Origin of the sequence: Sphingobacterium micropteri (genome assembly GCF_014692515.1) — a bacterium.
GTDB classification, from domain to species: Bacteria; Bacteroidota; Bacteroidia; order Sphingobacteriales; family Sphingobacteriaceae; genus Sphingobacterium; species Sphingobacterium micropteri.
In genome coordinates this window covers 1-115343 of the sequence record NZ_JACOIK010000005.1, presented here as the reverse complement: position 1 = coordinate 115343, position 115343 = coordinate 1, and the positions used below count along the sequence as shown (strand labels likewise).

Annotated in this window: 99 protein-coding genes and 1 tRNA gene; 43 read left to right on the top strand and 57 right to left on the bottom strand. The window is 40.3% G+C overall.

The features are described from left to right. Positions 1-270: 270 nt before the first annotated feature. Positions 271-2025 carry an aspartate--tRNA ligase gene (gene aspS, locus H8B06_RS08200; RefSeq protein ID WP_190993801.1) on the top strand — a complete coding sequence of 585 codons (1755 nt, stop codon included), beginning with the start codon at positions 271-273 and terminating at the stop codon, positions 2023-2025. Positions 2026-2084: 59 nt separating this feature from the next. Further along, complete coding sequence (locus H8B06_RS08195) at positions 2085-3359, top strand: LUD domain-containing protein (RefSeq protein ID WP_190993800.1); 1275 nt, start codon at positions 2085-2087, stop codon at positions 3357-3359. Here H8B06_RS08195 and priA read toward each other — a convergent pair. Together priA and H8B06_RS08185 are read right to left on the bottom strand one after the other, a co-directional pair. Next, positions 3356-5836, bottom strand: a complete 2481-nt coding sequence (gene priA / locus H8B06_RS08190) for a replication restart helicase PriA (protein ID WP_190993799.1) — start codon at positions 5834-5836, stop codon at positions 3356-3358. The two genes, H8B06_RS08195 and priA, sit on opposite strands and share 4 nt — an antisense overlap. A gap of 1 nt (position 5837) precedes the next feature. Further along, positions 5838-6227: a DUF423 domain-containing protein gene (locus tag H8B06_RS08185; RefSeq protein ID WP_190993798.1), complete on the bottom strand. Its 390-nt coding sequence runs from the start codon at positions 6225-6227 to the stop codon at positions 5838-5840. Between the two features lie 131 nt (positions 6228-6358). Here H8B06_RS08185 and H8B06_RS08180 point away from each other — a divergent pair, with 131 nt between their 5' ends. The 3 genes from H8B06_RS08180 to H8B06_RS08170 all read left to right on the top strand — a co-directional run bounded on the left by H8B06_RS08180 (position 6359) and on the right by H8B06_RS08170 (position 11078). Next, a complete protein-coding gene (locus H8B06_RS08180) occupies positions 6359-8980 on the top strand; it encodes a PQQ-like beta-propeller repeat protein (protein WP_190993797.1) in 2622 nt (873 codons plus the stop codon). Between the two features lie 105 nt (positions 8981-9085). Next, a complete protein-coding gene (locus tag H8B06_RS08175) occupies positions 9086-10096 on the top strand; it encodes a DHH family phosphoesterase (RefSeq protein ID WP_190993796.1) in 1011 nt (336 codons plus the stop codon). Between the two features lie 19 nt (positions 10097-10115). Next, positions 10116-11078, top strand: a complete 963-nt coding sequence (locus H8B06_RS08170) for an FKBP-type peptidyl-prolyl cis-trans isomerase (RefSeq protein WP_190993795.1) — start codon at positions 10116-10118, stop codon at positions 11076-11078. A 101-nt stretch (positions 11079-11179) separates the two neighbouring features. Here H8B06_RS08170 and H8B06_RS08165 read toward each other — a convergent pair whose 3' ends face one another. After that, the gene (locus H8B06_RS08165; RefSeq protein ID WP_190993794.1) at positions 11180-11620 is read right to left on the bottom strand and encodes a septal ring lytic transglycosylase RlpA family protein; all 441 of its coding nucleotides are present in this window, start codon (positions 11618-11620) and stop codon (positions 11180-11182) included. Between the two features lie 155 nt (positions 11621-11775). Here H8B06_RS08165 and H8B06_RS08160 point away from each other — a divergent pair, with 155 nt between their 5' ends. The 15 genes from H8B06_RS08160 (at position 11776) to H8B06_RS08090 (ending at position 29117) form a co-directional block, all read left to right on the top strand. Then, entirely contained in the window at positions 11776-12588 is an 813-nt protein-coding gene (locus H8B06_RS08160) for a TatD family hydrolase (RefSeq protein ID WP_223857544.1), read from the top strand. A gap of 9 nt (positions 12589-12597) precedes the next feature. Further along, positions 12598-13620 (top strand): asparaginase, encoded by a 1023-nt coding sequence (locus tag H8B06_RS08155; protein ID WP_190993793.1) that lies wholly within the window; start codon positions 12598-12600, stop codon positions 13618-13620. 129 nt (positions 13621-13749) lie between these two features. Then, positions 13750-14571 (top strand): helix-turn-helix domain-containing protein, encoded by an 822-nt coding sequence (locus tag H8B06_RS08150; protein ID WP_190993792.1) that lies wholly within the window; start codon positions 13750-13752, stop codon positions 14569-14571. Positions 14572-14745: 174 nt separating this feature from the next. Then, a complete protein-coding gene (locus H8B06_RS08145) occupies positions 14746-16911 on the top strand; it encodes an LruC domain-containing protein (protein WP_190993791.1) in 2166 nt (721 codons plus the stop codon). A 102-nt stretch (positions 16912-17013) separates the two neighbouring features. After that, the gene (locus H8B06_RS08140; RefSeq protein WP_190993790.1) at positions 17014-17382 is read left to right on the top strand and encodes a response regulator; all 369 of its coding nucleotides are present in this window, start codon (positions 17014-17016) and stop codon (positions 17380-17382) included. Continuing rightward, positions 17382-18596, top strand: coding sequence for a sugar transferase (locus H8B06_RS08135; protein WP_190993789.1), 1215 nt, complete (start codon positions 17382-17384; stop codon positions 18594-18596). The genes H8B06_RS08140 and H8B06_RS08135 overlap by 1 nt, the downstream gene beginning before the upstream one ends. Positions 18597-18610: 14 nt before the next feature. Further along, complete coding sequence (locus H8B06_RS08130) at positions 18611-19342, top strand: TolC family protein (protein WP_190993788.1); 732 nt, start codon at positions 18611-18613, stop codon at positions 19340-19342. Positions 19343-19345: 3 nt separating this feature from the next. Then, positions 19346-21499 carry a GumC family protein gene (locus tag H8B06_RS08125; protein WP_190993787.1) on the top strand — a complete coding sequence of 718 codons (2154 nt, stop codon included), beginning with the start codon at positions 19346-19348 and terminating at the stop codon, positions 21497-21499. 11 nt (positions 21500-21510) lie between these two features. Beyond that, positions 21511-22956, top strand: coding sequence for an O-antigen ligase family protein (locus H8B06_RS08120; protein ID WP_190993786.1), 1446 nt, complete (start codon positions 21511-21513; stop codon positions 22954-22956). Then, on the top strand, positions 22937-23842 hold the full coding sequence (locus H8B06_RS08115; protein WP_190993785.1) for a glycosyltransferase family 2 protein: 906 nt from the start codon (positions 22937-22939) through the stop codon (positions 23840-23842). The genes H8B06_RS08120 and H8B06_RS08115 overlap by 20 nt, the downstream gene beginning before the upstream one ends. An 8-nt stretch (positions 23843-23850) precedes the next feature. Further along, positions 23851-25029, top strand: a complete 1179-nt coding sequence (locus H8B06_RS08110; RefSeq protein ID WP_190993784.1) for a glycosyltransferase family 2 protein — start codon at positions 23851-23853, stop codon at positions 25027-25029. Then, positions 24998-26146: a glycosyltransferase family 4 protein gene (locus H8B06_RS08105; protein ID WP_190993783.1), complete on the top strand. Its 1149-nt coding sequence runs from the start codon at positions 24998-25000 to the stop codon at positions 26144-26146. The genes H8B06_RS08110 and H8B06_RS08105 overlap by 32 nt, the downstream gene beginning before the upstream one ends. Continuing rightward, positions 26136-26762: an acyltransferase gene (locus tag H8B06_RS08100; RefSeq protein ID WP_190993782.1), complete on the top strand. Its 627-nt coding sequence runs from the start codon at positions 26136-26138 to the stop codon at positions 26760-26762. The genes H8B06_RS08105 and H8B06_RS08100 overlap by 11 nt, the downstream gene beginning before the upstream one ends. Then, the gene (locus H8B06_RS08095) at positions 26743-27684 is read left to right on the top strand and encodes a glycosyltransferase (RefSeq protein WP_190993781.1); all 942 of its coding nucleotides are present in this window, start codon (positions 26743-26745) and stop codon (positions 27682-27684) included. The genes H8B06_RS08100 and H8B06_RS08095 overlap by 20 nt, the downstream gene beginning before the upstream one ends. Beyond that, positions 27681-29117, top strand: coding sequence for a lipopolysaccharide biosynthesis protein (locus tag H8B06_RS08090; RefSeq protein ID WP_190993780.1), 1437 nt, complete (start codon positions 27681-27683; stop codon positions 29115-29117). The genes H8B06_RS08095 and H8B06_RS08090 overlap by 4 nt, the downstream gene beginning before the upstream one ends. Before the next feature lie 53 nt (positions 29118-29170). Here the strand turns inward: H8B06_RS08090 and H8B06_RS08085 are convergent, their stop codons facing one another. Beyond that, the gene (locus H8B06_RS08085; RefSeq protein ID WP_190993779.1) at positions 29171-30133 is read right to left on the bottom strand and encodes a hypothetical protein; all 963 of its coding nucleotides are present in this window, start codon (positions 30131-30133) and stop codon (positions 29171-29173) included. Between the two features lie 4 nt (positions 30134-30137). Further along, complete coding sequence (locus H8B06_RS08080; RefSeq protein ID WP_190993778.1) at positions 30138-31574, bottom strand: MBOAT family O-acyltransferase; 1437 nt, start codon at positions 31572-31574, stop codon at positions 30138-30140. Positions 31575-32040: 466 nt separating this feature from the next. Here H8B06_RS08080 and H8B06_RS08075 point away from each other — a divergent pair, with 466 nt between their 5' ends. From H8B06_RS08075 to H8B06_RS08030, 10 genes are all read left to right on the top strand, one after another. After that, complete coding sequence (locus tag H8B06_RS08075) at positions 32041-33165, top strand: glycosyltransferase family protein (RefSeq protein ID WP_223857543.1); 1125 nt, start codon at positions 32041-32043, stop codon at positions 33163-33165. Beyond that, entirely contained in the window at positions 33126-34070 is a 945-nt protein-coding gene (locus H8B06_RS08070) for an SP_1767 family glycosyltransferase (RefSeq protein ID WP_317170874.1), read from the top strand. Before H8B06_RS08075 ends, H8B06_RS08070 begins: the two co-directional genes overlap by 40 nt. 4 nt (positions 34071-34074) lie before the next feature. Further along, complete coding sequence (locus tag H8B06_RS08065) at positions 34075-35208, top strand: glycosyltransferase family 4 protein (RefSeq protein ID WP_190993776.1); 1134 nt, start codon at positions 34075-34077, stop codon at positions 35206-35208. Further along, a complete protein-coding gene (locus H8B06_RS08060; RefSeq protein ID WP_223857542.1) occupies positions 35172-36092 on the top strand; it encodes a glycosyltransferase family 2 protein in 921 nt (306 codons plus the stop codon). The genes H8B06_RS08065 and H8B06_RS08060 overlap by 37 nt, the downstream gene beginning before the upstream one ends. Positions 36093-36101: 9 nt before the next feature. Beyond that, a complete protein-coding gene (locus H8B06_RS08055) occupies positions 36102-37277 on the top strand; it encodes a glycosyltransferase family 2 protein (protein WP_190993774.1) in 1176 nt (391 codons plus the stop codon). A 16-nt stretch (positions 37278-37293) separates the two neighbouring features. Beyond that, the gene (locus H8B06_RS08050; protein WP_190993773.1) at positions 37294-39111 is read left to right on the top strand and encodes a PAS domain-containing sensor histidine kinase; all 1818 of its coding nucleotides are present in this window, start codon (positions 37294-37296) and stop codon (positions 39109-39111) included. Positions 39112-39453: 342 nt separating this feature from the next. Then, positions 39454-40185 (top strand): endonuclease/exonuclease/phosphatase family protein, encoded by a 732-nt coding sequence (locus tag H8B06_RS08045; protein WP_190993772.1) that lies wholly within the window; start codon positions 39454-39456, stop codon positions 40183-40185. Between the two features lie 102 nt (positions 40186-40287). After that, positions 40288-41427, top strand: coding sequence for a hybrid sensor histidine kinase/response regulator (locus H8B06_RS08040; protein ID WP_190993771.1), 1140 nt, complete (start codon positions 40288-40290; stop codon positions 41425-41427). Between the two features lie 5 nt (positions 41428-41432). After that, positions 41433-42374 (top strand): UDP-glucuronic acid decarboxylase family protein, encoded by a 942-nt coding sequence (locus H8B06_RS08035; protein ID WP_190993770.1) that lies wholly within the window; start codon positions 41433-41435, stop codon positions 42372-42374. A gap of 26 nt (positions 42375-42400) precedes the next feature. After that, positions 42401-43855: a polysaccharide deacetylase family protein gene (locus H8B06_RS08030; protein WP_190993769.1), complete on the top strand. Its 1455-nt coding sequence runs from the start codon at positions 42401-42403 to the stop codon at positions 43853-43855. 16 nt (positions 43856-43871) lie between these two features. Here H8B06_RS08030 and H8B06_RS08025 read toward each other — a convergent pair whose 3' ends face one another. The 8 genes from H8B06_RS08025 to H8B06_RS07990 all read right to left on the bottom strand — a co-directional run bounded on the left by H8B06_RS08025 (position 43872) and on the right by H8B06_RS07990 (position 51107). Further along, positions 43872-44621 (bottom strand): YoaK family protein, encoded by a 750-nt coding sequence (locus H8B06_RS08025; protein ID WP_190993768.1) that lies wholly within the window; start codon positions 44619-44621, stop codon positions 43872-43874. Then, positions 44605-45093 carry a hypothetical protein gene (locus H8B06_RS08020; protein WP_190993767.1) on the bottom strand — a complete coding sequence of 163 codons (489 nt, stop codon included), beginning with the start codon at positions 45091-45093 and terminating at the stop codon, positions 44605-44607. The genes H8B06_RS08025 and H8B06_RS08020 overlap by 17 nt, the downstream gene beginning before the upstream one ends. Next, positions 45086-45598, bottom strand: a complete 513-nt coding sequence (locus H8B06_RS08015) for a hypothetical protein (RefSeq protein WP_190993766.1) — start codon at positions 45596-45598, stop codon at positions 45086-45088. Before H8B06_RS08015 ends, H8B06_RS08020 begins: the two co-directional genes overlap by 8 nt. A 134-nt stretch (positions 45599-45732) precedes the next feature. Next, positions 45733-47088, bottom strand: coding sequence for a HAMP domain-containing sensor histidine kinase (locus tag H8B06_RS08010; RefSeq protein ID WP_190993765.1), 1356 nt, complete (start codon positions 47086-47088; stop codon positions 45733-45735). Then, positions 47089-47796: a response regulator transcription factor gene (locus H8B06_RS08005; RefSeq protein WP_190993764.1), complete on the bottom strand. Its 708-nt coding sequence runs from the start codon at positions 47794-47796 to the stop codon at positions 47089-47091. Positions 47797-47899: 103 nt separating this feature from the next. Beyond that, positions 47900-49114 carry a bifunctional 3,4-dihydroxy-2-butanone-4-phosphate synthase/GTP cyclohydrolase II gene (locus H8B06_RS08000; RefSeq protein WP_190993763.1) on the bottom strand — a complete coding sequence of 405 codons (1215 nt, stop codon included), beginning with the start codon at positions 49112-49114 and terminating at the stop codon, positions 47900-47902. 94 nt (positions 49115-49208) lie between these two features. Next, on the bottom strand, positions 49209-50663 hold the full coding sequence (locus H8B06_RS07995) for an LptF/LptG family permease (protein ID WP_190993762.1): 1455 nt from the start codon (positions 50661-50663) through the stop codon (positions 49209-49211). A 66-nt stretch (positions 50664-50729) separates the two neighbouring features. Continuing rightward, on the bottom strand, positions 50730-51107 hold the full coding sequence (locus tag H8B06_RS07990) for an START-like domain-containing protein (RefSeq protein ID WP_190993761.1): 378 nt from the start codon (positions 51105-51107) through the stop codon (positions 50730-50732). A gap of 183 nt (positions 51108-51290) precedes the next feature. Here H8B06_RS07990 and H8B06_RS07985 point away from each other — a divergent pair. From H8B06_RS07985 to H8B06_RS07975, 3 genes are all read left to right on the top strand, one after another. After that, positions 51291-51364, top strand: a tRNA-Met gene (locus tag H8B06_RS07985). A gap of 171 nt (positions 51365-51535) precedes the next feature. Beyond that, positions 51536-52012, top strand: a complete 477-nt coding sequence (locus H8B06_RS07980) for a C40 family peptidase (protein WP_190993760.1) — start codon at positions 51536-51538, stop codon at positions 52010-52012. Between the two features lie 253 nt (positions 52013-52265). Beyond that, complete coding sequence (locus H8B06_RS07975; RefSeq protein ID WP_190993759.1) at positions 52266-53837, top strand: calcineurin-like phosphoesterase C-terminal domain-containing protein; 1572 nt, start codon at positions 52266-52268, stop codon at positions 53835-53837. Positions 53838-53898: 61 nt separating this feature from the next. On the opposite strand, the gene H8B06_RS07970 is transcribed toward H8B06_RS07975, so the two are convergent. From H8B06_RS07970 to H8B06_RS07945, 6 genes are all read right to left on the bottom strand, one after another. After that, the gene (locus H8B06_RS07970; protein ID WP_190993758.1) at positions 53899-54405 is read right to left on the bottom strand and encodes a hypothetical protein; all 507 of its coding nucleotides are present in this window, start codon (positions 54403-54405) and stop codon (positions 53899-53901) included. 38 nt (positions 54406-54443) lie between these two features. Further along, the gene (gene hemJ, locus H8B06_RS07965) at positions 54444-54983 is read right to left on the bottom strand and encodes a protoporphyrinogen oxidase HemJ (protein ID WP_190993757.1); all 540 of its coding nucleotides are present in this window, start codon (positions 54981-54983) and stop codon (positions 54444-54446) included. 98 nt (positions 54984-55081) lie between these two features. After that, entirely contained in the window at positions 55082-56116 is a 1035-nt protein-coding gene (hemE, locus tag H8B06_RS07960) for a uroporphyrinogen decarboxylase (RefSeq protein WP_190993756.1), read from the bottom strand. Next, positions 56116-56631 (bottom strand): hypothetical protein, encoded by a 516-nt coding sequence (locus H8B06_RS07955; RefSeq protein WP_190993755.1) that lies wholly within the window; start codon positions 56629-56631, stop codon positions 56116-56118. The genes hemE and H8B06_RS07955 overlap by 1 nt, the downstream gene beginning before the upstream one ends. A 7-nt stretch (positions 56632-56638) precedes the next feature. Continuing rightward, positions 56639-57346: a response regulator transcription factor gene (locus H8B06_RS07950; RefSeq protein ID WP_190993754.1), complete on the bottom strand. Its 708-nt coding sequence runs from the start codon at positions 57344-57346 to the stop codon at positions 56639-56641. Beyond that, on the bottom strand, positions 57336-58214 hold the full coding sequence (locus H8B06_RS07945; protein WP_190993753.1) for a sensor histidine kinase: 879 nt from the start codon (positions 58212-58214) through the stop codon (positions 57336-57338). The genes H8B06_RS07950 and H8B06_RS07945 overlap by 11 nt, the downstream gene beginning before the upstream one ends. A 101-nt stretch (positions 58215-58315) precedes the next feature. Here H8B06_RS07945 and H8B06_RS07940 point away from each other — a divergent pair, with 101 nt between their 5' ends. Continuing rightward, positions 58316-59017 carry a YjjG family noncanonical pyrimidine nucleotidase gene (locus H8B06_RS07940; protein ID WP_190993752.1) on the top strand — a complete coding sequence of 234 codons (702 nt, stop codon included), beginning with the start codon at positions 58316-58318 and terminating at the stop codon, positions 59015-59017. A 58-nt stretch (positions 59018-59075) separates the two neighbouring features. Here the strand turns inward: H8B06_RS07940 and H8B06_RS07935 are convergent, their stop codons facing one another. The 3 genes from H8B06_RS07935 to H8B06_RS07925 all read right to left on the bottom strand — a co-directional run bounded on the left by H8B06_RS07935 (position 59076) and on the right by H8B06_RS07925 (position 62811). Next, positions 59076-59888: a 3-keto-disaccharide hydrolase gene (locus H8B06_RS07935; RefSeq protein WP_190993751.1), complete on the bottom strand. Its 813-nt coding sequence runs from the start codon at positions 59886-59888 to the stop codon at positions 59076-59078. A 57-nt stretch (positions 59889-59945) separates the two neighbouring features. Then, positions 59946-62447 (bottom strand): outer membrane beta-barrel family protein, encoded by a 2502-nt coding sequence (locus H8B06_RS07930; protein WP_190993750.1) that lies wholly within the window; start codon positions 62445-62447, stop codon positions 59946-59948. A gap of 82 nt (positions 62448-62529) precedes the next feature. Continuing rightward, positions 62530-62811, bottom strand: coding sequence for an ATP-dependent Clp protease adaptor ClpS (locus tag H8B06_RS07925; protein WP_190993749.1), 282 nt, complete (start codon positions 62809-62811; stop codon positions 62530-62532). A 51-nt stretch (positions 62812-62862) separates the two neighbouring features. Between H8B06_RS07925 and H8B06_RS07920 the strand changes: the two genes are divergently transcribed. Next, positions 62863-63927, top strand: a complete 1065-nt coding sequence (locus tag H8B06_RS07920; RefSeq protein WP_223857541.1) for a 3-oxoacyl-ACP synthase III family protein — start codon at positions 62863-62865, stop codon at positions 63925-63927. A 16-nt stretch (positions 63928-63943) separates the two neighbouring features. Here the strand turns inward: H8B06_RS07920 and H8B06_RS07915 are convergent, their stop codons facing one another. The 5 genes from H8B06_RS07915 to thrA form a co-directional block, all read right to left on the bottom strand. After that, positions 63944-64600, bottom strand: a complete 657-nt coding sequence (locus H8B06_RS07915; RefSeq protein ID WP_223857540.1) for a sterol desaturase family protein — start codon at positions 64598-64600, stop codon at positions 63944-63946. Between the two features lie 106 nt (positions 64601-64706). Continuing rightward, positions 64707-65891, bottom strand: coding sequence for a class I SAM-dependent rRNA methyltransferase (locus H8B06_RS07910; protein ID WP_190993748.1), 1185 nt, complete (start codon positions 65889-65891; stop codon positions 64707-64709). 6 nt (positions 65892-65897) lie between these two features. Then, positions 65898-67205 (bottom strand): threonine synthase, encoded by a 1308-nt coding sequence (gene thrC / locus H8B06_RS07905; RefSeq protein ID WP_190993747.1) that lies wholly within the window; start codon positions 67203-67205, stop codon positions 65898-65900. Positions 67206-67231: 26 nt separating this feature from the next. Continuing rightward, on the bottom strand, positions 67232-68209 hold the full coding sequence (locus H8B06_RS07900; RefSeq protein ID WP_190993746.1) for a homoserine kinase: 978 nt from the start codon (positions 68207-68209) through the stop codon (positions 67232-67234). Positions 68210-68224: 15 nt separating this feature from the next. Next, complete coding sequence (gene thrA / locus H8B06_RS07895) at positions 68225-70672, bottom strand: bifunctional aspartate kinase/homoserine dehydrogenase I (RefSeq protein WP_190993745.1); 2448 nt, start codon at positions 70670-70672, stop codon at positions 68225-68227. Between the two features lie 473 nt (positions 70673-71145). Here thrA and H8B06_RS07890 point away from each other — a divergent pair, with 473 nt between their 5' ends. After that, positions 71146-71721, top strand: coding sequence for a C40 family peptidase (locus H8B06_RS07890; protein ID WP_130141393.1), 576 nt, complete (start codon positions 71146-71148; stop codon positions 71719-71721). 90 nt (positions 71722-71811) lie between these two features. Further along, on the top strand, positions 71812-72327 hold the full coding sequence (locus tag H8B06_RS07885) for a phosphoribosyltransferase family protein (protein ID WP_190993744.1): 516 nt from the start codon (positions 71812-71814) through the stop codon (positions 72325-72327). 6 nt (positions 72328-72333) lie between these two features. On the opposite strand, the gene H8B06_RS07880 is transcribed toward H8B06_RS07885, so the two are convergent. The 10 genes from H8B06_RS07880 to rplM form a co-directional block, all read right to left on the bottom strand. Further along, positions 72334-73632 (bottom strand): lytic transglycosylase domain-containing protein, encoded by a 1299-nt coding sequence (locus H8B06_RS07880; protein WP_190993743.1) that lies wholly within the window; start codon positions 73630-73632, stop codon positions 72334-72336. Between the two features lie 127 nt (positions 73633-73759). Further along, positions 73760-73966: a twin-arginine translocase TatA/TatE family subunit gene (locus H8B06_RS07875; RefSeq protein WP_130141396.1), complete on the bottom strand. Its 207-nt coding sequence runs from the start codon at positions 73964-73966 to the stop codon at positions 73760-73762. 76 nt (positions 73967-74042) lie between these two features. Beyond that, complete coding sequence (locus H8B06_RS07870; protein WP_190993742.1) at positions 74043-75314, bottom strand: murein hydrolase activator EnvC family protein; 1272 nt, start codon at positions 75312-75314, stop codon at positions 74043-74045. 78 nt (positions 75315-75392) lie between these two features. After that, entirely contained in the window at positions 75393-76175 is a 783-nt protein-coding gene (locus H8B06_RS07865; protein ID WP_190993741.1) for a DUF4292 domain-containing protein, read from the bottom strand. Continuing rightward, on the bottom strand, positions 76165-77871 hold the full coding sequence (locus tag H8B06_RS07860; RefSeq protein ID WP_190993740.1) for a tetratricopeptide repeat protein: 1707 nt from the start codon (positions 77869-77871) through the stop codon (positions 76165-76167). Before H8B06_RS07860 ends, H8B06_RS07865 begins: the two co-directional genes overlap by 11 nt. Before the next feature lie 300 nt (positions 77872-78171). Continuing rightward, a complete protein-coding gene (locus tag H8B06_RS07855; protein ID WP_190993739.1) occupies positions 78172-80853 on the bottom strand; it encodes a Plug domain-containing protein in 2682 nt (893 codons plus the stop codon). Positions 80854-81000: 147 nt separating this feature from the next. Continuing rightward, entirely contained in the window at positions 81001-81837 is an 837-nt protein-coding gene (gene tsf / locus H8B06_RS07850; protein WP_130141406.1) for a translation elongation factor Ts, read from the bottom strand. A 181-nt stretch (positions 81838-82018) separates the two neighbouring features. Further along, the gene (rpsB, locus tag H8B06_RS07845) at positions 82019-82825 is read right to left on the bottom strand and encodes a 30S ribosomal protein S2 (protein WP_130141407.1); all 807 of its coding nucleotides are present in this window, start codon (positions 82823-82825) and stop codon (positions 82019-82021) included. 18 nt (positions 82826-82843) lie between these two features. After that, entirely contained in the window at positions 82844-83230 is a 387-nt protein-coding gene (gene rpsI, locus H8B06_RS07840; RefSeq protein WP_190993738.1) for a 30S ribosomal protein S9, read from the bottom strand. Between the two features lie 11 nt (positions 83231-83241). After that, positions 83242-83685 (bottom strand): 50S ribosomal protein L13, encoded by a 444-nt coding sequence (rplM, locus tag H8B06_RS07835; RefSeq protein ID WP_130141409.1) that lies wholly within the window; start codon positions 83683-83685, stop codon positions 83242-83244. Positions 83686-83844: 159 nt separating this feature from the next. On the opposite strand from rplM, the gene H8B06_RS07830 reads away from it, so the two are divergent. Together H8B06_RS07830 and H8B06_RS07825 are read left to right on the top strand one after the other, a co-directional pair. Next, positions 83845-84915 carry an SGNH/GDSL hydrolase family protein gene (locus H8B06_RS07830; RefSeq protein WP_190993737.1) on the top strand — a complete coding sequence of 357 codons (1071 nt, stop codon included), beginning with the start codon at positions 83845-83847 and terminating at the stop codon, positions 84913-84915. Positions 84916-84953: 38 nt separating this feature from the next. Then, the gene (locus H8B06_RS07825; RefSeq protein ID WP_190993736.1) at positions 84954-86012 is read left to right on the top strand and encodes an AI-2E family transporter; all 1059 of its coding nucleotides are present in this window, start codon (positions 84954-84956) and stop codon (positions 86010-86012) included. A gap of 33 nt (positions 86013-86045) precedes the next feature. On the opposite strand, the gene H8B06_RS07820 is transcribed toward H8B06_RS07825, so the two are convergent. The 12 genes from H8B06_RS07820 to H8B06_RS07765 all read right to left on the bottom strand — a co-directional run bounded on the left by H8B06_RS07820 (position 86046) and on the right by H8B06_RS07765 (position 103685). Beyond that, on the bottom strand, positions 86046-88670 hold the full coding sequence (locus H8B06_RS07820) for an alpha-L-rhamnosidase (protein WP_190993735.1): 2625 nt from the start codon (positions 88668-88670) through the stop codon (positions 86046-86048). 27 nt (positions 88671-88697) lie between these two features. Beyond that, on the bottom strand, positions 88698-89993 hold the full coding sequence (locus H8B06_RS07815; protein ID WP_223857539.1) for a bifunctional folylpolyglutamate synthase/dihydrofolate synthase: 1296 nt from the start codon (positions 89991-89993) through the stop codon (positions 88698-88700). A gap of 7 nt (positions 89994-90000) precedes the next feature. Beyond that, positions 90001-90822 carry an energy transducer TonB family protein gene (locus tag H8B06_RS07810; protein WP_190993734.1) on the bottom strand — a complete coding sequence of 274 codons (822 nt, stop codon included), beginning with the start codon at positions 90820-90822 and terminating at the stop codon, positions 90001-90003. A 48-nt stretch (positions 90823-90870) separates the two neighbouring features. Next, entirely contained in the window at positions 90871-91278 is a 408-nt protein-coding gene (locus H8B06_RS07805) for an ExbD/TolR family protein (RefSeq protein WP_190993733.1), read from the bottom strand. 11 nt (positions 91279-91289) lie between these two features. Continuing rightward, positions 91290-91964 carry a MotA/TolQ/ExbB proton channel family protein gene (locus H8B06_RS07800; protein ID WP_223857538.1) on the bottom strand — a complete coding sequence of 225 codons (675 nt, stop codon included), beginning with the start codon at positions 91962-91964 and terminating at the stop codon, positions 91290-91292. 55 nt (positions 91965-92019) lie between these two features. Continuing rightward, complete coding sequence (locus H8B06_RS07795; protein WP_190993732.1) at positions 92020-93099, bottom strand: HU domain-containing protein; 1080 nt, start codon at positions 93097-93099, stop codon at positions 92020-92022. A 40-nt stretch (positions 93100-93139) separates the two neighbouring features. Beyond that, on the bottom strand, positions 93140-94882 hold the full coding sequence (locus H8B06_RS07790) for a porin family protein (RefSeq protein WP_190993731.1): 1743 nt from the start codon (positions 94880-94882) through the stop codon (positions 93140-93142). Between the two features lie 15 nt (positions 94883-94897). Then, positions 94898-97927 (bottom strand): tetratricopeptide repeat protein, encoded by a 3030-nt coding sequence (locus H8B06_RS07785; RefSeq protein WP_190993730.1) that lies wholly within the window; start codon positions 97925-97927, stop codon positions 94898-94900. 262 nt (positions 97928-98189) lie between these two features. After that, the gene (locus tag H8B06_RS07780) at positions 98190-99128 is read right to left on the bottom strand and encodes an aspartate carbamoyltransferase catalytic subunit (protein ID WP_190993729.1); all 939 of its coding nucleotides are present in this window, start codon (positions 99126-99128) and stop codon (positions 98190-98192) included. Positions 99129-99150: 22 nt separating this feature from the next. Further along, on the bottom strand, positions 99151-99696 hold the full coding sequence (gene pyrR / locus H8B06_RS07775; RefSeq protein ID WP_190993728.1) for a bifunctional pyr operon transcriptional regulator/uracil phosphoribosyltransferase PyrR: 546 nt from the start codon (positions 99694-99696) through the stop codon (positions 99151-99153). A gap of 50 nt (positions 99697-99746) precedes the next feature. Then, on the bottom strand, positions 99747-102776 hold the full coding sequence (locus H8B06_RS07770; RefSeq protein ID WP_190993727.1) for a glycosyltransferase family 117 protein: 3030 nt from the start codon (positions 102774-102776) through the stop codon (positions 99747-99749). 366 nt (positions 102777-103142) lie between these two features. Next, the gene (locus tag H8B06_RS07765; protein WP_190993726.1) at positions 103143-103685 is read right to left on the bottom strand and encodes a hypothetical protein; all 543 of its coding nucleotides are present in this window, start codon (positions 103683-103685) and stop codon (positions 103143-103145) included. 160 nt (positions 103686-103845) lie between these two features. Here H8B06_RS07765 and H8B06_RS07760 point away from each other — a divergent pair, with 160 nt between their 5' ends. Next, a complete protein-coding gene (locus H8B06_RS07760; protein WP_190993725.1) occupies positions 103846-104841 on the top strand; it encodes a helix-turn-helix domain-containing protein in 996 nt (331 codons plus the stop codon). A 587-nt stretch (positions 104842-105428) separates the two neighbouring features. After that, positions 105429-106046, top strand: coding sequence for a hypothetical protein (locus H8B06_RS07755; RefSeq protein ID WP_190993724.1), 618 nt, complete (start codon positions 105429-105431; stop codon positions 106044-106046). Here the strand turns inward: H8B06_RS07755 and H8B06_RS07750 are convergent. Next, positions 106024-106290, bottom strand: a complete 267-nt coding sequence (locus H8B06_RS07750; RefSeq protein WP_190993723.1) for a hypothetical protein — start codon at positions 106288-106290, stop codon at positions 106024-106026. The two genes, H8B06_RS07755 and H8B06_RS07750, sit on opposite strands and share 23 nt — an antisense overlap. 34 nt (positions 106291-106324) lie before the next feature. Here H8B06_RS07750 and H8B06_RS07745 point away from each other — a divergent pair, with 34 nt between their 5' ends. Continuing rightward, complete coding sequence (locus tag H8B06_RS07745) at positions 106325-107023, top strand: hypothetical protein (RefSeq protein ID WP_190993722.1); 699 nt, start codon at positions 106325-106327, stop codon at positions 107021-107023. A gap of 28 nt (positions 107024-107051) precedes the next feature. Here the strand turns inward: H8B06_RS07745 and H8B06_RS07740 are convergent, their stop codons facing one another. From H8B06_RS07740 to H8B06_RS07720, 5 genes are all read right to left on the bottom strand, one after another. Next, positions 107052-107543 carry a YeeE/YedE family protein gene (locus H8B06_RS07740; protein WP_190993721.1) on the bottom strand — a complete coding sequence of 164 codons (492 nt, stop codon included), beginning with the start codon at positions 107541-107543 and terminating at the stop codon, positions 107052-107054. Between the two features lie 17 nt (positions 107544-107560). Then, positions 107561-108124, bottom strand: coding sequence for a YeeE/YedE family protein (locus tag H8B06_RS07735; protein ID WP_190993720.1), 564 nt, complete (start codon positions 108122-108124; stop codon positions 107561-107563). Between the two features lie 164 nt (positions 108125-108288). Then, positions 108289-109854, bottom strand: a complete 1566-nt coding sequence (locus tag H8B06_RS07730; protein WP_190993719.1) for a hypothetical protein — start codon at positions 109852-109854, stop codon at positions 108289-108291. Between the two features lie 178 nt (positions 109855-110032). Beyond that, positions 110033-110962: a FecR family protein gene (locus H8B06_RS07725; RefSeq protein ID WP_190993718.1), complete on the bottom strand. Its 930-nt coding sequence runs from the start codon at positions 110960-110962 to the stop codon at positions 110033-110035. After that, positions 110959-111492, bottom strand: coding sequence for an RNA polymerase sigma-70 factor (locus H8B06_RS07720; RefSeq protein ID WP_190993717.1), 534 nt, complete (start codon positions 111490-111492; stop codon positions 110959-110961). The genes H8B06_RS07725 and H8B06_RS07720 overlap by 4 nt, the downstream gene beginning before the upstream one ends. Positions 111493-111737: 245 nt before the next feature. Between H8B06_RS07720 and H8B06_RS07715 the strand changes: the two genes are divergently transcribed. Continuing rightward, a complete protein-coding gene (locus H8B06_RS07715) occupies positions 111738-112304 on the top strand; it encodes a porin family protein (protein WP_190993716.1) in 567 nt (188 codons plus the stop codon). A gap of 555 nt (positions 112305-112859) precedes the next feature. On the opposite strand, the gene H8B06_RS07710 is transcribed toward H8B06_RS07715, so the two are convergent. Continuing rightward, on the bottom strand, positions 112860-113837 hold the full coding sequence (locus H8B06_RS07710) for a nucleotidyl transferase AbiEii/AbiGii toxin family protein (RefSeq protein WP_190993715.1): 978 nt from the start codon (positions 113835-113837) through the stop codon (positions 112860-112862). Continuing rightward, positions 113834-114595 carry a DUF6088 family protein gene (locus H8B06_RS07705; RefSeq protein WP_223857537.1) on the bottom strand — a complete coding sequence of 254 codons (762 nt, stop codon included), beginning with the start codon at positions 114593-114595 and terminating at the stop codon, positions 113834-113836. Before H8B06_RS07705 ends, H8B06_RS07710 begins: the two co-directional genes overlap by 4 nt. Positions 114596-115343 lie beyond the last annotated feature (748 nt).

The following is a 115343-nucleotide window of genomic DNA, read 5'->3' as shown; positions in this document are numbered from 1 at the left end:
CCGTAATAACGAAAATGATGTAAAGCCCCGGCCCTATTGGGAATATTAATATTTTGACAAAGAAAACCGTCTTACGCTTCTTTTCTTATCTTCCGCAAATAAAAGTGGGATAAAGTGGGAGTATGAAAAAAAGAAGAAACAAATCTTTATTGTCCGTAAAATCCAATATTTTTGCGCACACATCCATTCGCAACTCGTTATACGTTATTCGGGCGTATTTTATAAACACGAATCACACGTGATGAGTTACGGACAAAACAACGAATAGCAATGTATAGAAGTCATAATTGCGGTGAACTGAGATTAACCGATACAAATAAAGAAGTCACACTAGCGGGCTGGGTTCAAAAGTCGCGCGACAAAGGGTTTATGATTTGGGTAGATTTACGTGACCGTTACGGTATTACGCAGTTAATCTTTGATGAGGCGCGTACCCATGAAACCATTATGCAGCAGGCGAAATCATTGGGACGTGAGTTTGTCATACAAATAAAAGGTAGCGTTATCGAGCGGGAATCTAAAAACGCGAATATTCCTACCGGAGAGATTGAAGTACTCGTAAATGAATTGACCATACTGAACGAAGCTCAACTTCCACCTTTTACGATTGAGGATGAAACGGATGGCGGTGAAGACTTGCGTATGAAATATCGCTATTTGGACATCCGCCGTAACCCGGTAAAAAACAGCCTGCTTTTTCGTCATAAGGTGACACAAGAGGTTCGCAACTATCTATCGAATATGGACTTCTGCGAAGTGGAAACACCTTATTTAATTAAATCTACGCCAGAAGGCGCACGTGATTTTGTGGTTCCGTCCCGCATGAATCCCGGACAGTTTTACGCCTTACCGCAATCACCACAAACCTTTAAGCAGTTATTAATGGTAGGCGGTTTAGACAAATATTTCCAAATTGTAAAATGTTTCCGTGATGAAGATTTACGGGCAGACCGTCAGCCTGAGTTCACGCAGATTGACTGTGAAATGTCTTTCATTGAACAAGAAGATATCCTAAACGTTTTTGAGGGATTGACGCGTCATCTATTGAAAAAGATACACGATATCGATATTGCACAATTCCCCCGCATGACATATGACGAAGCCATGCGAAAATATGGAAACGATAAACCTGATATCCGCTTCGGTATGGTGTTCGGCGAGTTAAATGCCGTCACACAGCATAAAGATTTTGCGGTATTCAACAATGCAGAATTAGTAGTCGGTATAGCTGTACCGGACGCCGCATCCTACACAAGAAAGCAAATCGATGCGTTGATTGATTGGGTAAAACGTCCACAGGTAGGCGCTTTGGGCATGGTATACTGTAAGTGTGAGCTCGATGGAACATTCAAATCTTCTGTCGATAAATTTTATGATCAAACCGACCTTGCGCAGTGGGCGGACGCTACGGGTGCAAAAGCGGGAGATCTTATCTTCGTTTTATCCGGACCAGCGTACAAAACCCGCACACAGCTAAGTGCCCTACGTATGGAGTTAGCCAACCGTTTAGGACTACGCAAGCCAGACGAGTTTGCACCACTATGGGTGATGGATTTCCCGTTGTTGGAATGGGATGAAGAAACAGGACGCTACCATGCTATGCATCACCCGTTTACGTCGCCAAAAAAAGAAGACATGCATCTATTGGATACCGATCCTGGAAAAGTTCGCGCCAATGCATACGACTTAGTATTGAATGGTAATGAAATCGGTGGTGGCTCCATCCGTATCCATGATAAAGAAACACAATCCTTGATGTTCAAGCATCTTGGCTTCACACCAGAGCAAGCACAAGAGCAATTCGGTTTTCTCCTGAATGCCTTCCAATACGGTGCGCCTCCACATGGCGGACTTGCCTTCGGTCTCGACCGACTAACAGCTATTCTAGGCGGGCAGGAAACGATCCGAGATTTCATTGCATTCCCCAAAAATAACGCGGGGCGTGATGTCATGATTGATGCGCCGGCGGCTATTGACAACGCACAACTGGACGAGCTGAATCTAGCACTGAATATAAAAGGATAATACAAAATAAAAGCTCCCGCTATCTAAAATAACGGGAGTTTTTTAATTAGTTTTACTTCATGGGAGAGCAGGTTGCAGACAAGTTTTTAAAAGATAGCGCGGTTAAATCCTTTGACCAACGTCATCGTGAGATCATCAATACCAATATAGAGAAGTATCGTCTCGCATTTGAGCAGAGCAAAAGCAAATTTTTCGATTTGGAAAATTCGAAAAAGAAAGCTCACCTCGTCAAATGGAAAACTATCGAAAATCTCGAGCGCTACCTTTTAGATTTTGAAAGCAATTTTACCAAAAGAGGTGGGCAGGTTATCTGGGCGAATGATGCGGAAGAAGCTCGCCACGAGGTTTTCAAAATCATGGAACGCCATCAGGCACAATCGGTTGTAAAATCCAAGTCTATGGCAATGGAGGAAATCGAGCTTGACCATTTTTTAGCGAAGCAAAACGTCGAAATCTTCACGGGTGATTTTGATACACCGTCAGATGCATCAGCAGAACAAATGACGGTCGAAGGGGGTGAATTATTACGGCAAAAGTACACGAGGGCGGATATCGGTATCTCGGGAGCAAATTTTATTATCGCTGATACCGGTAGTATCGCTATTACGGAGAATGATGGGAACGCAAGACTTACCACTTCCTTTCCAAAGGTGCATATCGCATTAGTCGGAATAGAAAAAATCATCCCCAGCATTGTTGATCTGGATCTGTTCTGGCCTTTAGTAGCTTCACATGGAACCGGCCAAAATCTTACGGTATATAATACGATTCTAGGTGGACCCCGACAAGGACAGGACACGGATGGCCCAGAAGAAATGTACGTCATCTTGCTCGACAATGGCCGGACCAATGTATTGGAAAAAAACGACCAGCGCCAAGCGCTCTACTGCATTTGCGGTGAGGCCTGCTTAAATTTATGTCCGACTTACCAAAATATTGCCGGGCAAACGTATGATACAATCTATAAAATTCTTATCGATTCACTTATCCCCCCAAACGTAAACAGCGTATCGGAATTCAAGTATCCCGCCTACGCTTCAGCCCTTTGCGGAAAATGCTTCGATGCCTGCGCAGTTGGCATAGATTACCAACGGTTGGCGTTACTTAATCGTCGGGATTCGGTGCAGCAAGGTTTAATCCCACAAGCAGAAAAACGGGTATGGGAAGTATTTACGTATGCCATACAGCGTCGTGGTTTGATAGATTTCTTTAGCGGCAGAACGAAAAACTTCTTCCTGCGTAGTTTCTTGCGAAAAATCTGGGGCAAACACCTGGAATTACCGAAACTTGCGAAAAAATCATTCGCGAAGCAGTGGAAAGAGCAAAAGGATTAATAGGGATCCACATCAATAGCAATACGCACGCCCCGGTGTTGTTTCTCCATATCAAATTGTGTGATAGCTTGGTGAATGAGTTCTTTCACCCGGGAGATACTAACGTTGTTACGTTCTATTTTCAAGGTAATCGTTTGAATAAAATGGTTTCGAACGCGGGAGATTAACGGTGGTTCGGGCCCTAACACTCTATTGCCCAACTGCTCGCGGAGCAAATTGGCCAAACGAGTAGCCGCATCGCTGGCTTGCTGTCTATCTGTATGGCGAACGTCCAATTTAATAACACGGTAAAAAGGTGGGTACAGATAATTCTTACGCTCTGTTATTTCCGTCATGAACATACCTTCATAATCATGCTGAATAACCTGTTCCAGCACCCGATGTTGGGGCGTATGGGTTTGAATAATCACTTTTCCTTTATTCTCCCGGCGCCCAGCGCGCCCGGCCACCTGTGAAAACAATGAAAAGGCACGTTCATATGCTCGAAAATCGGGAAAATTAATCATCGCATCCGCATTGATAATACCGATGAGACTCACACGCCCAAAATCCAGTCCTTTTGCCACCATCTGCGTGCCTACCAAAATATCGAACTCGTGTTCATCAAAGGCCGTGATAATTTCTTCAAACCCATATTTCCCCTTGGTAGAATCCAAGTCTAGACGTCCTATTCGCGCTTGCGGCAGCAACAACTCCAACTCTTCTTCTACGCGTTCCGTTCCAAACCCTTTACTTTCAATATGCGGCATGCCACAGGCAGGACAAACCTGCACCGGTGGTTCCGTATGCCCACAATAATGACAATGCAGATGATTAGTTGATTTATGATACGTCAGACTGACATCACAGTTCACACATTTGACCACCCAGCCACAGGTATTACATTGCACAAAGGGTGTATGACCTCGTCTATTCTGAAACAGGATAACCTGTTCCTTTCGCTCCAAAGCATCTGTTATCTCCTGTAGTAAAACACCACTGAAGTAAGCGAACATTTGTTCTTTACGCCCTTGCTCCGCTACATTTACAATCTGTATATCAGGTAATTGAGATTCCCCAAAGCGTTCCTTTAATTCTACTAACCCATATTTACCTGCTCTGGCGTTGTAATAACTTTCTATCGATGGAGTAGCCGATCCCAGCAAAACTTTTGCCCCCTGCAGGTGTGCCAAATAGATAGCCGTATCGCGGGCATGGTAACGCGGAGAAGGCTCGTATTGCTTGTAGGAATTTTCATGCTCTTCATCAACTACGACCAATCCTAAATATTGAAAAGGTAAAAATACAGCGGAACGGGCACCAACGACCACCTTATATTCACCTTTCATGACCTTATGCCACACCTCTGCCCGTTCATTGTCATTAAATTTTGAATGATAAACACCCAATTTATCGCCAAAATGCAATTTCAACCGATCGGTAATCTGTGCCGTAAGCGCGATTTCCGGTAAAAGATACAGTGCATTTTTACCCTCCTTGATTGTCTGTTCGATGAGCCGTATATAAAGCTGCGTTTTCCCGGATGCGGTGACACCATGCAGCAGTACCACATCTTTCGTTTCAAAAAAAGCTTTTACCTGATCGAATGCTTGCTGTTGTACCGTATTGAATACAAAATCTGCCCTTATCTCTACTTCTTCTCCTCCTAATCGCGAGACGATCTTCTCTTCCACCACAAACACCCCTTTTTCGATTAAGGATGCAATAATTGCGGAACTCACCCCCGAAACTTCCATAATATCTTGCCGGGCAATATCGGTCATGGTTTTTCGAAGCTGCATAAAACCTAAGACTGCATCCTGTTGCTTCGGTGCACGATTTAAAGAATCGAGCAAGCTACGTATCCCATCCGCATCATCAAACTCCGGCGAAAACCGCAAATATGCCTTACGCTTCGGGACATACTTGTCTTTGATCTCTTCAGATATTAAAATGTACCCTTGATCAAAAAGCTTCTTCAATAGTGGAAAAACAGTGCTCTGTCCTAATAATTTAACAATATCATTTATCGTCAATTCTCCTGCCACATCCAATGCTTCCATGACCATATACCCTTTGTCAGACAAGAGGGAACGATCCAAATCTACCTGTGCTGATGCCGTAATTTTTGTTTCACTCGCCATCTTTAATGCCGCCGGCAAAGCGGCTTGCATAACCTCTCCCAAATAACACATATAGTAGCTGGAAATCCATTCCCAAAGTGCCAACTGATTGGTATCCACCACAGGATCTTCATCGATAACTTGGAGAATATACTTTGCCTCGTAACGTAGCGGTGCTTCGTTAGAAATTTTATGGATAATGGCGGCATAAATCTTATTGCGACCAAACTGTACAATAACACGCTTACCGATGGCTACTGTGGCATTCAGCTCCAGCGGAACACGATAAGTATAGGTTTTGGCGATGTAAAGGGGTAAAATAACATCAACAAACAACGTTTCTCGATCATGATAAAATAGAGAAGTTCCTGACATGTTAGGACCGATTCCGGACAGCGGCTATAAACAACCCTATCCATCCGACCATAAAGCAAAGCCCACCAAGCGGTGTCACCGGACCTAACCACCCAAATCCTTCTAATCCAATTAACGACCGAATACTCAATAGATAGAGTGAGCCCGAAAATAATAGCATACCAACGGTAAAAGCAATAAACGAAACCCGTATAGAGGCATTCTTAGCCCGGGAAAAGGTCGACAAAAACAACAATGCCAAGGTATGATAAAAGTGATACTGGTTTGCGGTTTTCCATGTCCCTAAATGGTATTCGCTGATTTTCCCCTCCAACCCGTGTGCCCCGAATGCCCCTAATATTACAGCGGTCAATCCGAAAAGAGACGCTATCAATATAATTTGTTTGTTCATAAAAGAGATCGTATTCTAGTGATATTTCTTCCGTGGGTATAAATGTAATAAAATATAATAGTTTTACAAGGAGCTGTTCGTGAAATACAGCGCATTTTACGTAAGTTTGAATCTGTTAGAGGCTGTGTTAGATGAGAAATACGATTATCATTACCATTTTACTATTCGTCGCCATTATTGGCGCTTCCCTATATTATTTTGCGGATTTGGAAGGCGACAAAAAAGAAACACTCCGTCCGCTTACTTTCCTTCCCAAAGAAACCTTCTTCGTTACTACATTTCAAAATGATGTAACAACCGACAACATCTTCAAAGATTTTGAAATCTTCGATGCGATGGTCGGCAGACAAGAATTTGAACAATGGCAAACATTAAAGACAAAGCTCCTACGACATTCCGTTATACAGCCTTATGTAAATGATGTCGATCTATATGTTTCTTTTCATCCCGAAAAGGAAACGATAACCAGTTTGTTTACAATTCCCCTATCAACACCTATCGACCGAGCGACAATCAACTCATTCCTGGAGAAGGCCGCATCCACATACACCCTAACACAAAAAGACACCCTTGAAAATCGTATTTACAGCTTGGATAAAGGCGTCAAGGATTCTGTATTCCATATCGTCTATCACGAAGACATTTTCTTTGCATCTTTTTCGGAAACCATACTCTATCAAGTGATGGACAAGCAAGTTCCTAAATTAGGGAAAGACGAAATCGATTACTTTATAGACAATAACAGCCGAAATTCACCGCTCAGCATTTATTTTGTTCATGAGCAGATACCGCGTATCGCCGAACATCTTATGCGCAGAAAAGCAGGCGACATCATCAGGTTGTTCGACCACCTCGGCGGGCAATCTGCGTGGAACTTAAGTTTTAAAAATGATGCCCTCATATTGAGTGGCGAAAGTGAAACGGCACATCGAAAAGAGAATTACATAGAACTGTTCGGAAATCAACACAAAACCTCACAAACGCTCTATAATTATTTTCCCCAGAATACGGCCTCTTATCTTTCTTTTGCGATCAGCAACCCCGATAGCTTCCGAAAAGATTTACTTACCTTATTGGAACAACGTCAAGAACTTCCCGCATTAGCGGCACAGTTTGCAGAAATGAAAAAAAGCAAAGACGTCTCTTTTGAAGAAGACATATCCCCTATCTTCGGAAGGGAATTTGCAGTGGTAGAGCAAACTAATCAAGCGCAGCTAGCCTTTATTTCCATTGCAGATTCTAGCAAATTCGATACTTTTATTTCGTCTATAGCTACACGTGTATCCGATTCTCTTTATCGGTTCGATCATTCAAATATCCCGTTTGCACTTTATGGCGATCCACTTAAACCTTTCCAACGTCCATACTTCCTGCGCGTGGAAAATATTCTTGTGTTAGCCAACTACCAAAGCCTGTTGACGGAGTACCAACGCGACTGGCGACGTGTGAACCTCTTAACCAACACACTGGGCTTCAAAAATTCGGAGCGAATTCAGGGGAACGAAGCGAATATTACCTGCTTCGTTCGGACAAGCACATCATCATCGATGATCAGCAATCTGCTAAAAACAGCTTATCGCGAAAGTTTTCGGGATAAAAACAATTTCGGTTATCAGGATTTTTATTCCTGGTCTATACAGATTGCCGGTAATAACGGTCGTTTCCAATCCAGTATTTATGGTGTATATAAAAGTAAAAATGCACTGGGTGCAGTAGCGGACTGGGTCTATGAGTTTAACAACCGACCGATTACGGCACCGCAAGTTTTCGAACATTCAGATACCAGCCAATTTATCCTGATTCAGGAGCAGGACCATACCGTACATGCGATTAATCCTTCGGGTAACAAAATTTGGTCTACCGTATTCCACGGACGTGTGGTAGGCGAAGCACAACAATTGGATGATCGGTCTATCGTGTTGGTCACAGATCGCAACAGGCTTTATCGATTTGACCCGGATGGTAATTCGTTAACCGGTTTTTCATTGGGAATGGATAGCGAACCAACCTATACACCTACGATCAGTAGCATCGGCGGCCAACAGTTGATTTTCGTTCCTGCAGGCCGTAAGATGCTGGTCTATACTTTAGCGGGTAAAAAGGTGGAAAGCTGGAATGACAAAAATCTCGAAGGAAAAATATTATTTGATATTAAAGTGCTGGGTGATCAGGTCTTTGTAGGCACAGAAAATGGTCATTTTTATCAATTCGACGCACAAGGAAATCTTCTTAAAGAAGAGATTATTGCCGATAGTCAGTTTAAAAATCCGATAGCGATCATCCGGTTAGAACAAAATCGACATGCGGTATACGCCGTTGACACCGCTCAGATCTCGTTCACAATGGATTTTAAAGAAGAACCGCAAACATACAAACTGGAACAGGGAGGAAACCGTTCCTTTATCTCTTATTTCCCGGATGCAACAGGTATCGCTTATCGCATGGCGATCATCGATCAAAAGCATTTATTGACGAAAAATATACAAGACAGCAGTGTTATATTCGACTTTACTTTTACCCAAGACCTCGCCGATCGTCCACAGTATTTTGCAGCGGGTTCGAATAGCTCCCTATTAGGTATTGCATCCCGCAAAAACTACCTTGTTTATCTCTTTGATGAAAAGGGATCGATACAAGATGGTTTTCCCATTGAGGCACTGCCAGACTTTTACTACGGTAAAATTGACTATAATAGTTCCACTTACTTACTCTGTACAAGACGAGATCGAAAATTATATGCATTTAAGCATTAGCTCTTGCTTTCGCCGACGATTTCTTAACATTTTTTAAGAAAGTGATAATCGCAAAAATTTCCACAACCCATAAAATAATAGTAGGTTTGCACACTTATAAGATTTATGCTGACAGGAGAAAATAATTTACACTTACTGGCCCAACCTAAGAATATCGTTATCACAACCCATCACAAACCGGATGGAGACGCACTCGGTTCCTCTTTAGGTTTATACCATTGGCTGAAAATGAAAGGTCATCAAGTAGAGGTCGTTTTGTCGTCTGATTTCCCTGATTTCCTAAACTGGATGCCTGGACGTGAACAGGTCATTATCTTTCCTAATGAGACCACACGAGCAGAACATCTTATCGCGCAAGCCGATATTATTTTTTGCCTGGATTACAGCGCATTGAGCCGCACCAATATTTTAGAGCCTATTCTTCGGACGGCAACCGGTCAAAAATGGATGATAGATCACCACCTCGATCCAGAAGATTTTGCTTCCCTCCGTTATTGGGATGCTACGGCAGCTGCAACCGCACAATTGGTCTATACGTTTATTACCGACATCTGTGAAGACGCAACGGCCATAACACCGGAAATGGCGACTTGTCTATATGCAGGAATCATGACCGATACCGGTTCATTTCGCTTCCGGTCTACTACCGCAGCGGTACACTTAATTATATCTAAACTTATCGAAGCGGGAGCTAGGAACTGGGAGATTCACGAACAGATTTACAATAGTTCTACCGAAAATCGATTAAAATTTTTGGGGTATTGTTTATTAAACTGTTTGGAAGTTATCCCCGAATATAATACCGCGGTATTTTCCGTTACAAAAGAGGATTTAGAGCGGTTCCAAGTGACCACGGGAGATACTGAAGGGCTCGTAAATTACGCCCTGTCTGTCAAAGGCATACGATTAGCCGCGTTATTTATTGACAGAACCGAATTAATTAAATTATCTTTGCGGTCGACTGGAGAAATTCCATGTAATGAAATTTGTAAAAAATACTTTAACGGAGGAGGACATTTAAACGCTTCGGGGGGTAGTTCGACGGAAACACTCAGCCAGACGGTAAACAAGTTCAAATCCATATTACCAGCATATAAAGAAATATTAACAACATAATTTAAGTGACTATATCAGAATGAAGAAATCAATTTTATTCCTTTCGGCTGCGGTGGGCTTACTAGCTACAACGAGTTGCCAAAATTTCAAGAAAGGTGATGGCGGTCTTGAATATAACATTGTAAAAGACGCAGGAGCAGAAAAAGCCCAAGCAGGCGATTTATTATCGGTAGATATGATTGTAACATCAGATCGTAAAGATTCCTTGTTACAAAGCACCTATGACATCGGTTTACCACAAATCGTAAATATCGCACCGGATTCTATCCCCGGCCTGTACGCAGGAGACTATAATTCCATGTTCAAAATGTTGGGAGAAGGCGATAGTGCTGTTTTCCGTTTGAACTTAGATACCATGGCTGCAAAAACAGGACAACCAAAACCGGAATTTGCAGATCACTATGCTACATTTAAAGTGAAAGTGAGAAAGCATTTTAAAAAGGGTGATTTAACAGATTCGGCATTGTATGCGCAGATAGACGAGTATTTCAAAGCAGAAATCGAGACATTGAAACAAGCCGAGGAAGGTAAACTAGCCAGCTACATTTCGAAAAACAAATTGGAACCTAAGAAAACGGATTCTGGCTTACAATATATCGTAAAAGAAGAAGGTTCCGGCAATAAGGCTGTTGTGGGTGACACCGTCGTTGTGAACTACACCGGATCATTAGTGAACGGAAAAATTTTCGATACGAATAACGCTGAAACGGCAAAAAAAGAGAATACGTTCAACCCTATGCGTCAATATGAGCCTATTCGTTTCCGAGTGGGTCATGATCCTGTTATCCAGGGCTGGACAGAAGGTCTACAATTGTTGAACAAAGGTTCAAAAGCAACTTTATTAGTTCCATCTAGCATTGGCTATGGCGAGCGCGGAGGTGGTACTATCCCACCGTATGCACCATTAGTGTTTGATGTGGAATTGGTGGATATCATACCTGGGCCAACAGAAGCTCCAGCGGATTCAGCAGCGGTAAATTAATTTTTGAATTAATTAAAAAAAGCTCCAAGGTTTAAAACCTTGGAGCTTTTTTTAATCCCTAATTTCCGCTATTTTCCTACCCGCTTTTCTATATCAATTTTTTACTTTCGCCGTTTTCTCGTCTTGATTTTTTTACCGGTAGCGGCTCCGTTGTGATAGTGTATTTCCACCGGCACAACGCCTGCTCGGATCATCCCTATCTTGGTGGCCGCTCCCTTGGAGAGGTCGATCATTCTTGACTTGGACGATGGCCCCCGATCGTTGATCCTCACAACTACCTGTTTGCCGTTGTTGAGATTCTTTACCGTCACCTTCGTACCAAAAGGGAGTGTCCTATGCGCTGCCGTCATGGCATTTTGATTGAATCGTTCGCCACTGGCGGTGGTTCTCCCATGAAATTTACCACCATAGTAAGATGCATTGCCTCTCTCCCGTACTTCCCCACCCGTCATCCGCAACTTGGGTGAGCAGCTCATTAAAAGCAAAACAGCCACAAAACCGAGGTAAACAATAGGTGGAATATGTATGTTTTTTTTATTCATTTCAAATTTCGGAACACTGTATTTATCAGGTTCCGGCAACTAATGTAAGCTTTCTAGACAACACAAACAACACCGGGATCTACAACCAAACTATCCCCAAAAGCTGCCTCCCCTTGCAAGCTGCACTTTTTTTGCCTTCATGCGGTATTTTTGATATGAAAACCCTAAATTTAGCCGCTATGACACCGTCTATTCATCCATATATACTCACCGATACGCATACGCACATTTATTACCATGCTGAAGCGCCCCAATTGGACGAACAACTACAACGTTGTTTCGAGAAAAACATTCAACGTTTGTTTTTGCCAAATGTAGATACTGAATCCGTTCCTCTCGTAATGGACACGGTGCGTGCCTATCCAAAAAACTGTTTTCCAATGTTAGGGCTTCATCCCTGTTCCGTAAAGGAGAACTATAAAGAAGAATTGCACCAACTAGAACGTTTACTCTCCGAGCATACCATATACGCCATCGGAGAAATTGGACTAGACCTCTATTGGGATAAGAGTACGTTAGATTTTCAGCGGGAAGCTTTCCGTGTGCAGGTGGGGTGGGCAAAAGCCATGGGTCTGCCTATCGACATCCATTGTCGAGAAGCTTTTGACGAGTTATTTATTTTATTAGAAGAGCTAAAAGACGATAAATTATTCGGTGTTTTTCACTGCTTCACCGGAACACTTGAGCAAGCCAAACATGCTATTGACCTAGGTTTTGCGCTCGGTATCGGTGGTGTCGTTACCTTTAAAAAAGCGGGGCTGGATGCGGTTGTCAAAGAAATAGACTTGCAACATATTGTGTTGGAAACAGATGCCCCTTACTTAGCACCTGTCCCCTATCGTGGAAAGGAAAACGAAAGCAGCTATCTTTATTATGTAGCCGAAAAAGTAGCGGATCTACATGAAATGACCGTTTCAGAAGTCGCCGAAATTACCACTGAAAATTCGAAGAGAATATTCCGAATCTAACAAACCAATATGCAAAATATATTTATTATCTATACAGGAGGAACCATTGGCATGGTAAAAGATGCCGAAACGGGTACATTTGTTCCTTTCGATTTTGACTTAATTGCGCGAAATTTGCCCGATTTGGATAGAGTGGATTATAAATTAACGGTCCATTCATTTACCCCCATCATTGATTCCTCTAATATGAATCCGAGGATTTGGGTAGAAATGGCAGAAATTATCCGAAATAACCACGATCACTATGATGGTTTCGTTATCTTACATGGCTCCGATACGATGTCGTTCTCTGCATCAATTTTGAGTTTTATGTTGGAGGGACTTCAAAAACCCGTGATTCTATCGGGTTCTCAGCTCCCTATTGGAGAAATCAGGACAGATGCACGGGAGAATATGATGACAGCCTTAGAAATTGCATCTGCAAAGGAAAATGGTAAATCCATTGTCCAGGAGGTCTGTATTTTGTTTGATAACAAGTTGTTTCGGGGAAACCGTTCTTTTAAATATAATTCGGCAAAGTTTGAGGCGTTCCGTTCACCCAATTATCCGGTTTTAGCAGAGGCCGGCATACATATCAACTACAATCACGAGGCGTTGCTAGATAATACGGACAAAGCGTTCATTATGCATACCGAGTTGGATAATCGAGTGGGTGTGCTCAAGTTATTTCCGGGCATTAGTCCCGCCTTTGTTCAATCTATTTTAAATGCTGATGTACGGAGTATTGTGATGGAAACCTTTGGTTCAGGGAATACGATGACCGACGAGTGGTTTCTCGATATGCTCGCTAGCACCATACAAAAAGGCAAAAACATTGTCGACATTTCGCAGTGTAAAGTAGGTTCTGTAGAGTTGGGGCGATATGAAACCTCTCAAGGGTTGAAAGCACTCGGAGTTCTCAATGGGTACGATATGACTTTCGAAGCTGCTGTGACGAAATTAATGTATCTGCAAGGGCAATTGACCGACCAAGAAGCGGTTGCTTACTGGGTGGAAAAGAATATACGTGGTGAACTAACCGTGAATGACTAATACACCCACAATGGACTACTTGTAGCGTATACGCTACATTTATTTCTTTATCCCGATTGTTACCGACACACTTCCTTGTTGCGTTGTTACATTTGTAGTTGTAAATTATTTTATTTCTGCCTTCATACTATGGGAATGAACACTTGGGAAATATTAAGTGGAGAACAGATTCATACACGCATTCTGAATAAAGAATGGCGTAATTTACCCTATAATATTATATTTGAATTGTATTTAGATCCGATAGGATTGGGCCATGATGATTACATCACCTTATTTCTAAACTGGCCAATAGAGCATATAGCGTACAATAGCCTATCGTATTATCTCGTGTTAGATAAAAACCTACTTCGACCGGAAACCGACATCAATATATTGACCGACAGCGAGCAGCCATCCGCTATCAAAATTCATGACCTAGATCAAAGTTACATCTTCTATTTGATTAAGATGCTATTGAAAAGCAACGAATTATCTGTTTCGAAATTAAGCAGACAATTTGTGCGTAACGTCGCTGAACAGCTACTATTATCGGTAATGATCAATCGGATTACCAAAGAACCGGAAACGAAACTTAATCCCGTTAATCGTTATAGCGTCCTAGCTTTCGACTTTGTAGATCAAGTCAAAGAATGTTTTCAAAAACATAAATCTGTTCATTATTACGCTAAAAAACTAGGTGTTACCGAAAAAACGCTAAGCAAAGCAACACAAGCTACATTGAAGATTACACCTAAAGATTTAATTCAGAAAACACTTACAGAAAAGGCAATGAATCTATTAGAACATACCGATAAATCGGTGAAAGAAATCAGTTATGAACTCGGCATTAAGGAAACAAATAATTTCAGCGCCTTCTTCAAGAAGATGACTAACATAACACCACTGGAATACAGAAATTTAAAGCGACAAGCTCCTCACACACAACAAGAGCGGCAAGATCTACAATAAAGTAATTGATGAAGATGTATCCGATATACGATATCAGTTGTAGCATAAATACTACAAAAAAAATACTTTGAGGCGTACAGAGCCTGTATTACCGAAAAATATAGGAAATAGGCACAAATTCATATCCACACAAGTTAAAGTCCTGTTTATATTTGCGTTATATTAATTAAAATTATGAATAACTTTTTCAGATTTGTGATGTTTCCACTTGCAGGACTAATCTTTTTGGTTAGTAGTTGTGCAAAAATGGATGATTTGTATAAAGGAACAGAAAACCAAGAGTCAACCTTGTTTGAGGAAGATGTTGTCCTTCCCGAAGCCTTTAACTGGGAATCGTCTAAAGCCGTAGATGTACGCATAGCTGTAGATGATAACTATGACGGCAGGTATTTTTACCGCGTGGAGTTATACGACGGAGACCCTAAGTCGGCGAGCAGTAACCTTTTGGGAGCAGGAGTGGCAAAGTCAGGACAAGATTATGTAGACAAGATTATGGTGCCTACTGCGCTGACCTATGTGTATGTTAAGCAGACATCTCCGGTGGGGATCGCGGCTATTTCCATGATCGATGTAACTAATACAAAAGCAGTGGTTGTGAATAAAGCAACTTCTGCAGGTAGAGCAAACAAAATGTTTGCGACAACATTGGCTAGCAGCACGGCAAGTGGATCTGGCAGTACGATGATGTTGGCTGCTACGAGTACACCGTCGGTGACGGTTCCTGCTGATGCTATCGAGTTGCATGACAATTCTCTTTATGTGACAAATTTCTGGAATCAACCGGAGGTAAAAACTTTCGTCATAAAGGCGGGAACAACGCTAACCCATCCTTTTTATCTTAACTCGGGGCGTTCGGGAATAAAGGTATATGTAGAGGGAACTTGGGAAAGTGACGCTATAGTAATTGGTTCAGGCAATGGAATTTATGTAATGTCTGAAGGTTCCCTTAAAGCTAATCAGATAGATATCCCTTCCGGAGGGCATCTTTCCAATTATGGCACAGCAATTATCGAAGAGTTAACTACCCAATCTCCGGGAACAATTGTCCGTAACGAAGGCTCTATGACCGTTCAAGTGGGTAAAATTACCAATGCGTCTGCTGTTGAAGCGTTATGTCATACCAGGTTTGAGAAGCTAATGGCTAACGGTGCGAATTTCCGTGTATTTGATGGCGCACTATTGAGCTTAGGAAATGTGGGGTACGAGTCTCCATATATTGAGAATACTACATTTAACTTGGAATCCTCTGCCATCTTAGATATCACCGAAAAAGGAATTTTTGGTTATGGGAATAAAATTATTGGCGCTGGTACTGCTAAATCCTTAGCTCGCTTGAAGAAAGTGGACCTGCGTACCGCACAGGGGGGGATCCAATGGCATGCCATTACGTATTCCGGTAATCTAGAAGTAGCCTGCTCCGATCATATATCAAATGGTCAATCGGGTGAGTATTACATCCTTGCTTCCCCAGCCGCTATGGTAGCCTACGACCAATCCACTGTTGAAATCGCAGCTACTGAATGTAATGCCGGCGGAAACAACGATGCTGGTGCAGGCACCGATCCTGATGATCAAACTACGCCGGAAGTTTCTTTGGGAACCTATTCCTATGCTTTCGAAGATAACTGGCCTTCCTTTGGCGATTACGACATGAATGACTTTGTGGTCGATATGGATATTACCAAATTTCAAAACACGGAAAATAAAGTAACAAAGGTACAACTGAAGTCTAAGCTTCGCTCCGTAGGTGCAGCGAAGCGCTTGGCTGCTGCTATTCAATTGGATGGCGTAGCTTCTAATAACGTGAAGGGGGTTACCTATTCGAATAGCAGTATCGTTGGCACTAATTTCAACCTGAGCTCCAATGGAACTGAATCTGGCCAGACTTATGCCGTGGTTCCGATTACGAGTGACGCCCATCAGGCATTTGGTCAATCCGATGTTAAATTTATTTCAACGAAAAATGGTGAAGTTTCACCAGTTGAACTTACCATCACCGTAGAATTTAATACGCCATTAGCGAATTTCACCTATGAAAACCTAAACGTATTTATCATTAACTTTATGCAAAATAAGGGTGGAAGAAACGAAGTACACTTGGCTGGATATAAAGCAACGGATAAAATAAACAGTAGTCTTGTACAAGCTGAAGTTAATTCTGGACTGCTGTTCTCCACCACCCAGCCATTTAAATCCAAAAAAGGATATCCTTGGGCAATAGCCGTTCCTGTTTCTTTTGACTATCCCCTGGAGGCAAAAAATATAAAAGACGTTTTTCCTAACTTTAAAAACTGGGCAATCAGTGGGGGTGAAGAACATCAAGATTGGTATATTAAATAATGTCTAATACCCGTTAACGATATTTTTGAACACGTCATTGTCCATTTTAGAGATGACGTGTTTTTTCATAAATGTAAATAAGTGTTGGAGGTTTATATATAGATGGGAAAAAAGAAAATTCTGGTTATAGATGATAAGGAAGCCATCGGTAAACTTATCGCATTGTGTTTAGGATCAGATTATGAATTTAAGTATTTCAGTAATGCGTTGGCAGGAATAAATTGGCTCCAGTCCGGAAATACGGTTGATTTGATTTTGTCAGATTACACGATGCCGGAACTTAATGGTTACGAATTTTTAGTGATGTTGAAGCAAAACGAATTCTTAAAAGATATTCCTGTTGTATTTCTATCCGGCGAAGAACATAGTACCACCCGTATTAAATTGCTGGAAAGTGGTGCAGAGGATTTTATCCTTAAACCATTCAATCCTTTAGAACTGAAAATAAGAATCAAAAAAGTATTAAAATAATGCTTGCTCCCGATATTTTCCTCTATTTTGGCGAAGACCTAACGACATTTGATCATTTTCGAAAACATGTTGAATTGGTTTCTGGTCAGCCATTAAAGAGATTTGATTCTTTTGACGAGCTTGATGCTTTTCTGGATAGTCGTCGGGGCCATGCTTTTGTGTTATTCTATCAACAACAAAGTTCTTTTTTACTAAATTTAAAACAGCTTAAACTGTTGACAGACCAATGTCCGGACCTTCAAATTTTTGTTATCGGCGAGAATTTACGCCGGACAGAAAAAGACGCCTATTTGGAATCGGGCGTTACCAATACCATTAGCCCCCGGGCCACGTATGATGTATTCCACTCCATCTATAAATACATGCATCTGCTGCTGGAAACCAAAGAAGAAAATGCCGAATCACATAATCTTCAAATAGATGGCCTTACCTTAAAAATTCCGGTTGGAAAGCGTGTATTCGACATTGTATTATCCTCAATTTTATTACTCCTGCTTTTTCCCGTACTTTTGGTAATTTATATCGCTATTAAAATCGAAAGCGGCGGACCGGTGGTCTACAAATCAAAAAGGACGGGGGCTGGCTACCACATCTTTGATTTTTATAAATTTAGGTCAATGTATAAAGATGCGGATAGACGTCTTAAAGAATATATGTCGTTCAATCAATATAATAATATACCCGAGGATACAACCGTAAACAATACAGAGGAGATTGTCTCAACGGACAGCTACGCGGCATGGGGCGACAAAAACCCTCCCCTCACCGATGAGGAACTCGGCGATCTGTTGATCAGTGACGATGTAGTCGTGAAGCAATCTGCTGCTGGCAGCAAAAACACAAAGACGGCATTTTTTAAAATCGAGAATGACCCACGGGTTACGAAAGTAGGAAAGATACTCCGAAAATATAGCTTAGATGAATTGCCCCAACTTTACAATGTCCTCAAAGGCGATATGTCTATTGTAGGCAATAGACCTTTGCCCTTATACGAGGCAGAAGCATTGACCAAAGACGAAAGTGTGGAGCGCTTTATGGGTCCAGCGGGTATCACTGGCTTATGGCAGGTGGAAAAACGAGGGGATAACGGTCGCCTTTCAGACACCGAACGGGTAAACTTAGATATTGATTATGTGCGGAATTATTCCATCTGGATGGATATCAAAATATTGTATAGAACACTATTTGCCTTTATTCAAAAGGCAGATGTTTAAATTTAAGGTAGTAAATGAATAAATTTTTGATTGTCGTATTTCTTCTGTTGTCTACTGTATTTCGTGGATTTGGTCAATTGACGCCAAGTATGTTAGAAGCGATTGATTATACCAAAATAGCCCTACCGCCGTTGGAAGAGCTTTTTGAAAACGCCAAGAAAAGCCCCAGTGTAGAGATGTATGAGGCGAAAATGGAGACACAAGACAATCAGCTGATAACCGAAAAGAGAAGCTGGTTGAAATATTTTCGTGTAGGTGGTTCCTGGCAATATGGAAATATCGCTATCAACTCCGCCTTTACCAATGAGTATACACCACTCTTCTACCAATCATCCGGAGTTACTCAGAGCTCCTGGTATAGCACGGCGGGGATTGCTATACCCTTGGACGATCTCTTTGACAGAGGGAATAGGGTTAAGCGTCAGAAAATGGAACGTCGCTCTACGGAGTTAGAGATGGAGAAATGGTTTGACGAGCAGAAAATCCGTATTATTAATTCATACGTTAAAGTTATTAACGCCGTATCCATTCTTCAAAAGAAAATGGAAAGCTTAACAATGGCAACGACACAATTGAAAATGGTCGAGAATGACTTCACCATTGGCCATGCATTGATTAGCGATCTACATGACGCAAAAAAAATGGAATTGGAGGCGTTTGAAGCGTATAAACTAACGCAAACAACCATCACTAGTGAAATTTTGAACCTAGAAATATTAAGCAAAACAAAAATCATAAGTAAATAAACGATGGGAATTTTTATCTATATCTTTAAAACGTTGTATAGATTCAAATGGTGGTTGCTTATACTACCACTTGCTGTGGTTTCTATCGTGATTTACATGACCAGAGAGATGGAGCGTCGATATGAAGTCGATATGACGATCTATACGGGTATTATTTCGACCAACGGCAATGATATTTCACAGACCACACAGCAAGACTGGAATATCTTAAAAAATTCGCTGCTCAATGTCATTAATACTATCACCTCCAAAGAAACCCTTCATGCCGTATCTTTGCGTCTCTTCGCACGAACGATGATCAACGGAAACTTGGATGAAGATAATATTTATATCTCCAGTAAACATTTCAAGGAACTGACCCGTATTGTTCCCAAATCGGTGCTTGCCCTGATTGATAAAACCTCCGAAGAGCGTACGATAGAGAACCTAAAGAATTATACGAAAATGGACCCTAGCAATTTCGTTTACGGTCTGTTTTACTGGAACCATCCTTATTTTAGTTATGGCGCTTTAGAAAAGATCACGATTGCACCCGTCGATAACAGCGACATTCTTTATTTGACATACGAGAATAATGACGCGGGCATTACCTATCAAACATTGGAAATACTGAGCCAGGTTTTCGCCGATGAGTATAGAACCTTACAATATGGAAATACCAATAACGTTATTAAATACTTTGAAGAAGAATTGGCCAGAATCGGACGTGATTTATACATGAAGGAGGATTCCCTTACCCAATTCAATGTACAAAACCGCGTTATCCACTACGATAAGCAGACGGAAGCCATCACCATCATGGATAAAGATTATGAGATACGAAAGCAAGATGCCCTTTCTGCACGTGATCGGGCACAGGCAGCTATCTCCCATTTAGAACTCGGTATAGATGAGAATTTAAAAAGCATCAGGAACAATGCTGAGTTTTTGAATAAGATGCGGCAGATTGGCGACCTTAACTATTCCATTTCGCAAATCGAATCGTACCGATTGGATTCTATCAGCCGGACAGAAGATAACCCAACCCTTAATCATCTTAAATCTAACTTACAAGATCAAGAAAAGGATTTTCGTGATTTTATTCAACAATATTCCAGTCAGAAATATACCCGAAATGGGTATCCGAATGCGAATTATGTGATACAATGGGTAGATGAACTCTTAAGGTTAGAACAGGCAAAGGCTGAGATTGAGGTCATCAACGCTTTTAAAGACGAGTTGGATGACATGTATTCCCACTACTCCCCTATTGGCTCCTTATTAAAACGGCAGGAACGAAGCATCAACTTTACTGAACAAAATTATCTCTCCGTTCTTGGGAGTCTGAATGCCGCGCGGCTCCGGTTAAAAAGTATCGAAATGAATTCCGCTACCTTAAAAGTGATCAATCCGCCCACCTATCCACTCAATTCGAAGCCGACTAAACGTCGCGTACTGGTTGCAGGTTCTTTCTTTGGTACAATTGCATTTTTATTAGGTATTTTACTCGTACTCGAGCTTCTGGATCGTACATTACGTGACAAATTCCGCACCGAACGTATTACAAACGGCTCGGTTGTCGGTGCATTTCCGGGAAAGGGAAAGGGGCGGTATCAGCACGTGATTGAACAGGCGGCGGCACAGGCATTGGCAAACCAAATTTTCGGATATATAGACACGGGAAATCGTTATAGTTTTATTAACATGCTGGCGCTCGATCCCGAAATCGATATAGCCCCATTAATGTATGGCGTACGGGAATACTGGCAATCGATGGGCTTAAAAGTTGACATATTGGAGGAGGGAATCGATTTTAATGCCCGGTCACGGGATTTTTTGATGACGGGAAAACTTATCCATCAAGTTAGAGAAAGCGAACATGATTTAGTTTTTGTGCGACATGCGGATATATCCAATATCCCCATTCCCTCCCTATATTTAGAAAAGGCCGCCGTCAATATGTTAATTCTAAACGCACAGTCGGCTTGGAAAGAAGAAGATCAGGAAATTTATAAGGATCTTGCACAACGTACCGGTAAAGTTCCATTGCTAATCTGTCTTATTAACGCAGACAAGCTTTCTATTGAAACATTTACGGGCATGCTGCCGCCACATTCCTTATTTAGAAAAATTGAATATAAATTTTCTCAGTTAGGCATTACCGCTTCGAAAGCTTAACTTTTTAAAATATGTTGAAGCTTGATCAATTGTACGAAGGGATATTGAAACCCTGGTGGTTAAAGATCACCGTTGTCGGATCGTGCTTATTGATTGCCTTTCTAGCCATCTCCGCCGGGTTGCTTCCCGCGCTCGGATTCGCGCTACTACCCTTTCTTTTCGTCTTTTTGCTTGTCTGTATCAAGCATCCGTATATCAATTTCCTGTTTCTGTTTACAACCTGCTTCTTTATTATGGGCATCATACGTTATGTCCAGCTTCCATTCCCCTCCGGTATAGTCGTCGACGCCGTTATCTTATTTAATTTTGCCGTGATTACTATCAACCAGGCTTACCAGAACTACCATCCTCATTTCAAATTACCGCTATTTTTCCTGATAACAGTCGGTTGGACCGTATACTGCCTCGTCAGTGTCTTTAATCCGGCCGGAACCCTTGAAAATTGGATGGTAACCATACGTGGTATCGCACTCTATATTTGCTTATTTCAGTTTTTAAGCTATTATATCTTCAAAAGTGTTGACAGAGTTAAACAATTTTTTATATTTTGGGCAACCTTATGTTTGTTGGCTGCCTTAAAAGCCATCGGCCAAAAATTCATAGGTTTTGACACCAATGAAACCATTTGGTTATATACGTCGGGGAGACATACACATGTTATTTATAGTGGCATACGCTATTTCTCTTTTTTTACCGATGCCGCTAATTTCGGCTGCCACATGGGGCTCGCCACAGTCGTATTTTCTATTCTCGCCATACATGAAAAATTTCGATCGTTAAAAATATACTATATCCTCGTCGCCGCGTTAACCATGTATGGTATGTTTATTTCGGGCACTCGATCGGCGATGGCCATACCTTTTGTAGGCTTTGCTTTCTATATTATCTCGCTCCGACGTTGGCAATTCATCTTAGCCGGTGCGGTGGCATTCCTAGCTATATTTGGCTTTCTTGCCTTTACGACCATCGGCAATAGCAATGCCGATATTCGGCGGATGCGCACCGCATTTCAATTTAGTAAAGATGCTTCTTATAACGTACGGTTGGAGAATCAGGAAAAGATGCGGGAATTTATGGGTGACTACCCAATAGGCCTTGGGATTGGTGCGGCCAAACACACGGAAGAAGGGGACCTTTTATACGAGCTTCCTACGGATACTTCTTTTGTTTTTATCTGGGTAGAAACGGGGATTGTTGGTTTGGTTCTCTATTTATTACTATGGTTCAGCTGCTTGGTTATAAGTCTTTATTATCTATGGATGCGACTGAAGGACCCTATGACTCGGATGCTATGCAGCGCAGCTTCTGCTGGGATAGCGGGTATGATGGCCGCAGGCTATGGAAACGAAGTCTTACATCAATTTCCCACCGGACAAACGGTCTATATCTTAATGGCCATTGTGATGCTTTGTCCTTATTTAGAGAATAGTAAAAACAATGAGCACAGCATACGTTGATATATCTTTTATTACGATTAATTATAACGGTATACAGCATACGGCAGACTTGCTGGAATCGATTTTTACGAAAAACTTTTCCTTTTCTTATGAAGTGATTGTGATCGATAATGGCTCCAATGTGAATGAATTTGAAACCTTAAAAATTAAATATCCGAAAATACGCGGAATATACCATTCAAAGAATCTTGGCTTTGCTGGTGGAAACAACTTGGGCATAGACCTTGCCCGTGGAACATACCTCTACTTTTTAAACAACGATACACTGTTGCCCTCGGAGGCCGATAATCAAATAGTAGAGATACTTGAATTTTGTCAGCTCCATCCCCAAGCCGGCGGCCTGTCACCCAAGATCATGTACAACAGTCCGCCCGACCTTATCCAATTCGCTGGAAGTACACCATTGAGTACGATTACCCTACGCAATAAGCAAATTGGCTATCAGGAACAGGATCTCGGACAATATAATACGATTAAGGAGATTCCCTATATGCATGGAGCTGCCATGTTTGTACCACGCCGTGTTATTGAGCATATCGGAGCGATGCCCGAATTGTATTTTTTATATTATGAAGAACTGGATTGGTCCTGTCGGCTTTCGAAGCTTTATAAGTTATATTATTATCCCGATGCTTATATTTATCACAAAGAAAGCGCAACTACCGGTATAGACTCCCCTTTAAAAGCTTTCTATCTGACCCGTAACCGTATTTTATTTGCCGTTAGAAACCGGAGCGGAATAACGCGTATATTATCCATATTATATATGGTCGGCATCGTCAGTCCGTTAAAAATGCTTAAATTTATAGGCAGGGGAAAATGGCAACAGGTAGTTTCCATTTGGTCTGGGGTTTTATCAGGTATTTCATTGATACGTGCCAAATAATTAGCCTTATGTATTTTTTTATTTTATTAGAAGGGTTATTATTCATCATATTTTTGGTTTGGATAGCCTATCTTCTGGTATTTGCTATTTTTTGGAGGATACCGAAGGATATTGTTTATCCGACTTCGGCCCAAACGAATCGTTATTTGTTTGTTTTTCCGGCTTATCGGGAGGATAATGTTATTTTAGAGAGTGTTTTGATGGCTCAAAAACAAAATTATCCGCTTTCGATGTATGAGATTGTTGTGGTATCTGACAGTATGGAAGATGATACCAATAGAGCCTTGAACGATATGGGAGTCACGGTTTTATTTCCCGATTATAGTAAACGGTCTAAAGCGGCGGCACTTAAATTAGCGGTAACATACAGCCAAGATAGATCTTTCGATGCGATTGTGATACTCGATGCAGATAACTGGATACATTCCGACTTTTTAGCAAATGTCGATCGTGCCTTTTCAACAGGTTTAAAAGCCATTCAGACGCATCGCGTTGCAAAAAATAACAATACCGATCTGGCCTACTTAGATGGTATCAGTGAGGAAATCAATAATTCAATTTTCAGATCGGGTCAAGTTAATGCCGGACTGCCATCTGCGCTTATTGGTTCGGGAATGGTGTTTGATATGAAATGGTTTAGCCAAATCATCTTTAAAGTCAATTCGATGGGAGAAGACAAAGAGTTAGAATATTATTTGTTGGAAGATCGTATATTCACTGCCTACCTATCGGACGTTTATGTCTTGGACGAAAAGATCCAACACAAAAATGATTTCATGAACCAGCGAACCCGTTGGATTGCATCCCAATGGGAACTATTTACTTTTACATTTCAACGAGTTGCTTCCACTTTTAGAACGCGAAATTGGCCTTTACTTGCAAAACTAATTCAATGGTCTATACCGCCGAGGATCATCTTATTAGGTATAATACCTCTTATAGCCATCGTATTACTGTTTACATTACCACCGTTAGGCTATAAATGGTTGTTTCTTTTCATCTTATATTTGATTGCACTACTTTTAGCCACGCCGAACCGTTTCTATAACAAAAGATCCTCGATTGCATTTTTCAGGCTACCTGTTATATTTATAACTATTTTGCGAAGTCTTATAAAAGTTAAAACCGCAAAGAACACATTCATTCATACCCCCCATGGAGAAAAGACAGAAAATAATCGTCGTTGAAGCACAGCGAATATTCCGTAAAAACAAACATGGGATGGACTACGTAGCATTGGAAGTCATCCGGTCGTTGCAGACATTGGATCAATATAACAACTATGTGATTGCAGTAGGACCTGGAGATGACCATTGTCTAGCAGAAACACCTAATTTTAAGATTGTGATACTGCCAAGCACCAATTACTTTGTATGGGAACAATTTCTTCTCCCTCGGTTATTAAGACAAACAAAAGCAGATCTGTTACATTGCACCTCCAATACAGCTCCAATAAATTGCCGGGTTCCTCTAGTGCTGACCTTGCATGACATCATCTTCATGGAAAAAAGAATGGGTGGCAATAAATCACTTTATCAACGATTAGGTCGTATTTATCGGCGCTTTGTCGTCCCGATCATTCTGAAATCGGTCGACAAAGTTATCACAGTTTCCCACTTTGAAAAAGAAAATATACGTCAGCATTACACACAATTGAACGACAAACTCACGACGATCTACAACGGTGTAAGTCCTAATTTTAAGCTAATCGAACAGTTTGAGACGGACTGCCTTAAAAATATCGACAAAGGTAAATATTGGTTGCTCCTCGGGAACACAGACCCCAAAAAAAATATTGACAACAGCCTGAAAAGTTATGCATGCTACCTACAAAAGAGTCAGAAAAAGAAAAAGCTTCTCCTTGTCGATTTGACCGACCAGCACGTCAATAGACTTTTAAACGATCTTGACTTAGGTTATATACGGGACTTTATTATCGTTAAAGAATACATACCGCACCATATTCTAGCAGAGATTTATAACAAAGCATTTGGATTTCTCTATCCATCGATTCGAGAGAGTTTTGGGCTACCCCTATTAGAAGCCATGGCATGCGGTACGCCTGTCGTCACCTCCAATCGGTCGGCGATGCCGGAGATTGCCGGCAATGACGCGGTTTATGTAGATCCGCTGGATCCGGTATCGATAGCGGAGGGCATGTTATCTTTAGAAGAGGATTACAACTTATATCAGGAGAAGATAGCCGGTGGCCTACAAAGGAGTAAACATTTTACATGGCACACCACCGCAAAACAGACATTAGCAGTTTATAACGAAATTCTAGCACAAAAAAATGGGGTTTAGGTCTTATATTGATAATAACAAGCGCGCCAAGCAATTCTTACATTGGTTTATTATGCATCCGATACGGACGCGTCCTCGTTGGTATATTCGGTGCTTTCAATTTCTTTACATAAAACGCGGCAGACATACCGTAATTTATAACAGTGTCCGTCGCGATGTCGTACCTTTTCGTGGCTGCGTAATTGGATCCCGATCGGTTATCGAATCCTTTTCGGTATTAAACAATGCCGTTGGCGATTTGCTTATAGGAGATGATACGCGTGTAGGAATCGGGAGTACGATAATTGGACCCGTTACCATCGGAAATAAAGTTAACATTGCGCAACATGTCTTGATTTCAGGTATTAATCATAACTACGAAGATATCACGTCGTCCATCGCAGATCAGGGAATCACCGCAACACCTGTCACTATAGCTGACAATGTTTGGATTGGTGCAAACAGCGTTATCCTTCCGGGGATAAGCATCGGTCAACACGTCGTTATAGGTGCGGGGGCTGTTGTCGCGAAAGATGTTAAGCCATATACGGTAGTAGCCGGAAATCCGGCATATGCCATTAAAGTGTGGGATTTTGAACAGCAGAAATGGAAAAAATATGAAGCAGCCAAAAGTTAGTGTGATTATGCCTGTGTATAATACAGCACCTTATTTAGACGCTGCTATTCAGAGTGTTCTTAATCAGAAATTGGAAGATTTTGAATTAATTATAGTAAACGATGGATCAACTGATGAAAGCCAAAGCATACTAGAGTACTGGAGAGAAAAGGACGATCGGTTATACGTGATTTCACAAAGTAACATGGGACTTTCTAGGACTCGCAACAAAGGTCTCTCACTTGCGAAGGGAACTTATGTCTACTTCATGGATAGCGATGATTTGATACACCCCGATACTTTATCTACATGCTATTTGTTGTGCCAAGAACAAAACTTAGAATTTGTATTTTTTGATGCACATGTTTTTAGTGACAACCCACAGGATAATGCATTAATAAAATCGTTTAATTATAATCGAAAAAAAACCATCCCTTACAAAATCACCACAGGGAAAGAAGTTTTTGAGCAGCTTCTAAAAACAAATGAATTCTTTTCATCTGTGTGTCTTCTTTTCATAAAGAGGGATTTCCTTATAGAAAAAGGGTTAGACTTCGAACCCGATATTGTGCACGAAGATGAATTATTCACTTCCATGCTATATCTCTACACACGACGCACAACCTATATATCTAAATGTTTTTTTTCACGTCGTGTTCGTTTAGACTCCATCATGACCGTTCCTTTTTCCATGCGAAACATACGGAGCTATTTTATTGTTGGTCAACGACTTTTATCACATATTACAGTATACTTAGAAGACAAGGAAATTATTAGGCTTTATTTGTCAAAAACGATTGATGCAGCTGTTTGGCAAGCACACACCATGAATCTCGTCGATCGATTAAAAGTACTTTTTGAATGTGTGGCTCACTGGATTCCTTATGTGCGGTGGAGAACCTTGATGGTCTTACTTTTCAAAAAATATCAGTTAAACCGATGAGAAGCATAAAAGAACAGATTCTATCTGGAATCTTCTTTACGAGTATCGCCAAATATGCGAATTTAATCGTATCCCTGGGAGTTACCGCAGTTTTAGCTCGCTTACTTGCTCCAGAACAGTTCGGCATCGTCGCTATCGCGATGGTTTCTATTACTTTTCTCAATCTTGTTTCGGACATAGGGCTGTTTCCTGCAGTCATCCAATTTAAAACCCTAAGAAAGACAGATCTTAGTAAATTATTTTCTTTATCCTGTTATATTGGTCTCGGACTATCATTAATGTTGCTCATTAGTGCCTCCATTATAGCTACATATTATAATCAAGCCCAATTACGTCCTGTTCTCCAACTTTTGTCTATACATTTATTCTTTACTACCATTTCCGTCGTACCCAATGCACTCTTTTACCGGAAAAGAATGTTCAAGTTCATTGCGGTCAGAAGTTTTGTTATTCAAGTTTTAGGAGGCACGATTGCTCTTATTTTTGCTTATTTTGGTGCAGGCGTATATGCGCTATTAATTAATCCTATTCTTTCGAGCATACTCATGTTTCTTGTCTCTTATCTACGCTTTCCTTTACACTTTCAATTCAAGTTTTCTATTCTACCTCTTCGCTACGTTTTCCGCTATTCTGTATTTCAGTTTTTATTTAATATAATAAATTATTTTAGCCGTAATGCGGACACTTTGTTAGTCGGCAAATATATTGGAATGACATCATTAGGGTACTATGACAAAGCTTATCAATTGATGTCGCTGCCTTTACAAAATATTACACAGGTCATCACCCCTGTCATTCATCCAATTTTGAGTATGTACACTGGAGATCATAACAAACTCATCTTAGCTAATGAACAAATGATCCGTCTATTGGCATTAATTGGTTTTCCATTGTCTGTTTTTTGCTTTTTCTCTGCTGAGCAACTTGTCCTGGTACTATTTGGCCCTCAGTGGATACAAGCAGTTCCTTCGTTCCGAATTTTAAGTATGTCGATTGGTATTCAGTTGATTCTATCGTCATCGGGCTCTATATTTCAGTCTATCGGAAACACAAAATATTTGTTTGTTTGTGGGTTATTTTCTGCAGTACTCAATGTTTCGGGTATATTATTGGGTATATTCTATTACGAATCCATAGTAGCAGTGGCTACATGTCTGGTCATTACATTTAGTATTAATTTTTTATTTACCTATTTGCTGATGTACACGATATTGTTTAAAATAAAAATATGGCGCTTTCTTAAACTTTTGATAAAGCCTATTTTATTTAGTTTGGTATTGAGTATATTTTTATATCTTCTATCGATTTTTAATGCCGAACTTGTTTGGATGCAGTTGGTGATGAATATGATTTTCTTTATTGTTTCTTTTCTTGTATTTGTCTGGTTTGGAGGATATAGGGATTTGATTAATCAATTTCTACGCAGACGTTGAAGATTACTTCCTTGTCTTTATTACAAAACTAATCTTCTCGTCTATTGAGTGCGCTAAAGTTGAGTCATTATACGTTCATACTTTATATCTTTAGCTAGTTTCTTTGAGAAAACACATGCGCCTTTTTTGTTTAAGTGTGAGGCATTGTAGAATAATTGCTTATTTAAACAAATACTATCATTTGAATAGTCTAAGAAAGTCAATTGATATTTTACAGCTAAATTTTTGTATATATCTATTACATCTTTTCTGTTCGATACATAATTTTGCCCATCAATATATTCTGGTGTGTAGACAAGGATTAAGTCAGTGTGATTAGCATCGCATTCCTGAATAAATAATTCAAACAATTCTATACTCTTATTGTCTAATTCGATTTCATAAGATACATTATTGGATTTAGCTTTTTCGAGGTCAGTATTCCATTCTCTGTCCATGCCCTTGAACCCGTTAGTTCTATAGTGAATATCTGATGTATTCATTACTGCATGCTTTATACTGGATTTCAGTGCCTCGAACTTTCCTGCATATCTGATTAATGGGATGTAATAGTCAGTTCCGTTATAACCTTTGTAAGATTTGGTGAAGTTTGCAATGTTGCTATTCCACAGCATATATGGAAGAAATTGATCCGGGTTATATAAGTCTTCTCTTTTTTGTAGGCTAAACACATCAACGGATAGTACAATAACTTTCGGGCTTTTATTGTGTTTCTCTAATTCTAGGTGTCTAAGATACTGTAACCAAAAGTTATGTCCATTTATTCCAAAATTATAGACGCTTTGATTTAAAGAATCGGCTATTATTTGAGGGTCAATATGAACCCAAGCTCTTGACGAACCGTATATTGCAATATCACAATTAACCTTGCTGCTGTATATATCACTCCAAACTTCAAATTCTCCACTAGCATCATTTGACTTACTTAGAAAATAGGAAATTCCATAATCAAGAGGGTAAGATATAACTACAAAGGGGAAAAAAAAGAAAAATGTTCTTACTAAGAATTTTTTCATAGATTTAGAACTGAAAATAAATAAATTGATGTTCTTTTCCAGCATACCAAAATATTGTGATGATAATTGCATAATAGAAAGCATACCTAAATAGCTTTCTCCATTTCAATCCCAAATTAGCAATTGCATATTGTTCTTCTCTGCCGAACCATTCAATCAATATAAACAAGATTATCAATAGAACAATGTAATAAGGCTGGATTGTTGGAATACTAAAAAGAGATTTTGAAAAAATACCTGAAATATATTGAAATGCATGTCCTATATTTTCTGCTCTGAAAAATATCCACCCAAAGACGGTTAACGTAAAAGTTACAACTATTTGAAAAAACTCCCTTACCGTAGGCAATAATTTTCCCTGTGCTACGTTTTCCATATTATTTCGGTTTGCTTTCATTATAATAGACGGTATAATGAATAAGGCATTTAGTGCTCCCCAAACGATAAAAGTCCAATTTGCTCCGTGCCAAAAACCACTCACGATAAAAATGACAAGTGTATTACGAATACGCATCCAATTTCCACCTTTGCTCCCGCCTAATGGAATATACAAATAATCTTTGAACCAAAAAGAAAGTGAAATATGCCAACGTCTCCAAAATTCTGCAATGTCTCTTGAAAAATATGGAAATGCAAAGTTTCGTAATAAATCTATTCCGAAAAGTCTTGCCGTTCCTAAAGCTATGTCTGAATAGCCAGAAAAATCTCCATAAATTTGAAAAGCAAAAAATATTGCCCCTAGAACCAATGTACTTCCAGAATGGTCAGCGGAATTGTTGAATATTTGATTAGCAAATTCTGCACAATTGTCGGCAATGACAACCTTCTTAAATAGCCCCCATAATATTTGTCGTAAGCCGTCAATAGCTTTTACGTAATCAAAAGTTCTTTGCCTTTTTATTTGAGGTAATAAATGTGTTGCCCTTTCAATTGGGCCTGCGACAAGCAGCGGAAAAAAACTCACAAAAACAGCATAATCCACAAAATTTCTTTCGGCTTTAATTCTACCTTGGTATATATCTATTACATAAGATAGCCCATGAAATGTATAGAATGAAATTCCTACTGGAAGAATAATATTTAATGTCCACGGATTTACTTGCAATCCGATTTGAGATAGAGCTTCGGAAAAAGATTCGACAAAAAAGTTATAGTATTTGAATACACCAAGAAAACCAAGATTAACGATTACACTTAGCCAAAACCAAAACCACTTTCCTTTTTTGCTTTTTGCCTCCTGCATCTTCAAGCCCGTAAAATAGTCTAATAGTGTCGAAAACACTAGCAGAAACAAGAAGCGCCAATCCCAACAAGAATAAAAGAAGTAACTTGCTACAAGCAATAAAGCATTTTGAAGTCGAAGATTTTTGCTTGTTACGAACCAATAAAGGACAAAAACTATTGGCAAAAATATTGCAAAGTCTATGGAGTTAAAAAGCATCTGTTTGTTTCGTCAAGTTTGTTTTGTTTTTAAACGCAAAACTCCATCTTATACCGAAACCCACCATTTTCCTCATCCTTGTAGGACTATACCTCCAAGTTGCCATCATAATTTAGCATATATTAAAGATTAAATAATTGACACTATAGTTACTGAAAAATCTCCAGAAGCATAAGAGCGAATAATTATATATTTAGATTATATTCACTGTAAAATTAAAGCTTTTTGAGAACTTCTGCAACGTTTTTTTGTCGTAAACGCTAATCAGGTTTACTTTTGGCAAGACGGTTTACAATAAACGACATACAAGTTTATAGAAAACAGTAACACTTTTACAACAAATGCCATACATAAATCGCAGCACAACTACGTAATCGTCGATACAACACCTGTGAGCATAGTGATATTGATCACATAAAAGTTAAAAAAAATGAATATTTTTGTATGTGATTAACCTATCGTCTATATGCAGCTGAAAGTTCTGTTTTTAGTATTTCATGGTTTTAGCGAGCATAACGGCATCAGCAAGAAAATCTGGGGACAAGTTAAAGGCTTCCAAGAATGTGGGACCGATGTCAGGTTATGTTATTATGAGGTATTAGCAAACGGTCATCGAGCATGGTTGATAGACGGGGATATACTTGTCGATTTCGGAAGAGGGTTAAAGGCACGCATCAAAAAAAGAATCGATTACTCGGAATTAACTGCTTATGCTGCCCGGGAAAAGTTTTCACTGATTTATATACGCTCGTACCATAACGCAAATCCCTTCACCATTCGACTGATAAAAAAGTTTCGTAATTCAGGAGCAAAAGTGGTCATGGAGATACCGACGTATCCCTACGACCAGGAATATATCCGTAAACGCGATAGCATAGTGCTGTGCATAGACCGACTTTTTCGTCGTCAGTTAGCAAAGAATTTGGATGCAATCGTCACATTTACGCAAGATAAGAAGGTATTTGGACAAGAGACCGTAAGAATCTCCAACGGAATAGATTTTGATGCCCTACCCTTGCGTGAGCCGCAACTGGGAAAACCCAATGAAATACACCTATTAGGAGTGGCAGAGGTCCATTATTGGCATGGTTACGACAGGCTTATCAAAGGAATGGACAACTATTACGGCTCCAACCCAGCCATAAAAGTGTATTTCCATATTGTCGGTCATTTGAGTGGCCCGCGCGAAGAAACAGAGATATATAGAGCTATAAAACAAGGAAACCTAGCCGATTACGTATTCTTGCATGGTGCCATGTGGGGAGAGGATCTCGATGATATCTTTAATCATTGTGATTTTGCGATAGGAAGCCTTGGCCGCCACCGTAGCGGTATCACCCATATAAAAACATTGAAGAATAGGGAATATGCTGCTCGCGGCATTTCTTTTATTTATTCAGAAATTGATGCTGATTTTGAAGGAAAGCCGTATATATTGGAGGCATCGGCAGATGACTCTCCTATTGATATTCAAAAAATTGTTACTTATTGTAAATCAGTGCAGTTGTCACCCCAAGAGATACGTCAGGATATCACGTCGTTGTCTTGGTCATGCCAAATGCAAAAAGTAATCGATTCATTAAACATTTAACTATGCGATTTTTTTTATTTAAAATTAAAGAAAGAATCAGATACAATGTAATCATTGAATGGTATAACTTTCTTTCCATTTTCGGAAAAAAGCAACGGGTTGTACCCCATATTGTCTCTATCGAAAAAACGATAGCATGGATAATGGAACGAAAAGCCTCTGTAAGCCGTTTTGGAGACGGCGAATTATTATTGATAGGTGGTGACCCTATTGGCTTTCAACAAAGCGACTCCAAACTGTCCAAGCGACTAATTGAGGTATTAGAAAGCGATCTACCTAATCATATCGTATGTCTTTCGGATGCTTTCATCCACCTAGATCGGTATAACCGTCGAGCACGACGGTTTTGGAATGCACATTTTTACTTATATGGTTATTTGTGGGACCGGCACCTACAGACTGCAAAAGTCTATGGAAATACATTTATGACCCGGCCTTATATGGATTACGCGGATAAGAGCCAAGCAAAACAATGGTTCAGATTACTCAAACAGCTTTGGCACGGACGCGATATTGTTTTTATAGAAGGTGAAAAGAGTCGTTTAGGGATTGGCAACGATTTGTTTGACAATGTAGCGAGTGTTCAGCGTATTTTGTGTCCATCTACAAGCGCTTTTAGTCAATACGATATGATTTTTGAAGAGGCGTCAAAACTGGGCAAAGAAAAGCTCATTCTGATTGCTTTAGGACCCACCGCGACCGTACTCGCTCACGATCTCTGTCTAGCAGGTTACCAAGCTATTGACGTGGGCCATATCGATATTGAGTACGAATGGTTTAAAATTGGAGCTAAACACAAAGTCAATATTAAATCTAAATATGTAAATGAAGTGGTAGGTGGCGATAGCGTTGTGACACTTGAGGAGGATATCTACCAAAGTCAGGTGATAAAAAAACTCACATAAGACCATGAAAATTTTATATTATCTTCCTTCATTGTATGCGCCCGGTGGATTAGAGCGAATCATCGTGTTTAAGGCAAATTATTTTGCCAAGCATCTCCCGAATTCTGAGGTTGTCGTGATGACATCAGAACAGAGAGCGCAACCAATTCACTTTCCTTTGTCAAATCGCGTCAAACACATCGATCTAGATGTTTGCATAGACTATCCTTTTGACCGATCGATCGTAACCAAAGTGCTACGTTTCCCGTTTCTTTATCTCAAATTCAAAAAAAGGTTTATCCAGGCATTACATGATGAGAAACCCGATATTGTTATTTCCACTATCAGACGAGAAATCAACTTTCTTCCTAGATTGAAAGATGGTAGTTATAAGTTAGCGGAATTTCATGTGACAAAAAAATTCTATAATCCTACACTCGGACGAGGAATCTATAGCTGGATAAACCAATTGAAGGATAAACTGATAATTGCAAAACTCCGAAAATTGGATGGAGTAGTGTTTCTTACGAAAGAAGAAAAGAGTTTTTGGCCCGAACTCCAAAACTTACATATTATCCCTAATCCTTTAGTCATCGATCCACAGCAATTTTCGAATTGTGAACAAAAGCAAGTAATCGCCGTGGGTCGCTATATGCCAGAAAAAGGATTTGACTTACTTATCGAGTCTTGGGCAAAAGTGGTAAAAAGACACTCGGATTGGACACTAAAAATTTACGGAGAAGGCATGCGAACACAGTTACAAAACCAGATTGATCGTTTAGGTATTGCGACCCAATGCAAGTTGGAACCCACCACGCGCAACATAGAACAGAAATATATGGAAAGTTCTATTTTCGTGTTATCTTCACGGCATGAGGGGTTTGGGCTTGTATTAGTCGAAGCAATGGCCTGTGGGTTACCCGTAGTTTCCTTTGATTGCCCCTCTGGACCGCGGGAAATTATTCAGGAAGGCGTCGACGGATTTTTAGTAGAGAGTGGAAATATAGAACAATTAGCAGAAAAGATATGTCTATTGATTGAGGACAAAGAGTTGCGGACGTCTATGGGTGCGAAAGCGCGTATAAACACAACAAGATTCACAATAGACAAAATTGCACTCCAATGGAAAGAACTTTTCGAAAGTTTAGTGAACAAATAACCAAAATGATACCGACAGGAAACATACATAAATTGTACAACCGCTATTTAATAGCATTCGACAAAGATTTCCATACCATTTCGGATTCTACGGTCAACCAAGTCCGAAAACAGCTGCAACCGTTTCATCATCCTGAACCGTTAGTAAGTATGGTTGTCATCGCCCACAACGAGGCTCCACGCATTCTGGCCTGTCTTTGGTCTTTGAGTGAACAGGTGACATCAGTTCCTATGGAATTAATTGTGGTTAACAATAATTCAACCGACATGACGGAAGATATATTAAAGACCCTTGACGTGGTTTACTATAATGAAACAAGAAAAGGCCCGGGATTTGCCCGCCAATGTGGGCTGGATCATGCTAAAGGCAAGTATATTATCTGTATTGACGCTGACACACTATACCCTTCCCACTACGTAACAACTCATCTTAAATCGTTACAGCGAACAGATGTTAGCTGTGCTTTTAGCTTATGGAGTTTTTTACCGGAACAGAAACAGTCAAAATTCTCTTTATTAATTTATGAAGCATTTCGAGATTTTTATCTTATGTTACAATACATCAGGCGACCAGAGTTATGTGTAAGAGGGATGGTGTTTTCCTTTAAAAGTGAATATGCTAAACAAATCGGCTTTCGGACGGACATCATCCGCGGCGAAGACGGCTCCTTAGCCTTAGCGCTAAAACAGCACGGTAAAATAGCCTTTATCCGGGATCGGCGTGCTCGAGCAATCACGGGACATGGAACACTTGGCGCAGACGGCTCCCTGTTTAACAGTTTTAAAATCCGGTTGCTAAAGGCTATAAAAAGTTTCCCAAGTCTTTTTAGCCGAACAACGAAGTACCGGGATGAAGAATCCAATCTAATCGACAAGACAAAATAGCCTGACATCATGTTAATAATTACATTTTGGGTATGTTTATTTATTGTCTTTTACACCTATATAGGATACGGTATCTTGATTTATATCTTAGCCAAATTAGCTCCCTATAAATTGATAGATGACATAGATTTACAAGAAGAGAAACTCCCTCTTATTTCCTTATTCATCACAGCTTACAATGAAGCGGATATCATCGACGAAAAGATGGCCAATTGCCTTTCATTAGCATATCCTTCAGATCGGTTACGTATTTTGTGGGTGATTGACGGTAGTACGGATCATAGCGACACATTATTACATCGTTATCCCGAGGTACAAGTTATTCATTCGCCAGAGCGTCGAGGCAAAACCGCGGCAATCAATCATGGAATGCAGTATGTAACCACACCATTTGTGATTTTTACGGATGCAAATTGTATGCTCAACGAAGACGCTCTTAAGCAAATCATACGGCAGTTTCAGGATTCCAGCATAGGTTGTGTGGCGGGAGAAAAAAGAATTGCTTTTGAAGATGAAGATACCATTTCATCCAAGGGAGAAGGTGTTTATTGGAAATATGAATCTTTTTTAAAAAAAATGGACTTCCAATATTATTCTACTGTTGGTGCTGCAGGAGAATTGTTTGCTATCCGGACATCCTTGTTTAAAAAGATGCCGGAAGACACCTTACTGGATGATTTTATGCTTTCTATGCGAATAGTGCAAAAAGGTTATCGGATAGCTTATACACCAAATGCCTACGCTGTAGAAAGAGGTTCGTTCGACATGCATGAAGAAGGTAAGCGAAAAAAAAGAATAGCTGCCGGTGGATGGCAATCCATGCAAAGACTTTTACCGTTGCTAAATATTTTTAAATATGGTCGGTTGAGCTTTCAATATGTGTCCCATCGTGTGCTCCGATGGAGTATAGCCCCTCTTGCCCTATTCATGCTGTGGCCACTATCGCTCGTTCTCGGAATCATGGATACATCACAAAACTATGTGTTCTTCGTCATTTTTGGACTGCAGAGCATATGTTATTTTTGTGCCTATATAGGTATGTTAAAAAAGTCTGATTCGAATGTATCCAGTTTTTTTTTCGTCCCCTATTATTTTATATTTATGAATGTAAACGCTTTAAAAGGCATTATCTATTTATTAACCAACCAACAGAAAGGTTCATGGGAAAAAACCAAACGTCGGTAACTTTTATGTGAAACATATGCAAAAAGGAATATTGCGCGATATACAGTTTGTGGAGAAAATTTTGCAGATGACCTGCGATACACTGATTGTACTCGACAACAATAATATCTGTCTAGATGCCCTTGTAAAAACCGACAATCCAGTATTAAATCCTCGGCTAGAACTTATTGGTAAAGATTTTTTAAGTTTGCTTCCTTACGAAACAGCGAAAATCATCGGCCAGGAATTGGAATTTTGTCGATTAACAGGACAAGAATCAAACAATAACTATGATTTACCAACAAGTGAGCAGATGTATTATTTCAAATTTATCATACAGAAGTTTGATGATGATCGTCTCCTTTGTCAATATCGTGATATTACGCGCCGGAGTAATATGAAACGTAGGTTGAAGGCTGCACTCACAACATTATTAGAGGTCGAGAAGGAAGCCCACATTGGCCATTGGACATACAATACCGCAACGCAACAAATGATGTATTCCGGCTTTTTAAATGTTAATCGGAAAGATGTACTGGATCCGGTGTTTTTACCTCTTGAAGAGTTCTTAGAAATTGTCCATCCCGACGACAAAAGAAAGGTATATAATTTCTTTTTCGTCGATAAGAATGAACGGCAGGTGGTCGAATATAGAATTTCTGTCCCAGGCAAAAAGATTAAGTATGTCGTCAGCACAAAATACAGCAGACATTTAGAAAATGATGAATGGCTTATCAGCGGATTTTCACAAAATGTAACGGATTTGATCCAAAATAGAATTGAGCTTGAAATGATACTTTCTGTCGTATTTAATGCCCCATACAGCATTCATGCCAATCATCTTGATGGAACCTTAGTGTTCGCCAATAAAGAATGTCGATTCCAAAACCATATCCCTCATAGTCAACGTATTTTTACATTACCCATATCCGACGTGCTGAAAAACTTTTCCTCGCAAGAGCAATGGGAAGAAATCATACACGAATTGAAGGACAGAAAAGGTTTTTATAAATATCGATGTGACTACGCCTATCCAGAGAGAAATATCTTTTCCTCCGAGTGCCGCTCTTTTCTAGTTAAGAATGGAACGGGCGATGAAATCGTATGGACAATTCGTCGAGATATTTCTGACCAATTGCGGTATGAAGAGCAATTGATGAAAGCCAAAGAGGCCGCCGAAGAATCGGAACAGCTTAAATCAGCTTTCATTTCCAATATGAGCCATGAAATCCGCACTCCTTTGAATGCTATTGTAGGGTTTAGCACGATAATCGCAAACACCGAAGATGCCGAACTCCGGCAAGAATATGGTCAGATTGTTAGTTCGAATAGCGATCAGCTTCTCCGTTTGGTGCAAGATGTTTTAGAAATGTCTCATTTAGAATCGGGAAAATTGCAATTTCATACGGAGTCTATATCGTTACATGGTATTTTGAGAGAACTAGAGAAAAGCTTCAATCAACCCATCGCAAGACCTAATCTTTATTTTCATCTACTCGAAGATGATAAACCGGTTTGTTTGGATCGTGGGCGTCTATTACAAGTGTTGACCAATCTCATTTCTAATGCCATTAAATTTACTCCCGACACAGGAGAAATCCATGTGGGATATACCATTTCTTCAGAATCATTAATATTATCGGTCACAGACACGGGTATTGGCATATCTCCAGATAAATTAGAAGATATTTTCACCAGATTCTGGAAGGCTAACAGTGTTGCCCAAGGCACGGGTCTGGGACTGGCAATAAGCAAGAGTATCATAGAACAGATGAATGGTCGTATCGTCGTGCAATCAGAAGAAGGCAAGGGTTCAATATTCAAAGTTTATATACCTTTAAGTGACGTGAAATAACCTTTTTCAGGATTTGATTTGATTTGATTATTTATTGTGAAGAATTTTCAGGTACGTAAAATTTTCTTTGGAGGACTACTAACTCTCTTAGGATTGATAACTTCTTGCTCTTTTTTAGCGTATTATATCTCGCCCATAGACTTTCTCCTTTTTCAATGGATAGGGTTGATACTTCCGTTTTTATTGATTTTCCATATTATTTTATTTTTTGTCGGTTTGGTTTTTCATAAATCATATGCGATTTTGTCGGTTGTCGTCCTTTTGGCAAATAGTCATTATTTTTCGGCTAAGTTTCGTTGGAATTATTCAAATACCGAAAAAGACACGCCAGCTCTAAGACTCATGACATATAATGTCCGACAGTTAAAGATGGATTACAATCTGCCCTCTGCAGAATTTATTTCAACGTTTATCCAAGAAGAAAATATCGATATCATCTGTCTGCAAGAAATCCCTGAAACACACAAAACACGGGATTTGAAGCAGTTATTCCCGACGATGCCTTATTGTATTTTGACGGATGTCAAGGACGGCAACCTACAATTAGCGATATTAAGTAAATATCCATTAAATTATGTGAAGACAGTATCCTTTGATGAACGTCCGAATAGTGGATTGGTCGCTAACGTGACTGTCGGCCAAGATACACTACGGCTATTCAATTATCACTTACAGACTACGGGATGGAATCATCTGAACAATAATAACGGTAAATCAACAACTTTAAATGCTTTCGATATCATGTCGGACAATATGATTTATCGAGGCCTGCAGGCAGAAAAAGCATATCGGGAAATTCAGGAGTCAGCATATCCTGTTATCGTTTGTGGCGATTTTAATACACCTATCGTTTCTTATACGTATCAAACGATAAAAGGTAAACTACGGGATGCTTTTTCAGAAGCAGGTCGAGGATATTCCTACAGTTATATTAATTTCCGAAAACTGTTCCGAATAGATCACGTATTTTACGATGACAAGACACTGCGTGCAACCGCGTACAATATAGGAGAAATTGATTATAGTGATCACGCACCTATACTCGTTGATTTCAAATTCTTAAAACAAATGTAACAATAAACATGTTTTTCCATTTACTACCATTTCTATTAACAAATAGCTGGTTACAAAAAATTATATTTACATCTGCCTTGCGGAAGGTATGAAAAGTTCGATATGGAAGTCATTTTTTCAAATTACAGCATACTTATCGTTGACGATAATGAGATAAATGTGATGCTATTACAGGTCATATTGGAAGAAGAGCGTTTTCGCATTTACGCCGCGGCGGGTGCCGAGGAAGCTTTAACTATTTTGGATAAAAATAGGATCGATCTCATATTGATGGACGTTATGATGCCCGAGGTTAGTGGATTTGAGTTGACAGAAAAACTGAAGTCCACCGAGAAACTTCGGGATATTCCGATTTTGTTTATCACCGCATTAAATTCTCCAAATGATATTATTAAAGGGTTCGATTTAGGTGCCTGCGATTACGTGACGAAACCATTTAACCCACCGGAACTGATACGGCGGATTAAACACCAGATATCATTAATACATTCTCGGAATATTATTGTAGAACAAAAGGATCGTCTTAAAGAGACAATGGAGAGTAGAAATCAGCTGTATTCGATTGTTGCTCATGATCTCCGCTCCCCCATTTCGTCACTCAAGATGATTCTTAATATATTAACGTCAAAAGCGGAAGAAAATCAGTTACCTGCAGAAATCGTGGACATGCTATATTCGGGAAGTGACATTGCCGAACAGCTGTTTTGTCTATTAGATAATTTATTAAAGTGGACAAAATCAAATATGGGCATACAAACCTCCATGTCTCAATCATTTATATTTGACGAAACGATAGCTGGTGTCACAGAGGTTTTATTACCGACAGCGAAATTAAAAGATGTAGCTATACAACTACAATTGCAACATAATATCGAAATTCTTTTTGATGTAGATATTATGAAAAGTATATTACGTAACTTAATTATTAATGCTATAAAATTCAGTCAGCAATCGGGACGTATTTTGATAAATCTCTATACAGAAGATAAATGGGCGGTATTCGAGATAACGGATCGTGGAGTCGGTATGTCGATGGAAACACAAGATAAGTTACGGGCAAAAATATATGGAACGTACGCCCTCGGTACGGCACGGGAAGGAGGGACTGGCTTGGGGCTTTGGATCGTACAGCATTTTGTTACCATTAACCATGGAGAATTTTATTTTAGGTCAAAAGAAGGTGAAGGATCATGTTTCGGTTTTAAAATACCGAGGATATTGTCTGATGAACAAATATTATAATAAAAATGGATATTACGCGTAAACGCATACTCGTATCGGGGGGAGCAGGATTCATAGGTTCACATCTTTGTGAAAAGCTTTTGAAAGAAGGAAATGAGGTGCTTTGTCTTGATAATTTTTTCACCGGGGACAAGTCAAATGTAGTCCATCTGCTGAATGATCCTTATTTCGAGTTAATCAGACATGATATTACCGAACCGTTTTTAGCCGAGGTAGACCAGATCTATAACCTTGCTTGTCCAGCAAGTCCGGTACACTATCAGTATAATGCTATTAAAACGATCAAAACTTCGGTGATGGGAGCGATTCATATGCTGGGGTTAGCAAAGCGTGTGCATGCTCGTATATTACAGGCTTCTACAAGTGAGATATACGGTAATCCAACAATTCATCCTCAGGAAGAGAGTTATTGGGGCAATGTAAATCCTATTGGCATTCGTTCTTGTTATGATGAAGGTAAACGATGTGCAGAAACGCTTTTTATGGATTATCATCGTCAGCATCGGGTCGATATTAAGATTGTGCGCATATTCAATACATATGGTCCAAGAATGCACCCGCAGGACGGACGTGTCGTCTCTAATTTTATTGTACAAGCCCTTCGAGGAGAGGATATTACAATCTACGGAGATGGAACGCAGACGCGTAGTTTCCAATATGTAGATGACCTAATCGACGGTATGGTCAAAATGATGGAATCGGAAGACTTTATTGGCCCTGTAAACATCGGTAATCCGCATGAGTTTACCATGTTGCAGCTTGCGGAAAAAGTAATTGAACTCACGGATTCCAAATCCAAAATTAAATTTATGCCGCTCCCGATGGATGATCCAAAGCAGCGCCAACCAAACATTGAATTAGCTAAACAAGTGCTTGGATGGACACCAAAAATTCAATTGGAAGAGGGACTTCGAAATACCATCGACTACTTTCAAAAAATTGTATAGGCATATCCAATAATTTATCGTTTATTATGAATAAGTTCTTACTAATCTTTTTTACGTTATTATATTGTTCATGTATTAAAAAAGATCTTTATAAAGACACGGACAACGATAACACACCCATTACGGAAGAGAAGCCGATAGATACGTATCGTTCTTTTTCTTATCCGTGGGCAGAAGAGATTACCGGACCAGAAGCAGAAATAACAATTGCTGTTGATGGCTTGGATCCCGCAACATTAAATGACCTATCGCTCTCTATTCCTCCTTTGAAGTACAATAAGAGTCTGCTTTTTATGTTGACACAAGACGATTGTAAGCAGTCGGCATTTTGCAAAACCTGGGCTGCCATAAATGGCCGCCCTATTACCTCGACGGGGTCTGATCGAAATTATTATTATGATATCGAACAGCTTGAAGCAGACGATCTACCGCCAAATACCTTTGCACTTGGAAAAACATTGGGCAGCATGGATGGTCACGGTAAGGAAGTACGTTTTCATTTTACCACGACACTTGCTCCGGAATGGGATTTTATGTCAGCAGCCGTAGACGTTAATCGGGGTTTTGATGCTCATTATTTCCGCTTCTATATGAAGTCGGGCTTGCGTTGGAATAATGTACGGGAAATGCTTAATTACGGCACAGGAATAGCCTTTCATGATGTCAAAGCGGATGATGTTTCCAACGTTAGTGAACTGGTATCCCATTTAATGATTTCGCAAGACATTGTTCTTGACTCATTGGATGGAAGGGGAATTAAATTTATGGCCGAACCCAATGGCAATAAAAATTATTTGGCCGCAGCACAACAATATGAAGATATACAAACACTGACGGCACAGGCCGGCGGCCTGCAATTAATCCCTTATCGGATAGATTCTGATCTGACAGGAACGGTGGTAGAGCGAGTTTTTGCTACAACATCTGAAGTTAAGCAAATGGTCATCAACCAAATGTATGCAAAGCTAAATGACCGTAAAGCGGTGTATGTAGGCTTACATGAGACAGACAATGACTTTGTGCAATTACTGTTGTGGTTGAACGAGCAATACGGAAAGGACGGTATGGATTCGCTATGGTTCCCATCTCAAGAGGAGTATTATGAATACAATTATTATAGGCATCATTGCGACATAAAAATGGTCAAGAATGAGGGTATAATCAAGATTAACATCAAATTCCCCGAGGAAAAACACTTCTATTATCCATCATTAACGCTCAACCTCTCCGGTCTTCCGTTGGAAAATATACTATCTGTCACATCTAACAGCAGCGTAACAGGATTGTCATACGGCACTTATAAAGATGGAGTGAGCATTAATTTCGATTGCAGAAAGTACCTTTATGATCAAGCGAATTATTATGTAGATAAATATCTATCAACAAGAAACATAAACAATTTGCGTGATGCAAACTATTTTGTAAATATGTTGAAGGATACACCACAAAAGGACGTATTACTGGAAAAGATTGCAAATTAATATCCAGATCAAAAAATCACACGGGCACAACTTCTTTATTTCGTCTCTCGAATATACGCTTTATTCGTCCTATTTTATAAAAATCGTATAGAGCGATAATCAATAGAATGGCACAAGTGAGATAGAACGTTCCATTTTCCAGATATAAATAGCCAACTCCTCCAAACAATCCTCCGGCCACATAGGCCATCATAATAGTAAGAAGCAGATGAAATTTGTCGACCAATGCCTTATTATGTCTGTTTTCACGCTTACTAAACATTGAAACTAGAATAGCCAAATCGGTCGTGAGTCCCGTAAGATGAGTCGTTTTTACAACAGAATTTGATATACTTGCCGTAAGCCCATTTTGTAATCCCATAGCAAATAACAAAGCACCGACAAGAATCTCTGTTTCCTTCAAGGAGTTTTCGTAAAAGATATCTAGGTAAATCCCTACAAATAGAATACTCAAAAACTCTAAAATAACGGGAATTGCATGTGAAATATATTGACTCCAACGTCCTTTACCTTGAATAATCACAAAATTCGATAAAAAACTTCCGATAAAAAACAACAATACCCACAATAGTACCACAGCGCCTTGATACCAGTTCCCTTTGCTTATCTCTTGAGCTAGCACGGCGTAATACCCTGTTATATTAGATGTAAATGCAAAAAAGACAGTCACAGAAGCAACATTTACCATCCCTGCCGAAAAAGCAGTCAACGCGCCTAATTTCACATTATCAGATTGTGTCCGATGATTACTATACTTTCTTAGCATATTGGTTTGATTGCTCCTTTCTTTCCAAAACGATTTCGATAATACCTTTGACCTGTAGATCGAAGTTTAAGTGCAAAACCAGCCGATCTCTACTGATTTGCTGAATTTGAAAACTTTCGATCTGCTTACCCGCTTTACGAAGTTCCAAGACGTGTCCTCGTCCTTTAATAAACCACTCAATCTCACTGTTCTGTTCAGATGTTTCTGATTGTAGCGTCCCGTCCTCATAAAATTTCCAAATACCGAGATGTAGATCTTCCACATTACGTAAAATTTCCTTCTTTAATCCCACTTGCAACTGCAAGTCGGAGCTTGCACTGATATTATCTTTTTCCAACCGCCATTCCTTTTCCACCCACTCTCCTTGAATAAGGCGTTCAGGGCTTTCAAAATGCATAACAATCAAGGATGCGCCAATCAGTAAAAGGGCTACCAACAAGTAATTAAGGTTTACTAACACATCTCTATTCATAACTGAGTCTCCATTTTTTTCGAAAGAAAAATCCATCCAACGTATCCTGTCCCTTTAGTTTCGCTTCGCCCATAGAAACTGTTATGACTTCGGGCATATTGGACAGCTGTATGTTATTAAACATATCGACAATGTCAAAACTGTTCTTCGTATGCTTAAATTCAAATGCGTCTGGTAACACAATTCGGGCGAATTGACGTCCTTTTAGATAGTTACTTACATAGCGTTTATTTTTTGAAATCATAAAATCAGCATACATCTCCACTACCTTATTTTTAAAACGTGATTTTATCATCTCACATGCTTTCAGAAAATCTTCATCCTGTACCTCTGCAAGATGATCGTCCAATGTAAATCCCAATAACATACTAATGGATTCACCAAGATTATATCCACCGGCCAACACCAGCTCCACTTGTTCGTTGTCACTGTTTTCTAAATACTCCAAAGCGATTCGTAGCGAGTTAACGGTAAAATCTGTTGGGATAAGCACACGTTGTATCATTGACTTCTTATTGTTTTGATACAAAAGTAAGTCTGTGGCATAGCAACGGCATGAAACCCTAATTAGAATTTCATTAAACTTTCAACACAAAAATTAAAATGGGATTAAAAGAGGACTGCCATATTAAAAAGGCATTAAATAGGGCTATAAGTGGGTAACTCTATGCGTACTGTTGTTCCTTTTCCCAGAGCTGACGTAACGGATAACTCGCCATCATGCATCTTGATGATATTCCGTGCTAAAGGTAACCCGATACCGTATCCTGAAAAATTTTGTGTATTGGAAGCTCGAAAATAGGGATCATAAATATACAAGAGTTCCTTTTCTGGAATGCCAATACCTTCATCTCTAATCAAAATAAGAACACCATTTTCAAAAGCACCAAGTGCGACATAAGCCGTTTGATTCGGTGAATATTTGCAGGCATTGGAAACGACATTAGAAATAGCTAACTGAAGCAAAGGTGCGAGCCCATTTACTTTGAGTTTCATACTATCGTCGGGGAGCATACTAAAATCAGTTTTAATATGAAATCGCTCGTTGATGGCTTTGACGGTCATTTCTGCATCCATTATAATCTGGTCGATACGAACAGGTTTAAAATTGAGTTTATTGTCTTTTTCATATCCTGTTCTGGCGAGCAACAATAATGCATTCGTTTTTTTCTCCAAGTTTCCCGCTGCATCAACGATCTTCTGCATCGCTTTTTTATATTCTTCTACTGTTCGCTCTTTAGAAAGCGTAAGATCTGCAATTCCGATAATTGACGTTAATGGTGTATTGAGTTCATGCGACGCATTGCTGATAAAATTTTTCTGGGTTTCAAAAGATGTTTCAACACGATTGAGCATTCTGTTAAATGTATTGGCTAACTTATGCAACACGCCTTTATATTTTTCTTCACTCAATCGCAGATACAAATTTTCAGAACCAATTTTTTTCACTTCATCAATCAGTCCGTGAATAGGCTTGATAAAAGAGCGCTTCACCAGTAGCGAAACGACAATGACAAATAAAACCCCTAAAATAAGTGCAATCAGCAGCAAGTTTTGTAAATAACGCAAATGATGTGTATAGAAATAATTTTCTGCTGATACGCCGACAATATAGTTTTTGCCTTGTTGCTGATAAAATTTTGTCGAATAAAAAGTGTTCCCTTCCTTAAAATTAGCTTCCCCTTGTTTATCCACCTTTTCCCATAAGGATACATTAAATCCACTGTTGTTTATAATATTCGCTTTTTCATCAAATTCAACGATAAACTCTCGTTGATTATTTAATTCTTCCACATAGGCCAGCGACCAATCTGTCCGATTTTCTTTTCCATTCCACATTTGTTCCGCAGCGAGGTTTCGGCGTAAATCCAAGCGTTTGTAAAAATCAGAAAAGGCAAAATTGGTGATCGAGTACATGATAAATGCCACAAAAGAAACGGTATAAATCACTAAGATAGTAATCAACGCATATAACGTTTTGTTGTAACTTCTCATCTAGTCTTCTATTTTTAATACATATCCCATGCCGATAATCGTATGTATAGCTTTTACAGGTGTCGCTTTCTCTATCTTTTTACGCAAATAATTAACATATACATCCACAACATTAGATCCGATATCAAAATTAATTCCCCATACTTTATCTAATAATTCACTACGTTGAAAGACCTTTTGTGGCGATTGGATAAAAAGCAAAAGCAAACGGTATTCTGTCGCCGTTAAGTTAAGCTCTTGCCCGTTTACATAAGCGATCTTCTTATAATCATCAATTTCGATAAACTTATAAATATATCGCTGTGTTTCAACAACGTTTGATTGCTTCGACATTTCATGGTTTCTGCGTATTAATGTGCGCGTTCTTGCTTTAAGTTCGATCAGCTTGAATGGTTTGGACAGGTAATCATCTGCTCCACTGTCGAGTCCCAAAACCACATTTTCTGGTCCGCCAAGCGCGGTAACCATTAGAATAGGCAGGTTAGTGTATCCTAATGTGCGAAAATTTTTACAGATATCCAAGCCATTTGTTTCGGGGAGCAGAACATCCAAGATAACAATATCTATATTATTTGTTTGCAATAGATGAAGTGCACGTTCATAATTCGTGGCATGTAAAACGGAAGCTCCATCCTCTTCCAACCCTTGAATGATGACATCGGCGACGTTTTTCTCATCTTCAATTAACAATATTTGTTTTCCTTTCATGATACCCCTAACTTGTTTAGCAAATCGATGCGCTGCTAAATTAAAAATTTTGTGGACTTTGCTTTTAAATTTTCACAAAAAAAGGCGCCTTTGCGCCTTTTTCCTATAAATTCTTCATGATGGAATGCCCCATTCGGTCTCTTTTTGTTTTGAGGTAGGACTCATTATATGGATTGGGCTCAATTTCTATCGGCACATTATCCACGATTTCCAAACCATAACCTACAAGTCCTGCACGTTTGGTAGGGTTGTTGGACATTAAGCGCATTTTGGAAACGCCCATATGACGTAAAATCTGCGCACCTACTCCATAATCACGTAAATCGGGTTTAAACCCCAGTTGTAGATTAGCGTCCACCGTATCTACCCCCTCCTCTTGTAAACGGTATGCATGGAGTTTATTTACCAAACCTATTCCACGCCCTTCTTGATTCATGTAAACAACAATACCTTTACCTTCTTTCTGAATCATCTCCATAGCTTTATGAAGCTGTGGTCCACAATCACATCTACACGATCCAAAAATATCACCCGTCATACAAGAGCTGTGTACCCGTACTAAAATTGGCTCGTTTTCTTTCCACTCTCCTTTGAACAAAGCGAGGTGTTGCTCGCCTGTATTTTTTTGCGTGAATGCTTTCAACTTAAAGTCGCCCCATTGCGTAGGCATTTGAACCGTCTCCTCTTCCTGGATAAGGGAGTCATGTTTCAGCCGGTACTCTATTAAATCCTGAATACTAACAATTTTAAGGTCAAACCGCTCGGCTACGGGGATTAAATCCGGAAGACGCGCCATTTCTCCATCTTCTTTTAAGATTTCTACTAATACACCGGCAGGTTCAAATCCAGCTAAACGCGCCAGATCAATAGCAGCTTCCGTATGACCTGTACGTCGCAATACGCCACCATCTTTGGCAATTAACGGAAAGATATGTCCCGGACGACCCAATTCCTCCGGTTTAATATCAGGGTTTATCAATGCTTGAATGGTTTTCGATCGATCAGACGCGGATATACCCGTTGTACATCCGTATCCCTGCAAGTCGACGGAAACTGTAAAATTGGTTTCATAAACCGCCGTATTTTGCCCCACCATCAAGCCCAGATCCAACTCTTCACAACGTTCTTGCGTCAGCGGAACACATACGAGCCCTCTACCGTGCGTTGCCATGAAGTTTATTATTTCGGGTGTAGCGTTCCGGGCAGCTGTAACAAAATCGCCTTCATTTTCCCGATCTTCATCATCCACCACAATGACCACTTTCCCCGCCTTAATATCTTCGATAGCCTCCGCTATTGTATTTAATTTTATCTCCATCTTCGTATGCGCTTAATCTATGCAAAGGTAGATTTCATATGTAAATAATTTGTCTTTTAAAGGTCATATGGAATATCCCCGCAAAATCCCTATGTTATATTTTCTTTCTATTAAATTTAGAAATGACCCATTTCCAGGCCCGCTCCGCTTTCTGCTTATATTGATCCGCATCAAATAAAGCCGAATCTGTTGTTGACTTATACGTTAAAAATGCCGCCAACGGTGTAAGCACAATAATCGCCATCCACATTCCAATAAGCGGATCCATACTCCCGTCTTTTGCTGCCTTTTCGGCCATCGTGGATATAATGTGATATATCAGAAAGAAAATGATAGCTACCACAACAGGCAAACCAAGTCCTCCTTTGCGGATAATTGCACCTAGCGGTGCACCTATAGCAAAAAGCAATAGACAGGACACCGCTAACGTGAACTTTCTATGAAATTCAATGTGGTAACGAATATCTCTATCGGCAAAAGCTCGAAATTCAATATCTTTCATTTCCAACACACTGTTCATCTGCTGCGCTTGGCTCAATGCGTTGCTGATGATACCTCGGCGCTGGTCTTCTGGCACGTAATCGGTCACGAAATCGCGAAATTCTTTCACCGTTGCCTGTTGCACAGTGTCGACTCGATAATAAGGAGAAAAATAAGAGACGTAGCTTTGCGTTTCCGATAATATCTGCCGGGAAATACTATCCAGTTGCAAGCGATTCGAATCGGTGTATAATTTAAGCTGCTTTAAGTTGAGCATGGAATGATGAGACTTAAATAAACTTTCATCCGTCCTTTTCATCTGAAAGGCTTCCATATCAAACTTCTGTTCTGTTTCGGCAAAACGGAAACGTGTAAATTGCTGTCGTGGATCGTATCGTTTAGCATTCTTAACGCGTGATTCTTCGTATCGGACACCATCTCTCAGTCGCAATATCATGTAGTTATTGTCGGCAGAATTATGCATAAAACCTTCTTTTGCCAACAGCACATTATTCGCTGTATTACCGGTGCGATGGTCATAAATCATCAAATCATACAATATTGTCCCGTCCTCACTTTTATTCTTGGCGCGAATAGAATAACCGGGAATAGATTTATTAAAGATTCCGGGTTTAATCAGAAAATCAGCTTTCTTATTGCGCACATCCCACAATAACGAGCCCATTTTCAAGTTGACCACGGGTAGTATGTAATCGGAAAACAGGAAAGAACCTCCCGCAAATAGCGTAACCAGCACAATAAGTGGTGTCATGGCTTTTCGCAAGGAAAATCCGGCAGCTTTGATGGCAACCAATTCATAACTTTCTCCAAGGTTACCAAAAGTCATAATAGAGGAGAGCAACATAGAAAGTGGCAATGCCATAGACAACTGGACAGCACACTGATAACCGATAAGTTCCATCAATACATACCACTCGAAACCTTTCCCGATGAGATCATCGATATACTTAAATAAAAAAAGCATTAATAGCACAAACATCACGATACAAAAACATACCATGAACGGCCTAATAAATGCTTGTAAAATTAATAAGTGTATCTTCTTCATATCACCTCTTATCGATCATCGCAATATGGCTACAAAGATACTATTTTTTTCGGTAGTAATCTTAACTTATGCGCCTATGACACTCTGCAGATAGCCGACAGAATTGTTCCATATTTGCTTCCTATCTTCCAAATTATCAGGCTTTACAAAATCGGTGATGGCAAGTGCTACGTCATTGGTTAATTCATCTTGTATAATCTCTATTTCAAAATAATAAGGCTCATCCTCCAGCCATTGAAAACGTACACTTTTATTCTCCTTTACCGAGACTAATTTGGCCCGATTCATCTCGTCGTCCCATATGAACTCATAGATACCCTCTTTGTAATTGACGTCATCAGCAAACCATTGCGCCAATGCATTCGGCTCATGGATAAAAGGAAACAAAATTCGTGGTGATGAATTTATAATATACTCTAAGTGAATTTCTACTTTCTTTTCCATATAGTTTGTTTTGGTTAATTAAAAAACCAAGCTATTTTGTCTGTCGGTAAGTATACAATTTTATTTTGTGATTCAAAACAGAATAACAGAATTATTTTTTACATCGATTGTTTATGAAAACAAAAAAAATATTTTTTGCCTTTGGAAATGGCGACTTATTGCTATATTTGCATCACGAAAAACGGCGGGGTAGCTCAGATGGTTAGAGCGCAGGATTCATAACCCTGAGGTCGGCAGTTCGATCCTGCTCCCCGCTACTGGATTATCAGAGGGTTACACGTAAAAATGTAACCCTCTTTGTTATTGGTACGGGACGAAAAAATTATCAATGCTTTTTTTGGAGACGAAATGCAACATACGGCAGTTATTATATTTTCCATATCTTTGTTAACATGAATGCAGCACACTACATAGGAAAAAACTGCCTCATGGTCTTTTTTTTGATCATGGCCATTTCGTTAAAAGCTGTTTCTTCTACGAAATCTACTATAGATTATACGCATAATGATCCTGCCGAACAAAGTCTTATTACGTTTGCCAAGAAACTATTGGGAGTCAAATATAAATATGGCGCAGCGAGTCCATCTCAAGGGTTCGACTGTTCTGGCTTTGTCCATTATGTATTTAAACAGTTTGGTATAACATTGCCCAGAAGCTCTTCTGCTATCGGACAAGCCGGTGACAACATTTCGTTAACGGAGGCCAAAGCCGGTGATATCATCCTTTTTACCGGTACCAACTCAGCAAAAAGAATAGTAGGTCATGTCGGTATTGTTTTGTCAAATAACAAGGGGGAAGAATTACGCTTTATCCATGCAAGCTCCGGTAAAGCGTACGCGGTTACCGAAACGTCGTTGGAAGGCAGCTACAAAAAGCGGTTCATGAAGGTGATCCGAGTTATATAACGCAACTTCCCATTTAAAAAATAAAAGCGCCATAGCTTTTTTGTGCTATTATTGTCAAGTGGCGGTAGATACCCTGTACAGTAATCGGCACATTACGAAAGATCATCATACTGAACGGATACAATTCCAATAGTTATATCCCGAACTGTTAAGGTTGGTATAATATCACTTAATATAATCTTAAACATACCGCTACGATTTGTTAATTTTAAAAAGTGACTTTTGTAAAAAGAAAAATTTATCAACTAAAAATATGAATTTAAAACTCACTACACTCCTTGCCGGGCTTTTTATTTCAAACTTCGTCTACGGACAAGAGATTGCCAAAGGAATAGTTTATGAGGACACAAATCTGAACGGTAAAAGGGATGCAAAAGAAAAAGGGGTAGCACAAGTTGCCGTCAGCAACGGGATAGATGTTGTCCTTACCGATGCATCAGGGCGATACAACATTCCAGCGCGGGATAATAGTATTTTTTTTGTTATCAAACCCAACGGCTATCAGTTCCCAGTGGACGAAAATAACAAGCCAAAATTTTATTATATCCACAAACCGGCAGGGTCACCTAACCTAAAGTATGAAGGCAGTAAACCAACCGGGAAACTACCTAAATCTGTCGATTTTGCTTTACAAAAAGATGTCAACGAGCAAAAGAATTTTAGTGCACTGGTCTTCGGTGATCCACAGGCATACAATTTGGATGAGATCGATTATTTTGATAGGGGTATTATACAGGATATTGTGGATAAAGAGAAGTTCTCTTTTGGTCTAAGTTTAGGGGATTTAGTGGGTGACGATCTGGTTTTACACCGCCCTTACATAGAAACGGTAGGTAAGCTTGGTCTTCCTTGGTTTAACGTAATGGGGAACCACGACATGAATTATGATGTTCAGGAAGATATATTGTCTGATGAAACATATGAAAGCAATTTCGGCCCCAATAACTTCTCTTTTAATTACGGAGATGCACATTTTATCATCCTTGATAACATTTTATACCCTAATCCCCGCACAGGAAAAGGCTATTTGGGTGGTTTCCGAAAAGATCAACTAGACTTTGTAGAAAACAATTTGAAGTTTGTCCCGAAAGATAAATTGATTGTGCTAGCCTTTCATATACCTTTATTGCACAAAAATTCCAATGTTTTCCGAGATGAAGATAGACAGCGTTTATTCGATTTATTGGCAGAATACCCCAATACGCTTTCCCTATCTGCACATACGCATCTCCAAAGACATAATTTTTACACCAAAGATGATGGCTGGAAACAGGAGAAGCCGCACCACGAATATAATGTAGGTACTACTTCAGGTGATTGGTATTCGGGATTAAAAAATAAACAGGGTGTACCTGCATCAACGATGCGTGACGGGACTCCAAAAGGTTACGCCATCTTGAACATAAATGGCAATACTTATACAGTTGACTACAAAGTAGCAGGTGAGCCCGATGATTACCAGCTAAGCATTACGTTCCCAACAGAATTGCAACAAAGGAACGTCAGACGTCATACCCTGTATGCAAACTTTTTTATCGGCTCCGCTAATGATGTGGTGGAATATAGTCTCGATGGTAAAAGCTGGATCAAAATGCAACACACCGAAATAGAAGATCCTCGTTATCAATTCAACGTATTGAAGTTTGATAACGCAGCAACCTTAATGGATGGACGCAGACCATCAGCAGCGGCACCATCTACCCACATCTGGGAAACTAAACTACCTGGAAAGTTGGAAGTGGGCCAACACACTATACAGGTAAGAGCTACCGATATGTTCGGAAAAACACACTTACAAACGAAGGAACTAAAAATAGTTCAATAAATAACGTAAAAAAAGAGTGCTATGAAAAAACATAGCACTCCTTTTCATATTCCTTGTAAGTTTACCACAAATGATACCGCACACCAAACATCAAATAGTTCGGTTGTATTTCCTCCCATTCAAGATTGTATTTCAATTTATATCCAGTGTACAAGGATAGGTTCACTGCTGGAAAGTAATAACTCACGCCGACTTGTCCATTTATGACCGTAAAGTTCTCCCTTCTTTCAGGCAATACTTGTTCTTGGTCTGCCATCAACTCATTGTAACGGTAAAAGTCTTGGCTTAATCCTCCACCAACAAATACATTAAAGTTACTTTGGCTTTTATCAAACAATGATAACAGATAATCAGCACCTACGGCAACATACCCATTTCGACCGTACACCTGCGCCTGTATGGCGGAGTGCTTGGCGAAATCGTACTTTCCTTGAATACCAAACGCCCCTTGATAATCCGGAGATTCTAATTGTACATCGCCGTAGAATCCGAATGCCCAAGCATGATCTTGTGCTTTTCCATGCGACATGATTACCGATAATAGTAGCAATAGAAAGATTTTCTTCATTTGTTTAATTCGTTATTTGTAATTATTAGCTAGTCACGTCATGAATTACGAGACCTATACCGCTTATATAACTTGATTAAAATCATCAATAACACGGCCAGTCCCAATAAACCCAACACACCATAAATCCAATCAATGGCCGATCTAAAAATAACTAAAAAAACGATAGCAAAAAGAATAATGGTAGATACTTCGTTCCACAAGCGTAACTGCGAGGAGGTCCATACCGATTCGCCTCTTGCTAGCTGCTCCATAATCTGCTGACTCTTAAAGTGGTAAAACACCAAAACTGCCACAAAAGTGAGCTTCACATGCATCCAGCCCTGACTTAACAAACCCGGCGACAGATAAAGCATAGTTAACGCCGTAGCCACGGTGATGTACATCGCCGGTGTGGTAATTACCCACCAAAGCCTCCGTTCCATAACCACGAATTGCTCATGCAACACCTGATATGCAATATCCGATTTCTGCTTTGCTTCCGTATGATAGATGAACAAACGGGGCATGTAAAACAACCCTGCCATCCAGCAGACCATAAAGATAATATGCAACGCTTTTGCGTATAGATATATCATTTTATTTAATTAGCAGTTAGCAACTATATCGTTAGCTAACTTCCACTATTTACTTGTCACTTTATCACCTTCACCTTGTCACCATTTCACTCATTTTGCTAATAGCGAAATCCCTTCACCACATTGATCGCATGTTTCACGTTATCAAACGGGATATCCGGCATAATACCATGTCCCAGATTAAAGATAAATCCATTCTCGCCACGCATCCGTTCAAACAATTGCAAAATTTTGTCTTCGATAACACTCTTATCCGCATACAATACAAACGGATCCAAATTACCTTGTACGGCAACGCCCGCCGGAAGTACCTGCTTCACATTTTTTAAGTCCGCATTCCAATCGATAGATATTACATCCGGATTTGCCTCTGCCATCATCGGCGCAAATACCGACGATCCCTTACAGAAAGAAATCACTGGAACAGTGCGCTTGATATTGGCTAGGATATATTTATTATAATAGTGTGAAAAATCACGATAATCGTTCCATGACAACGCTAACGCCCAACTATCGAACAATTGTACAGCATTGACCCCAGCATCGATTTGCATATTCAGATAGTTTATCGTTACATCGGCAATTTTTTGTAAAAGCTGATGTGCTAAAGCCGGTTCGTTATTAAGCAATAACTTTGTTCGTTTAAAGTCTTTGGACGAACCTCCTTCCACAAGATAACTCAAAATAGTGAATGGGGCACCCGCAAAGCCGATTAAGGGGATACGTCCCGCCAAGCGTTCCTGTATCACGCGAATTGCATCTGCCACATACTGTAGTTTATCCACACAATCGGTTTCCAGTCTGTCCACGTCTGCCTGCGTACGTACGGGATTACTGAATCGAGGACCTACACCTTGTTCAAACGACAACTCTCCTCCCATGGCTTCTCCCGTTACCAAAATATCCGAAAATAGGATAGCCGCATCAACATCCAAAAGATCTACGGGCAGCATGGTAACATCTGCTGCAATTTCCGGTGTTTTACACATCTCTAAAAAACTGTACTTATTCTTTATTTCCCAATATTCGGGCATAAAGCGTCCAGCTTGACGCATCATCCAAACAGGAGGTCTGTCCGTAGACTGCGATAATGCAGCTCTAATCAATAAATCGTTCTGTAAAGTTTTGTCCACTAGGTCTGTTTATTTAGTTCTTTTTCTATTTTTTCAATAATCGCTTTTTGGCGTTCCGTAAGCTTAAGCTTATTGGCAAGCTCGATATAGACGGGTACGCGATCGTAATTACGTTTGCGCAAACTGATGTTTGCTAAATTGATCAATACAAATCCTTTCTCGGCATCCCTTTTCCACGGCAAACGGGATGCTAATTGAAAATGATATTCGGCATCGTCGACCCGTTCCTCTTTAAGGGCTACATTTCCCATCATAAATTCATAATAATTCCGGCGTCTCTTCCGTAGTTTGTCTGGATCCTTAATTTCCGACAACAACGCTTTTGTTTTCTCATAATCTTGTTTGTGAAACGCCTGGGTAGCTAAGAAAACGGTGCCTTCACGATAATGGCTCCATATGAAATATCCGATCAGCCCTAAAATATAAATCGAAATATTGTAGTGCTTCTCGTAAACTGCATAAAGAAGAAATGTCACCGCAATACCGATGACAATTATTCTCGCTCGTGTATTCATCTATCTCTTATGTTGGTGTATCTGTAAACTTATACCCTACTCCACGGATCGAATGAAAATACACAGGATGTTTTTGATCTGGCTCAAAATACTTGCGGAATGTTAAAATAAAATTATCGATTGTACGCGTGGATGGATAAACATCATAATTCCACACGGTTTCCAATATTTGCTCCCGAGAAACAGCTTCATTTTTTCGTTCAATCAACAGTTTCAACAGCATCGTTTCCTTTTTTGTCAACGAGGTAACCGTACCGTCCGCATGATGGAGTTCATACGAGTTAAAATAAATTGTTTTATCACCGATCGTATACGAATTAAACTCCTTTAAATCGTCTGATTTAAGTCCTCTACGAATCAGATTACCAACACGAAGAATAAGCTCTTCTAGATTAAAAGGTTTCACCAAATAATCATCCGCCCCTTTTTTCAAACCGGTGATACGATCTTCACTGCTGTTTTTAGCGGTCAGAAACATGATAGGTACTTCCGTATTCTGTAGCCGAATGGTTTCGGCAACCTGAAAGCCGTCGATTTCCGGAATCATCACGTCCAGAATAATTAGATTAAAGCGTTCTTCCTTGAAAATCTTCAACGCTTTCTTTCCGTCTGTAGCTGTGGTTACCCGATAGCCCTCTAATTCTAAATTTAATTTAATCGCTTCCAACAAGTGCTCCTCGTCTTCCACCAATAGTATACGTTGCTTAGCTTGCATAATTTTCAAATGTTACTTCAAAAATACTCCCCGATGGAGTGTTATCTTTTACCTTAATAGAGGCGTTGTGTTTTTGCAATACTGTCTTCACTATATACAACCCTAAACCCGTGCCTTTAGTTTTACGTGTCGACTCATTGCCTATCCGGTAAAACTTATTAAATATATTCTTTTTTTCTTCTTCGGCAACCCCTGGTCCGTGGTCTGCAACCGAAAAGATAATCCGATCGTCTTCCCTCTCCTTAAGCTGCACTTCCACGGTCGCACACGGAGGAGAATATTTAATTGCATTTTCAATTAAATTGGTAACCACATTCGTAATGGCGAACTTATCGGCATGGATAATGAGTCCCTCATCTAAATCGGGTTTTATAATCTGTGAGCTACATGCATTTTTTTGTAACCTATCCACCACATTATCTACTACTTCTGTAAAATTGAAGTTTTCTTTTGGAAAATTAAAACTTCTATTTTCCAATTTGGTGGTTAACAATACATTTTCGACGAGATCGTCCAATCGCTCAATATCCTTCAAGGAGTTAGAAAGAAAAACTTTCTGTTGCTCCCGTTCTAAGTCACGCTTTAGAATGGTTTGGATGTATAATTTCACCGAAGCTAAAGGTGATTTTAATTCATGGGTTACGGACAACAGAAAATTCTGTTGTTGTTGTTGTTGTTTATGCTCCCGGCTAAATAGCTTTTTTAAGCGCATGGCTCCCCAAATAAAAATCAGCAGAAAGAAAAGCCCTTCGCCGATGATCATCCCTTTGCGTTCCGGTTCGTAATTAACCAACAGGTATCCCCACCAAAGCAATTGGGTAATGGCATAAAACACCAGAAAATAAAACAGGACGAGCGCTCGCTTCATACAAGTAAATTAATGTCACGCAAAAATAACCATTTGTTAATCTGAAAGGAAATAGTAGGTGCATTATGACAATAGGTTAAGAAAGGTGTTATCTTTGTGCCATGTTTTTTCACAAAAGAGATATTTTCTTCGATTTAGACCACACGATTTGGGATTTTGACAAAAACGCACAGGAAACCTTACATGAACTTTATGCCAAATACCGTTTTGATAAATTGACCGGAAAGGCTGAGTCTGATCTTTTTATTGAAACATACACCGTCAATAATCACCGGCTATGGGGGTTATACCACCATGGAAAAATTGACAAACCCACACTACGCCGACTTCGGTTTGCCGATACATTTACGCAGTTAGGTATTGACCCCGAACTATTTCCGAAGGCCTTTGAGGAGGAATATTTACATATTTGCCCAACCAAAACAAATCTCTTTCCAAATGCTATCGAAACATTGACATATTTGCAAAGCAAATATAGATTACATTTAATATCGAATGGTTTCAAAGAAGCTTGTGAACAGAAGTTGGAACACAGCAAATTAAAATCTTATTTTAAAACAATTGTAATTTCGGAATTAATCGGCGTAAATAAACCTGATCCAAGAATTTTCGAACATGCCTTACAGAACGGGAAAGCAGAGCGAAAAACATCTATCATGATCGGGGACAACCTCGATGCCGATGTCCGAGGTGCTCAAAATGCTGGCATAGACGCGATCTTCTTTAATGCAATAGGTCTCGAACAACCACAAGATGTTCATCACATGATTCGGGATTTGGGAGAATTACAACAGGTTTTTTAAAAATGTAGAGACGCAACTAACCCAACTCACGGAAATAATTGCATCTCTACGGTATAAGTTACAATACCTTTACGGTAATATTTTTCAACCACACATCATCACCATGATCTTGAAATCCGATAACACCCGATTTAGATGCTCCGCCGACGTTATTTAACAGTTCAAATGCCAATGGCCATTTTTCTTGACTGAACTTACTCGCTTGCAATAAAGTCGTCCAATCTGACGTCCATAACGTGTATTCAACTACTTTTTCTCCATTTTGATAATGGGTTACTTTTCCGTTATTTACAACAATCTTCGCTTTATTCCATTCTCCTGCTGGATTGCCATTTTGTGGCTTAGCCGGAATCATATCGTAAAGAGAACCCGATTTGCGATTTCCGTCAACACCCTGCTTTGCGTCCGGATGATTGTCGTTATCCAGCAACTGGTATTCGGGGCTTGATACGTATATCGCTTGATCTTTTACTTCTTTTGCTAAGAAAAATACACCCGAATTCCCTGCATGAGAAATCTTCCATTCAAATTCCAGTTCAAAATTTCTGAAATCGTAGGCAAAAATAAGATCTCCACCATCTTCCTTGGTCAATCCAGATCCTTTACTGGAGAATTTCAATGCACCGTCTTCAATCATCCATTTTCCAGGAACTTTATCTTTGTTGTACCCTCGCCAACCTTCCATCGATTTGCCATTAAACAGTACATAGGCCCCTTCCGCATTTTTCGGAAACTTGTTAATATCAACTTTCGGAAGGTTATTCAATTCATACGGGGGAACATTGTCACCGGTCGTGGCATCTTGTGCCTGACAAATAGTGGCGGATAATAAAACGACCGCGCCTATCATATACATAAATCTTTTCTTCATGTTAAAACACATCTTTTAGTTTAGTTATTCGCTAAAGGTAGAAAAATATCTGATTTTTTAAAAGCCTCCCTGCATGCCTTCATCCATACCGTTGTCTCCCGCTCCACGATCCTCTCTTTTCTTAGTCAAATCTTGAATGCCAAAACGATATGTGAACGACAAAGAAAACATTCTACGCATCCAACGGTTTTCCATTTGGATGAACTGCGTCGGCAAATTATTTTCCATACGGAATCTGCGGGTGTTAAAGACATCCCGTACATTGAACATCAAACTTCCCTTGCCTGCAAGCACATCCTGACGTACGGCTACATCGAGTCCAGCCATTGACTTCATCCTACCTTGTACCCATTTCCGCGGAGCACGATAGAAACCACGAGCCTGTAAGGTGGTGGATTTTGTAAACTTTACATTGGTATTGATATTCCCATTCCAACTGAAGTTCTCTACATCACCCGTATTGAATTCTGCATAAGGCATTGTTTTGTCATAAAATAAATTCACATTTGCCGTAGCATCCCACCAGCGCAGAAAGTTCACTTTTGATATCAGTTCCAGTCCCATTGCATCCTGTTTTGATACATTCTCCCAACGGCTATACGTCACATTACTCCGATCGCCGACGATATCTGCTATTTCTTCAGGGTCTCTTAAAAACGGGCTCATCATATCACTTGAGCGGCGATAGTATGCAGAACTAATAAAATTCCATTTATCATAGAACTTCGCAAAACTCAATTCAAAGGAATGTATATCTTCCGGCAATAAGTTTGGATTACCTTGCCTGTAATTGATTTCATCGTTTACATTAATAAAAGGATTTACTTGCCAGCCACCTGGACGTTGCACACGACGGGTATAGGAAAGCTGTACTTTGTCACCGGAGTTACCCACTTCATACGATAGGAAAGCGCTGGGGTATAAACGAAAGAAATTTTGACGTCCATCATCCGTTCTTCTATCTTCTGGCAAATCTGGGTCTAAATTATGGTAAGTAGACTTTAAATAGGTTTGCTCTCCGCGTACCCCTACTTGAACACCCAGTTTTTCCGTTAGTTTACGTTGATAATTCGCATACAGCGCATGTACGCTATTGGTTAAATCAAAATTATTGCTAACACTATAATCCGGCATAAATTGATTCGTCAGCGTGTCTAACACTTCCGACCACTGCGAATCCTCACTGTTACGCACAATGGTACGATAGCCTGCCTCGAATTTATGATCTTCCGCAAACGGCAAGACATAATCCAATTGAAAATTCCAATTCTTTCCGGCTTCGCTCGTCACATTCTGTCGCTCGAAAGGTGCACGCCCGTTAGCATAAGTTTGATAAAAATCATTGGTTCCGTCTTCCGTATCATTTCCATAGGTAATATTGGCGGTAATTTCTTCTCCTTCCCTTTTAAGCTCTTGCTTAAAGTCAAAGGTTATATCCACACCTAAATCTTCTTCATATTGCTGTGAAACCCGAAAAGCACTTTCACCTAAATCGGGAACATTAAAATAACGATAATCAATGTCCGAACGCCTGTCATTATCTCGAACACTGACATTTGCCCCCAAACTAAATGTCGTTTTTGACGCTGCATACCAATCAGTACCAAACCGAAAAGTATGGTTTTTGCCTTTTCGGTTATTTTTACTTGTGCTAATCGTGCGTGCACTATTTTCTTGAATTACGCCATCGATAAGTTCAGTATTATCGTTAAAACCATCACCTGGACGATTTCTATGGGCATAGTTATATCCACCGAAAAAATTAAACTTGCGATCTCTGTAATTTAGGTCGATTCCCGCGTTATAATTATCATAAGAACCACCCGATGCTGTTACACTCCCGTTCAATCCCGTTCTTACATTCTTTTTTAATATAATATTGATGATACCAGATTGTCCCTCCGCGTCATATTTGGCAGATGGGTTGGTGATAAGTTCGACTTTATCTATACTATTGGCAGGTAAAGATTGCAACAAGGCGTTTATATCGGAACCAGCCATCGCTGACTCTCTTCCATCAATCAAAATCTTTACACTACTGGAACCCCGGAGAGAAACATTCCCGTCGGCATCTACATCAAGCGTCGGTACATTTTCAAGTAGCTCACTGGCTGAACCACCTACACTGATTAAACTTTGCGAGACATCAAATACTTTTTTATCAATTCCCAAACGCATCTCGGGCACTCGTCCTTCTACGACCACTTCTTCGATCAAGGTTCCGTCATCCATCATGAATACTTGTGCCAATTGCACGGGCTTTGGACTTGCTACGCGTACATTTTCGATAAGAACATTTTCTTTTCCGACATAACTAATCCGAATAGTATAAGTACCAAAATCCACATCAGAAAACACCAATTTCCCTTGGACGTCACTCTGTGCTCCTTGGATATAACTTTGGTTAGATTGTTGGAGAAGGGAAGCACTCGCACCTATAATAGGGTCATTTGTCTCTTCATCGATAACAATTGCTTCGATCTTCCCTTGTTGTGCAAAAAGAAATAGAGGGCAAAAAATAATAGAAAAAATCAGCTTAAAGTTTCTAGTAGATATCATGTGAAAAATTGTCCTTTTCACAAAAAAACAAAATAAAAGCTGCTATCGTTCTATCGTAACTGCATTATTACGATGTGACAAGTTATTCTACGGAGACAGTCAATCCTTCGGATTTAAGGATTTTACGATATACTTCCATCTCGGTTAAAGAGCCTTCCAGTACGGCACATTTCCCTTCCGTATGCACCTTCCAGGCAATTTGTTCGGCTTGGGCTTCGGAATATTGTAAATGCCGCATCAGGCAATCAATGACATGATCAAATGTGTTAATCTCATCGTTCCACAGAATCAAACGGTTCGAAGATTGGACAGTAGCTAATATCTCTTCAAGCGTAAACGCTTCTTGTTCTGTTTGTACACCCATGCTGCAAAAATAATTAATATTTTAAAAAATATGTAGATTTACACACTAATCATGAGGAAAGGAAGTAAGATGTTTCAATCAAAAATTGCCGGCATAGGATATTACGTGCCAAAAAATGTATATACAAACAATGATCTCACCCGGTTTATGGACACCAGCGATGAATGGATCCAGGAGCGGACAGGCATTAAGGAGCGGCGTTATGCAGACCGCATTGGAGAAACGACTACCACGATGGGGATCGAAGCGGCTAAAATTGCTATCGAACGGGCTAATACAACGATAGAGGATATTGATTTTATCATATTTGCAACGCTATCCCCCGATTATTATTTCCCAGGTTGTGGTGTGTTGTTACAACGTGAAATGGGCATGAAAGAAGTTGGCGCACTGGATATCCGAAACCAGTGCTCAGGTTTTGTTTACGCACTCTCTATTGCTGATCAGTTCATCAAAACCGGCATGTATAAAAATATCTTGGTTGTGGGTTCTGAAAAACATTCTTTTGCGTTGGACTACTCCACCCGAGGACGCGCCGTGTCGGTTATTTTTGGTGATGGTGCTGGTGCAGTCGTCGTACAGCCGACCACCGAAGCAGGAAAAGGTATCCTCAGTACCCATTTACACGCCGACGGAGCTGACGCGGAAAAACTCGCCATGTATTATCCCGGAAGCTCCGGTGGAATGTGGCTGGATCAACAGCCGAACTGGCCAGAGCAAGAACTCGGCGGCATGCTCATGACGAAGGAAATGTTGGACGATGGCACTACTTTTCCCTATATGGATGGGCAAGCGGTGTTCAAAAAAGCTGTCGTCAAGTTTCCCGAAGTTATACAAGAAGCACTAGCAAAAAACAACCTCCAATCAACCGATATTGATTTGCTCATACCTCATCAAGCCAACCTAAGGATTGCGCAATTTGTGCAGAAAACATTAGGATTAGGTGATCATCAAGTTTTTAACAATATCCAAAAATACGGCAATACTACCGCTGCCTCTGTTCCTATTGCTTTATGCGAAGCATGGGAAGAAGGAAAGATTAAAGATGGCGATCTTATTTGCTTAGCTGCCTTTGGTGCTGGATTTACGTGGGGATCGGCATTGATCCGGTGGTAACTGAAAAAGAAGCGGACTAGTCCGCTTCTTTTTCAGTTCTAGTGTTCTTCTTCTTTTTCTTGAAACCGGAATCGAAGATAACATCCCATATAGCAGAGCTGACCCCAAACCCACGCTCGGGGTCTGCATAATGATGCAGCATATGGTGATCTTTTATTTTTTTGAATAAGCCCGATTTAAAATTAGCATGGTGCATCGCGTAATGACATTCGTCATAAATAAGATAACCTAATAGAAAGCCTGCAAAAAAGGAGGCTAGTATAAATTCCGACAAGAATAGACTAAAAATAAAATAGATAATAGCAGCCAATGGAATACTAGCAGAAAGAGGCATTACTAATCGTAAACGGTCTTTCGGATAATCATGATGTACGCCATGAAAAATAAAGTGGATACGCTTGCCCCAATTAGAAGTCGGCTCATAATGAAATATCCAGCGGTGTAATACATATTCAGCCAATGTCCAAAACGCCAAACCCGCGAAAAAATACAAAGCAATATCTCCTGCAGACATTCCACCTTGTGTATGTGACTTATAGATAAAATAACCTATTACCGGGATCCAAAATATCAACGGAACACTGTAATGTATTTTCGTCAGTGATTCTAAAAAATTATTTTTAAACATCCGAATGGATTCGGTTCCGTTAGAAACATATAACTTCTTTGCCATAACACGTATTTTCTGATAACTGCAGCAAAACAAAGTTACCATGTATTACCGTCTTATCAAAGGTTTACTTTTTGAACATTTTCATATTTTTGTCAAAAACTATTACTTAAACCACCCGAACCAACAATCCTTTTAAATATTCCCCTTCTGGAAATGACGCTCGAACCGGGTGATCCTCCGGTTGGCTAAATTGTCTGATAAACTGAATTTCCTTTCCAGCATCCAAGGCGGCCCAGGCGACAACTTGCTTAAAGGTATCGATATCCATCGCTCCGGAGCATGAAAATGTAGCCAATAATCCACCAATTTCTAACAAAAGCAAGGCACGCCTATTCAAATCTTTATACGCTCTAGCCGCCTTGTCTAATGCAGAACGAGATGGAGCGTACTTCGGAGGATCAAGAATAATGACATCAAATTTTTCTCCTTCCTCCCCTAATTGACGAAGGTACTTATTGACGTCTGCTTGTACGGTGGAGTGCACCGCAGCATCTAGTTTATTGAATACTAAATTCTTCTGCAGCGTTTCTATCGCTAAAGCGGAACTATCTACCGAAACAACAGCGGAAGCTCCCGATTTCAAAGCATTCAACGTAAAGCCTCCGGTATAACAAAAACAATCCAATACCCGTTTACCACGGACGTATTGTGCCGTTAACGAGCGGTTATCCCGTTGGTCACAATAAAAACCAGATTTTTGTCCTTCAATAATATTAATTTGATAACGAATACCGTTTTCTATTACATCGACAAAGTCGGATGGTTTTTCACCATACAACAGTCCGTTCGCATCTGGTAGCCCTTCATGTTGGCGGGCGTTTAAATCACTTCGTTCATAAATACCTCTAGGTTGTATTAACTGCACCAATTCATCGATAATAACAGCCTTCATCGCTTCCACACCCGAAGAATGTACTTGTATCGACAAGAAATCACCATATTTATCTACAATGAGTCCCGGTAAAAAATCAGCTTCTGCAAAAACCAACCGCGCCGTGTCGTTCTGATCCGTCAATAAGTGGGTTCTTAACGCTACCGCACGCTGTATTCGATGACGCCACCACCTTTCATCTATTGGATGCTCTTGATTCCATTCCAACAGGCGAACGGCTACTCTGGAATGTGCATTGTAAACACCATAAGCAATAAATTCTTTATCAACATTAAAAACCTTAACAAGCGTGCCGTTTCCAGGTGTTCCATCAACAGTCTTTATGGCTCCCGAGAAAATCCAGGGATGTAATTGCCACGCAGCTTTCTCTTTCCCTTTATGCAGGATTACTTTGTTCATTAAAATCTATTTATTTTCCAACAGGTAATTTTTGAAAAGCGCGTAGTCAGCAGACAATTCCGTTACTAGTTTCGGTTTCCCGGCTAATTCTTCTGCTCCTTTTGGCAATTCGATTTTTGCAAATACTTCTCCAGAAATAGCATCTGGAAACTTACAAGGGTGGGCTGTTGACAAAAATACTGAAGCATATGTTCCCGGCTTATCCTGACGGTATTGATTCGATGCAAGATAAGCAATAGCCGTATGTGGACACGCTATATACTGATATTTTTCATAGAGTTCCTCCATCGCGTTTACGGTTTGCTCATCATCATACGTGTAAGAAGAAATCATGCTACGGAGTTCTTCCAGGCTGTTGTGGAACATATCTTGAATGCGCACCCAATTGCTCGGGTTGCCCACATCCATAGCGTTTGCTAAGGTCTGCACAGATGGTTTCGGATCATAGTCACCAGATTGCAAAAACCGTGGTACGGTGTCATTAACATTAGTTCCCGCAACAAAATGCTTCACTGGTAGTCCCATTTTGTACGCTAATAAGCCCGCACCGATATTGCCGAAATTGCCACTAGGCACCGTAAATACCACTTCTGAAATGCCTTGCGACTTCAATTGGGCATATGCCCAAAAATAATAGAATGTTTGAGGTATCAATCGAGCGATATTAATAGAGTTAGCAGAGGTTAACCGCAATACTTTATTAAGATCGGCATCATTAAATGCAGTTTTTACGAGTGCCTGACAATCGTCAAACGTACCATCAACCTCTAATGCCCGAATATTTTTTCCATTCGTTGTCAATTGTTCTTCCTGCACTTTGGAAACTTTTCCTTTCGGATAAAGTATAGTTACACGTGTACCTTCGACGCCCAAAAAACCGGATGCTACTGCTCCACCTGTATCTCCCGAAGTAGCGACCAAAACATCTAACAATTGATCGCCTTGCTTAGAAAAATAACCCATTACACGACTCATAAATCGTGCACCAAAATCCTTGAATGCATAAGATGGCCCGTGAAACAATTCCAGTACACCCGTTTCAGCATCCAAAAACCGAACAGGTGCATCAAAATTAATCGCGTCCGCAATAATAGCCTTCAAATCAGCATTCGGAATATCATCACCAATTAAAGCATTCGCGACTTCAAAAGCTATCTCCTGCAAAGAATATTGTTGAATCCGGTTAATAAAAGCGGAATCTAACGATGGAATAGTTTCGGGCATATATAAGCCTTTATCTGACGGTAAGGAATTGAAAACGGCTTCTTGAAAGGAAACCCGAAGATCTTTATTATTTGTACTATATAATTTCATCTATTTATTTTTTTTCACTCTTCAACTTATATTACTTTCGGCCCGTCAATATTTACAGGTGATACATATTTAAAACTGTCAATTTCACAATCCGTTAGATGCTGTTGGATGCGATTGGCCGCATTTTCCGCCGTTTCCTTTCCGCGTGAAATCGCGACTACCGAAGGACCAGATCCCGAAATACCAAAACTAAGCGCACCTGCATCCAGTGCAATTTGCTTCATCGTGTAAAACTCTGGAATCAAAATGGCACGGGTAGGTTCGATAAGCACATCGTGCATACTGCGACTGATTAACCCGTAATCGCTTTCATAAAGACCGGCGATTAATCCCGCAATATTGCCCCATTGTGTCACGGCATCTCGTAAAAAGACTTTTTCCTTGATAAGTTGTCGTGCATCACGCGTCGGTACATCGACCTTTGGAAACACAATTCCGGCATATAGTTCTTCCGGCACAGGCAATTTGATGACATCCAGAGGGTGTTGTCCACGGATTAGTGTAATACCTCCCATCAAGGCCGGAGCTACATTATCAGCATGTCCATGACCGCAGGCAAGACGCTCTCCCTCCACACAGAAAGGCAGAAGCTCTTCCTTCGTTAACGGATTTCCCAACAGACTATTGATGGCAAATAACCCCGCTACCGTACTGGCAGAGCTCGATCCTAAACCACTCCCAATAGGCATGTGCTTAATAAGCTCAATCTCCACACCAACTTCTGTTGAAACTCCTAGGTGCTCCAATAACATTTGAACACAAGCACTTACGGTATTTTTATCGGCATCTAGTGGCAGCCTACCGTCATCTCCAGCAATAGAGCGAATGCGTACACCCGGGGTTGCTACGCGATGCATAATAACTTCATCTCCCGGATAGTCTACCGCAAACCCTAATATGTCAAACCCACATATCATATTCGCTACGGTGGCCGGTGCAAACACCCGTACAACCTCCACAATGCTGTCGAAATCTATTTTTTTAACTGTTTTATTCTGATTCATAATGTCATTAACTAATTACGCTCCTACATTGACCAAATCAGCGAATACACCTGCAGCAGTCACTTCCGCTCCGGCTCCAGGACCTTTTACGACCAACGGACGTTCTTTATAACGCTCTGTCGTGAACGAGATAATATTGTCACTTCCTGACAAAGCATAAAAGGGATGATTTTCGTCCACCATCTCCAGTGCGATAGATACTTTACCATCTTCCAACTTACCAATGTATCGCATTACCTTCTTTTGGCTTTCTGCTTTTTCTTTTAATCCATTGAAATATTGATCGGCTTTCAACAATTCTGCATAGAAATCATCGACAGATGTAGCTTCCAAACAAGCTGGAGGAAGAATAGCTCCTAAATTAACATCAGAAGGTTCAATCACGTGCCCTGCATCTCTCGCCAAAATCAGCATCTTCCGCATGAAGTCGACACCTCCTAAATCATCCCGTGGGTCAGGCTCTGTATACCCTAATTCTTGTGCCTTCTTCACGACTTCGTAAAACGATACATCCCCCGTAAAATTATTGAATATATAAGAAATCGTTCCCGAAAGAATAGCTTCTATACGTACAATGCGGTCTCCACTCAGCATCAAGTCTTTCAACACCCGAACAATAGGCAAACCCGCTCCTACATTTGTTTCATAGAAAAAGTCGACGCCATATTTACGAGCAGTATCATGGAGTGATTTGTATTGCTTATAGTCGCCAGAATTAGCTATTTTGTTGCAGGTAACAACCGAAATATTCGATTTGAATACATCTAAATAATAAGTAGATGGAAGTGGACTAGCCGTATTATCGATAAAAACACAGTTCGGTAAATTCATGGCTTTCATGCGTTCCACAAAACCAGACAAATCTGCAACTTCTCCCTCGTCTTCCAATGTTGTACGCCAATCCGACAAATCTATACCTTCTGGACTAAATAACATTTTTCTAGAATTGGAAATACCGGCAATTTTAATTTCTAGGTCGTTATTCTCTACCAAAAAGTCGTATTGCTCATGGATCTGTTTAAATAATGTAGCACCGATATTACCCGTACCCACATTAAATACATACAGGGTCTTCTTTAACTCCGCGAAAAACGCATCATGCACGGTATTCAACGCTTTCGCCATGTTTTCTTTCTCAATAATAACGGATATATTGAGTTCCGAAGAGCCTTGTGCAATAGCACGCACGTTGATACCATTTCTGCCCAATGCATGGAATAAGCGACCGGACATACCCGGTGTACGTTTCATATTCTCCCCCACAATGGCCAATACCGAAAGATCATTTTCTACCGTAGGCAAAACCAGTTTATTCGCTTCTAATTCCAGCTCGAATTCCGCTTTAATAAGCTGCACAGCTTTCGTTGCATCACTTGGATGAACAGCAAAAGTGATACTATGCTCAGAAGACGATTGCGTGATTAGCACGACATTGATCTGCTCTCTCGCTAACAAGGTAAAAAGACGACCACTGAATCCTGATTTCCCAATCATACCACTTCCCGAAACATTGATAACAGAAATATCGGCAATAGATGAAATTCCTTTAATCGGATAAGCAGATTTCCCGCTTTCAAACTGAATAACTGTACCTGGAAATTCTGGTTCAAAAGTGTTTCTGATCACAATCGGAATTTTTTTCAAAAAAGCCGGAATCATCGTCGGCGGGTAGATTACCTTTGCTCCAAAATAAGAAAGTTCCATGGCTTCGTTGTACGACAGGGTTGGCTGCGAAAATGCTTTCTTTACAATACGTGGATCCGCTGTCAGCATTCCGTTGACGTCCGTCCAAATCTCGATAGCAGAAGCTTGCAATACCGATCCAAAAATTGCAGCCGTATAATCGGATCCCCCTCTTCCCAATGTAGTGATACGGCCGTTCTCGTTAGAACCAATAAAACCAGTAACGAATAACAGCTTGTCTGAATGGGTATGCGCAAGCGACTGAATAAGTTGATTTGTCACCTCTTCGTTAATATGCGCATGCCCAAAATTGGAATCCGTCTTTATATAATGAGAAGCGTCAATATACATGGCTTGCTCTACATATTGTTCCATGATTTTGGAGACCATATAGTTCGACAATCGCTCTCCAAAAGACACGATCAGATCTTTACTTTGTAAGCTTAGTTCCCGAAGTGCACTAATACCTTGCAAAATATCCTCTAGTTCATTGAGCATCAGCTTCAATTTAGTAAAAACCGGATTTTGATATTTTACCGCAATGAGTTTTTTCACCACCTCGAAATGACGCTCTTCCAATAATTTCAAATCTTCGTCAAAAGGGATACGCTCTGCCGCATTTTCAGCCATTTTCGTCAGTAAGTTCGTTACGCCAGCCATTGCCGACAACACGACCAAAGGCTTTTCTCCTTCATCGTAAGAGCTCTTGACAATACCTAATACCGCCTTTACACTTTCTACGCTGCCAACTGATGTCCCTCCAAACTTTAGTACTTTCATTTCAGTTTATTTATTAATTTAAAATAATGTATACTATTAACTAAAAAAGCCTTCCCATTTGGAGGAAGGCTCTATATGTTATGTACACTTTCTTATACAATAGAATTACTTCCTCCGATGAATAGCGCCGGTGGTAATAATAATCGTTGTTATAATAAGGTGTAAACTTTCCATATTTTTGAAAAACGGTATAAATATAGGAGTTTTAATTTGAATCCATCAAATATTTTTTTATTTCCATTAAAATTTTAATAATGAATCTTTAGAAAAAGTAGTTCTTTTGCTACATGCAAGAAAAAGAAGTTTGATTGAAAAACAATAAAAAATATGTTAAAATACGTTAAAACATCTTAAAATAATCACAAATATGCTTGGAAGCCTAGACATTATGTAGTAGATTTGCTTCAGTTCTGTAGAAAATATAAGACAGAATAAAAAAACGTATCATAAATCAAGTGAAATAGGCGAACATAATGAATACAAAAAAACTGATAGCAGGTATGCTTTTCGTAGGCTTATGTGCGGTGTCTCAGGCACAAACAGCAAAATCAACTTCTTCCGATCCTGATAACCTAGCCAAAGAATACTTTTCACAGATAATGGGTGTTGCCTCTAATGCAATGGCTAACACGAAGCTATATCAATTCGTATATGAATGGTTAGGCACCCCCTATCGTTTGGGCGGAGATTCTAAGAAGGGAATTGATTGCTCTAAATTTTCACTTGCTGTATATGAAAATGTATTTAACACGACCATAGGCTACAATAGTCGTAATCAATATGCAAACGTAAAACCTATTCGTAAAAACGACCTGCAACCGGGCGATCTTGTATTTTTCAAGATCCGCAGCAGACAGATTACGCATGTGGGCATCTATCTTGGAGATGACAAGTTTGCACATGCTGCATCTAGCAGAGGTGTCATGATCAGCAACCTTAACGAAGCCTATTGGAAACGATATTATTATAACGGAGGCAGACCGTCGGAAATAAATGAAGCGATGTTAGCGGATGCTGGATCCGATGATGAAGATAAAAATTTACACTAATTTTTCTTGAGACATGATTAGAAAAGGTTCGGATATATAGATATCCGAACCTTTTTTGTATTTTTATAGGCAGTAATCAACGCATACACTATGTCTAATAAACGAACCCTTATTCTGGATAAAGAACAGATTCATCAAAAATCTATCCGCATCGCATACCAGATTCTGGAAGATAATTTCGAAGAAAAATCATTGGTATTGGTGGGCGTTGCAGACCGGGGTTACGTTTTTGCGAAGCGACTTCAACAGCTTTTACAAGACATCGCTCCAGAAAAAACAATCGAACTCATCAAAGTTACTATTTCGAAAACGAAAAGAAACTTAGAAGCCACTACAAACGTACCGGTTGAAACGGCAAAAAACAAAGTAATTATATTGATTGATGATGTGCTTAATAGCGGCCGAACTTTAGCATATGGATTGGGTTTATTCCTCAATGTCCCCCTTAAGAAAATGCGGACAGCGGTATTAATTGATAGGTCTCATCACCAATTCCCCTTGTTCAGTGATTATTATGGGCTTAAGCTCTCGACAATATTAAAGGAACATGTGGAGGTTGAACTGGAAGAATTCGACCAAACAGAAGATGCGGCTTGGTTGGCATAAAATAATTTACGATTTTTTAATTCTTAGCTTCTGCCCTATTTTAAGCTGGGTACTACGCAAGTTGTTATCGGCTTTTATCTGAGAAACAGTAACGCCTTTAAATCGAGCTGCTATATGGGATAACGTGTCTCCCTTTCTGACAGTATACGTCGTATATGTCGCCGAATGCTTGGCAGTAGTCCTCGAAGCTGTGATCAACCTTTCCCCTTTGCTAGATGGACGTTTGGTTATAGAAGAAGCATCATCCGTACTAGCCAGCATGCTGGATGAAACCTCCAACTGATTATTTAACGCAACATATAATAAGCTGTCATTCAAATGTTCAGTATCCGGCAGAACCAAACGCTTTGGACTTTCTGTACTGGCGTTTACAACTGAACGCTTATACGCAGGATTGAATTTCTTAATCGTTTCCAGCGGTAAATCGACCGCTTGGGCAATTTGTTGCAAGTCAATCGGCTTTTCAATCATAACAGGCTTTGCTTCCCAAGCGAAGTCCGTAGGAGACACCAATATACCGTATTCATCGGCGTGCTTTAACGTGTATGTCATCGCGATGAATTTAGGGATATAATCCTGTGTTTCTTTCGGTAAATAAGGAGAAAGTTGCCAAAAATTCGGATTTTGTAACCCCGATCGTTGAATCGCACGTCGCACACATCCCCTTCCACAATTATAAGAAGCCAATGCCAATAACCAGTCGTTAAACTCATCGTAAGCATCCTTGAAATAGCGACTTGCTGCATAGCAGGCTGCGTAGGGATCTTTGCGTTCATCTACATAACTATCCATCGTCAAATCATATATTTTCGCCGTGGGGTACATAAATTGCCATAATCCCACTGCGCCAGAACGGGATACTAAATGTGGATCTAACGAAGATTCAATAACGGATATATATTTTATTTCATCAGGCAGCTGGCTTTCGGAAAATATCTTTTCATATATCGGAAAATAGTATTGTGCTAATCCTTGCAACTTACTCATATAAGGATTGTAATTGCGTGAGCTATATTTATCGATATAAGCTTTTATTTTTTCGTTTAAGGCTAATGGAATAGTTTGTTGTATTTTACGCATACGATTAAAGACCAATGAGTCTTCAGCTGTATGTAATGGATCACAATAAGACAATGTTTTGAGCGAATCCAATCCAGAAATAATGATATTTCGTTGGCTAGATACTGCTTCCATCAAATGCAATGGAACAGGTTCCATATCGATATGGGCTATGTCCTGGGCGTGTAGAGAGAATTGTAATCCCAATACACAAAAAGGCATTAACCACAAACGGTTTTTAATCATACGGTATTCTCGGTGTTTTTATGTAAACGTAAATTTTCCCCAAGTAGTATATTCACGTCAAAAAACTAAAAGAGTTTCGTAGAGGATTACTCTGCGAAACTCTTATTTTTTCCTTTTACCCTCTAATTTAGTTCTGGGGGTTATTGTTATTATTTGTGTTGTTGTTTTGGTTTTCACTAGGCTCTTCCCGTTGACCATCCTTAAACTCCTTCACGCCACGACCTAGCCCACGCATTAATTCTGGAATTTTTTTGCCACCAAAAAGTAACAAAACCAAAACCACTATGATAATAATCTCTTGCGTCCCGATAAATAATAATCCCGATGTATACATAGTTTTAACATTCTTAGCGTTGCTTTCATTATCAACGCATTACAAATATATAATTAAAATCCTGAATTTCCTGTAACTATTTTGCTAACCACGAAACTGGGTTCATTGCAGTCTGCCCCTGGAAGACACCAAAGTTCACAATCGAATACCCTGCATCCGGATCCTCACCTGCCGTTCCAATTTGTTGTCCTCTTCCTACTTTCTGTCCACGCCTTACGGAGACACTCTTCAGATTGGAATACGAGGTAAAATATTCCCCGTGTTTTATCACCACAAAACTTCCAATTACCTGCACCACATCTCCTTCGAAGACTGCTTTCACCGGCGCGTTATCAGCTGTCCGAATGGCCACATCAGAGTTATCGATACGCACATTCCGTTCTACCGTTTCGAAACCAAAGTTCCGCACAACATTTCCTTGTGACACTGGCCAAGGTAGTCGTCCGCGATTGGATTTGAAATCTGCGGATAGTTTTGCTGCTTCCGGTGTAGAGCGAAGGACTTCACTATCTGATTTCCGTGGTGTCGATTTTTCCACTTCTTCTACAGTTTTACCTGTCCGTTTGGCTTCTGCCTCTGCAGCTTTTCTCCGTGCTTCTTCTGCTAATTTACGCTGTGCTTCGATTTCCCGACGGATCGCCGCTTGAATCATCGCATCAATACGTTTCTTCTCTTGCTGCTTCTGACTAAGCTGCCCTTTGTATGTTGATTCTTCTTTTTGCAGCTGGCTGAGTTCCTTTGCATGCACAGATCGATCCTTAGCAATAATCTCCTTTTCTGCTTCCTGTTCTCTCAACAGCTTATTTTGCATTTCACGATCTCTCTCCAATTGCGCGATTTTCAGCTCAATCTCCTTTCTAGTCGCTTCAATTTCAGCAGCTTTTATCTTACGTGCATCATTAAACTGCTGTAGATATTTCACGCGTTTAAAAGCTTGGTTAAAATCTTTCGAAGCAAAAATAAACATGAGCTTGTTATACCCATTTTTATTACGGAAAGCAAAGAGAATCATTTTCTCATAATCCTTCCGCATCTTTTCCAACTCGGCTTTTAACTCGTTAACAGCCTTCGTATTCTTTTGGATATTGTTATTAATAATCCGTAATTCTGAACTTATCGTCTTGATTTTGTCTTCGCGGAGATTTAGTTGCCGACTTAATGCATTCACCTCTTTTTGAGAAAGTAACTTTTCTTGTGTTTTGGCACGCACAATTTTCATTAACTCCGCAATCTCTACATCTATCTTCTCTCGTTGCTTTTTTAATTCAGCGCTACTTTGAGCAGAAACCAGTGCTACCCCGACACTGCAAATAAACAAGAAACTAAATAGTATTTTTTTTATATCCATGAACCGTTTTTCTCTTTTTTTCGGCAAAAATAAGCCTACAAAAATAAAGATTATTTTGCGCTTTTATGATGATCGTCCCTAATTTATTACTTTATATCGACTAGGAACAGTAAAAGGCATTTCGATATGTTCATTAAAAGAGACACGATTATATCCCAATCGTGCTTTCAGCGAAACGTCTTCTCCTACGATATTTAACGCGATATCTTGCGGAAAATTATAGCCGTTCGTTTTTACATAGTCTCCATAAAAAGCTTCAAGATTGTTTCCTCCTCCTACTTCTTGCAAGATGAAATGGAAAGGCCTATTTTCCTTATTGATACGGTATTGATAGGATAATTGTTCTTTAATCCCGACAACAATAAGCTCATCCACAGCACTGGCTACCTGCACATCGGTCGCACGCAACAAGTTCGAAGACACATTCGCCATTAACAAATCTTGGAGCGTCGCAAATGTAATACCGCGGTTCGTATAATTATATATATAAGTAAAAGGTTTCGCGATATACTCCCCCGGCAATTTATTAAGTATTTTAACACTGTCGGGCGTTATGAAGATACGGGCCACCTCGATACCTAATGTGGCCGTGACGGACATCCAGATAGCCTTATCTCTTTCTATCCGTACATTCAACGTAATGTCCTGTGTATTTTTACCCATCTCGATTTTTGTCTTTGCTCGTCCGGAGAATGTATAAAAATCCAGATTATTCATTTCAAAAGTCTTGATACTCGCTGCATTAGCCGCACTAATTTCTGCCGGTGTATCATGCGATGGCATAGCTATTTTTCGCTTTGTTTTACAAGAAGTAAAAACTAAGGTACCGACTATTACCAACGAAATTATTCTACTCCACATAACTTTTTGTTGCTATTTTCGACTTCAATTTTTCTACATCGATATCCTCCCCATCACTCACCGCCAAAGCTCTTTCCCATTGCTTCAATGCATCTTTACTGTTTCCTGATTTAAATAAGATATCGCCATAATGCTCATACAGCACTGCCGATGGCGACGACCCGCGAACTGCCTTTTCTATCCATTTTAACGCTTCTTTATAATTCTCTTGCTGGAAAAGTACCCATGCATATGTATCCTGAAAAGTAGCAGATGCTGGTTCCAGTTCGTTGGATTGTCGAGAAAGTTTTTCGGCCAAATCGAGCTTCTCTTTGCGTTCAGCCAGATAATACGCATAGTTATTCATAGCCGTAGCATTTGTACTGTCTAATTTTATAGCCTCTTCATAAGCTACATCCGAAACATCGGCCATCCCTAATTTATGATATAAATCGCCAAGGCCTGCATAGATGAGCGATTGTAAATATGTATTATCTTCTCCGCTATTATCCAACGCAGCTTCCATCAATTTGCGAGCATTCTCTCCATCATCTTTCACCATATACGCCAATCCCGTAAAATACAATAACATCGGATTATTTGGATTTGCTTCTAATGCTTCTAAACCGTGGTCAACGGCTTGATCCACCTCATTAAGTGCCATTTCCACATTCATCAACATACGCCATGCATCGACGTGTGCACGGTTAATACCTACCGCTGTTAGAAACAAAGACCGAGCTTCCTGCAAATTTCCTCTGCGCCAAAGGACATCACCTTTCGCTACATGGCTATCGGCAATTCGCGGATGCTTCAATACCAATATATTTGCTAACCCTTGAATCTGTTCCAGCGTAAATCCCGATTTCCCACGCAACAATGTAAACATGACACGGTGTTTATCCATATAGTTGACATCCATCGATTCGAAAGCTTTTCGTAACGACTCCAAAGCTTGTTTACTTCTTTTGCCTGCGGTATAGGCATCTGCAAGATCTAGATATAACAATGGATCGTTCGTGTTTTTTAATCCTTTCTCTAAGATCTGTATGGCTTGCCTTGTTGCATTTCTATCCATATAGATGAATCCCAACGTACTGTACACCTGGCGGAGTCCCGAATTTTCCTGCATTCGAGCCAATAATATTTTTTCTGCCTCCTGTTTTTTGTCCAGATCGACCAGCATTTCTGCTTTCATCACATCCAGGGTATCGGAATCTCCAAATTTTGCTACCGCATCATCATACACCTGTAAAGCCTCTTCTGATTTTTTGGATGCGTGAAGTAATAACATTTTCTCCCGATAAAGTGACTCATTGTCAGGGAGCTCTTCAATAGCACGGTCAATTACCGGAACCGCAGCTGCCAGATCTCCTTTGCTTTTATGGAGTTCGACCAGATAATTAGCATATAACATATTTTTAGGCTCTATCTCCCATGCCTTCTCTACGATAGGTATCGCCATATCAAAATTACGAGCCTGTCCGTATAAAAGCGCTTTTGCATAATACACCTCTGCCGCATCGGGATATTTGGCGATAATATCATCCAGTTTCTCTATCGCTCCTGCAAAATCGCCCGTACGTAATCTTCCCTCTACATCAACTAACAATTGCTTATATGGCTTATCGCCTTCCTGCTCTTGCGCATAAAGATTTTCTATGCAAAACAATCCTAAGATGGTAATTAAACCTATACAAGCTATTTTTTTCAACATATTCATCCCTTTTCTTTCTTATTTTATTCGTGGAAACAAAGCCCACTTTATAAAGATGACAAAAAAAAGTAAAAGTTTAGTGTTTGTATCTTAAAATAGGTTAAATTTTGAATTTTTACACGTTTTTCGTTCGCCGTCATTTTTTACGTACTAACCATTCTTTAGATTTTTTCTTTACAAAATATTATATTTAGATTTGGCCAATTAACTAATTTAAATCTAATGTACAGAAGCTCAAACCGCCCATCGGAGCAAAGAAATTTCATCCATTGCTGTAGATTCAAATAAGAAATCCAGCGCCTAGTGGACCTGATACACGAGCTCCCGATAACCAATATAACCGTCCGAATTAAAAGCCTCTATAATGATCCTCACTTCTCCAATATTATCTCCATTATAATAATCTGTGGTCACTTTTCCCTCATCATCAGTTGATAGATTGGGTTCCCAATGTAATAGCGTTCTTAAATCCGGTCTATCGCTATTTGTTTCTTCTTCTGATTCGTAACGAGGTGTATAAAATTCCATAACTGGAGAATATACAGGAACGGAGGCCTGGATAAGTCCCGTCGGTCTACGAACACCATATACACCTTTTCCCGCATGTGTATAGATAGCAATCACATGCCCAATTGTCGGGATGTTTAACGGCGAAGCGTCAGGATACGTTTCCTGATACAACCCATGGAAATTTTTTGCGAAGCGAATAATCTCAAAGCTTTTGACCTCACTCGGTGGGATATGTGCAATAGCGTCATAGCTATGCCCAGATACGGGGATACCGTCAACCACGACCAATGTGGGTTCTGTTCCATGCACCCGCGCCTTTAAGTAGCCTCCCCCCCCTCCAACTCGGTCAATCCGAATGTCTTTCGGAAAATTGAATAACAAAATACTATATAACCCATACGACCATTTCTTTTCTTTTTCTTGAATGGCTTTACCTGTTATAACGACATCTGCTTCGCCATACCTGTCGAATACTGTTTGCTCCTCGGGACTGCGTACTTTTGCTTCTACGACCACTTCCTCCAACAGTATTTCGCCTGCAGCTACTCGATAAGCGTTCTCGTGCTGAAAACGTTCATGGCGTTTCTTTGCTAAACGAGACACAACGCTATCGATGCGTTCTGCTGATCGCCGGTAATCATATTCTATTTGCGGTGTATACTGCTTATCCAACTGAATAGTATAATCTCGATTCCTTCCTGCTTTATTTGCGCTTTGCAATAAAACGTCTAACGTGTCAACATATTGATCCGATAATGGAAAATAAAAACGGCCTAAACTATCCGTTTCTTCCACTTGCATAAGATTATTTTCACCGAAGCTCATCATGGTCAGTGTTATCCCCGGTTGCTTCTTCTTGGAGAAAACACCCAACACTTCACCTCGGAGAGAAGGCAGAAGTTCGTTTGGAAAAGAAAAAGAATCTACCACAGGTTCATCATATTTGTACCTACGCCATCCCTGCGTTAACATTAACGCATCTAAATCGGCAAAACGCTGCTCCACATCTTCCTGAAAATAATAATTAGGTTCTGCAATCTCTCCTCGAAGTTCGGATTGAAGAAGAAAGTGAGTCAATATATTGTTTCGTGTTACTAATGCTTTTCCAATATGATCGTCACTTATCGCCATAACCGATAGCTTCGCCTCCGTCGGCAGTCCATCTCCACCAAAAACCTGTGTTTTAACAGCTGTTTTCTCGCGTTTCCCATAAACGGTTTTATCTGTTGAGGATTCAATAGTTAATTGCATTCCCGAACGTCTGTTAAAGATAAGCCTTTCCGCTATAGGACACTTCTTATGATCTAGCAAGGTAAATAAAATAATCCCTTCAGGCAAAGCCGAATTAGGCAACAACGTCTTCACTTGCTGATCTCGAGGCGAAATTTTCAAAAGGTAATACAATACTCCTCGACAGCTTATCTGAACAAACAGACTATCTGTTGTCAATGTACTCGACCGAATCAGAACATTTATATTCTCCTTCACCTGGTTTATAGCTAAAGCGTATCCTTTATCGGCAAGCTGAGGCAAGGGGTAACGATCGGCTATAGATTCATCGGTTAACGTATCCAATACAGCATAATAGGATGAGCCCTTGTTAGCTTTCAGCAATACCGTCCCCATTCCCAAATGATTGCTTCGGAAAGATGTCAACGTATCTCCCCTATCATTCATAATTTTCCCAGATACCGCGATAGCTTTTCCAAGTTGATTTATTGCTTTAAACCCAAGTTTAGTCGGTATATCTGGCAACCAAACTCCTCCCTCGGGAAAAAATTGCACGTCAATCGGCGAATTTGGTGTTACCAACGTCTTTGTAAAAAGCAAGTTGTTCTCGGTTTTCATTTGGATAGTTACAGCCTTTACTTCACTGGTTAAGGGGTAGTCCAAATGGTAGTACCCTTGATTGCCTTCTCTCAATAACATACTATCTTTCTTCCCATCAACGATCACGTAAACAGCCAATTGCTTTTTGTGTAATTTATCCAGTAAACGAGGGAATAATTTCGCCTGTAGCTGATAAGCGTTCGGTTCACGTTCTTCCATCTGCATTCCCATAATAGGTTCTATTTTCCGCTCTTGCGATTGAGGAAACACATCAATATATCGCTGAAAAGTAAAGTCGGAACCGAAGTTATGGTTCCATTCGGTATAAGCCTTAAGAAGATATTTGCCACTTACATAACCCGATTTAAGTTCAATAGCACCATTCCCTGAACCGCTTGTTAGTTTGATTCTCTTCTGTACCACGAGCTGTCCATCGGGATTAATAAGCTGTACGTGAAGCACACCGCTCCATGAAGAGGGCAGATGACGAGCGGATTCGAGCACAACAGCTTTAAACCATATCGTTTGATCGGTTGTATACACATCGGCATCAAGCTGTACATAAATCTTTTCAGCATACGAACCTTGAGTCAATACAATATTGTTTTCCTCTTGTGCTTGTGCAACTATACTCCAAAACAAAAGCAATATATGCCATACATACGTTCGTCTGCTAAAACATCTCAGGTAAAACGGTCTATATGTGACTAACACTCGTAACACTCCTCTAAATTAAAAAATCCCCGACACAAAAATGTATCGGGGATTCCCTTATTTTAAACACTAAAATTACGCGCCTAACTGTACGCGTTTAAACGCTGTAACAGTCAATCCTTTCGATACAGAATCCAAGAATTGAGCGATATTTTTAGAAGAATCTTTTACAAATTCCTGGTTCAACAATGTTGTGTCTTTGAAGAATTTGTTCAATTTACCTTGTGCAATTTTCTCTGCCATCTCAGCAGGCTTTCCTTCAGCAATTATTTGCTCTTTTGCAATGGCAATTTCACGATCAATTGTTTCTTGATCTACACCATCTTTATCAATAGCAATAGGATTCATAGCAGCAATTTGCATCGCCACATCCTTACCAGCTTCATCAGCACTAGCCGCATCCGCAGAAAGACCAACCAATACCCCTAGACGGTAATTTCCATGGATATACGCAACAACTTTTTCCGCAGAAACAGCTTCATATTTAGAAACATCAATTTTCTCACCGATTACACCTGTTTGCTCAATTAAAGCATCGGCAATTTTCTTACCGTCCAATTCTAGATCTTTTAGTTCTTCTACAGAAGTAGGACCATTTTGCAATGCAACATCAGCAATTTTTTCTGCGAAAGCGACGAAGTCTGCATTTTTTGCGACGAAGTCTGTCTCACAGTTCACTTCTACGACGATGCCTGATTTACCATCAGCAGAAGCTTTAGCGATAACAACCCCTTCGTTAGAATCGCGGTCTTGACGACTAGCAGCTACCTTAGCACCTTTTTTACGCAAGTAGTCGATAGCCGCTTCGAAATCACCATTTGATTCTACTAATGCTTTTTTACAATCCATCATACCAGCGCCAGTTTGTTGACGCAATTTGTTTACATCTGATGCAGAAATTTGTACTGACATGTTTTTATTTCTTTAATAAATTTTACGATTCGATAGCCCGACAAGTATAACGTATACATGCAACACAGGCATTAAACTTTTGTTAAATAATAAAAAACCGGACAAACTTATGTAGACTCCGCGAAGCAAGGCTTCATAAAGGCTAACACTTGTTTATCCGGCTTCCACACGGAGAGGAATATTATTCTCCGTCTTTTGCTTTACGAGGACGTTTCCCAGTGTTAGCTTCTTCAGCTTCACCGTTATCTATTGCAGCTTTAGCAGCTACAGCTTCTTTTTCAGCCTCTTCTTCTTTATCGCGTTTGCGTTCTTCCAAGCCTTCTTGAATAGCTTTTCCTATAATGCCCGCGATCAAGCTAATTGATTTTGTAGCATCATCATTTGCCGGAATAGGAAAATCGATATTGGAAGGATCAGAGTTGGTATCTACCATTGCGAAAGTAGGAATATTCAACTTAATTGCTTCCGAAACTGCGATATGTTCTTTTTTTACATCGATGATAAACAAAGCAGCAGGTAGACGGTTCAAATCAGCGATACCTCCTAAAAGGCTCTCTAACTTCACGCGCTCACGTTGAATCATCAATTTCTCTTTTTTAGACAATACAGCATATGTACCGTCTTTTTGCATTTTGTCAATGTTAGACATTTTCTTGATAGACTTACGCACTGTTGCAAAGTTTGTAAGCATACCACCCAACCATCTTTCCGTAACAAAAGGCATATTTACTGCTTTCGCCTGCTCAGAGATGATTTCTTTTGCTTGCTTTTTCGTTGCTACGAATAGCACTTTACGACCCGATTTCACGATTTGTTTGATAGCTGAAGCAGCCTCTTCTAATTTCGTTAAGGTTTTGTTCAAGTCGATGATGTGGATACCGTTGCGTTCCATGAAAATGTACTTAGCCATTTTCGGATCCCACTTACGAGTAAGGTGACCAAAGTGAACACCTGCATCCAATAGTTCTTGATATGTTGTTCTTGCCATTTTTTGATCCTCCTTTGATTAACGTTTACTGAATTGGAATCTTCTACGTGCTTTACGACGTCCTGGTTTTTTACGCTCAACCATACGGTCGTCACGTGTCATTAAACCCTTAGCACGCAAAGCTGGTTTTACTTCTGGGTCAAGTTCCACTAAAGCTTTAGCTATTGCTAAACGTACTGCTTCAGCCTGTCCTTTAACACCACCCCCATTTACGTTAACTTTCACATCAAAATTTCCTGCAGCACCCGCTACCTCAATAGATTGCGTAACGATGTATTGCAATGGCAATGTTGGGAAATATTCTTTATAATCTTTACCATTTACGGTAATGTTTCCGCTACCAGCAGATAAGTAAATGCGGGCAACAGCTGTTTTTCTTCTTCCTGAAGTATTCGTTGTTGACATATTTGCTCTCCTTAAAATTTAACTGGTTTCGGTTTTTGTGCCTCATGTTTGTGCTCTGTTCCAGCATAAACAAAAAGGTTTTTGAATAATTGACGACCTAAACGGTTTTTAGGTAACATCCCGCGAACTGCTTTTTCAACAAGACGCTCTGGGTGTTTAGCCAACAGCTCTTTTGGAGAGATAAAGCGCTGACCACCTGGGTAGCCTGTGTAGCGTACGTACACTTTGTCGCTTAATTTGTTCCCAGTCAACTTAACTTTGTCTGCGTTGATAACAATAACGTTATCTCCACAGTCTACGTGTGGGGTGAACTCCGGCTTATGCTTACCACGAATCACTTTCGCAATCTGGCTTGCTAAGCGCCCCAAAATCTCTCCTTCAGCGTCAACAACAATCCACTCCTTGTTAACGGTGTTTTTGTTGGCAGAGACAGTTTTGTAACTTAACGTATTCACTTGCTTTTGCTTAAATAAAATAATTAATAAAATGTTCTATTCCCTTGTAATCTCTACAATAAGGTCTGCAAAGGTACAATAATGAATTTGAAAATACAAAACATTTTATCTAAGTTTGAGAAACCCAATAGATAGCATATGCGCATGAAGTATCTCCTGATGATTATAATATTGTTGAGTAGCCTAGCTGACGTACAGGCGCAACAAATCATCCCATCGTCCAAACTTACTATTCAAGGCCGGGCATTTCCAGAAAGCCCTGATTTCCATCGAATTGACACTGCAAAACATACCAATCTCCCACTTACCGTAAAGCGACTATACACCCATGCTGCAGGCCTGTTTGTCACATTCCGCACGAATAGCACAAAGCTTTCCATCGATTGGGAAACGGTGGATGCAGCGCTAGGCAACAACTCTACCCCGATCATGTCCCGTGGCTTTGATGCTTATATCAAAGAACCTGATGGCTGGCGTTTTGCTGGTGTAGCACGTCCAAACTTGAAGAAGGCGGAGAGTAGCTATACCATAGTGGAAAATATGGAGAAAACCGAAAAAGAGTTCCTCCTTTATTTTCCGCTTTATAAGGAACTTCGTTCGTTTCAGCTACATATAGACGAGGAAGCCGACTTTTCGCCCACCGTACAGCAATTTCATAAAAAAATAATTGTTTACGGTTCTAGTATTGTACATGGCGCATCGGCGAGCCGCCCGGGTTTGGCATACCCCGCAAAGATTTCCCGGAGCATGCATGCCGATGTCATCAACATGGGCGTCAGTGGAAATGCACGTATGGAAATCGCCGTTGCACAAATGATAAATGATATCCCAGATGTAGATCTCATCGTCATGGACTGTGTACCAAACTGTTCGCCCGAACAGGTTACCGAACGTACTTTTGCTTTTGTACAGGAGCTTCGAAAAGCACATCCGCAAACACCGATTCTAATGATGGAAAGTATCATTAGACAAATAGGAAATTACAACCTAGAGTGGAAGAAAAAGCGGCAGGAACAAAATGTCAATTTCAGAACGGAATACGACCGATTGCTGGCAGCAGGATATAAAAACCTTTTTTATCTTCCAGCTGATCACTTACTCGGCGACGATTATGAGGGTACGATAGATGGGACACACCCTACAGATGTAGGCTTCGAACGCATGGTAAAAATCATTCAACCTGAAATAGAAAAGATATTAAATTTCAGGTCAAAAATAGGTGAAAAATAAAGCGAATTATGTATTTTGTGACGGTATAGTGTCACACCATGAAATACAAACAAATTAATAACAATTCCATCAATCAGATTATGCTGATCATTATCATTGTATTGATATTGATCCTCGTTTTTAGTAATCTATTATACTATCTACCTGGTTTCCTGGGAGCTATTACACTTTATATCTTGTTCCGTAAATCTTATTTTCATCTTACGGAAGTTCGTCGCTGGAAAAAATCGTTGGCCAGCATCTTTTTTATTGTGTTATCGATCGTATTTATCGTCTTGCCGCTATGGGCTTTAATAGATTATTTGATCGCACAGCTCAACAGCTTTTTAGGCAATCGCGAGGAGATCATTGAAAAATTTAACATGTTAAAGGAATACATGGCCGATAAACCGCTCTTAAGGGATATCGACATGTCAGATGCCGCTTTATTAGCTTTTTTACAAAACTTGACACGTTACGTGCCTAGCATCTTAAACTCCGTTGCAGAGGTGGCCGTCAATATTATTGTCACGCTATTTGTTTTATATTTCATGCAAGTACACGCCAAAAAGATGGAAATTACGATTTATCGCGCGATCCCCTTCAGCCGTATGAGCAAACAGGAGATATGGGATGAAGTAAACATGATGGTTCGCTCGAATGCACTCGGCATCCCTATACTTGGATTTTTTCAGGGAATCGTAGCAATGATAGGATACTGGATTTTCGGAGTCGAAAGCTACATCTTACTGGGACTATTGACGGGCATTGCATCGATTATCCCTATTTTAGGAACGATGACGATCTACGTTCCCATTTGTCTCATTGCTTTCGCAACAGGTTCTCTTGGCAACGCCATCGGACTAACGCTTTACTGTTTTTTCTTAGTAGGCGGAATCGACAATATTTTACGTTTCACCATTTTAAAAACCATCGGAAACGTTCCTCCCATGATTACGGTATTTGGTGTATTATTAGGCCTGAATCTCTTCGGTATGCTCGGACTTATTTTTGGACCATTGATTCTTTCTTCCATTGGCGTATTGGTAAAAGTATACAGCAATGAATACGGCAAAGGAATTGTGCGGGATTATACACACCGGCGTCGTATACCCTAACGATCCGAAACGGAGAGCTATATCGGTTTATCGTTACCAAATTATGGCATGCGTACCAGCTTGTAAATTTCTCTTGCTACCGTCAGGTAGAATCAAAGTTGCACCGCTGTTTGCTGGTATGACGACATCTAGATAAATTTTTTCGCCGTTTCTCCGCCAACTACTTTTTATTTCGCCGTATGGGCCATCGAATCTGAAACTAAAAGTATCTAATCCTTTCACAAAATGAGGCTGGAGAAGAATGTTCTTAAAACCCGGTGCATGCTCGTCCGGTTTAATTCCGCCTAATGCCTTAAAAAACCATGCACCAATCTCCCCGAACATCATATGGTTATCGGAAATATCGCGCGTCGCATGTAGATCCCAGTTTTCTAAAAAGGTAGTTGCTCCCGCAGCAATCCAAGCCCCCCAAGACGGATAAGTATCACGCGATGCGAGCTGATAAGCCAAATCGGGATAACCATTTTCACTCAGCGCATTTAAGATTGCCTTTGCCCCCAAAACGCCAACGTCTATCTGGCTGCCATCAGCACGGACGCGTTCTGCCAAGCTTTTTGCCACAGCTTTAACCTTGTCGTCAGGAACAACGCCCCACATCAAAGCCATACTCAATTCTGTCTGTGTCCCCGAAGCATATAGTGCGCGTTCTTCATCGAAGTATTTGCTATTGATAGCATCACGTACTTTACGCGCTAATGCCGTATATTTCAAATGGTCGTCGTCACGTGTCAACAGCTTAGCCGCTTTTGCTAAAATTACCGCGTCTGTATAATAATAAATAGATGATGTTAGTTCTAACGATGACGTCGTTTTCACGGGAACCCAGTCGCCCCGCCCCCAAGAAGTCAAACCGTCTGGACTTATCCTTGTTACGTAATCTACATATCTTTTTATAGCGTCGTAATTATCTTTCAAGGGACGAAGATCTCCATAAAACAAATATAGGTTCCACGGGATGATGGCTATTGTACTTGTCCAATCTGTACCGTTGGCGGTACCGTATCCCCATCCACCAGTGGGTATGATATCGGGCAAAACGCCGTTGGGTTGTTGTTCGTCTCTATGATCAGCTAACCATTTTTCATACACAGTTATCCCGTCAAAATTATATAAAGCCGTCTCTATGGCAAAATGCCCGTCTCCTGTCCATCCGTTCTTTTCTCGTTGCGGGCAGTCTGTCGGATAACCAAAAAGATTGGAAAGGTAAGAGTTGTTGTTGGCCCAAGCAATCCGGTTTATGAGCGAGTCTGAAGATTTGATATTTCCAATTGGCGGCACATCACTGTGCATAAAATACCCCATCAGGTTGTCTTTCGTCAGCTCAATCGGCGTCGAGGAGACTACTTCAATATAACGAAACCCCTTATAATTGAATTTAGGCATGAATATATCCACACCTTTTCCACTCAAAATTACGATATCGGTTTGGAATGGATCTGTGTCATCTGTGGGGCGGTAGTAGACATCGATATTCGACAGATCTACGTGACCATCCTCTCCAAGGCGTTCGGCATGTATAAGTTTTAGGGTAGTACCTGCTTCTCCTTCGGCACTGAACCGCGTCATCCCAGCTATATTCCGTCCTAAGTCATAAAGATATGTCGAGTCATTCAACTTTCTGACCGATTGCGGAGATATTGCGTTCACATTCCGAATAGGATGAAGAGCTTGAGCAGTCACCAAAGGGGCAGGAGCAGATCGATACATTACCTGCTGCCATTTACTATCGTCAAAACCAACAACATCCCATCCTGCCTGTGCTAACCGAGTGTCATAATGCTCGGCTGTATATATATTATTCGATATAATCCCTCCTAGACTTGTTTTCCAATCTCGCTCAGATGCAATGACCTCTGTAGAACCGTCATCATATGTAATATGAAGATCCATACAAAATGCGGGACGATTCCGCCAAGGAGCCTGATCAAAATTCCACACTGCCTTAGCTTGATGGTTATACCAACCATTTCCTAGGACTACACCAATTGCATTTGCCCCCGACTGCAGTTGTTTCGTTATGTCATATGTCACGTATAATATCCGTCTATCATAACGTGTATACATCGGATCGAGGCGATGATCTCCTACCCGATCCCCATTTAGTGAAATCTCATGTAACCCCGCAGTCGCTATATAAATCCGTGCATATTTCATGTTTTTTTTCACCATAAATTCTTTACGGAAGTAGGGCGCTTCCCGCTGATGGATGTCGTGATGATCACTAATCCACGCGCCTTTCCAATGAGCTACTCCCATCATACCCATTTCGAAAACGGCTATCTCCGAAGGCCTAGCTTTCCCGTCCCTATCCCATACAATAACTTTCCAAAAATAGCGTGTGAACGGTTGAAGCCTATTTCCTGCATAGGAAACTAAGATATCCGACTCCGCCTGTTTACCCGTATCCCACATTGTTCCCAAATTATGGACTACTGACATGGAATCCGTGTCAACTATAATCTGATATGCAGTTTGAAAAGCTCCTTGTCTACTATCTTCCATCTTCCAAGTTAATCTTGGATTAGAAATATCAATCCCTATTGGATCCGTAAGATACTCACATTTTAATTGAACAGGTTTACCATTTTTGGCGAGAACTGCGGTGGAAAAAAGTAGACCAAACAGCATCAACGCAATGAATGTATTTATCTCTCTCATGATCAGATATTTAGGTGTTGCCAGACGCTAGCTCAATACTTCAGCGACGACAAAGTTACTTCCTCCCACAAAAATTAAATCCCCTTCCTGATAGGCATCTCTTGCTGAAGTCAAAGCATTGCCTACAGAGGGGTATGCTTCTCCCTTCAATCCGTAGGACGCTGCTTTATCTTTCAACTCCACGGCGGGCATCGCGCGTGGCATAGCTGGGTTACAAAAATAATAAACGGCTTTTTTCGGAAGTTGAGGCAGCATATGACTGATGTCTTTATCACGCATCGCACCAATAATAACATGCAATACCGCATGTGGGGTGGATTGGATATTGACCATAACCTCCCGAATACCATCTTCGTTATGACCTGTATCACATATAATAAGTGGATTCGTTGATAGTGTTTGCCACCTTCCCTGTAGGCCCGTATTCCGCACCACATCGGCAAGTCCCTCACGCAACTGCTCTTCTCCAATTTCCCACCCCCATTTCCTAAGTTCATCCACTGCTGTCAATACGCCCAGGATATTTTTTTGTTGATAATGCCCTGCCAAACCGACATATATCTTTTTGCTCTGCTGATTTACGTTGTCTAGTATTCTTAATGTTAGTCCTTCTTCTTTACGTTCGCAGGCCTGTACAGCGAATTCTGTTGAGGCAAAACGCAAAGGGGCTTTCATTTCATGGGCTTTCTGTTCAAAGACATAAGCGATGGTCTCATCCCGTTCCGATAAAATAACGGGGACCTGTGGCTTGATAATGCCGGCTTTCTCGCTTGCGATTTCGGCTAATGTATTCCCGAGCAAATCCGTATGATCCATTCCGATATTGGTGATGACACATAACTCCGGACGTAAAATATTGGTACTATCCAATCTGCCGCCAAGCCCTACTTCGACCACCGCAACGTCTACCTGCTCTGCAGCAAAATAATCAAATGCCATGGCCACCGTCACCTCAAAAAAAGATGGTTGTATATCTTCTATCAAGGACCGGTGTTGATTCACAAAATCGATTACGTTTTCTTGTGGGATCATGGCTCCATTTATTCGGATCCGTTCTCTAAAATCAACAAGATGAGGTGATGTGTATAATCCCGTTTTGTATCCGGCAGAAGCCAAAACAGACGCCAATAGATGGGAGGTGGAACCTTTTCCGTTTGTGCCGGCTACGTGGATGGACTTAAATTTGGTGTGGGGATTTCCTAATGCCTGACATAAACGCACCGTATTGTCGATATCTTTTTTTATCGCGCTTGCACCGTCACGGGTAAACATGGGTAATCGAGCAAACAGATACTCGATTACCTCATTATATGTTCTTACCATGGAAAGGTTACCTAGACTTGAAATTGAAAACGATTGTCCCCTGTTGAGATTCCGGAGCGTTCTGCAACTGGTTCAAACGTGCCGACAGGACCGCCCGCTCAATTTTCTCCCATAATCCCGGTTCTGACAACGTTGTACCCGACCGACCTGCCCGGGCGGAAGTAATTCTTCCTTCCTTGTTTACCGTAAATAACACGACAACACGTCCTGGTCGTTGACCTTTATCATCAAATCTGGGAGGTACTGCCCAGTTCCGATTTTTAATGTCCAACATCATATTACCATCACCAGATCCCCCATCACCATAATTGCTCGCCAATGGATCGCCTAGATTACTGCCCTGATTTCCCGGTACAGTTCCCGTTCCATCTCCTTTTCCGGTGGCATTATTTTGCTTGCCCTTATATAACGCATTGGGATTAACCGCCGGCTTTGATTCTTTCTTTTCCGGAGTAGCGACATCTGCATTCGCAAGCACAGGTTTTTCTTGTTTAGGGACGGCTGGTGCATCGTCCATATCCTGTGTTGCAACGACCTTATCCGTTACCTGTTGCGATGGTGTCGGTACAGGTGTTGTATTGGGGTCTACTTTGTCGGGTTTCACATTATTGGCATCTTCACTCATCGATGGTTCGTCGACACTCATATAGTCGTCTCCCATTCCCTCATCAGCGGTACCATAATTAACAATGATCCCTCCCATACCATAACGGGGTATATCTCCTCCAAAGACGATAAAGAAACCGATCAACACGAATAAACCCATCACTGCAGTCGATAGACCGAGTGCTTTGGGCATATTATTTTCCTCTTGTGTATGGTAATACATGTCTAATTCATTTACCTTTTGACCACGCGATTATTAAATCGTTTAATGCTAATCTTTCTTTGGTTCTGTTGCTAAAACCATTCTTACGCTATTCCTATTCGCGATATCCATTACAGCGATAACATTCTGGATAGGAACTGCACTATCTGCATATAACATAATTGTTAATTCTTCACCTTGGGCTATATTCGATTGAATAAGAGGCTCCAATTGTTCCAAACTGACCGATTGTTTATCTACATGATAGGTTAAATCCGACGTAATCGAAACTGTCATGGTCTTTTTTGCTACCGATTGTTCACCTGCACTGGACTTCGGCAACAACAATTTGACTACTTGGGGATTTGCCACTGCAGAAGCCAATAAGAAAAACAACATCAAGAAAAACATAATATCGTTCAACGCCGCGGTGTGTACCTCTGCTGTAGGCTTATGTCGTCTATTCCTTAAATTCATTTTAAAAAGTTTTATGCCCCTGGCTCATCCAATAAATCGATAAACTCTACCGCCTCGGTTTCCATCCGAAGAATCAACCGCTCTACCATCATGTTCAACACGTGATAACCAATATATGCCAAGATACCTACCGTCAATCCACTAGCCGACGCGATCATCTTCACATAAAGACCACCCGAAACTGTACCAATATCAATCCCTCCTGCCATTTCTACCTCACGGAAGATCTGGATAACCCCAAAAATGGTTCCAACGAAACCCATCATCGGTGCGATACCCGCCACAATACCCAAAATATTGATATTTTTCTCCAATTTAGAAACCTCTAGTTTACCAGCATTTTCAATAGCGCCTTCGATATCTTTAATCGGCCTACCTACGCGTGCTAAGCCCTTTTGGAGCATCCGTCCCAAAGCGGAATTGTTGGAGCGACATATGGCAACTGCAGCATCTAAACGCCCCGACATCACATTACTCTTTACCTGTGACATCAAACCTGTATCCGATTTTGTCGCTTTCCTAATTGTTATATACCGCTCAAAGAAGATAACCAATGCGAGAAATAAAAGAAACGTGATGGGAATCATGATCCATCCTCCTTTCATCAACATCTGAATCATGTTTAGGCTCTCCTCCGTTGTCGCTAACTGTATAGCCTGTTGTTGAACTGTGTTCAAAGAATCCATCTCTTGCATAAATAACATTGTCTTTTTATAATATTTGTTATAGGGTTTATTTACTTTATTTAATCTGATCCGGCCAAGCATCCCTAATGTGATGTCTTTGCACATATTTTAATGCCGAATCCGCTTCCTGTTTTGTTTCGTAAGAATCCCAGATCACTTTCTTACGATTCTTCGCTAAGTTGCTTGGAATCACCCTCACCCGAGGGAATCCAGCTTTTTGGTACGATTCCGCTTGTTCGTACGCCTGCGCCAATGTTTTGTGTGAACCTATTACAATCTGCCAGGTGTGGTGTTCGGGAACCAACGGCTCCTTCCCCCCTACTTTTATTTCCGTACTGTCGATATTATTCTGTATTAGTGAATCAGCGACACGCGTAGAGTCTCCCACAAGAGAAAACGCGGCTGTATCTTGTTTATTCCGGTTCGAGTCGACAGTCGGTACAGATACCTGCTCGCGTGCCGTTGTTGGTTGGTTTTGGTTCGCCAAATACAACGCGACCATGATACCCAACGCGACCAACACCATAATAACATACCATATCGTGTTACTGCGCGATGTCGGCACTTCCTCTTCATCGGCAGTCTCTGGAATCACAATATCCGCTGCAATAGGTTGCTCTATCTCTGCAGTTGTTTGTATTTCCTCCTGCGGTTCTTCTTCAACAACAGCAAGCTCATCCTCTACATGCGTCACCTCCGGTTGTTCTGGTTCCGGTATTTCCTCTTTTACAGGTTGTGGCTGACCGGCTATTGCTTCTACGGGCTCATAATGAAAGCCCGACAAATCCAATGCTTTAAACACATAACTGTCTCCGTAGCTCACCAAATGACCTAAGTCATCCAATTTGGCCTGACCATCGGCATGTACACGGCTAAGCAAATCCGCTACTTGAGACGCTACAGATTCTTCGGCTTCCTTCCGGTCTATAAGCTGAAGCTGTTGTATATATTGGATGAAATCGTATCCTTTCTGGCTCGTCCGATCGAAATCAATATACGTAATAGGAGGAAGATAGACATTCCGTTTCTCATCATACGTTGCTGGCGTATGAGTCCGTCTAAAAGAGCCCAACCCTTCTACGTATACTTCGGGTTGTCTCTTTAACAGATTATAAACGTTTTTACCTAAATTCATCCTAGTTTCTATTAACTTACAAAGTTATAATGTTCTGCGCTTAAAATGAAAAATTTAAACCACCGAGCACGTTAAATCCGAGTTTCGGATAATATAAATATGTTTGATATTCGGTATTGAACATATTATTTGCTTTCACAAATAAGCCCAGTTGTTTTGTCGCTTTATACTCTGCCCCTGCACTCAGGTCAAAAAAAGAAGGCACTTCTTTTCTATAGTAATCATCTGCCGAAATTACGGTACCTGTACCTGCATCGTAATCAAAGGTTTTCCCATAGGAAACACCATGGAATAACGCTTCTGCATCTATATATAATTTTTCCGAAATATTAAATCGTGCATTTGCAGCCAACCGTAGCTTTGGTGTGTGCCAAGCTTCCTCTTGTTGGGCAGTCGTATATTGGTCAATATTCAGTCGACCGCCCAAATTTACGAGTTCGGAAAGGCGTACATTAAGTTCTCCCTCTATACCCACATGTTTTACCGCTTTATCGCCATCGCCGTCATATACCATATCAAACTGAAAAGGAGTCCCCATATTGTTGACAAACAAAGGCATTCCCTCCAATTGTCTATATATCGCTTTTACCTTATATCCGAATGTAGCCCCTGCATTGCCTTTAATCCCCCCAAAGACGTGTAAACGCTCTACCATATTCTGAATAGCTAAGTTAGGGCCTAGGAACGGATTTTGTCTGGCAAATTCCCGGTAAGAAGCCTTTTTCACACCACCATTTACCCCGCCGAAAATATGGAAATATTCGGGGGCCAATGCAAAGTCCACTTCCGCGGATGGAAAAATATTGAAGCTGGTACTATCACCAAATTCGGGAATAAAATTAGCGCCTAACGTAATAGCGTAATTATCTCCTTTAAAACGAATATAAGGATTTAAGATGGCTAGAGAATTCTTTGTTCTTCCCCCATTAGCCAGATTGTTAGTCCCATCTACACTATTTATATCCACGCTCACATTTGCACCAACGTTAAAAGCGTTCACACGCTTGTTTAAATAAGCAGATAACGCAACAGACGTTTCTTTCGCGTCAAACTTATCACTAAACGAGTAGGCATCCAACTTTGCGGAATAGCTTAATGCTTGATCGTCATTCGGATCGTAGTTACTAGTCAGCTCACCCGTAAAGTAGATATCGTTGAACGCCTGGCTCTCCGGTGACGGGTTCAAGGTCGTCATGCCGTCATTTGCCAAGGGTATCCCGTAAAAGTTGGTGGCATAGCGGTTATAGCCGACTAAACCATCTACCGTAAATAAAGGTAGGATTCGCTTGCCAAATACCCCCACTTCTTGACGAGAAAACTTTTGTCCTTCCAGACTTCCTTTTTGACTTAAATGTTTTAGGAAACCGCCCACCTGCATATCCTCGTACTCATCATAAGAGAAATAACCTTCACCCAAAATGGTGTTGAAATTTCCGAGACCAAATTTCACATAATTACTTCGTAGATCTTGTGCTTGTGAAAAAGGTGTTTCCTGCACATTTAGTTCTTTTAATCCCGTGTTAATATCCAACTTTTTGTCCGGTATATTTCCATAGGACAGTTTCGGCATGTAGCTGCGCTTGTTCGTCATATCCGGACTACGGCGAATCTTAACCGCATCTGCAAGAATAGGTCTATAATCACGGACGATATCAAAAGAATCGATCGTTACCGGTCTATCAGGAACGGTATCCCGCCCCTGTGCATATCCCTCCACACCTATACCAAGTAATAACGCCATGATGGCGTACTTCCCAAATACTGTTTTATGCAAGTTCATCATTCTCACCTATGCTTATTATTTCAATTTTTGTAAACGAGACTTGGCTTCTTTTAGCACATCGTCCTCTTGATTATCATAATTATCGATTACACTTTCCAATGTTGATTTCGCTTGGAAGGTATCTCCTTTGCCAGCGTAGGCATCTGCCATCAAGATAAATCCTTTTGCTACCCAATAATCATAAGACGAGAAGGTATTGGCAATATCAAATGCGGATTCGATTGCTTTATCATATTGCTTCGATTTCAACTGTTGTTCCGCCACAAGGTATCTTGCTTCTGCCCCCGTAATTGTATTACTCTTCAATGCGGCCAGCTTAAATTCTTTAAGTGCATCTGCAAGTTTGTTGGTCGCGACATACGCTTTACCAGCATAAAGATGAGCCAAGGCGATATCTTCTTCGGAAGATTTATCGTGTTCTTTTACCAATTTCGCGTAGGTCTGTGTCTCCGCATAATCGCCTATATGATAGTAGGCGATCAACTGGTTTTTGATCGCAAAACCGTAATTCGACTTATATTCGGAAGTCAATTCTAATTTCCTTAATACCTGCACAGCCTCGTTATAAGCCTTCTTCTTCAGATGTAGCCGGGCAACACTGACCAGTGTTTGCTCGGTATAAGCACTCGTCCAGTCGTTCATAATAATATTAAAATCATGAAGCGCTTCACTGTCTTTGCCTAGCCGGGCATAACTTTCTCCTCGGATAAATCGTGCATGTTTTTCCTGAATGGGTTTTGGAAATTTATCAAAGTAGGCGTTGATAGCTTCTACGGCTCCTTGATAGTTACCTCTATCAAATAGTGTTTTTGCTACGCTAAAAGTATGGCCGTCTTGTTCCGCTGTGCTTAGATCACCAATATTCGTACTCGTTGCATAGCGAATATAGCCGGTAGCATCTCCTTTATCCAGGTAAATATTTTCGATAGAACGCATGGCTTGCTGCGCCTCATCCGTTATCGCATATTGGTCTACTACACGCTGAAAAGTCTTTAATGCCGCATCGTTATCATTTTTATTATACTGAACTAATCCAATCGTAACCAATGCCCTCGGTACGTAGCTACTACGCGGGTATTCTTCCACCATCTGCTGTAAGCCACCAATTGCACGGTCATGGTCTCCCATTAAGAAATAAGTATAGGGAATTTCAAAAGCCACATCATCCGCATAATTTGATTTAGGATATTTTTGAATAACGGAATTTAATGTGGCAATTTTCGCATTATTATCGCCTTGCAACCCCTGTATAATACCTCTTTGGAATAAGGCATAATCTTGGCTTGCGGCATTCGAATTAATCAAGCGGTTATAGTACTCCATGGCCCTACCGTAGTTCTTCATACCGAAATAAGAGTCGGCCAAGCGGGCAATGGCATCGTTGCGCGTGTTCAATTCTATACCATCTTTGCCTCCGGTTGCCAAAAATCGCTCAAAATAATTAGCAGCGGTATTATAACGATCATTGCGAAACGCAGCATAGGCTAGTGCATAATTCGCATAGCTATAAACATCGGTTTTACGAGCTGCTGGCAGTTGCATGAACTTATTGAAATTTCCTACTGCCTCCCCATATTTACGAACTTCGTACATCGCTTCTGCTTTCCAATATAATGCCAATGCATATATCTCTTCATCATACCGGTTGGCTTCAGAACGCATGAACATAGATATAGCATTCTCAAAAGCACGTTCATTGTAGAATTCCAGGCCACGATAATACGTTACCTTCTGATAGGCCGCATTTGCATCCCGACCGCGCTTCCCGATACTCTCCAAAATATCTACCGCCGCACGGTAGTTTTTCGTACTCAATAGCACCTCTGCCAACAAGGTCTTTGCTTCTTCCTGACGTGCAGAACGTGGATATGTATCTAAATATTCCTGCGTCGCATCCAAGGCCACCTGATGAAATTCCAATTCATAAGACAACTTGGCGTAATTAAAAAGTCCCTCTTCTTTAAGCTCAGGATCAAAATCCAGCTTTGAAGCCCGAAAGAAAGCGTTACGTGCACTTTGCTTATTTCCGGTTTTCAAAAAAGCATCTCCCAGGGTAATCATAGCGCTCTGGTAATAGGCATCTGGCTCGCTCAATTTCTCCAATTCAGTGATCGCTTTTTCATAGTCTTTCAACCTATAGGCAATATAACCTATCTGATAGCTATCTTGGTTATTTTGTGTTTTGCCTTGATCCTGGGCTTGAAATTTATCGTAATAGCTTTTTGATTTTTCTAAATCTCCTTTGATAAAATAAGTCGCTGCCACAATACGGAAAAGCTCCGTTTCGTTCTCTTGCTTAGTACGATCTAGAATCGGCAATGCATAATTTAAGACATCATCGTAGCGCTTATCTAAGAAATACAGTGCCGTGATATAATAAGGATAACTATTCTCATAAGTCTTCGAACCCTCTAATCGCTCAAACTCATTGAGGGCCGTTTTATATTCTGCGTCTAGATAAGACAAATAAGCATAGTAGTAAATAGATGCTTCCTGATACGGACCGCTTTCATCTTTCAATCGCTCAAAAAGAGGTTTGGAAGCCTCATAATCATCGGTCATAAATTTTGCGTAAGCGAGTTTAAAACGATACTCTACATTCTCCGCTCCCGCGAGGTTTTTACTATCAATCTTCTCAAACCATTCGATGGCCTTGATATAATCTTTTTTTGCGTAATATGACCGACCAATCTGAAAATAGGCTGCTTTAGAATTCGCGCTTGCCGGATAATCTTTAATATATTTCAAGAAACGGGATTCGGCATTGGTATCGCCTAACTCAAGCGCACAGATGGCCTGATAAAAGCGAACATTTTCTTTGATTAGGGTCAGCTCCTCCGTCTCGTCCAGTTGCAAGGTAGATTTAGTCCGGATGTCTTCGACTCGATCAAACTGCTTTGCTGCCGAGCTAAATTTCCCTCTTTCAAACAACTCCATTCCGGATTTGTACGCATTGTTTATCTGTTGCCAGGCCGTTTGTTGTCCAAACGCAGTAGCTCCCATTAAACTCAACGCCACTCCTACACCATAAATTTTCTTATTCATACTGATGAATTATTCAACAACTAAATCTTCGCATTATACATGAAAACGCCTCACCTCAAGGCTCAATTCTTCAGGATACTAAATTATAACTAAACTTTCACGTTTTCCTCAAAAGTTCTTAACATCTGTTGGTAACCATGCATTTATAACGAACTTTTTACCCAAAAAATATGCCCAACTTCCAAAAGCCGAGCATATCGCTATTTTTTAACGTTTTTTGATCACAAACCCTTCACGCTCCACTCACCACTCTTCACTCCATTTACCCTCTTTGTCCGGCAAGCAGATAAAGAACAGCCATACGTACGGCTACTCCGTTTTCTACCTGTTCCAAGATCATAGAATGTTTACTATCCGCCACATCCGAGGTAATCTCCACTCCCCTATTAATGGGTCCTGGGTGCATAATCGTAATCTCTTTGTCTAGCGAATCTAATATTTCTTTATTAAGACCATAAAGCATAGTATATTCCCGTAAAGAAGGGAAATAACCTATATCTTGCCGCTCAAGCTGTATACGTAACATATTCGCAACATCACACCACTGCAACGCTTTACGTAAATTATGTTCGACCTTGACGCCTAGTGAACCGATATATTTCGGAATAAGCGTTGTCGGTCCGCATACCATAACCTCTGCCCCCTGTTTTTGTAAGCAGAGAATATTTGACAACGCCACACGGGAATGCAGTATATCACCAATGATGGCCACTTTCCGTCCCGCAACATCACCAAATCGTTCCCGAATAGAGAAAGAATCAAGTAATGCCTGCGTAGGGTGTTCATGAGCCCCATCTCCGGCGTTGACAATCTGCGCATCGATGTGTTTACTCAAAAAAACACCAGCTCCGGCATAAGGGTGACGCATGACAATCATATCGACTTTCATGGCTAAAATATTATTGATCGTATCAATCAGGGTTTCACCTTTGCTAACCGAGGAAGAAGAAGCGGCAAAGTTGATGGTATCTGCAGAAAGGCGTTTTTCCGCGAGTTCAAAAGACAGACGTGTGCGCGTAGAATTTTCGAAAAACACATTTGCAATGGTAATATCCCGCAGGGAAGGCACTTTCTTTATGGGTCGATTTAATACTTCCTTAAAATTTGCTGCTGTATCCAGGATAAGTTGAATATCATTTTCATTCAAATCCTTTATTCCTAGAAGATGTCTTGTACTTAGTTGCTCTATTGTAATTGACATGTTATGAAAATTTTCTGTCGCTTTATTTCTTCTCTGTAATCAGCACGATACTATCCGTCTCGTCAATATCCTGCCAGCTCACAATTACTTTTTGTGAATCTATAGAATCTACCTGTATGCCAATATAATCAGGCTGAATAGGTATTTGGCGCGAAAAACGACGATCGACAAGCACAAGGAGTTCCATTTTCCCCGGTCTACCAAAAGCCTGTATCGCATCCATAGCGGAACGAATCGTTCGCCCGGTCCAGAGCACATCGTCAATCAAAATAACCTCTTTATCATCGACCATAAAGTCGATATCGGTACTATTTGCAATCAACGGATTGGCACCTTTCATTCGAAAATCATCCCGATAAAACGTAATGTCTAGAATACCCAACTGTATATCTACACCTGTCATTGTCTTGATTTCTTTTTGGATACGTTTCGCCAAATAGGTACCACGCGGTTGGATTCCGATGAGCACAGCATTGGAAAAATCGCAGTGATTCTCAATCAGTTGTTGACACAGACGCTTGATTGTTATCTGAAATTTAGCTCCTTCTAATAAAATAGATTGCTTCATTTTGGGAATATTTAAGCAAAAATAACGTATTTTTTGTGCTTTTCCTCTTTTTATTCGCCCGCTTGTTCAAAATAATGCCTGTACATATTGAATAATGCATCGACTTGTTTTTGCAATTCAGGCTGATTGACTTCATCCAATAGCTGTTTGTAGCGCTGAATCGACGCCAACCCAAAACGCATATTCCGATATTCCAGGTTAGATTTCGTTTGTGCTACCGCTTCGTAATAAGCCATATTTTCACGAATAAACGTTAAGTTTCGCTGTGTAATTTCATTTGCCTTAGCCGATTCACCCACCTCATACATAGCGCTTAACAACGGCACATATCCCATTACCTCCGACATTAAATAAGCCCTTTTCGGCATGTTTTCGTAAGCATTCAACACCAGTTCCTTCGCCTTGTCCTTTTCTTCTGCAGATAGCAATTGACGGGCGGCCTGACCATATATAGAGCCTACATACATACTGATATAACGATAAGAATCGGGATCTATATACGAAGCGTTTCCAATATTACCCCAAGAAAATTTATGCATTACATTATCATAGATTTGATCTATGTTCTCGATCGTGGAGGGATCTCCTTCCTGCAATCCGAAATCTATTGGCATCAAGCGATAAGCAAAGCCTTCATTCACTAAATACCTATCCAATCCCATATAGTTGCTTTCTGGCGTCGTGATCGTATAATAGACTGGACGCTTCCAGTTATTATTCGCTAGTATCGCCAACATAGAGAGTTCAGCACGACTTACATAATTCGGGCCGTATGTCCAACGCATCGTATCTACAATATTAGTTTCCCATTCTTTAGGAACAACATTATTAGCTAGTACCGCTTGTCTATCCACCGTCAATTCCATTTTCTTGGTCGGCAATACATTGACGAACTCACCACTTTGCAATTGCGCCTTATTCTGTGGATTGTCGGATAACATTACTTTTAAGAGGTCTTGTACAGGAACATATCCCGGAATATTATAATCTTGATAATAAATAACATCACGAACGCCATCTTTAATCAATTCGGGATCAATATTGATCGGTAATGCGTCCGCATCATTGACTTTCTTCATCATCTGTTTCATATACCAATCGGCACTAAGCAAACTCAAATTGACAACGCGCACATCTGTACGGAAACCTTCCACCTCTTGCACATACCATAGTGGATAGGTGTCGTTATCGCCATAACTGAATAGAATTGCATTGGGTGCACAGGATTCCAGATAATTTCGAGCCATGTCCCGGGCGAGGGATTTCTCCGAACGGTTGTGATCGTTATAATTTTGCGCGATCAGAATCACTGGACCCGCTAATACGCCGATGATTGCTGCGGCATACCCTGCAACCTTCACGTTTGTCTTTTTTCGGAGAAAGTCTGCAATCGCCAAGACGCCTAAGCCTATCCAGATACTGAAGGCATAAAAAGAACCCGCATAAGCATAGTCTCGCTCCCGAGGCTGCAATGGGTTTTGGTTCAGGTACAATACGATAGCAATACCCGTAAAGAAAAATAGCAACCCCACGACACCAGCGTCACGCTGCCGCCTACCAAAATGCCAGAAAGCGCCCAATAATCCCAAGATAAGCGGAAGGAAGAAATAAGTATTACGAGAGGGGTCTGTTTTCGCCGAGGTAGGCAGTGTATCCTGTCCGCCAACAAGCATATTATCAATTGGTTTAATGCCACTGATCCAGTTCCCTTCGGTAAACGAGCCATGTCCTTGTTGGTCATTTTGGCGACCTGCAAAATTCCACAAAAAATATCGTCCGTACATGTGTCCTATCTGGTAGCCAAAGAAGAACTTCAGATTATCGGCAAATGTAGGTGTTTCATCAGGCCCTAATCCCAAATATTCCCGATAATATTCGGCGTGCCCACCTTTGTCACTATAAATTCGAGGAAAAATCGTTTCCCTATCGTAGGTATATACCGGATTACGTTTAGCAACGACATATTTATCACCGTCTTTTCGGTATACTTTTTTACCATCTTCTACTCCAGTCGGGCGGGCATCAAAGAATTTACCTTTAAAAAGTGGTTCATCACCGTATTGTTCTCTGTTCAAATAGCTAAGAAATGAAAACGCATTATCTGGATCGCTATTATTCAACGTAGGATTCGCTTTTGCCCGGATCATAATCATGGCGAAAGAGCTGTATCCCAAAATAATAAAAGCCGTACTAATCATGGCTATATTTAAGACATACTTCTTCTTTTTAACGGAATAATAGATCCCGTAGATCAATCCGCCAACGAGTAGTAGAATAAAGAAAGCAAGTCCCGATCCAAAACCTAAGCCTAGCGTGTTCACAAAAAACAAGTCAAAATACGCTGCAAACTTGACGGAATATTGAATAACACCCCAGAGGATAAAGCCCAACACAACTACCCCTATCGCCAATGCCTTTAAAATCCCCGCCCCACTACTTTCTTTTGTTTTCCGGAAATAAATAACCAAGGCGATAGCAGGGATAACCAACAAGTTCAGCAAATGCACACCAATAGACAATCCCATCACATACGCGATGAGGATGAGCCACTTATCTGCTTGGGGTTCATCTGCTCGTGCTTCCCATTTTAATATCGCCCAAAAAACAACGGCAGTACACAAGGAAGACATGGCATACACTTCAGATTCAACCGCAGAGAACCAAAAAGTATCCGTAAAAGCATAGGCAAGCGCGCCTACTACCCCGGAAGCCATCACTATAAATAATTGAGAAGAACTAAGTTCCGCGTCACCTGATGTACCGACAAATATCTTCCGCGCCAAGGCTGTAATGGTCCAAAACAAAAAGAGGATCGTCAAACCGCTACATACGGTCGATCCAATATTCATCCAAAAAGCGATCCGGGCGGTGTCTCCCATGGCCAAGTTAGAAAAGAGATTCTGTATCATCAGAAACAGCGGTGCACCGGGCTGATGTACAATCTGCATTTTATAAGCGGAGGCAATAAATTCACCACAATCCCACCAACTCACCGTACGTTCAACCGTCATGACATATACTACCGTCGCGATGACTGCACATATCCATCCCAAAAGGTTATTGATCTTCTTGTAATCCATTCTATACTAGATAAGGTTATTCTAAAATACGCTCCGAAAATAAGGAATACTAACCGACTATTAAATATTATTTGCACATTTTAACGAAGTTTGTTACAAACAATAATACCAAGAAGCAACGTATCGTACCTCATCTAAAAAATATTTCATTGAGAATCAGTCTGGATATAGGATTTTGGACATTTTTTTTTGTAAGTTTTAAAAACTGACGTATATTTGCATCGTCAAAACAGAAACAAGCTGTTTCGACAAATGTTTGTCCCATAGTATAAGGGTAGTACAAGTGATTTTGGTTCATTTAGTCTTGGTTCGAATCCAGGTGGGACAACAAAAAAAGAGCGCAGATTTTGCGCTCTTTTTTTATTTCTAAAATTCAATCTCAAACGATTCTTCCTCGTTGACTTCTCTAAACTCCTTGGTGAAATGGTTATAATAATACGAACAATAGCCATAATCAATATAGCTCGTATCATTATCACAATTGGTTTGCTCAAATCCCCAAGTCGCATAAATGGTGACGCCTAGATTTTTAAAATCATAGCAGACTCCGGTTTGAATAAGTGCTTGAAGTAGCTCTTCCCGCCTATCTTGGGACAAGGGCTCAAATTCCCAAATATCTTCTTCGCACAACCTGTCCAATTTCAAGGTTAAAAATTCAGCATCTTCTGCTGTAAAAAACCGCCTTTTAAAGCCAAGGTTCTTTGCATTATTGTTCAACGCAATAAATTCAGTTACCCTTGGAGGTTTCGGATTATTTTTCAGGAATTCTTCTACCGCTCGCCTTTCAGATTCTTTTTTTTCCTGCCTTCTCTTTTCTAGATACTCCATAACAGTAAGGTTTTTAGATTCCATTTCTTCGCGGTACTTCTTTTTAAGCCTTAGCTTCGGCTTTTGGTTTTCTTTTGCCATAACTCGTTATATTATAATGGTGTTTTAACAGTCCCTAAGGTAGAAATAAATTTTTAAAATTAAAATTTATCGCGAGTCAAGCTCTATATATGAATTCCGTGTTTGAAAATCCTAACATTTCTTTGTACCTTCAATTCAGCTAATCAACCGGCGGAATCTTATGCTCATCAATTACAACGTATCATCATTTATTCCTAACCAAGATGCCAACGTAAAACATCCCCTCCCACGAGGACGTTATTTTACCTTTCTGCATGAAGCAGACACGCAAGTTTGTACGAAAGAACAATATATAGCCTACCGGAAAATTGGCAGACTGTTTTTTGCAGAAATTAAATGCGTTATTGATCAGGACAAGCAGGTTGTTTTAAACAACACGCTACCTACATTTTGGATGGTGTTCCAGCTTATGGGAACTTCTTCCGTCGCGACCGCAACAAAATCAGCGTTAGACACACAACAGTATCATGGATTTTTCCGCGAAAACAACGATACCCCATATGTGCTGAAAACAGGCAAAGTATGGCTGATCTTGATCGGCATGCAAATAGACAACAAAGCCGGTTTCGATCAGGAATGGCCCACATTAGCGTCCAAGATCGATGAATCTTTCTATCTGCTTCCTCCGTTAAAGATCGCATTCAGGAACAGAAAGATACTGGAGTCTATCCAACGTATAAAAAACGTCCCATTTTCGCTTGATTATAAATTGCAGAACCAAGTTGTCCAACTCATGGAAACCTACCACGGCGATTTGCGTGAACATGCGAAATCCATTCAACCGGAAGATATTTCGCTATTTCACCGTGCAAAGGACTACATCGTGGCTCATTATAGGGACGAAGACATCAACATCAATCGCATAGCGCAAGAGTTACTGACAAGCGACCGTACCCTCTACCGCATCTTTAAAGAAAATGGACTGACTATAAACAAAGCCATACAAACCATCCGGATTTATAAGGGGCGGGAGATGCTACGCGAAACTAATGCTTCCGTGGACATGATTGCCTTTCATCTGCAGTTTTCAACGGCCAAATATTTTATCAAGCAGTATGTCAAATATTTTGGCCATACCCCAGCTACAGAAAGAAAACTCCACCCTCCTCCCGCTGAACCCGATGATGAGGATGATGATCCACACGAAAGTAACTAGGACCCCGGGGTGGAATCGGAAAAACACGGAAGACTGTATACCCTCCCTAATGGATGCAGCGTCATTCCCTCCATAACGACAACATAATAGAAAGGGAAGTTACCGTTCCTTAAAGAGCCGGAGATTATCTATAAGGAATAGTACCGATAGAACGGGAGAAAATTAACTTCACCAAAGGGATATCTAAAGGACACTGAAGTTCTTTACGCTTTCCACTGATATACTCGCCATTCCCTGAGAGGTTTCTATAAAGGAAAACCGAAAAATCATTTTTTCTCGCGGAAACAACACCATGTACTGAAAGAATTAGTAAAAAAACCGCGGGAAATTTTGTTTCCCCGAAGTTTAGGGTTAGACGGAAAAAGGTAACATCGCAACAAAAAAACACCATTTAAACACCATAAGACAGTATTTTTCGATATCGGAACACCTCAAACTTTAAAAAATAGGGATAAAATTCCGCCAAAAAGTTTTTCGTCCCCATTGAATTTTGGCGGAATTTTGCCCCCTCGGCGTCCGACCACATGTTGTATGTTTGTATCGTTGCTAGCACAAAAACTATTTTTTCATTTCAAAACCCAAAAAAGATGAGCAAACTAACATTAAAAGAAAAGGAACAAAAAGATGTACAACTGATGCAGACTGCAGAGCAGATTCTTACCAAAATGGCGCAGGAAACGACTTTGTTTCCAGAGCCGACTCCCGGACTATCCGTTGTGGAAGCCGCATTATCCACTTTCCGTGACTCAGCAACGGAAGCGGCGTATCGCGATATGCGTGCTATTTTGGTACGTAAGGAAAAAAGAAAGGAGCTGGTATATCTGCTTCGCGAACTGGGCAAATACGTAGATACGGTGGCAAACGACGACGATACCATCGTATTAGCAGCGGGGTTCAGTATACGGAGACCTAACAGCTCTTTTAGCGGACTCGTTCCGAAGGCACAAGGTCCCGTTGCCGAGCCAAGTCATATCGGCAGCGGACGTATCACGCTGAAAACAAACCCTTGGGCAGGAGCACGCATGTACAATTTCCAGTTTCGTATCAAGGGAAGTGCAGAAGAATGGCATTCGCAGCTTAGCTCAAAAAGCACCTGTCTTATCGAAGGCTTGGAAACATTTAAAGAATATGAGTTCCGTGCTACATATGTGGGTATCAACCCAACACCTAATTTCAGTGATATCACGAGCAGCTACGTTCTTTAACAGGCTTATGCTTCACGTCATGCTCCGCAGCCGAGATCAGGGTATCTTCGGATAAAAGAGCGAAACTTTCTTGGATAATACTTAACTTCCCCGTGGGAAGTATTAAAAAAACATAATATCGCGGACAAACCGCACCATTAGATGAACACATGCGATAAAAAGCCGCCGTTTCGGGCTCTGCCACACAGGGATCAAAAATATAGATCCGACGCAGGGTCGCGAAACGACGGTTTATATATAACATGATATCGAAGAAACGATTACCATAGACACCTTACATGATGAAAGAAATAGTCACAGAACATCCTTTGAGAACCATTATACTACGTTTTGATTTAAAGAAAACCCAGCTGAAAACCGAGAAAAGGGGGCTTGACGCACACTATCACATGCACGATCTAACCTGGACTATGCAACAGCAACTTCATGCGCATTATCAAACGTTGGAAGAAATCGAAATACAGGTTAATGAACTGAAATATTATTTATTACCCATAGAGCAGGATTTGGATATGCTAGAAGTGTTTCTCGGAATTAAAGATCCATCAGTATTACCTTTTGATGAAAAAGACGACAATACGGAAATTGACATCGATCTGGATGCGTTTTACAAAGACGTCAGCTATCATAATCAGCGCATCCAGGATCTTCATGATGAAGTGTCTAAAGAATACAACTGGTATAAGCAGCATTTTGACATGATGTATGAAAAAGAGAGCTGGATCGATGATTCTCTATGGGACGATGTCCATCAGATTTATCTTATTTACACAGAGGTACAGGTCGATATTGTTACATTGGATCGGGATCAAGAGGAATTTCGGGAGATATTATCCGAGGTATTTGATTACCAAGAGATATACCGGGAGTATGCGGAAACGCTTTTCCAGACGTACAATGAATTGCAAAAACGGTCTGAAGAGAATTATCGGCGTACAGAAATCGTCAACCAAGCGCTCCATAAAATGCAGTCCTAAATGTGCATTATAAAGATTAAGATTATTACTAATGCGGCAATCTTTCTCTAAAATAACCATATACCCATGTTCCAGCCACCGCACTTAACAGGGTTACGGCGATGACGGTTGCACCTGTACCAATCTGCGCAAACAATGGCCCAGGACAAGCTCCGGTTATCGCCCAGCCGAAACCAAAAATTAATCCTCCGTATACCTGACCTTTACTAAATTTCTTTGGCGAAATGGTAATTTTCTCTCCATGAATTGTTTTCACGTCGAACTTTTTGATCAACCAAACAGAGAGCATCCCTACGACAACAGCACTACCAATAATTCCATACATATGAAACGATTGCAGACGGAACATCTCCTGTATACGGAACCAGCTGATAACTTCCGATTTAACAAACAGCAAACCGAAAATCATTCCAACAAAAAGATATTGGAGGTTAGCATACCATTTACGATTCAACTGACTTTCGCTGACACACATCGTAGCCTGCGATTTTTTTTCTGCGTTTGTATTGGTGTTGTCCATCTTATTTTTTTTGCTTTTTAAAGTGAAAGTATATAGGGCAAAATCCAGTTTGCCATCACGAATCCGCCTATCATGAAGCATATGGTGGCAACCAATGACGGCCACTGTAAATTCGACAATCCCATTATAGAATGACCACTGGTACAGCCACCAGCATATCGGGTACCGAATCCCACCAGAAAGCCCCCCACAACAATCAATATAAACCCTCGCGGGGTAAACAGCGCATGCCAATTAATAACATCCTCCGGGATAAGGTTATTGTAATTGGTAATACCGTAGCCCGCCAACTCATCGACTAATGCCGGATTTACCTCCACCGGTTGTGGGTTCGCCAAAAATACTGTTGCCAGTATTCCGCCAAGGAAAATACCGAAAACAAAAAAAAGATTCCATGTTTCCTTTTTCCAGTCGTAATGAAAAAACGGTATTTTCGCCGGCATACAGGCGGCACAAATGTGACGGAGGGAGGAGCTGATTCCAAAAGATTTATTACCCAACAGGAGCAATGCAGGCACCGTCAGCCCAATCATTGGCCCAGCAATATACCAGGGCCACGGTTGTCTCAAAAAATCCAACATACTTGCTTTTTTTATGTAAATGTTTCCACATACAAATCTATACAAATTAACCTATCTGATTTGTCACATTGGTTACATAGTGTTATTTTTTTGCTTAGCAGTATACCGGAAATAATGAATACATTAGAACATTTAAAGACGGTGATGCAACGTTAAATGTGACGTTAGAAAAGATAAGTCAACCCAATCGTTCCCCCACCATGTACGGTATTTCTTTTTCGGTTGGCTCCCCAAAATTCCCATGTCACCCCTTTAGTTCCCGGTTCGGGATCTATCGCTTCCACATAGGTAAATGATGGCGCTGCATATACTTGGAGATACCGGTTTAAGTTGACTGCGGGAATAAGGCGTAATGAACTTCTATTGGGCTCCACATACCTAACGTCTTTATCAAAATGAGTCCGATGAACCAGTTCTGTTGACAACATGAACCGTGGTTTATGTACGAGATGCGCCCCAATGCCCGCTTCAATACCATATTTAACGTTGTAGTCATTTACATATGTTCCTATAGCTAAAACACTATACATCACCCGTCCACCACTTCTGAGACTCAAATTAATAAATTTGCTTTCATCGACTCCTAATGAAAGTTGACGAGAACCATTTCTGATCCAGTTAAACACCCCTATAGGGTAGTCACTGCTATCTGCAATATTAAGCACAGCAAGCTGGACGCCATGCACCTTTTTGGCGATATTAATACCGCCTGCGAATTGGCTTCCCACCTCACCCTTCGTTAAATTCATCACGCCGGCCAATTGTATATTCTTTGGCGCATGGTTAGCCAGATTGATTCCACCTGTCAGTTGCATTCCCGAAACGAGTGTATCTACACTATTCCATGCTCCTGCCAATTGTATACCGGACAGCTTATTCAAACCAACATTGCTGATTCCCGCAGCCTGCAATCCTTCAACATTTCCGCCAACCACATTAAATAAACCTGCAAATTGAACACCATGCATATTAAACTGATTGACATTAAAGGCTCCCGCAAGTTCCGTCCCCGTTACACCAGCCGTATATCCACCTATGATATTTAAGGAGAATTTATTAACCACCTGTGAATTAAAAAGACCATGTGTACTCAATCCCGGAGTCATCGATACCTGAAAAGGACTATACACAAAAAAGCCGCCTAAGTTGAGGTTTTGTACCCGTTGCCTAGAACTTGTAAAAAACCTACCAAACATGGTATTTGAAATCATCTTACTGGAATCAGAGGCATAGTAATATCCTGTTTTCCGCTCCTTCCCTACATATGCAATCTCTACAGGAAGCAATAAGACAAGCATTGTATCGCGGTAATTTTCTTTACTCAAGGCTATTGTAAAAGTAGTCTCTGGATGCTTGACGTCCAACTCAAAATAGCCACGCTTATTGGTGAGCGTAGCGGCCTGATATGCTGTCCGGTCATACACGGTCGCAAAACTAACAGGTACGTCTGTACGAATATCCTTGACATAACCCGAAATCCTTGTCCGATTATTTTTGATCGTATCCAATTCAACCGTACTTATGTCCATTCGTCGCGGCGCATATCTTATAATAACATGGGAATTGGTCTCTTTAAAACTATATTGTGTCCCAAGCAGTTGTTCCAAATAATCAACTAACAAACCTTGATAACCATCTACATAAACTTCTTTATCTAAATCCAGTAACTTACTGTCGTAAGAAAACAATATCGACTGATTATCTTTCAGCACTTCAAAAACTTCTCTCATGCTCGCGCCGTCGAATTTTGGCACTTGTATATGGTTTGAAAGTATATTTTGAGCGTAAGCAGGGAAACAGCTGAAAATTATAAGTAATGCACCTACTGCAAAAAGTTTAGATTTACGGATTATATATAGGGTGATTTTCAAGTGGTTGTTAAAATTATTATACATAGACACGAGGCGCTTAATTAATGTAATAGATGTCATCTTTTTTACTCATTTTTAAGTCGAACGTTTTCAGAATAACATCTATGATTTCCGTTAGATTCTGCTGTTCGAATGTTGCTGTGTAGGTTAGATTCTTTGCTTCCGGATCCTCAATCAAAAACTTTTTTTGATAAGCTTTCCCTAAAATTTCGAAAACTCGCGGCAAAGGTGTGTTCTCAAATGTAAATTCCTGATGGACATAATACCGATAAAGCTGATCCGGTACGGTGTCAATACGAACCTTCTGATCAGAAGTATCTGAAACGACGATCATCTGATTCGGCTTTAACACGATTTCCTGTTTGTTATAGGCCACTTTTACAGCACCACTTGCGACAATGATCTCTGTATCCATTCCGTCACGCCGAACATGAAAGCTTGTTCCCAATACCGTGATTTTACTTTTACCACTTTCGATAACAAAAGGATTATCTGGGTCTTTTTTCACATCAAAAAAGACTTCTCCAGCAAACAATCGAACCTTACGATCTTTCCCAAGCCATTCTTTTCGATAAATCATTTCCGCGTTGGTATTTAGATGTACTGTACTCCCATCCGGTAATCCAACATGCTGAACTTGCATAGCTGTTTTTAATTTCTTTTCTACACGCAATACAGATTGAAGTCCCCAAAAAGCGAATGCACCGAACAACAACAGCGATGCTGCTACGCGTATCCAATTCAGGTGATTTCGTTTTCTATTGTCACGCATCTGAACAAAATCTGACCAAGCCTTATCAACATCTATTTCAGGAACCTGTTTAAGTTCTTCTCCAATATCCCATACTCTTTTCATTTCCTCCAATTCCTTTTTATTGTCGCTATGTTCAGCAGCCCAAGTTTCCACAAAAAGACGCTCTTGATGATCAGCTTCTCCGACGATGTATTTTATTATTAGTTCTTTCATAATCCTGTCATGATGATTAAGGTCAACACATTTAAATAATCTGCAAGATGATGCCGCAAGTGTTTCAATGCTTTAGTCATATGGCCTTCCACCGTTTTCAACGACAACGTCAGCACCTCGGCTATTTCTTGGTATTTCAACTCCTGAAACCGGCTCATCTCGAACACCATTCGACTTTTTTCAGGCAATTGGGACAGTGCCACATGCAGCTGTTTCCGCAATTCGGCGTCACTTTGTTGGGCGTAGGTGTAATCACCTCTATACTGCTGATCTATTTCATATCTCATTTTTAGTTGTTCTCGTTTGATAAGATTTACACTTTCATTATATACCGCACGGTACAGGTAGGAACGGACAGAAGTATGGATACCTCGTTGCCAATCTTTCTTTTCCCACAGCTTCAAAAAAACCTGTTGAACAGTTTCTTCAGCCGTATCAGCATCTCCTAATATCTTAAAAGCATATCGATGCAGTTCTCCAAAATGAGACCTGAAAACTTCTTCAAATTTTTTCTCTTTATCCAACAGCATAGTTATATTCTGAATGCACTACTATTTATGAAGACAATCAAAATGGTCCCCACCCTTAAAAATTTTCATCTTTTATTTTTACCACGTTGCTCTTCCATTAAAACAAAAATAGACAAAGCCTTTTTTATTTATTTTTTTTCATTTCCGGTAAGGGTATGGTCGGAATAAACTGTCATAGTTCTAAAACAATAGGATAGATAACATTAAATCTTAAACGTAATCACAAAATGAAAAAAATGAGAAAAATGCAAAAACAAGTCCAGTACGGATTGATGATTTTCACGTTATGTCTTGGCTTACAGCTAACGGCAGATGCCCAAGACATAACATACGGCTTAAAGGTGGGCGCCTTATACAACATGCCAAGCTATGGCAATAAAGCGGTTAGTAATTCTGAATCGAAGTTTGGTATACAAGCGGGAGTTTTTGCCCGAACTTCTGAAAAGCTCTATTTGCAGGGAGAATTAAGCTTTTCCACTTTTAAATCGAAGTATGCTTTCCAACAGCAGAACCACAACCCAACATTCTATCAATTGAATTTACCTATCCAATTGGGATATAAAATTGTAGAAACCGAACAAATGAATTTGAGAGCTTCGGTAGGACCTCAGGTAAACTACAACCTAAAAAAGGTTAACGCTACTAGTAACACAAATTTCAATACATTTACTTATGACGGTGTTGTGAACATCGGAACCGATATCAATCGTTTTACGGTAGATCTTCGATATAATCACTCGGTTAACAAAACGAGTAAAGCCCTTGATAGTCGAGATCGAATAGTAGGCTTATCGGTTGGATATAAGTTTTAAATTGTCAAAATATCTGCCAGGGACAGATTTCATTATAGAGCTTTCTTCATTTGAGGAAAGCTTTTTTTTTATCTAAAAACGCTCACCTTGAAATAATCACCCAACAGGGTATCTAGTTTCGTCAACAAATAGTTATTCACTTTCTATGGTGTCCGTTACCGATTTTTCTACCCAAAACAAAAAAGCCCGACTTTTGTCGAGTTTTTTTTGTCGGGGTGGCAGGATTTTCCACCACTCCCCTAAATCGTTGATTTTGTTATTGTTAGCAAGTAGACTATCAAGAGAGGTAACCGAATAGGTCACCTTTAATATGACCGCCTTTGTAGGCTTTTGTGTTCTCCCGATAGAACCTTTTCCAATCAGTCAATGTACTTTGTTATTATAAAGATACGAAAATCCTCCGATAATAACAATCCTTTTTCTCATAGAATTAAGTCGCCAAATCAATTCCGTAAACAACCAAAGCGAGAACAGCGCAGGGCAAGAGCGACGGGGTTTCGCAAGCCACTAATGAGCGGTGGGAAAACACTTGGCTTCATTCTGGTTTTTTTAATCTTATGGTTTTATGTTCCATTCTATTGGTTTCAATCTTTCCGCTATTGTTGTCAAAGTTTTTAGTATGTCCTTTTCGGGTGGAAGTTCACCAAAAACCAATTCGCTGAAACTTCCTGTGTAAGCATCTTTGATTTTATTCCAAGTGTCTGTTGTATCAGAAAAAATAATTGCTGTCGTTGGGTGATTGGCTAACCACTCGTTGTTGTTTTTGAAACTTGTGATGTCATCATTTGCTACACGCAAAAGCATTTTTTCAAAGTCGTCTGATTGAAAGAAAGATTTTAGCTTTTCATCTTTCAACATCAAATGAATATCGTAAGTATGACGGATTTTGTTTCGTAAATCGGCAATGGGTTCTTGTGTTTGAGAAAAACGAACCAAACTCATAATTTTCTCACACAACGTTCTTTTTGGATTCAATGCCAATACTTCAAACGGATTCATTCCGTATTCGTCAATGAGTGCTTGTTGGTTATTCTGCAACATCATTTCGTAAATGAACGAACTTACATTTGCTGTTGTGTATGGTTCAAAATTCCCTAACCAAGTAGATTCTACAATGATAATATCTCGCACTTGTCCGAAATGTCCTGTGAAAGTTCGTGGATAATTATGTGCTGTTTTACGTATCATTCCGACTTTATTGGTAATTCCATCAATGTCCATTTCGGGAAGTACGTCTGAAACGCATTTGGAAATTTTTTTGATTTTGTTTTTTAGTTGATTACCCGTTTCGCTTTCATTTCTCAATACGACCAAATCAATATCTTCCGAAAACCGTTGTATCAATTCAAAGCATTTTGATAATGCTGTTCCGCCTTTAAAAACGGTTTCTTTGCCTATATCATTTTTGAAAATATGGAATAAAGCTAATGTTACCCAATAATCCTTTTCAACGTAGATAGGATTGATTTTTAGCTTATCAGCTGTTGTAAGTACAGCTTGCCTAAAAATATCAGGAAATAAGTGTAGCTTCATTTGATATTCCAATTTTCTGCGGTTGGTAATTGCCTATTACCAATGCCATATTCGTACTCCGAAAGCGGGTTTAAACTTGTTTTTAATGCTGTTAAATCATTTTCAGTTTTTATGTTTTCCAGTAACGCACCGAGAAAACTTCGTACTCTTGGAGGATAAGCCAAACCACATTTTATCAAAAGTTTTATTTCTGTGGGATTGAGTTCTTTCAGTTTTGTTGAAAGAATTTTTATGGCAGAATTTTTATCTAAGTCGGGGATTTTTTTAAAATCCTTCAACGCATCAAGCAGCCCCAATAGCTTATAATTGTTCTCGGTAACTTCGGTATAGGCTTTGGTAAATGTTGCTTTTTCCCAACCTAAAGTTACTTTACCTCGTCTTTTATTTGTGGCAATTTTAGTGCTAAACGGAATTTGCGTTGTCAAATACAATTGATTATACAAGGATGTTCCAGTAACGTATCCAATACGTTTCCCGTTTTCAAACAAATACAGATCCTGAAGTAGAACACTGTAGTTAGGGGGGAGTTCTCCAAAAATAGTTTGTTTCGGTCTGTAGAAAACACCTTTGGATATTTTTTTTATAAGCCCCGATTTTTGCAGGCGTTCCAATGTTTTTGAGGCTGTGGTGTAATCTTCTTTGGCAATACGCAAATCATCATAACCGAAGGTTTTCCCCTCGGGAAATTGTTTTATCCTGTTGCGTATTTGAGTTGTCAAAGTCATAGTGCAAAGGTAATCATAATTTTCAAATGTCAAGTAAATGAAACAGAATACTTGACATTAGAAAGAAGTATCAGGTGTTATTCAATCAGTTTTAAAATCCTTGTTTGCTCTTTTTTCTATTATAGGAATTATCTTGAAAACTACTTTTTCCCTGTCTACCGATAGGTATATTCTGCTGTTTAAAACTATACCAAAAATAACCATATTTCCTTTCAATGGCTAATATTCTATGAGATACAGTTTTTTGATATGGTTTATTGACCACACAAGCGTTTTGTAACCAACAAACGAAAACAATCAGCTGCAAACTTTATCAACTGGCGAAAGAAAGGAAAACCTTGCATGACACACGACTTTCTTCGTAAACAGCTAAAGCGAGAATAGCAAAGGGCAAGAGCGGCGGGGAAGTGGTTTGCATATTAATTCTTATCTTGTTTTGGTTTTCTGTTACCGATCGTCTTCCAACCACCGTAGGTCATTTTTACAGGAATTCCAGTGCTTAGGGAATAAACAACTCCACTTAGGGCATATTGTATTACAGTAGAAATCCAAATAAGGGAATAAATCTCATTTCTTGCCTTTATTACAAGAGAAATGAATCCAATTACCACTATAATTCCCAAAATTAACATTGTTAGTCCATAGTCGTCAGTTTGGATATTACGGTTCGATTAGTGCCATTGATTTCGGTCGGATGATGCCAGCGATTACGGTTCAAAAGATGCCATTCTATTTAGATATTGCTGATTCCCGTTACGGTTCGAATGGTGCCAATATCGAA

What these genes read in the sequence shown, in the direction of transcription:
- H8B06_RS07970 (WP_190993758.1), bottom strand. Translation starts at nt 54,405, where the DNA reads ATGAAGAAAATCTTTCTATTGCTACTATTATCGGTAATCATGTCGCAT.
- H8B06_RS08125 (WP_190993787.1), top strand. Translation starts at nt 19,346, where the DNA reads ATGGGAATTTTTATCTATATCTTTAAAACGTTGTATAGATTCAAATGG.
- H8B06_RS07720 (WP_190993717.1), bottom strand. Translation starts at nt 111,492, where the DNA reads ATGCTGTTGGATAAAGAGAAAAAATTTGAAGAAGTTTTCAGGTCTCAT.
- rpsI (WP_190993738.1), bottom strand. Translation starts at nt 83,230, where the DNA reads ATGTCAACAACGAATACTTCAGGAAGAAGAAAAACAGCTGTTGCCCGC.
- H8B06_RS07870 (WP_190993742.1), bottom strand. Translation starts at nt 75,314, where the DNA reads ATGGATATAAAAAAAATACTATTTAGTTTCTTGTTTATTTGCAGTGTC.
- H8B06_RS07995 (WP_190993762.1), bottom strand. Translation starts at nt 50,663, where the DNA reads ATGAAGAAGATACACTTATTAATTTTACAAGCATTTATTAGGCCGTTC.
- tsf (WP_130141406.1), bottom strand. Translation starts at nt 81,837, where the DNA reads ATGTCAGTACAAATTTCTGCATCAGATGTAAACAAATTGCGTCAACAA.
- H8B06_RS07815 (WP_223857539.1), bottom strand. Translation starts at nt 89,993, where the DNA reads ATGGTAAGAACATATAATGAGGTAATCGAGTATCTGTTTGCTCGATTA.
- H8B06_RS08165 (WP_190993794.1), bottom strand. Translation starts at nt 11,620, where the DNA reads ATGAATAAAAAAAACATACATATTCCACCTATTGTTTACCTCGGTTTT.
- hemJ (WP_190993757.1), bottom strand. Translation starts at nt 54,983, where the DNA reads ATGATATATCTATACGCAAAAGCGTTGCATATTATCTTTATGGTCTGC.
- thrC (WP_190993747.1), bottom strand. Translation starts at nt 67,205, where the DNA reads ATGAAATTATATAGTACAAATAATAAAGATCTTCGGGTTTCCTTTCAA.
- H8B06_RS07810 (WP_190993734.1), bottom strand. Translation starts at nt 90,822, where the DNA reads ATGTATTACCATACACAAGAGGAAAATAATATGCCCAAAGCACTCGGT.
- H8B06_RS08045 (WP_190993772.1), top strand. Translation starts at nt 39,454, where the DNA reads ATGACATATAATGTCCGACAGTTAAAGATGGATTACAATCTGCCCTCT.
- H8B06_RS08070 (WP_317170874.1), top strand. Translation starts at nt 33,126, where the DNA reads ATGCCAAATGCAAAAAGTAATCGATTCATTAAACATTTAACTATGCGA.
- H8B06_RS07755 (WP_190993724.1), top strand. Translation starts at nt 105,429, where the DNA reads ATGAGCAAACTAACATTAAAAGAAAAGGAACAAAAAGATGTACAACTG.
- H8B06_RS07950 (WP_190993754.1), bottom strand. Translation starts at nt 57,346, where the DNA reads ATGCAAGCTAAGCAACGTATACTATTGGTGGAAGACGAGGAGCACTTG.
- H8B06_RS07955 (WP_190993755.1), bottom strand. Translation starts at nt 56,631, where the DNA reads ATGAATACACGAGCGAGAATAATTGTCATCGGTATTGCGGTGACATTT.
- H8B06_RS07945 (WP_190993753.1), bottom strand. Translation starts at nt 58,214, where the DNA reads ATGAAGCGAGCGCTCGTCCTGTTTTATTTTCTGGTGTTTTATGCCATT.
- H8B06_RS07885 (WP_190993744.1), top strand. Translation starts at nt 71,812, where the DNA reads ATGTCTAATAAACGAACCCTTATTCTGGATAAAGAACAGATTCATCAA.
- H8B06_RS08015 (WP_190993766.1), bottom strand. Translation starts at nt 45,598, where the DNA reads ATGATACAACGTGTGCTTATCCCAACAGATTTTACCGTTAACTCGCTA.
- H8B06_RS08000 (WP_190993763.1), bottom strand. Translation starts at nt 49,114, where the DNA reads ATGGAGATAAAATTAAATACAATAGCGGAGGCTATCGAAGATATTAAG.
- H8B06_RS07760 (WP_190993725.1), top strand. Translation starts at nt 103,846, where the DNA reads ATGCTCATCAATTACAACGTATCATCATTTATTCCTAACCAAGATGCC.
- H8B06_RS07770 (WP_190993727.1), bottom strand. Translation starts at nt 102,776, where the DNA reads ATGGATTACAAGAAGATCAATAACCTTTTGGGATGGATATGTGCAGTC.
- H8B06_RS08170 (WP_190993795.1), top strand. Translation starts at nt 10,116, where the DNA reads ATGAAGAAATCAATTTTATTCCTTTCGGCTGCGGTGGGCTTACTAGCT.
- H8B06_RS08060 (WP_223857542.1), top strand. Translation starts at nt 35,172, where the DNA reads ATGGAAAGAACTTTTCGAAAGTTTAGTGAACAAATAACCAAAATGATA.
- H8B06_RS07780 (WP_190993729.1), bottom strand. Translation starts at nt 99,128, where the DNA reads ATGTCAATTACAATAGAGCAACTAAGTACAAGACATCTTCTAGGAATA.
- H8B06_RS07865 (WP_190993741.1), bottom strand. Translation starts at nt 76,175, where the DNA reads ATGTGGAGTAGAATAATTTCGTTGGTAATAGTCGGTACCTTAGTTTTT.
- H8B06_RS08065 (WP_190993776.1), top strand. Translation starts at nt 34,075, where the DNA reads ATGAAAATTTTATATTATCTTCCTTCATTGTATGCGCCCGGTGGATTA.
- H8B06_RS08155 (WP_190993793.1), top strand. Translation starts at nt 12,598, where the DNA reads ATGCAAAATATATTTATTATCTATACAGGAGGAACCATTGGCATGGTA.
- H8B06_RS08145 (WP_190993791.1), top strand. Translation starts at nt 14,746, where the DNA reads ATGAATAACTTTTTCAGATTTGTGATGTTTCCACTTGCAGGACTAATC.
- H8B06_RS07725 (WP_190993718.1), bottom strand. Translation starts at nt 110,962, where the DNA reads ATGAAAGAACTAATAATAAAATACATCGTCGGAGAAGCTGATCATCAA.
- H8B06_RS08105 (WP_190993783.1), top strand. Translation starts at nt 24,998, where the DNA reads ATGGAGAAAAGACAGAAAATAATCGTCGTTGAAGCACAGCGAATATTC.
- H8B06_RS08035 (WP_190993770.1), top strand. Translation starts at nt 41,433, where the DNA reads ATGGATATTACGCGTAAACGCATACTCGTATCGGGGGGAGCAGGATTC.
- thrA (WP_190993745.1), bottom strand. Translation starts at nt 70,672, where the DNA reads ATGAAAGTACTAAAGTTTGGAGGGACATCAGTTGGCAGCGTAGAAAGT.
- H8B06_RS08185 (WP_190993798.1), bottom strand. Translation starts at nt 6,227, where the DNA reads ATGAACAAACAAATTATATTGATAGCGTCTCTTTTCGGATTGACCGCT.
- H8B06_RS08055 (WP_190993774.1), top strand. Translation starts at nt 36,102, where the DNA reads ATGTTAATAATTACATTTTGGGTATGTTTATTTATTGTCTTTTACACC.
- H8B06_RS07880 (WP_190993743.1), bottom strand. Translation starts at nt 73,632, where the DNA reads ATGATTAAAAACCGTTTGTGGTTAATGCCTTTTTGTGTATTGGGATTA.
- H8B06_RS07795 (WP_190993732.1), bottom strand. Translation starts at nt 93,099, where the DNA reads ATGAATTTAGGTAAAAACGTTTATAATCTGTTAAAGAGACAACCCGAA.
- H8B06_RS08100 (WP_190993782.1), top strand. Translation starts at nt 26,136, where the DNA reads ATGGGGTTTAGGTCTTATATTGATAATAACAAGCGCGCCAAGCAATTC.
- H8B06_RS07805 (WP_190993733.1), bottom strand. Translation starts at nt 91,278, where the DNA reads ATGAATTTAAGGAATAGACGACATAAGCCTACAGCAGAGGTACACACC.
- rpsB (WP_130141407.1), bottom strand. Translation starts at nt 82,825, where the DNA reads ATGGCAAGAACAACATATCAAGAACTATTGGATGCAGGTGTTCACTTT.
- H8B06_RS08085 (WP_190993779.1), bottom strand. Translation starts at nt 30,133, where the DNA reads ATGAAAAAATTCTTAGTAAGAACATTTTTCTTTTTTTTCCCCTTTGTA.
- H8B06_RS07800 (WP_223857538.1), bottom strand. Translation starts at nt 91,964, where the DNA reads ATGGATTCTTTGAACACAGTTCAACAACAGGCTATACAGTTAGCGACA.
- H8B06_RS07890 (WP_130141393.1), top strand. Translation starts at nt 71,146, where the DNA reads ATGAATACAAAAAAACTGATAGCAGGTATGCTTTTCGTAGGCTTATGT.
- H8B06_RS07820 (WP_190993735.1), bottom strand. Translation starts at nt 88,670, where the DNA reads ATGAGAGAGATAAATACATTCATTGCGTTGATGCTGTTTGGTCTACTT.
- H8B06_RS07790 (WP_190993731.1), bottom strand. Translation starts at nt 94,882, where the DNA reads ATGATGAACTTGCATAAAACAGTATTTGGGAAGTACGCCATCATGGCG.
- H8B06_RS07765 (WP_190993726.1), bottom strand. Translation starts at nt 103,685, where the DNA reads ATGGCAAAAGAAAACCAAAAGCCGAAGCTAAGGCTTAAAAAGAAGTAC.
- H8B06_RS08040 (WP_190993771.1), top strand. Translation starts at nt 40,288, where the DNA reads ATGGAAGTCATTTTTTCAAATTACAGCATACTTATCGTTGACGATAAT.
- H8B06_RS08095 (WP_190993781.1), top strand. Translation starts at nt 26,743, where the DNA reads ATGAAGCAGCCAAAAGTTAGTGTGATTATGCCTGTGTATAATACAGCA.
- pyrR (WP_190993728.1), bottom strand. Translation starts at nt 99,696, where the DNA reads ATGAAGCAATCTATTTTATTAGAAGGAGCTAAATTTCAGATAACAATC.
- H8B06_RS07940 (WP_190993752.1), top strand. Translation starts at nt 58,316, where the DNA reads ATGTTTTTTCACAAAAGAGATATTTTCTTCGATTTAGACCACACGATT.
- H8B06_RS07740 (WP_190993721.1), bottom strand. Translation starts at nt 107,543, where the DNA reads ATGGACAACACCAATACAAACGCAGAAAAAAAATCGCAGGCTACGATG.
- H8B06_RS07990 (WP_190993761.1), bottom strand. Translation starts at nt 51,107, where the DNA reads ATGGAAAAGAAAGTAGAAATTCACTTAGAGTATATTATAAATTCATCA.
- H8B06_RS08140 (WP_190993790.1), top strand. Translation starts at nt 17,014, where the DNA reads ATGGGAAAAAAGAAAATTCTGGTTATAGATGATAAGGAAGCCATCGGT.
- H8B06_RS08160 (WP_223857544.1), top strand. Translation starts at nt 11,776, where the DNA reads ATGAAAACCCTAAATTTAGCCGCTATGACACCGTCTATTCATCCATAT.
- H8B06_RS07900 (WP_190993746.1), bottom strand. Translation starts at nt 68,209, where the DNA reads ATGAATCAGAATAAAACAGTTAAAAAAATAGATTTCGACAGCATTGTG.
- H8B06_RS07825 (WP_190993736.1), top strand. Translation starts at nt 84,954, where the DNA reads ATGAAATACAAACAAATTAATAACAATTCCATCAATCAGATTATGCTG.
- H8B06_RS07920 (WP_223857541.1), top strand. Translation starts at nt 62,863, where the DNA reads ATGAGGAAAGGAAGTAAGATGTTTCAATCAAAAATTGCCGGCATAGGA.
- H8B06_RS08150 (WP_190993792.1), top strand. Translation starts at nt 13,750, where the DNA reads ATGGGAATGAACACTTGGGAAATATTAAGTGGAGAACAGATTCATACA.
- H8B06_RS07750 (WP_190993723.1), bottom strand. Translation starts at nt 106,290, where the DNA reads ATGTTATATATAAACCGTCGTTTCGCGACCCTGCGTCGGATCTATATT.
- H8B06_RS08050 (WP_190993773.1), top strand. Translation starts at nt 37,294, where the DNA reads ATGCAAAAAGGAATATTGCGCGATATACAGTTTGTGGAGAAAATTTTG.
- H8B06_RS07980 (WP_190993760.1), top strand. Translation starts at nt 51,536, where the DNA reads ATGGTCTTTTTTTTGATCATGGCCATTTCGTTAAAAGCTGTTTCTTCT.
- H8B06_RS07735 (WP_190993720.1), bottom strand. Translation starts at nt 108,124, where the DNA reads ATGTTGGATTTTTTGAGACAACCGTGGCCCTGGTATATTGCTGGGCCA.
- H8B06_RS08075 (WP_223857543.1), top strand. Translation starts at nt 32,041, where the DNA reads ATGCAGCTGAAAGTTCTGTTTTTAGTATTTCATGGTTTTAGCGAGCAT.
- H8B06_RS07860 (WP_190993740.1), bottom strand. Translation starts at nt 77,871, where the DNA reads ATGTTGAAAAAAATAGCTTGTATAGGTTTAATTACCATCTTAGGATTG.
- H8B06_RS08180 (WP_190993797.1), top strand. Translation starts at nt 6,359, where the DNA reads ATGAGAAATACGATTATCATTACCATTTTACTATTCGTCGCCATTATT.
- H8B06_RS08020 (WP_190993767.1), bottom strand. Translation starts at nt 45,093, where the DNA reads ATGAATAGAGATGTGTTAGTAAACCTTAATTACTTGTTGGTAGCCCTT.
- H8B06_RS08120 (WP_190993786.1), top strand. Translation starts at nt 21,511, where the DNA reads ATGTTGAAGCTTGATCAATTGTACGAAGGGATATTGAAACCCTGGTGG.
- H8B06_RS07830 (WP_190993737.1), top strand. Translation starts at nt 83,845, where the DNA reads ATGATTATAATATTGTTGAGTAGCCTAGCTGACGTACAGGCGCAACAA.
- H8B06_RS08115 (WP_190993785.1), top strand. Translation starts at nt 22,937, where the DNA reads ATGAGCACAGCATACGTTGATATATCTTTTATTACGATTAATTATAAC.
- H8B06_RS08025 (WP_190993768.1), bottom strand. Translation starts at nt 44,621, where the DNA reads ATGCTAAGAAAGTATAGTAATCATCGGACACAATCTGATAATGTGAAA.
- H8B06_RS08030 (WP_190993769.1), top strand. Translation starts at nt 42,401, where the DNA reads ATGAATAAGTTCTTACTAATCTTTTTTACGTTATTATATTGTTCATGT.
- H8B06_RS07745 (WP_190993722.1), top strand. Translation starts at nt 106,325, where the DNA reads ATGATGAAAGAAATAGTCACAGAACATCCTTTGAGAACCATTATACTA.
- H8B06_RS08135 (WP_190993789.1), top strand. Translation starts at nt 17,382, where the DNA reads ATGCTTGCTCCCGATATTTTCCTCTATTTTGGCGAAGACCTAACGACA.
- H8B06_RS07910 (WP_190993748.1), bottom strand. Translation starts at nt 65,891, where the DNA reads ATGAACAAAGTAATCCTGCATAAAGGGAAAGAGAAAGCTGCGTGGCAA.
- H8B06_RS07785 (WP_190993730.1), bottom strand. Translation starts at nt 97,927, where the DNA reads ATGAATAAGAAAATTTATGGTGTAGGAGTGGCGTTGAGTTTAATGGGA.
- H8B06_RS07975 (WP_190993759.1), top strand. Translation starts at nt 52,266, where the DNA reads ATGAATTTAAAACTCACTACACTCCTTGCCGGGCTTTTTATTTCAAAC.
- H8B06_RS07715 (WP_190993716.1), top strand. Translation starts at nt 111,738, where the DNA reads ATGCAAAAACAAGTCCAGTACGGATTGATGATTTTCACGTTATGTCTT.
- H8B06_RS08090 (WP_190993780.1), top strand. Translation starts at nt 27,681, where the DNA reads ATGAGAAGCATAAAAGAACAGATTCTATCTGGAATCTTCTTTACGAGT.
- H8B06_RS07875 (WP_130141396.1), bottom strand. Translation starts at nt 73,966, where the DNA reads ATGTATACATCGGGATTATTATTTATCGGGACGCAAGAGATTATTATC.
- priA (WP_190993799.1), bottom strand. Translation starts at nt 5,836, where the DNA reads ATGTCAGGAACTTCTCTATTTTATCATGATCGAGAAACGTTGTTTGTT.
- H8B06_RS08080 (WP_190993778.1), bottom strand. Translation starts at nt 31,574, where the DNA reads ATGCTTTTTAACTCCATAGACTTTGCAATATTTTTGCCAATAGTTTTT.
- H8B06_RS07935 (WP_190993751.1), bottom strand. Translation starts at nt 59,888, where the DNA reads ATGAAGAAAAGATTTATGTATATGATAGGCGCGGTCGTTTTATTATCC.
- H8B06_RS07930 (WP_190993750.1), bottom strand. Translation starts at nt 62,447, where the DNA reads ATGATATCTACTAGAAACTTTAAGCTGATTTTTTCTATTATTTTTTGC.
- H8B06_RS08195 (WP_190993800.1), top strand. Translation starts at nt 2,085, where the DNA reads ATGGGAGAGCAGGTTGCAGACAAGTTTTTAAAAGATAGCGCGGTTAAA.
- H8B06_RS08130 (WP_190993788.1), top strand. Translation starts at nt 18,611, where the DNA reads ATGAATAAATTTTTGATTGTCGTATTTCTTCTGTTGTCTACTGTATTT.
- H8B06_RS08110 (WP_190993784.1), top strand. Translation starts at nt 23,851, where the DNA reads ATGTATTTTTTTATTTTATTAGAAGGGTTATTATTCATCATATTTTTG.
- H8B06_RS07730 (WP_190993719.1), bottom strand. Translation starts at nt 109,854, where the DNA reads ATGAGAGAAGTTTTTGAAGTGCTGAAAGATAATCAGTCGATATTGTTT.
- aspS (WP_190993801.1), top strand. Translation starts at nt 271, where the DNA reads ATGTATAGAAGTCATAATTGCGGTGAACTGAGATTAACCGATACAAAT.
- H8B06_RS08010 (WP_190993765.1), bottom strand. Translation starts at nt 47,088, where the DNA reads ATGAGAAGTTACAACAAAACGTTATATGCGTTGATTACTATCTTAGTG.
- H8B06_RS08175 (WP_190993796.1), top strand. Translation starts at nt 9,086, where the DNA reads ATGCTGACAGGAGAAAATAATTTACACTTACTGGCCCAACCTAAGAAT.
- H8B06_RS07925 (WP_190993749.1), bottom strand. Translation starts at nt 62,811, where the DNA reads ATGGGTGTACAAACAGAACAAGAAGCGTTTACGCTTGAAGAGATATTA.
- H8B06_RS08005 (WP_190993764.1), bottom strand. Translation starts at nt 47,796, where the DNA reads ATGAAAGGAAAACAAATATTGTTAATTGAAGATGAGAAAAACGTCGCC.
- H8B06_RS07710 (WP_190993715.1), bottom strand. Translation starts at nt 113,837, where the DNA reads ATGAAGCTACACTTATTTCCTGATATTTTTAGGCAAGCTGTACTTACA.
- H8B06_RS07915 (WP_223857540.1), bottom strand. Translation starts at nt 64,600, where the DNA reads ATGGCAAAGAAGTTATATGTTTCTAACGGAACCGAATCCATTCGGATG.